Origin of the sequence: Gordonia araii NBRC 100433 (genome assembly GCF_000241265.1) — a bacterium.
Taxonomy (GTDB): Bacteria; Actinomycetota; Actinomycetes; order Mycobacteriales; family Mycobacteriaceae; genus Gordonia; species Gordonia araii.
In genome coordinates this window covers 56,772-171,485 of record NZ_BAEE01000036.1, presented here as the reverse complement: position 1 = coordinate 171,485, position 114,714 = coordinate 56,772, and the positions used below count along the sequence as shown (strand labels likewise).

Annotated in this window: 107 protein-coding genes (1 of these 107 cut by a window edge); 40 read left to right on the top strand and 67 right to left on the bottom strand. The window is 68.8% G+C overall.

What is annotated here, in order from left to right; genetic code table 11:
* The 6 genes from GOARA_RS06385 to secA2 form a co-directional block, all read right to left on the bottom strand.
* Nucleotides 1-123: the 5' end (the start) of a bifunctional nuclease family protein gene (locus GOARA_RS06385; RefSeq protein WP_007321513.1), read on the bottom strand. It extends 390 nt beyond the left edge of the window; the window shows 123 of its 513 coding nt (coding positions 1-123); the start codon lies at nt 121-123; its stop codon lies off the left edge, out of view.
* 24 nt (nt 124-147) lie between these two features.
* Nucleotides 148-822 (bottom strand): transcriptional regulator FtsR, encoded by a 675-nt coding sequence (gene ftsR / locus GOARA_RS06380; RefSeq protein WP_040522012.1) that lies wholly within the window; start codon nt 820-822, stop codon nt 148-150.
* Between the two features lie 38 nt (nt 823-860).
* Nucleotides 861-1,316 carry a glycogen accumulation regulator GarA gene (garA, locus tag GOARA_RS06375; protein ID WP_007321511.1) on the bottom strand — a complete coding sequence of 152 codons (456 nt, stop codon included), beginning with the start codon at nt 1,314-1,316 and terminating at the stop codon, nt 861-863.
* A 225-nt stretch (nt 1,317-1,541) separates the two neighbouring features.
* The gene (gene gcvH / locus GOARA_RS06370) at nt 1,542-1,943 is read right to left on the bottom strand and encodes a glycine cleavage system protein GcvH (RefSeq protein WP_007321510.1); all 402 of its coding nucleotides are present in this window, start codon (nt 1,941-1,943) and stop codon (nt 1,542-1,544) included.
* Entirely contained in the window at nt 1,936-2,595 is a 660-nt protein-coding gene (locus GOARA_RS06365) for a CDP-alcohol phosphatidyltransferase family protein (protein ID WP_007321509.1), read from the bottom strand. The genes gcvH and GOARA_RS06365 overlap by 8 nt, the downstream gene beginning before the upstream one ends.
* Before the next feature lie 9 nt (nt 2,596-2,604).
* Nucleotides 2,605-5,112 (bottom strand): accessory Sec system translocase SecA2, encoded by a 2,508-nt coding sequence (gene secA2 / locus GOARA_RS06360; protein WP_040521936.1) that lies wholly within the window; start codon nt 5,110-5,112, stop codon nt 2,605-2,607.
* 100 nt (nt 5,113-5,212) lie between these two features.
* Here secA2 and GOARA_RS06355 point away from each other — a divergent pair, with 100 nt between their 5' ends.
* On the top strand, nt 5,213-5,659 hold the full coding sequence (locus tag GOARA_RS06355) for an META domain-containing protein (protein WP_007321507.1): 447 nt from the start codon (nt 5,213-5,215) through the stop codon (nt 5,657-5,659).
* Nucleotides 5,660-5,666: 7 nt separating this feature from the next.
* Here GOARA_RS06355 and GOARA_RS06350 read toward each other — a convergent pair whose 3' ends face one another.
* Nucleotides 5,667-6,560, bottom strand: coding sequence for an AIM24 family protein (locus tag GOARA_RS06350; protein ID WP_007321506.1), 894 nt, complete (start codon nt 6,558-6,560; stop codon nt 5,667-5,669).
* 167 nt (nt 6,561-6,727) lie between these two features.
* On the opposite strand from GOARA_RS06350, the gene GOARA_RS06345 reads away from it, so the two are divergent.
* Nucleotides 6,728-8,017, top strand: coding sequence for a polysaccharide pyruvyl transferase family protein (locus GOARA_RS06345; protein WP_040521932.1), 1,290 nt, complete (start codon nt 6,728-6,730; stop codon nt 8,015-8,017).
* Here the strand turns inward: GOARA_RS06345 and GOARA_RS06340 are convergent.
* On the bottom strand, nt 8,014-8,802 hold the full coding sequence (locus GOARA_RS06340) for an ABC transporter ATP-binding protein (protein ID WP_007321504.1): 789 nt from the start codon (nt 8,800-8,802) through the stop codon (nt 8,014-8,016). The two genes, GOARA_RS06345 and GOARA_RS06340, sit on opposite strands and share 4 nt — an antisense overlap.
* A 91-nt stretch (nt 8,803-8,893) precedes the next feature.
* On the opposite strand from GOARA_RS06340, the gene GOARA_RS06335 reads away from it, so the two are divergent.
* Nucleotides 8,894-9,952, top strand: coding sequence for an NAD-dependent epimerase/dehydratase family protein (locus tag GOARA_RS06335; RefSeq protein ID WP_007321503.1), 1,059 nt, complete (start codon nt 8,894-8,896; stop codon nt 9,950-9,952).
* 4 nt (nt 9,953-9,956) lie between these two features.
* On the opposite strand, the gene GOARA_RS06330 is transcribed toward GOARA_RS06335, so the two are convergent.
* The 8 genes from GOARA_RS06330 to GOARA_RS06295 form a co-directional block, all read right to left on the bottom strand.
* On the bottom strand, nt 9,957-10,403 hold the full coding sequence (locus tag GOARA_RS06330; protein ID WP_007321502.1) for a lipoprotein LpqH: 447 nt from the start codon (nt 10,401-10,403) through the stop codon (nt 9,957-9,959).
* A 125-nt stretch (nt 10,404-10,528) separates the two neighbouring features.
* Complete coding sequence (locus GOARA_RS06325) at nt 10,529-10,882, bottom strand: metal-sulfur cluster assembly factor (RefSeq protein ID WP_007321501.1); 354 nt, start codon at nt 10,880-10,882, stop codon at nt 10,529-10,531.
* Nucleotides 10,879-11,358 (bottom strand): Fe-S cluster assembly sulfur transfer protein SufU, encoded by a 480-nt coding sequence (gene sufU / locus GOARA_RS06320; protein WP_007321500.1) that lies wholly within the window; start codon nt 11,356-11,358, stop codon nt 10,879-10,881. The genes GOARA_RS06325 and sufU overlap by 4 nt, the downstream gene beginning before the upstream one ends.
* A gap of 3 nt (nt 11,359-11,361) precedes the next feature.
* A complete protein-coding gene (locus tag GOARA_RS06315; RefSeq protein WP_007321499.1) occupies nt 11,362-12,651 on the bottom strand; it encodes a cysteine desulfurase in 1,290 nt (429 codons plus the stop codon).
* 52 nt (nt 12,652-12,703) lie between these two features.
* Entirely contained in the window at nt 12,704-13,474 is a 771-nt protein-coding gene (sufC, locus tag GOARA_RS06310; RefSeq protein ID WP_007321498.1) for a Fe-S cluster assembly ATPase SufC, read from the bottom strand.
* A 68-nt stretch (nt 13,475-13,542) separates the two neighbouring features.
* Nucleotides 13,543-14,754: a Fe-S cluster assembly protein SufD gene (sufD, locus tag GOARA_RS06305; RefSeq protein ID WP_007321497.1), complete on the bottom strand. Its 1,212-nt coding sequence runs from the start codon at nt 14,752-14,754 to the stop codon at nt 13,543-13,545.
* Nucleotides 14,754-16,160 carry a Fe-S cluster assembly protein SufB gene (gene sufB, locus GOARA_RS06300; RefSeq protein ID WP_373277722.1) on the bottom strand — a complete coding sequence of 469 codons (1,407 nt, stop codon included), beginning with the start codon at nt 16,158-16,160 and terminating at the stop codon, nt 14,754-14,756. Before sufB ends, sufD begins: the two co-directional genes overlap by 1 nt.
* Nucleotides 16,161-16,207: 47 nt before the next feature.
* Complete coding sequence (locus GOARA_RS06295; RefSeq protein ID WP_007321495.1) at nt 16,208-17,008, bottom strand: helix-turn-helix transcriptional regulator; 801 nt, start codon at nt 17,006-17,008, stop codon at nt 16,208-16,210.
* A 110-nt stretch (nt 17,009-17,118) separates the two neighbouring features.
* Between GOARA_RS06295 and mptB the strand changes: the two genes are divergently transcribed.
* The 3 genes from mptB to GOARA_RS06280 are packed head-to-tail and all read left to right on the top strand — an operon-like array spanning nt 17,119 to nt 20,679.
* Nucleotides 17,119-18,903: a polyprenol phosphomannose-dependent alpha 1,6 mannosyltransferase MptB gene (gene mptB, locus GOARA_RS06290; protein ID WP_007321494.1), complete on the top strand. Its 1,785-nt coding sequence runs from the start codon at nt 17,119-17,121 to the stop codon at nt 18,901-18,903.
* Nucleotides 18,904-18,913: 10 nt separating this feature from the next.
* Nucleotides 18,914-19,876 (top strand): ABC transporter ATP-binding protein, encoded by a 963-nt coding sequence (locus GOARA_RS06285; protein WP_007321493.1) that lies wholly within the window; start codon nt 18,914-18,916, stop codon nt 19,874-19,876.
* A complete protein-coding gene (locus GOARA_RS06280; protein WP_007321492.1) occupies nt 19,873-20,679 on the top strand; it encodes an ABC transporter permease in 807 nt (268 codons plus the stop codon). Before GOARA_RS06285 ends, GOARA_RS06280 begins: the two co-directional genes overlap by 4 nt.
* On the opposite strand, the gene GOARA_RS06275 is transcribed toward GOARA_RS06280, so the two are convergent.
* Nucleotides 20,666-21,655, bottom strand: a complete 990-nt coding sequence (locus GOARA_RS06275; RefSeq protein ID WP_007321491.1) for a COX15/CtaA family protein — start codon at nt 21,653-21,655, stop codon at nt 20,666-20,668. The genes GOARA_RS06280 and GOARA_RS06275 overlap by 14 nt on opposite strands.
* 39 nt (nt 21,656-21,694) lie before the next feature.
* Entirely contained in the window at nt 21,695-22,075 is a 381-nt protein-coding gene (locus tag GOARA_RS06270; RefSeq protein WP_007321490.1) for a hypothetical protein, read from the bottom strand.
* Nucleotides 22,076-22,119: 44 nt separating this feature from the next.
* On the opposite strand from GOARA_RS06270, the gene GOARA_RS06265 reads away from it, so the two are divergent.
* Nucleotides 22,120-23,085 (top strand): quinone oxidoreductase family protein, encoded by a 966-nt coding sequence (locus tag GOARA_RS06265; protein ID WP_007321489.1) that lies wholly within the window; start codon nt 22,120-22,122, stop codon nt 23,083-23,085.
* Nucleotides 23,086-23,176: 91 nt separating this feature from the next.
* Here GOARA_RS06265 and GOARA_RS06260 read toward each other — a convergent pair whose 3' ends face one another.
* A complete protein-coding gene (locus GOARA_RS06260) occupies nt 23,177-24,109 on the bottom strand; it encodes a heme o synthase (protein WP_245548370.1) in 933 nt (310 codons plus the stop codon).
* A gap of 259 nt (nt 24,110-24,368) precedes the next feature.
* Between GOARA_RS06260 and tkt the strand changes: the two genes are divergently transcribed.
* The 9 genes from tkt (at nt 24,369) to GOARA_RS06215 (ending at nt 36,227) form a co-directional block, all read left to right on the top strand.
* Complete coding sequence (gene tkt, locus GOARA_RS06255) at nt 24,369-26,456, top strand: transketolase (RefSeq protein ID WP_007321487.1); 2,088 nt, start codon at nt 24,369-24,371, stop codon at nt 26,454-26,456.
* A 44-nt stretch (nt 26,457-26,500) separates the two neighbouring features.
* Nucleotides 26,501-27,616, top strand: coding sequence for a transaldolase (gene tal / locus GOARA_RS06250; RefSeq protein WP_007321486.1), 1,116 nt, complete (start codon nt 26,501-26,503; stop codon nt 27,614-27,616).
* Nucleotides 27,617-27,621: 5 nt separating this feature from the next.
* Nucleotides 27,622-29,166, top strand: coding sequence for a glucose-6-phosphate dehydrogenase (gene zwf, locus GOARA_RS06245; RefSeq protein WP_007321485.1), 1,545 nt, complete (start codon nt 27,622-27,624; stop codon nt 29,164-29,166).
* 28 nt (nt 29,167-29,194) lie between these two features.
* The gene (locus tag GOARA_RS06240; RefSeq protein ID WP_007321484.1) at nt 29,195-30,103 is read left to right on the top strand and encodes a glucose-6-phosphate dehydrogenase assembly protein OpcA; all 909 of its coding nucleotides are present in this window, start codon (nt 29,195-29,197) and stop codon (nt 30,101-30,103) included.
* Nucleotides 30,104-30,108: 5 nt separating this feature from the next.
* Nucleotides 30,109-30,849, top strand: coding sequence for a 6-phosphogluconolactonase (pgl, locus tag GOARA_RS06235; RefSeq protein ID WP_007321483.1), 741 nt, complete (start codon nt 30,109-30,111; stop codon nt 30,847-30,849).
* 94 nt (nt 30,850-30,943) lie between these two features.
* Nucleotides 30,944-32,587, top strand: a complete 1,644-nt coding sequence (locus GOARA_RS06230; RefSeq protein WP_007321482.1) for a long-chain fatty acid--CoA ligase — start codon at nt 30,944-30,946, stop codon at nt 32,585-32,587.
* Nucleotides 32,588-32,761: 174 nt separating this feature from the next.
* On the top strand, nt 32,762-32,971 hold the full coding sequence (locus tag GOARA_RS06225) for a heavy-metal-associated domain-containing protein (protein ID WP_007321481.1): 210 nt from the start codon (nt 32,762-32,764) through the stop codon (nt 32,969-32,971).
* 18 nt (nt 32,972-32,989) lie between these two features.
* A complete protein-coding gene (locus GOARA_RS06220) occupies nt 32,990-33,955 on the top strand; it encodes a DUF8832 domain-containing protein (RefSeq protein WP_007321480.1) in 966 nt (321 codons plus the stop codon).
* 19 nt (nt 33,956-33,974) lie between these two features.
* Nucleotides 33,975-36,227 (top strand): heavy metal translocating P-type ATPase, encoded by a 2,253-nt coding sequence (locus GOARA_RS06215; protein WP_007321479.1) that lies wholly within the window; start codon nt 33,975-33,977, stop codon nt 36,225-36,227.
* On the opposite strand, the gene GOARA_RS06210 is transcribed toward GOARA_RS06215, so the two are convergent.
* From GOARA_RS06210 to GOARA_RS06195, 4 genes are all read right to left on the bottom strand, one after another.
* Complete coding sequence (locus tag GOARA_RS06210; protein ID WP_007321478.1) at nt 36,217-37,326, bottom strand: LLM class flavin-dependent oxidoreductase; 1,110 nt, start codon at nt 37,324-37,326, stop codon at nt 36,217-36,219. The genes GOARA_RS06215 and GOARA_RS06210 overlap by 11 nt on opposite strands.
* Before the next feature lie 72 nt (nt 37,327-37,398).
* Nucleotides 37,399-38,283, bottom strand: a complete 885-nt coding sequence (locus GOARA_RS06205; RefSeq protein ID WP_007321477.1) for a DUF4097 family beta strand repeat-containing protein — start codon at nt 38,281-38,283, stop codon at nt 37,399-37,401.
* A gap of 32 nt (nt 38,284-38,315) precedes the next feature.
* Nucleotides 38,316-38,960 (bottom strand): response regulator transcription factor, encoded by a 645-nt coding sequence (locus GOARA_RS06200; RefSeq protein ID WP_007321476.1) that lies wholly within the window; start codon nt 38,958-38,960, stop codon nt 38,316-38,318.
* A complete protein-coding gene (locus GOARA_RS06195; protein WP_007321475.1) occupies nt 38,948-40,243 on the bottom strand; it encodes a sensor histidine kinase in 1,296 nt (431 codons plus the stop codon). The genes GOARA_RS06200 and GOARA_RS06195 overlap by 13 nt, the downstream gene beginning before the upstream one ends.
* 99 nt (nt 40,244-40,342) lie before the next feature.
* On the opposite strand from GOARA_RS06195, the gene GOARA_RS06190 reads away from it, so the two are divergent.
* Nucleotides 40,343-41,236, top strand: a complete 894-nt coding sequence (locus tag GOARA_RS06190; RefSeq protein WP_170265542.1) for an LLM class flavin-dependent oxidoreductase — start codon at nt 40,343-40,345, stop codon at nt 41,234-41,236.
* A 456-nt stretch (nt 41,237-41,692) separates the two neighbouring features.
* Here GOARA_RS06190 and GOARA_RS06185 read toward each other — a convergent pair whose 3' ends face one another.
* Together GOARA_RS06185 and GOARA_RS06180 are read right to left on the bottom strand one after the other, a co-directional pair.
* Nucleotides 41,693-42,466, bottom strand: coding sequence for a VOC family protein (locus GOARA_RS06185; protein ID WP_007321473.1), 774 nt, complete (start codon nt 42,464-42,466; stop codon nt 41,693-41,695).
* The gene (locus GOARA_RS06180) at nt 42,463-43,119 is read right to left on the bottom strand and encodes a PaaI family thioesterase (RefSeq protein WP_007321472.1); all 657 of its coding nucleotides are present in this window, start codon (nt 43,117-43,119) and stop codon (nt 42,463-42,465) included. Before GOARA_RS06180 ends, GOARA_RS06185 begins: the two co-directional genes overlap by 4 nt.
* A gap of 145 nt (nt 43,120-43,264) precedes the next feature.
* On the opposite strand from GOARA_RS06180, the gene GOARA_RS06175 reads away from it, so the two are divergent.
* Together GOARA_RS06175 and GOARA_RS06170 are read left to right on the top strand one after the other, a co-directional pair.
* On the top strand, nt 43,265-44,095 hold the full coding sequence (locus GOARA_RS06175; protein ID WP_007321471.1) for a crotonase/enoyl-CoA hydratase family protein: 831 nt from the start codon (nt 43,265-43,267) through the stop codon (nt 44,093-44,095).
* Nucleotides 44,096-44,107: 12 nt separating this feature from the next.
* Nucleotides 44,108-45,061, top strand: a complete 954-nt coding sequence (locus tag GOARA_RS06170) for an N-acetylglucosamine kinase (protein WP_007321470.1) — start codon at nt 44,108-44,110, stop codon at nt 45,059-45,061.
* A 56-nt stretch (nt 45,062-45,117) separates the two neighbouring features.
* Here the strand turns inward: GOARA_RS06170 and htpG are convergent, their stop codons facing one another.
* The gene (gene htpG, locus GOARA_RS06165) at nt 45,118-47,076 is read right to left on the bottom strand and encodes a molecular chaperone HtpG (RefSeq protein ID WP_007321469.1); all 1,959 of its coding nucleotides are present in this window, start codon (nt 47,074-47,076) and stop codon (nt 45,118-45,120) included.
* Nucleotides 47,077-47,198: 122 nt separating this feature from the next.
* Between htpG and GOARA_RS06160 the strand changes: the two genes are divergently transcribed.
* Both GOARA_RS06160 and GOARA_RS06155 read left to right on the top strand, forming a co-directional pair.
* On the top strand, nt 47,199-47,861 hold the full coding sequence (locus tag GOARA_RS06160) for a DUF4189 domain-containing protein (RefSeq protein WP_007321468.1): 663 nt from the start codon (nt 47,199-47,201) through the stop codon (nt 47,859-47,861).
* Nucleotides 47,862-47,865: 4 nt separating this feature from the next.
* On the top strand, nt 47,866-48,639 hold the full coding sequence (locus tag GOARA_RS06155; RefSeq protein ID WP_007321467.1) for a PIG-L family deacetylase: 774 nt from the start codon (nt 47,866-47,868) through the stop codon (nt 48,637-48,639).
* Here GOARA_RS06155 and GOARA_RS06150 read toward each other — a convergent pair.
* Complete coding sequence (locus tag GOARA_RS06150) at nt 48,532-49,857, bottom strand: MFS transporter (protein WP_245548367.1); 1,326 nt, start codon at nt 49,855-49,857, stop codon at nt 48,532-48,534. The genes GOARA_RS06155 and GOARA_RS06150 overlap by 108 nt on opposite strands.
* 73 nt (nt 49,858-49,930) lie before the next feature.
* On the opposite strand from GOARA_RS06150, the gene GOARA_RS06145 reads away from it, so the two are divergent.
* Nucleotides 49,931-50,863, top strand: a complete 933-nt coding sequence (locus tag GOARA_RS06145; protein WP_007321465.1) for a 5'-3' exonuclease — start codon at nt 49,931-49,933, stop codon at nt 50,861-50,863.
* A 119-nt stretch (nt 50,864-50,982) separates the two neighbouring features.
* On the opposite strand, the gene GOARA_RS20735 is transcribed toward GOARA_RS06145, so the two are convergent.
* From GOARA_RS20735 to GOARA_RS06080, 13 genes are all read right to left on the bottom strand, one after another.
* Nucleotides 50,983-51,831, bottom strand: a complete 849-nt coding sequence (locus GOARA_RS20735; RefSeq protein WP_007321464.1) for a DUF4333 domain-containing protein — start codon at nt 51,829-51,831, stop codon at nt 50,983-50,985.
* A 66-nt stretch (nt 51,832-51,897) separates the two neighbouring features.
* Nucleotides 51,898-54,726, bottom strand: coding sequence for a DEAD/DEAH box helicase (locus GOARA_RS06135; RefSeq protein WP_007321463.1), 2,829 nt, complete (start codon nt 54,724-54,726; stop codon nt 51,898-51,900).
* A 3-nt stretch (nt 54,727-54,729) separates the two neighbouring features.
* Nucleotides 54,730-55,701: a twin-arginine translocase subunit TatC gene (tatC, locus tag GOARA_RS06130; RefSeq protein ID WP_007321462.1), complete on the bottom strand. Its 972-nt coding sequence runs from the start codon at nt 55,699-55,701 to the stop codon at nt 54,730-54,732.
* A 12-nt stretch (nt 55,702-55,713) separates the two neighbouring features.
* On the bottom strand, nt 55,714-55,965 hold the full coding sequence (gene tatA, locus GOARA_RS06125) for a Sec-independent protein translocase subunit TatA (protein ID WP_007321461.1): 252 nt from the start codon (nt 55,963-55,965) through the stop codon (nt 55,714-55,716).
* Between the two features lie 71 nt (nt 55,966-56,036).
* Nucleotides 56,037-57,074 (bottom strand): helix-turn-helix transcriptional regulator, encoded by a 1,038-nt coding sequence (locus tag GOARA_RS06120; protein WP_007321460.1) that lies wholly within the window; start codon nt 57,072-57,074, stop codon nt 56,037-56,039.
* Entirely contained in the window at nt 57,074-58,066 is a 993-nt protein-coding gene (locus GOARA_RS06115; protein ID WP_007321459.1) for a helix-turn-helix transcriptional regulator, read from the bottom strand. Before GOARA_RS06115 ends, GOARA_RS06120 begins: the two co-directional genes overlap by 1 nt.
* A gap of 16 nt (nt 58,067-58,082) precedes the next feature.
* Nucleotides 58,083-59,441, bottom strand: a complete 1,359-nt coding sequence (gene pafA / locus GOARA_RS06110; RefSeq protein WP_007321458.1) for a Pup--protein ligase — start codon at nt 59,439-59,441, stop codon at nt 58,083-58,085.
* Between the two features lie 5 nt (nt 59,442-59,446).
* A complete protein-coding gene (gene prcA, locus GOARA_RS06105) occupies nt 59,447-60,226 on the bottom strand; it encodes a proteasome subunit alpha (protein ID WP_007321457.1) in 780 nt (259 codons plus the stop codon).
* A 2-nt stretch (nt 60,227-60,228) separates the two neighbouring features.
* A complete protein-coding gene (gene prcB, locus GOARA_RS06100) occupies nt 60,229-61,068 on the bottom strand; it encodes a proteasome subunit beta (RefSeq protein WP_007321456.1) in 840 nt (279 codons plus the stop codon).
* The gene (locus GOARA_RS06095; RefSeq protein WP_007321455.1) at nt 61,065-61,256 is read right to left on the bottom strand and encodes a ubiquitin-like protein Pup; all 192 of its coding nucleotides are present in this window, start codon (nt 61,254-61,256) and stop codon (nt 61,065-61,067) included. Before GOARA_RS06095 ends, prcB begins: the two co-directional genes overlap by 4 nt.
* Nucleotides 61,257-61,318: 62 nt before the next feature.
* The gene (gene dop, locus GOARA_RS06090) at nt 61,319-62,821 is read right to left on the bottom strand and encodes a depupylase/deamidase Dop (RefSeq protein WP_007321454.1); all 1,503 of its coding nucleotides are present in this window, start codon (nt 62,819-62,821) and stop codon (nt 61,319-61,321) included.
* A gap of 36 nt (nt 62,822-62,857) precedes the next feature.
* Nucleotides 62,858-64,558, bottom strand: a complete 1,701-nt coding sequence (arc, locus tag GOARA_RS06085; RefSeq protein ID WP_007321453.1) for a proteasome ATPase — start codon at nt 64,556-64,558, stop codon at nt 62,858-62,860.
* 89 nt (nt 64,559-64,647) lie between these two features.
* Nucleotides 64,648-65,583 carry a tRNA (adenine-N1)-methyltransferase gene (locus GOARA_RS06080; protein WP_007321452.1) on the bottom strand — a complete coding sequence of 312 codons (936 nt, stop codon included), beginning with the start codon at nt 65,581-65,583 and terminating at the stop codon, nt 64,648-64,650.
* A gap of 62 nt (nt 65,584-65,645) precedes the next feature.
* Between GOARA_RS06080 and GOARA_RS06075 the strand changes: the two genes are divergently transcribed.
* Complete coding sequence (locus GOARA_RS06075) at nt 65,646-66,515, top strand: thioesterase family protein (RefSeq protein ID WP_245548366.1); 870 nt, start codon at nt 65,646-65,648, stop codon at nt 66,513-66,515.
* A 7-nt stretch (nt 66,516-66,522) separates the two neighbouring features.
* On the opposite strand, the gene hisG is transcribed toward GOARA_RS06075, so the two are convergent.
* The 6 genes from hisG to metH all read right to left on the bottom strand — a co-directional run bounded on the left by hisG (nt 66,523) and on the right by metH (nt 74,533).
* Complete coding sequence (hisG, locus tag GOARA_RS06070; protein WP_007321450.1) at nt 66,523-67,368, bottom strand: ATP phosphoribosyltransferase; 846 nt, start codon at nt 67,366-67,368, stop codon at nt 66,523-66,525.
* A 48-nt stretch (nt 67,369-67,416) separates the two neighbouring features.
* Nucleotides 67,417-67,680, bottom strand: coding sequence for a phosphoribosyl-ATP diphosphatase (locus GOARA_RS06065; protein ID WP_007321449.1), 264 nt, complete (start codon nt 67,678-67,680; stop codon nt 67,417-67,419).
* 35 nt (nt 67,681-67,715) lie between these two features.
* Entirely contained in the window at nt 67,716-68,783 is a 1,068-nt protein-coding gene (locus tag GOARA_RS06060; protein WP_138947567.1) for an esterase-like activity of phytase family protein, read from the bottom strand.
* Between the two features lie 53 nt (nt 68,784-68,836).
* On the bottom strand, nt 68,837-69,523 hold the full coding sequence (locus tag GOARA_RS06055) for an HAD family hydrolase (RefSeq protein ID WP_007321447.1): 687 nt from the start codon (nt 69,521-69,523) through the stop codon (nt 68,837-68,839).
* Nucleotides 69,524-69,626: 103 nt separating this feature from the next.
* On the bottom strand, nt 69,627-70,862 hold the full coding sequence (locus GOARA_RS06050) for a threonine/serine exporter family protein (protein ID WP_170265543.1): 1,236 nt from the start codon (nt 70,860-70,862) through the stop codon (nt 69,627-69,629).
* A gap of 89 nt (nt 70,863-70,951) precedes the next feature.
* A complete protein-coding gene (gene metH / locus GOARA_RS06045; RefSeq protein ID WP_007321445.1) occupies nt 70,952-74,533 on the bottom strand; it encodes a methionine synthase in 3,582 nt (1,193 codons plus the stop codon).
* Nucleotides 74,534-74,583: 50 nt separating this feature from the next.
* Here metH and GOARA_RS06040 point away from each other — a divergent pair, with 50 nt between their 5' ends.
* Nucleotides 74,584-75,462, top strand: coding sequence for a PAC2 family protein (locus tag GOARA_RS06040; RefSeq protein ID WP_007321444.1), 879 nt, complete (start codon nt 74,584-74,586; stop codon nt 75,460-75,462).
* Nucleotides 75,463-75,466: 4 nt separating this feature from the next.
* On the opposite strand, the gene GOARA_RS06035 is transcribed toward GOARA_RS06040, so the two are convergent.
* The 6 genes from GOARA_RS06035 to GOARA_RS06010 form a co-directional block, all read right to left on the bottom strand.
* On the bottom strand, nt 75,467-75,775 hold the full coding sequence (locus GOARA_RS06035) for a hypothetical protein (protein ID WP_007321443.1): 309 nt from the start codon (nt 75,773-75,775) through the stop codon (nt 75,467-75,469).
* Between the two features lie 9 nt (nt 75,776-75,784).
* Nucleotides 75,785-77,026: a cysteine--1-D-myo-inosityl 2-amino-2-deoxy-alpha-D-glucopyranoside ligase gene (mshC, locus tag GOARA_RS06030; RefSeq protein WP_007321442.1), complete on the bottom strand. Its 1,242-nt coding sequence runs from the start codon at nt 77,024-77,026 to the stop codon at nt 75,785-75,787.
* 91 nt (nt 77,027-77,117) lie between these two features.
* Nucleotides 77,118-77,948: an SCO1664 family protein gene (locus GOARA_RS06025; protein WP_007321441.1), complete on the bottom strand. Its 831-nt coding sequence runs from the start codon at nt 77,946-77,948 to the stop codon at nt 77,118-77,120.
* 4 nt (nt 77,949-77,952) lie between these two features.
* On the bottom strand, nt 77,953-78,579 hold the full coding sequence (locus GOARA_RS06020; protein WP_007321440.1) for a DUF3090 domain-containing protein: 627 nt from the start codon (nt 78,577-78,579) through the stop codon (nt 77,953-77,955).
* Complete coding sequence (locus GOARA_RS06015) at nt 78,580-79,266, bottom strand: MSMEG_4193 family putative phosphomutase (protein WP_007321439.1); 687 nt, start codon at nt 79,264-79,266, stop codon at nt 78,580-78,582. It abuts the gene before it with no gap.
* Nucleotides 79,267-79,315: 49 nt separating this feature from the next.
* The gene (locus GOARA_RS06010; RefSeq protein ID WP_040521982.1) at nt 79,316-80,146 is read right to left on the bottom strand and encodes an undecaprenyl-diphosphate phosphatase; all 831 of its coding nucleotides are present in this window, start codon (nt 80,144-80,146) and stop codon (nt 79,316-79,318) included.
* Between the two features lie 53 nt (nt 80,147-80,199).
* Here GOARA_RS06010 and GOARA_RS06005 point away from each other — a divergent pair, with 53 nt between their 5' ends.
* Both GOARA_RS06005 and GOARA_RS06000 read left to right on the top strand, forming a co-directional pair.
* The gene (locus GOARA_RS06005; RefSeq protein ID WP_007321437.1) at nt 80,200-81,204 is read left to right on the top strand and encodes a YncE family protein; all 1,005 of its coding nucleotides are present in this window, start codon (nt 80,200-80,202) and stop codon (nt 81,202-81,204) included.
* A complete protein-coding gene (locus GOARA_RS06000; RefSeq protein WP_373277721.1) occupies nt 81,194-81,502 on the top strand; it encodes a DUF5703 family protein in 309 nt (102 codons plus the stop codon). Before GOARA_RS06005 ends, GOARA_RS06000 begins: the two co-directional genes overlap by 11 nt.
* 31 nt (nt 81,503-81,533) lie before the next feature.
* Here GOARA_RS06000 and GOARA_RS05995 read toward each other — a convergent pair whose 3' ends face one another.
* The gene (locus tag GOARA_RS05995) at nt 81,534-81,833 is read right to left on the bottom strand and encodes a DUF4193 domain-containing protein (protein WP_007321435.1); all 300 of its coding nucleotides are present in this window, start codon (nt 81,831-81,833) and stop codon (nt 81,534-81,536) included.
* Nucleotides 81,834-82,176: 343 nt separating this feature from the next.
* On the opposite strand from GOARA_RS05995, the gene cei reads away from it, so the two are divergent.
* A complete protein-coding gene (gene cei / locus GOARA_RS05990; RefSeq protein ID WP_007321434.1) occupies nt 82,177-82,881 on the top strand; it encodes an envelope integrity protein Cei in 705 nt (234 codons plus the stop codon).
* 8 nt (nt 82,882-82,889) lie between these two features.
* On the opposite strand, the gene GOARA_RS05985 is transcribed toward cei, so the two are convergent.
* Nucleotides 82,890-83,780: an inositol monophosphatase family protein gene (locus tag GOARA_RS05985; protein ID WP_007321433.1), complete on the bottom strand. Its 891-nt coding sequence runs from the start codon at nt 83,778-83,780 to the stop codon at nt 82,890-82,892.
* Between the two features lie 101 nt (nt 83,781-83,881).
* Here GOARA_RS05985 and ppgK point away from each other — a divergent pair, with 101 nt between their 5' ends.
* The 3 genes from ppgK to GOARA_RS05970 all read left to right on the top strand — a co-directional run bounded on the left by ppgK (nt 83,882) and on the right by GOARA_RS05970 (nt 86,862).
* Entirely contained in the window at nt 83,882-84,718 is an 837-nt protein-coding gene (ppgK, locus tag GOARA_RS05980) for a polyphosphate--glucose phosphotransferase (protein WP_007321432.1), read from the top strand.
* 197 nt (nt 84,719-84,915) lie between these two features.
* Nucleotides 84,916-86,442, top strand: coding sequence for an RNA polymerase sigma factor (locus tag GOARA_RS05975; protein ID WP_007321431.1), 1,527 nt, complete (start codon nt 84,916-84,918; stop codon nt 86,440-86,442).
* A 219-nt stretch (nt 86,443-86,661) separates the two neighbouring features.
* Complete coding sequence (locus GOARA_RS05970; protein WP_040521910.1) at nt 86,662-86,862, top strand: DUF7455 domain-containing protein; 201 nt, start codon at nt 86,662-86,664, stop codon at nt 86,860-86,862.
* Nucleotides 86,863-87,015: 153 nt separating this feature from the next.
* On the opposite strand, the gene GOARA_RS05965 is transcribed toward GOARA_RS05970, so the two are convergent.
* Entirely contained in the window at nt 87,016-88,701 is a 1,686-nt protein-coding gene (locus GOARA_RS05965; protein ID WP_050947173.1) for a DEAD/DEAH box helicase, read from the bottom strand.
* Nucleotides 88,702-88,851: 150 nt separating this feature from the next.
* On the opposite strand from GOARA_RS05965, the gene GOARA_RS05960 reads away from it, so the two are divergent.
* Nucleotides 88,852-89,925 (top strand): YihY/virulence factor BrkB family protein, encoded by a 1,074-nt coding sequence (locus GOARA_RS05960; protein WP_007321428.1) that lies wholly within the window; start codon nt 88,852-88,854, stop codon nt 89,923-89,925.
* A gap of 11 nt (nt 89,926-89,936) precedes the next feature.
* Here the strand turns inward: GOARA_RS05960 and GOARA_RS05955 are convergent, their stop codons facing one another.
* Complete coding sequence (locus GOARA_RS05955; protein WP_007321427.1) at nt 89,937-90,170, bottom strand: DUF3039 domain-containing protein; 234 nt, start codon at nt 90,168-90,170, stop codon at nt 89,937-89,939.
* A 130-nt stretch (nt 90,171-90,300) separates the two neighbouring features.
* Between GOARA_RS05955 and GOARA_RS05950 the strand changes: the two genes are divergently transcribed.
* Nucleotides 90,301-90,699 (top strand): DUF3099 domain-containing protein, encoded by a 399-nt coding sequence (locus GOARA_RS05950; RefSeq protein ID WP_007321426.1) that lies wholly within the window; start codon nt 90,301-90,303, stop codon nt 90,697-90,699.
* A 113-nt stretch (nt 90,700-90,812) separates the two neighbouring features.
* Nucleotides 90,813-91,778, top strand: coding sequence for a sigma-70 family RNA polymerase sigma factor (locus tag GOARA_RS05945; RefSeq protein WP_007321425.1), 966 nt, complete (start codon nt 90,813-90,815; stop codon nt 91,776-91,778).
* A 12-nt stretch (nt 91,779-91,790) separates the two neighbouring features.
* Here the strand turns inward: GOARA_RS05945 and GOARA_RS05940 are convergent, their stop codons facing one another.
* A complete protein-coding gene (locus GOARA_RS05940) occupies nt 91,791-94,535 on the bottom strand; it encodes a bifunctional acetate--CoA ligase family protein/GNAT family N-acetyltransferase (RefSeq protein WP_007321424.1) in 2,745 nt (914 codons plus the stop codon).
* Nucleotides 94,528-95,784 carry an acetoin utilization protein AcuC gene (locus GOARA_RS05935; RefSeq protein ID WP_007321423.1) on the bottom strand — a complete coding sequence of 419 codons (1,257 nt, stop codon included), beginning with the start codon at nt 95,782-95,784 and terminating at the stop codon, nt 94,528-94,530. Before GOARA_RS05935 ends, GOARA_RS05940 begins: the two co-directional genes overlap by 8 nt.
* Before the next feature lie 88 nt (nt 95,785-95,872).
* On the opposite strand from GOARA_RS05935, the gene GOARA_RS05930 reads away from it, so the two are divergent.
* Nucleotides 95,873-96,571 (top strand): iron-dependent transcriptional repressor DtxR, encoded by a 699-nt coding sequence (locus GOARA_RS05930; RefSeq protein ID WP_040521973.1) that lies wholly within the window; start codon nt 95,873-95,875, stop codon nt 96,569-96,571.
* 10 nt (nt 96,572-96,581) lie between these two features.
* Here GOARA_RS05930 and GOARA_RS05925 read toward each other — a convergent pair whose 3' ends face one another.
* Both GOARA_RS05925 and GOARA_RS05920 read right to left on the bottom strand, forming a co-directional pair.
* Nucleotides 96,582-97,703, bottom strand: coding sequence for a DUF4192 domain-containing protein (locus tag GOARA_RS05925; RefSeq protein WP_040521908.1), 1,122 nt, complete (start codon nt 97,701-97,703; stop codon nt 96,582-96,584).
* Nucleotides 97,704-97,757: 54 nt separating this feature from the next.
* Entirely contained in the window at nt 97,758-98,495 is a 738-nt protein-coding gene (locus tag GOARA_RS05920) for a hypothetical protein (protein ID WP_138947565.1), read from the bottom strand.
* Nucleotides 98,496-98,620: 125 nt separating this feature from the next.
* Between GOARA_RS05920 and GOARA_RS05915 the strand changes: the two genes are divergently transcribed.
* The gene (locus tag GOARA_RS05915; protein ID WP_007321418.1) at nt 98,621-99,640 is read left to right on the top strand and encodes a proteasome assembly chaperone family protein; all 1,020 of its coding nucleotides are present in this window, start codon (nt 98,621-98,623) and stop codon (nt 99,638-99,640) included.
* Nucleotides 99,637-101,760 (top strand): DEAD/DEAH box helicase, encoded by a 2,124-nt coding sequence (locus tag GOARA_RS05910; protein WP_007321417.1) that lies wholly within the window; start codon nt 99,637-99,639, stop codon nt 101,758-101,760. Before GOARA_RS05915 ends, GOARA_RS05910 begins: the two co-directional genes overlap by 4 nt.
* Before the next feature lie 351 nt (nt 101,761-102,111).
* Here GOARA_RS05910 and GOARA_RS05905 read toward each other — a convergent pair whose 3' ends face one another.
* Together GOARA_RS05905 and GOARA_RS05900 are read right to left on the bottom strand one after the other, a co-directional pair.
* Nucleotides 102,112-102,561: a hypothetical protein gene (locus GOARA_RS05905; protein ID WP_007321416.1), complete on the bottom strand. Its 450-nt coding sequence runs from the start codon at nt 102,559-102,561 to the stop codon at nt 102,112-102,114.
* 78 nt (nt 102,562-102,639) lie between these two features.
* A complete protein-coding gene (locus GOARA_RS05900) occupies nt 102,640-103,629 on the bottom strand; it encodes a hydrogen peroxide-inducible genes activator (protein WP_007321415.1) in 990 nt (329 codons plus the stop codon).
* A gap of 131 nt (nt 103,630-103,760) precedes the next feature.
* Between GOARA_RS05900 and GOARA_RS05895 the strand changes: the two genes are divergently transcribed.
* Together GOARA_RS05895 and ahpD are read left to right on the top strand one after the other, a co-directional pair.
* The gene (locus tag GOARA_RS05895; protein ID WP_007321414.1) at nt 103,761-104,348 is read left to right on the top strand and encodes a peroxiredoxin; all 588 of its coding nucleotides are present in this window, start codon (nt 103,761-103,763) and stop codon (nt 104,346-104,348) included.
* 4 nt (nt 104,349-104,352) lie between these two features.
* Nucleotides 104,353-104,880 (top strand): alkylhydroperoxidase, AhpD family, encoded by a 528-nt coding sequence (gene ahpD, locus GOARA_RS05890; protein WP_007321413.1) that lies wholly within the window; start codon nt 104,353-104,355, stop codon nt 104,878-104,880.
* Between the two features lie 143 nt (nt 104,881-105,023).
* Here the strand turns inward: ahpD and GOARA_RS05885 are convergent, their stop codons facing one another.
* Complete coding sequence (locus tag GOARA_RS05885; protein WP_007321412.1) at nt 105,024-106,259, bottom strand: aminotransferase family protein; 1,236 nt, start codon at nt 106,257-106,259, stop codon at nt 105,024-105,026.
* A 71-nt stretch (nt 106,260-106,330) separates the two neighbouring features.
* On the opposite strand from GOARA_RS05885, the gene hrpA reads away from it, so the two are divergent.
* Nucleotides 106,331-110,071 (top strand): ATP-dependent RNA helicase HrpA, encoded by a 3,741-nt coding sequence (gene hrpA / locus GOARA_RS05880; protein WP_007321411.1) that lies wholly within the window; start codon nt 106,331-106,333, stop codon nt 110,069-110,071.
* A gap of 5 nt (nt 110,072-110,076) precedes the next feature.
* Here the strand turns inward: hrpA and nrdR are convergent, their stop codons facing one another.
* The gene (gene nrdR / locus GOARA_RS05875) at nt 110,077-110,526 is read right to left on the bottom strand and encodes a transcriptional regulator NrdR (RefSeq protein WP_007321410.1); all 450 of its coding nucleotides are present in this window, start codon (nt 110,524-110,526) and stop codon (nt 110,077-110,079) included.
* Between the two features lie 42 nt (nt 110,527-110,568).
* On the bottom strand, nt 110,569-111,027 hold the full coding sequence (locus tag GOARA_RS19765) for a LysM peptidoglycan-binding domain-containing protein (protein WP_138947564.1): 459 nt from the start codon (nt 111,025-111,027) through the stop codon (nt 110,569-110,571).
* Between the two features lie 148 nt (nt 111,028-111,175).
* Between GOARA_RS19765 and lexA the strand changes: the two genes are divergently transcribed.
* Nucleotides 111,176-111,868 carry a transcriptional repressor LexA gene (gene lexA, locus GOARA_RS05865; protein ID WP_007321408.1) on the top strand — a complete coding sequence of 231 codons (693 nt, stop codon included), beginning with the start codon at nt 111,176-111,178 and terminating at the stop codon, nt 111,866-111,868.
* 413 nt (nt 111,869-112,281) lie between these two features.
* On the opposite strand, the gene hflX is transcribed toward lexA, so the two are convergent.
* Entirely contained in the window at nt 112,282-113,751 is a 1,470-nt protein-coding gene (gene hflX, locus GOARA_RS05860; protein ID WP_007321407.1) for a GTPase HflX, read from the bottom strand.
* Nucleotides 113,752-113,812: 61 nt separating this feature from the next.
* Complete coding sequence (gene dapF, locus GOARA_RS05855) at nt 113,813-114,712, bottom strand: diaminopimelate epimerase (protein ID WP_007321406.1); 900 nt, start codon at nt 114,710-114,712, stop codon at nt 113,813-113,815.
* Nucleotides 114,713-114,714: the final 2 nt, after the last annotated feature.

Sequence of the window (114,714 nt, the reverse complement as noted above, 5' to 3'; positions counted from 1 at the left end):
GGCCGCTTCATTCTGACCGATCCAGATTGCCAGGTAGCGCTCGCCGCCGACCTCCCGCAGGAGCAGCACGGGTTGCGCCGCGGGTGACTCGACCCGGATTCCGACAACCTCCATCTGGCCCATACGGCAAATCTACACGGATACGCCTCAGTCGAGGATGTCGCGAACCGCGGCCTTCACCAGTTGGGTGTGCAGGGTGACCGACAGCGCCGCGATCTCCCGCACGAGTTCGTCGGCCCGGTCGCGAGCGCCGGTGCCCTTGCCCTTGGCGATCGGGCTGGCGATCTGCCCGACGAGGCCCGCCTCGCGGTCCGCGGAGACCTTGAAAGCCCGGAGGTGACGCGTTTGCAGTCCGTAATTGGCCAAGGCAGCGGCGGCCTCGACCAGCCGGACCGCGTCTTCGTCGAAGAACCCGCCGGCGCCGGCGCTCAGCAGGCCGTTGCGCATCAGCTCGGTGATGAAACCGGTGTCGGCACCGGTGCGCTCCATCAGGTCCTCGCGGGAGATTCGACCGCTGCGGGCACCGAAGTCAGTCGCCGGGGCGACGGTGCCGCGGGCGGTGGACAGCATGGCGACGCCGGCCTGATCGTCGCGATCCATCGCCTCCAACTGCTCGCGAATCACCTTGAGCGGAAGGTAGCGGTCGCGCTGCGCGGTCAAGACGAACCGCAGCCGCTGGTAGTCGTCCTCGCTGAACCGCCGATAGCCCGACGGCGCGCGCTCGGGGGTGACGAGCCCCTCCGATTCGAGGAATCGAATCTTGGAGATCGTCACATCCGGGAAGTCGTCACGCAGCCTGGCCAGGACCGAGCCGATGGACATCGTCGACTCGCCGCGCTGCTGCGGCGCGGGCGCCGGAGTCACGAGGTAGGTGAACCGTCTCGCGGACCGGCCAGGAACACGAGGCGGAACTTCCCGATCTGGACCTCGTCGCCGTTGCCCAGCGTCGCAACGTCGACCGGCTCGCGGTTGACGTAGGTGCCGTTGAGGCTGCCCACGTCAACGACCTGGAACTCGCCGTCGCCGAGGCGGAACTCGGCATGGCGGCGGCTGACCGTCACGTCGTCGAGGAAGATGTCGCTGTCGGGATGCCGACCGGCCGACGTCGTGGCCTGGTCGAGCAAGAAGCGCGAGCCGGCATTCGGGCCTCGTTTGACCACCAGCAACGCCGTTCCCGGTGCGAGTCGTTCCACGCCGAGATCGGCGGGTTCGCTACCCGAGGAACTTGATGCGTCCAACTCTTTGATGATCTCTTCGCGAAACACCGAGGTCGTCTCGACCGGTGCTTCAAACCCGTTGTCGTTGTCGCTCACCACTTCTCCTGTCGTCTTCCCCATCGGCGGCGCGGGCAGGCGGTTGCCGCCGCGCGCCGCAAAACATTGCTCCGCAGATAATTTCCGCACCGATCCGGTGCCCCGAATCCACCGTGAGAAGCACCGCCAATCATACCGGTGCTCCGGTAATCCCACGCCTTCGTTGGGACCTGTGGGACCGGCCGACCCCAAGTCGTTATCTACTCGGGCCGCGCCTGCGCGGGATCGTTACCCCGCGGTCTGAGCCCGGTAGGCCGCGGCGTCGAGTAGCCCGGCCAGCAAGTCGTCGGCAGTTCCCGAAGCGACCCGCAGCTCGGCCAGCCACCCCGCCCCGTAGGGGTCGGAGTTCACCAGATCGGGCGACGCCTCCAGCGCGTCATTGACCGCGACGACCTCGCCCTCGAGCGGGCTGTAGATGTCGGACACGCTCTTGGTCGACTCGACCTCGGCGAACGAATCGCCACTGGCGACAGCGTCGCCGGCGCCCGGCAGCTGCACGAACACCACGTCACCGAGCTGGTCCTGCGCGTAGTCGGTGATCCCGACCCGCACGGTCGTCTCGTCGACCTTCACCACCCATTCGTGCTCAGCGGTGTAGCGGAGTTCTTCGGGGATGTTCGAATCAGCCACTTGCCTTCCCTTCGTCGGCGATAACGGTATCGGGTGCGGATGCGGGCGGCGCATCGGGGTTCGGCTGTACTCGTCCGACGTCGCTCCGCAGCAACAGAATCGTCTGGTACCAGTACAGGACGAAGGTCCAGAGGTAGAGGGCGACGCCCCAGATCAGCAGTGCCCAGCCGAAGGGCAACGCGATCCGGCCGACGACCGTGTCGAGCTGGCCGAGCAGGATCCACGGGAACGCGCTCATCAACGCGAAGGTCGCCGCCTTGCCGATGTAGAGCACGGGCAGCGCGACGACGCCGCGGGACCGCAGCAGGGGCACCTGCAGCGCCAGGAGAACATCGCGGGCGACGATGATCCCGATGAGCCACCACGGAATGATTTCGCGGACGCCGAAGGCCAGCGGGATCGCGATGATGTAGATCCGGTCGGCCAGCGGGTCGAGCAGCGCGCCGATCGACGACGACTGGTCGAGCAGCCGGGCCAACTTGCCGTCGAGCCAGTCGGAGAACCCGGACACCATCAGGATGGCGAAGGCCCATCCGTCGGCCTTCTCCACGAGGAGTACATAGAGAAAGACCGGGATCAGGATAAGGCGCAGCACGCTGAGCGCGTTCGGGACGGTGACGACCCGGTCGCGCTCGCTGTGCTCCCCCGTCACGACGGCCGCCTAGCGGAAGACGCCGATGATGCCCTGCAGCATCTTGGCGCCGCCCGAGGAGAACAGGTTGTCGTGGACCATGTACGTCCAGGTCGACGTCGAGCGATGCCGTCCCGCGCTGTCCAGATCGACACCGGCATTGGTGATGGTCGCGGTGCGGAAGGTCTTGCGGGCCTCCTCGACCGCCTCGCCCGGGAGCTTGGTGAACTCGTCGAGGATCAAGCGGTGGAACTCGTCGAGCGGCGATTCGCGACCGATCGCGCGCAGATGGATGCTGGACCGCACGTCGGAGACGTAGGCGAGGTGATCACTCCAGGCCCGGTCGAGGTGGTACAGCATGATCTCGCGCGCGGCCTGTTCCAGTACGGCCTTGTCGACCTTCTCGGTGATCGGACCGAAGTCGCTGGTGTCGTCGGGATCGACGCTCTTGCTCTTCTTGGTCTCTTTGGATTTCGGCGCCTTCGACTTGCCGTTGGCGGCGTCGCCGTTGTCCGCCTTCTCGCCGGAGTCCTCGGTGTCGGCCTTCTTCTCGTCGTCGGCTTTCTCGTCGGCCGGCTCGGCGTCGGCCTTCTTCGTCGGAGCCGGGAGCCGGCCGTCGAGCAGGCTCTGATAGCGGACCGGTTCGAGTTCGGCGAGGCTGGTCAGCCCCTCGTCGGTGCGCAGCAGTTCCATCCGGCGGGCGACGATGATGTCGCGCTGCTGGTTGACCAGCGTGTTGTAGCGCCAGGTATTCGCGTGCAGTTCGAGCATGACGCCCTCGGCGACGCGCTGCGCCTGCTCGATGAGCTCGCTGCCTCGTGACCCCATCGATCCGTCGGGCTCCGATGACTCCGGATCGCGCTTGAACGAGAGGTTGCGCGTGACCAGCGGATCCTCCAACGAGGAGAAGAACACCGAAGATCCGGGGTCCCCCTGCCGGCCGGCGCGACCGCGCAGCTGGTTGTCGAGGCGCTCGGTGTCGTACCGACCGGTGCCGATGACACACAGACCACCGAGATCGGCGACCTCGTCGTGCTCCTCCGTCGTCGCCTCCGAGCCGCCCAGCCGGATGTCGGTGCCGCGGCCGGCCATCTGAGTGGAGACGGTCACTGCGTCGAGCTTGCCCGCATCGGCGATGATCGCCGCTTCCTCGGCATCGTTCTTGGCGTTGAGCACCACGCACGAGACACCGGCCTTCTCCAGGAAGTACGCCAATTCCTCGGACTCGGCGACGTCGTGGGTACCGATGAGAATCGGCCGCCCGATCTCGTGGATCTCCTGGACGTAGGAGACGATCGCCTCGACCTTGTTGGCCTTGGTGTCGTACACGCGGTCGGGCTCGTCGATCCGGATGTTGTCGGTGTTCGGCGGGATCTGCGAGACGTAGAGGTCGTAGAACTGGCGGAACTGCTCGCCGGCGGCGAGCGCGGTGCCGGTCATGCCGCACACCTTCGGGTAGCGGCCGATCAGCGCCTGGACGGTGATCGTGTCGATCACCTCGCCCGAATCGGTCTGGTCGAGCCGCTCCTTCATCTCGACGGCCGCCTGCACGCCGTCGGGCCAGCGCTGCAGCTGGGCGACACGACCGCGGGAGGCGTTGATCAACTTCACCTTGCCGTCGCGCACGATGTAGTGCACGTCGCGCTCCAGCAGGTAGTACGCGTACAGCGCGATGTTCGTGTGCACGAGGGTGGTCCCGACGTGGGCCTCGCTGTAGAGGTCGACGCCCAGCTCCTGCTCGACGAAGGCGGCACCCTCGTCGGTCAGGCTGATGTTGCGGCCCTCGGTGTCGATCTCGTAGTGCTTGGTCTTCATCCGCGACACGACGTCGTGGATCGCACCGTCGGCGACCTCACCCGTCGCCGAACCCGCGAGGATCAGCGGCACCAGCGCCTCGTCGACGAGCACCGAGTCGGCCTCGTCGATGACGGCGACATCCGGTTTGGGCGAGATCAGTTCGTCTTCATGCGTCACCAGTTGGTCGCGCAGCACGTCGAACCCGATCTCGTTCACCGAACCGTAGGTGACGTCGGATTCGTATGCGGCCTGCCGCTCGTCCGACGTCGACGATTCGCCGATCGCGCCGACGCTGATGCCGAACATGTCGAACAGCGGACGCATCCACTCCGCGTCGCGGTTGGCGAGGTAGTCGTTGACCGAGATGACGTGCACCTTGTGCCCGATGAGGACGTAGCCGACGGCCGCGATCGCACCCGACAGCGTCTTGCCCTCGCCGGTCGCCATCTCGACGACGTCGCCCTCGAGCATCCGCAACGAGCCCTGCAACTGCACGTCGTAGGGCCGCAACGAGAGCGATCGGTCGGCGGCCTCGCGGACCAGGGCCAGGAACTTCGCGCGGTCGACCAGGTCGGAGGCGATCTCCAGCTCGCGAGCAGCGGCGGCGAACTCGTCGTCTTCGAGCCCCGCGGCCCAGTCTTCGTGCTCCGCGGCCCGCTTGATCAGCGCGACCGACTTCGACTGGTTGCGACCGCTCTGGGCTCCGAGGAGCCGCCACATCGTATTGGAAAGCTTGCCCACCGGGTAATCCGTCTCCTGAGTTGATTCCGTCAGCGTCCCCACGGTAGCGCACCGCCGGCAACGGGTGACCTATTGCCAGCCCGGCGGTAGCGTGGTCGACATGTTGACCACGACCAGCCCCCGTTCCGTTTCCGCACGCACCGCCGCCGCGGTGGCCGTCTCCGCGGCCGCGGGCGCCGCCCTACTGGTGTCGCCGGCGACCGCCGACGCCGTGCCGGGCCTGACCGGCAGGTCTTTCGTCTCGACATCGGTCACGCCGCTGCCGATTCCCGGCGGCGGCCCGCTGAAGATCAGTTTCGGCGCCAAAGACCGAGTCAGCCTGACCGCAGGGTGCAATCAGATGGGCGGCACCGCGAAGGCCCGTGGCGGACGCCTGCACTTCTCCCGGCTGGCGTCGACGATGATGGCGTGTCCGCCGCCGCGCAACCTGGCCGACGCGTGGGCCTCCAACTTCGCCAAGAAGGCTCCGCACTACCGCGTGGCCGGGCCCGTGCTGACCCTGTCGACTCCGACCACGACGGTCGTGTTGCGCGAGACGCGCCGCTGATCGCCCGCTACTGGACGGGGAACTGGATTCCCTCGGACGGCTGGACGATCACGAAGCCCGGTCCGCTGAACGCGACCTGCACCGCCTCACCCGAGCCGCGTCCGATCAGCGCGCTGGCCTTCATGCTCGACACCAGGTGGGTCTGCAGGTTCGCCGACCACGCCACGATTGCGTCGGTGTCGGCGTAGGTGGGCGCCTCGGCGGCGTTCAGCACGACCGGTGGGCCGTCAGTCGTCAGCGCCACCCAGCCACTACCGCGCAGCAGGGTGTTGAACAGGCCGCCGGTCAGCATGCTGCCGCCCTTGACCCGCTCGATGTTCCAGTCGAGGCTCGCCGAGAAGGCGAGGACGTTGGTGCCGCTGATCGACAGCGCCGAGTTCTCCAATTGGAGCAGGTGCACGTCCTTGGCCAGGTCGGCCAAGAACACGTCACCCTGCCCAGCGCAGCGCATGAGCGGCAGTCCCTCGCCGGTCAGAGCCTTCTTGATGAACCGCGAGGCTCCGCCGCCTTCGAAGGCGAAGTCGACGTTGCCCTGGTAGGCCACCATCGAGCCCTGCCGGGCGAAGAAGGGCTCACCGACGCGCACCCGGAGCATCTTCCGGTTCTGCTTGGCGATCGGCGACTCCTCGTTCTCACTGAAGCGACCGTCGACGAGTTCGCCGCTGATGCCGGCGAAAGAGTCGGCGAGCGACGGGGCCTGCTGACCGCCGTGCTGTTGCGGGGCCTGCGGTTGCGGCGCCGGCTGCTGCTGCTGCGGCGCGGGCTGCTGGCCGGGTGCCGGCGCGCCGAGCGGCGCGGTGAAGACCTGCCCCTGGTTGCCGACCTGATCGGTCCATTGCTGTCCGTCCCACCACCGGACCTCGAACTGACCACTTGGATCTGGGCGCCATTCACCAGCCACCGTGCACTCCTCCGCTGTTGTTCTTTGCCGCGCCGATCGTCGGCCGACGCGGATTGCCCGGCCCAGCCTAGTGGCTGGTAGCCGGTTTCGGCGCGCCAGTCAAACCGTCGAGTTGCTCCCCGAGCGCACCAAACGACCAAACCCGGCGTCGGTAGCATTGTCGCGTTATGAGTTCACAGCGCGTGTCCACACGCATCGCCCGCGCGATTCGCCGCGAGGAGATCATCTACCTCGTCGCCCCGTCCGGCTACCCGAACTACGGCGACGAGTTGATCGCCTACACGTGGCTGGCCCATCTGCGTCGCGTACGGCCCCGGGCCACGGTCGTCCTCGATTGCCACACGCCGGGGCAGGCTGCGCTGATCCTTCGGCATGCGAACCCTCGCGCCGTCTTCACCGACACGCTGTGGCGGCTGAGCGAGCACGCGCGGGTGATCGCGGCGGGCGAGGATGTCGACGAGGCCGTCGACCCGGAACGATCGTGGGAGTGGGTGGCCCGGGCCGCGAGCCAGCTCGGACTCGCCCCCTACCTGGGCGAAGGCGTCGACCTCATCCTGCAGGCTTCGTCGCTGCATCTTCTCGGCGGCGGTTACGTCAATCGGCAGTGGCCGCACCACGCGGGGGTCATCGCGGCACTGGCCGCCGTCGGTTCGAAGACCGGTGCACCGGTCTTCGCCACCGGCCAGGGGCTGCTGCCACTTCTCCCCGATGCGCAGTGGGCGGCACTTCAGAATTCCGCGCGCGCCTTCACCGTTTTCGACGTCCGCGACGCCGCGTCGCAAACAGCCCTCAACGGCGTCGCCCTCTCCGGCGGCGACCGGGTGACGCAGACCGGCGACGACGTGTGGCTGTCCCTCCCCACGCACGGCTGGAGCGCACGCCTGGTCGACGAGGTGCGCAAGCGCCGTGGCGGCGAGGTCCTCCCCGACGACGGCGTCGTGCTGTGCATGCAGTCCGACCTGGTCGACGACTTCGTTTTCGACGGGGCGTCCGGACTGGAGGCCCTGGCCGATTTCACCGCCGCCACGCTGTCGCACTGGCGGGTGCCCGCCGAGAAGGTCACCGTCGTCGAGGCGATCCCCGGCCACGACTACGCCGTCGCCGAACGGCTGGGCGACCGGCTCGCGGGCGCCAACGTCCGTTCCTTCCTGACGACCTGGCGCGAAGGTCTGCCCATCGGCCAGGGCCAGACCTGGTTGACCACGCGGTTTCACCCCCACCTGATCGCTGCGGCCGCGGGCGACAGCGGTGCGGCGATCGTCACCAAGCCCGACTACTACGGGACCAAACACCAGTCGTTGACCGACGCCGGGTCGAAATGGACGGTGGTCACCGACGCGACCGTCCCGGACCGGCCGCACGCCGGTGGGTTCTCCCCCGCCGACCGCGAACGCAACGTCGCCGCCAAGCAGGAACTGGCCGAGCGCCTCTACCCGTCGCGCCGGCTCGGCCGTTAACGAGCGCGGGCGGAGAACCGGCCGTCGGCGTAGCCGACCGCGATCGGATGGTCGAAGGCATCGCTGACCTTCTGGGTCGTCAGGGTGTCGCGCGCCGCGCCCGACGCCGTGACGCGACCGTCGGCGATCAGCACCGCGTGCGTCGTGGTTTCGGGCAGTTCCTCTAGGTGGTGGGTGACCAGCACCGAGGTCATCGAGGCGTCCGACGCCGCCAGCCGGTCCATCGTGGCGAGGTACTGCTCGCGCGCGGCGACGTCGAGTCCGGTCGTCGGCTCGTCGAGCAGCAGCAGGCGCGGTTGCGGAATGAGCGCCCGGGCGATGAGGGTGCGTCCGCGCTCGCCTTGTGACATCGACTGCCAAATCGACTCACGGTGGGCCGAAAGCCCCACCTCGATCAGGAGGTCGTCGGCACGCGCGATCTGCTCGGCAGTCGGCTGCCAGCGCATGGGGAGGTCGATGGTCCCCGTGATACCCGTCAGCACGACCTCGCGGGCGGTCAGCGGCGTGGCCAGGCGGTGGCGGGGGTCGACATGGCCGATGTGGGTCCGCAGTTCGGCGAGATCGACGCGACCGAGACGCCGCCCGAGCACCTCGACGGTGCCCGACGTCGGGTGGGTGCGGGCGGCGCAGAATCCGAGCACGGTGCTCTTGCCCGCGCCGTTGGGGCCGAGCATCGCCCAGTGTTCACCGGTGCGCACTTCGAGCTCGATGCCGTGCAGGATCTCGATGCCGTCGCGGCGAAACGTGACGTCGCGCAGTTTCAGGACGGTACTCACCGAAACCACGCTAGTGAGGCGTCATCGGATCGAAGTGACAGACCCCTCGCCGCTGCGTACAGTAACTAGAACGTGTTCTAATTCTGACGGGAAGTGAGCCATGCGTGTAGCGGTGACCGGCGCGGCCGGATTCGTGGGAACCAATCTCATCGACCGGTTGGTGGCCGACGGACACGAGGTCCTGGCGATCGACCGTGCCGTCCCCGCCGAGTCGACGCATCCGGTCGAGCGATGCACCTGGCGCGAGATCGACATCTTCGACGTCCCGTCGTTGACCGAGGCCCTGACCGGCGTCGACCGGGTCTTCCACCTGGTCGCGATGATCACCCTCAAGCAGGAGGACCCCGTCGCGTGGCGCGTGAACACCGAGGGCGTAGGCGCGGTCGCGCGCGCGGCGCTGGCCGCCGGGGTCGGCCGATTCGTGCACTGCAGCTCGATCCACTCCTTCGACCAGTACGCCACGTCCGGAGTGCTCGACGAGTCGTCGTCGCGCGCGGCCGACCCGGGCATACCGGTGTACGACCGGTCCAAGTGGGCTGGTGAACAGGAACTGCGCGCGGTCGTGGCCGACGGTTTGGACGCCGTGATAGCGAATCCGACGGGCGTCTACGGCCCCGCGGACGGGATCGGCGGGCGCCCGCTGTCGCGGATCAACGGAATGCTGCGCGACGCCGCGCGAGGCGTGGTGCCGGTGTTCATCGAAGGCGGCTTCGACCTGGTCGACGTTCGCGACGTCGCCGCCGGACTCGCTCTCGCGGCGGAGCACGGCCGTACCGGCGAGAACTACATACTCGGCGGCGAGCAGGTCCGCCTGATGGACGCGATGAGATCGGCCGCCAAGCTGACCGGCCGGATGCAGCCGGCCTTCGCAATCCCGAACGGCCTGCTCAAGGCAGTGATCGCCGCTGCGGAACCGCTCGGTCACCTGTTCGGCTCCGACCTCGTTTCCCGCGCGTCGATCTCGGCCATCCAGGCGGCACCGAGCGTCGACTGCACCAAAGCGCGCGCCGAACTCGGGTACGCACCGCGCCCGAGTTCGCAAACGGTCAGCGACCTGGTGAGTTTCCTCGCCGACCACGACCGGCTCGGACGTGCGCGTCCGGTCTCGGAACTGCGCTACCAACCGGTCGTCGCCACCACGGCATCCGGTCCCGCCTGAGCGCCTACGGGCAGCGAACCTTGAATTCGAAGGACTTCTTCGACGGCTGCAACGGGTTGGACATGTTGATGCCGGTCGCCTCACCGGTGATCGTGTAGGTCTTCAACACCTTCTTGACAGTGGCACTGCCGCCACCCGGGATGCCCTGTACGAACCCCAGCGTCACGCCGTCGATGGCGCCGAGGCCGACGGAAATGACCTGCGGGTTGTCGCCCTCGGTCACCACGGCGGCGATGGCCGACTTGCCCGCCTCGGAGCCGACGCCGATGTTGACCCGGCCGTCGCCGGTCACGCAACCGACGGTCTTGTCGGCCAGGTTGAGTTCCTTGCCGTCGACCTTGATCGACGCGTCACCGCCGTCGGCGATGGGGTTGTCCACCGAACTGCAGGCGGGCAGCAGGAGCGCGATGGCACCCGCACCGAGGACGGCGGCAATCTGAGTTCTACGCATGCGGATGAGCGTAGATGATTGCCTCTCCCCGCCGAGTGGGCACCTCAACCCCGCCGAGTGGGCACCTCACCCATGCCGAGTGGGCACCAGTCGGCGTTAGGGGCGGGAAGGAGTTGGTTGGCCGGTTAGACGGTGAAGCCCAGGGCGCGTAGCTGTTCGCGGCCGTCGTCGGTGATCTTCTCCGGACCCCACGGCGGCAGCCACACCCAATTGATCTCCAGATCGGTGCACAGCCCGCTGGAGACCAGCGCGGCGCGCGCCTGGTCCTCGATGACGTCCTGCAACGGACAGGCCGCCGACGTCAGCGTCATATCCAGCTTGGCGATCGCTTCGTCGGTGACGGTCATGTCGTACACCAGTCCGAGGTCCACGACGTTGATCCCCAGCTCGGGGTCGACGACGTCGCGCATCGCCTCTTCGACATCCTCGAGCTGAGGCAGCGACGTGCTCGGTTCGCTCTGCGGCGCGGTTTCGGTCATGTCAGTTCCTCTTCTCGGGTCTTGTGCTCGCCTGCGTCCTCGACCGCACGGCTCAGCGCGTCCTTGAAGGCCATCCACCCCAGCAAGGCGCATTTCACGCGCGCCGGGTATTTGCTGACGCCGGAGAACGCGATGCCGTCGCCGATGACCTCGTCGTCGCCGGCGTCGGTGCCGCGCGAGGTCATCATCGCGGTGAAGGAGTCCAAAATCGCCAGCGCCTCGTCGACGGGCAGCCCGACGAGCTGGTCGTAGAGCACCGACGTCGAGGCCTGCGAGATCGAACATCCCTGTCCGTCGTAGGACACGTCGGCGACCTCGCTGCCATCGGCGGACAGCTCGACGCGCAGGGTGACTTCGTCACCGCATGTCGGGTTGACGTGATGGACCTCGGCGTCGAACGGTTCGCGCAGGCCCCGCCCATGCGGGTGCTTGTAGTGGTCCAGGATGACGTCCTGGTACATCTGCTCCATCCGCATCGGTCAGCGACTCCCGAAGAATTGCTGGGCCTTCACGATCGCTGCCGCCAGCCGGTCGACCTCGTCGAGGGTGTTGTAGGCGGCGAACGATGCGCGCGCCGACGCCGCGATCCCGAAACGCCGGTGCAGCGGCCACGCACAGTGGTGTCCGACGCGGATGGCCACGCCCTCGTCGTCGAGGATCTGGCCCAGGTCGTGCGCGTGCACGCCGTCGACGACGAAGGACACCGCTCCGCCCCGCGCGTCGGCTTTGGTCGGTCCGATGATGCGGAGCCCCGTGATCCCGCCGAGCGCTTCCAGCGCCGCGGCGGTCAACTCGTGTTCATGCGCGGCGACGGCGTCCATGCCGAGATCGTTGAGATACTCGACCGCCGCACCGAGACCGACCGCTTGTGACGTCATCGGCACCCCTGCCTCGAACCGCTGCGGCGGCGGGGCGTAGGTCGACACCTCCATCGTCACCGTCTCGATCATCGATCCGCCGGTGAGGAACGGGGGCATCTGGTCGAGCAGTCGCGCCTTTCCGTAGAGCACGCCGACGCCGGACGGACCGAACATCTTGTGCCCCGAGAACGCGGCGAAATCGACGTCGAGGGCGGCGAAATCGACGGCCGTGTGCGGGACCGACTGGCACGCGTCGAGGACGACCAGCGCACCCACCTCCCGCGCCCGGCGGACGATCTCCGCAACATCGGCGACCGCGCCCGTGACGTTCGACTGGTGGGTGAACGAGACGATGCGGACCGACTCGTCGAGGGTGAGCGAATCGAGGTCGATGCGACCGTCGTCGGTCACGCCGTACCACCGCAACGACGCGCCGGTGCGACGGCACAGCTCCTGCCACGGGACGAGGTTCGCGTGATGCTCCAGTTCGGTCACCACGACCGTGTCGCCGGGACCGATCGCCTTCCCCCCGAGCACGGTGGCCGCTCGGTCGTCGGAAAGCGAATACGCCACCAGATTGAGCGCCTCGGTGGCGTTCTTGGTGAAGACGATCTCGTCGGCGCCGACCCCGACGAACCGCGCGATCACGTCACGGGCGTGCTCGTAGGCATCGGTCGCCTCTTCGGCGAGCTGGTGGGCGCCGCGGTGCACGGCCGCGTTGTGGTTCAGCAGGAATTCGCGTTCGGCGTCGAGCACCCGCAACGGACGCTGGGCCGTAGCCCCGGAATCGAGGTAGGCCAGCGGCTTCCCGTCCCGCACCCGACGGGCCAGGATGGGGAAATCCGCGCGGACACCGACGACATCGAGCGGGCCCGGTGTCGTCGCGGTGTTCTGCTGAGCGATGCTCACGCTGTCTCCTGTCACGCTGATGAGTGGTGCTGTGCTGTTCGCGGCCGTCCGGCTACTTGGCGGCGGCGCCGGCGAACCGGACGTAGCCGTTGGCCTCCAACTCGTCGGCGAGTTCCGGACCGCCCGACTCGACGACGCGGCCGTCGACGAAGACGTGCACGAAGTCCGGCTTGATGTAGCGCAGGATGCGCGTGTAGTGGGTGATGAGCAGAACCCCGCCGTCCTCCTCCTGCTTGTAGCGGTTCACGCCTTCGGACACAATGCGCAGCGCGTCGACGTCGAGGCCGGAGTCGGTCTCGTCGAGGACGGCGATCTTCGGCTTGAGCAGATCGAGCTGCAGGATCTCGTGACGCTTCTTCTCACCGCCGGAGAAACCCTCGTTCACCGACCGCTCGGCGAAGGCCGGGTCGATGTCGAGGGCCTTCATGGCTTCCTTGGTCTCCTTGACCCAGTGGCGCAGCTTCGGCGCCTCGCCGCGCACGGCGGTCGCGGCGGTCCGCAGGAAGTTCGACATCGAGACCCCGGGCACCTCGACCGGGTACTGCATGGCGAGGAAGATCCCGGCGCGGGCGCGCTCGTCGACGGTCATCTCCAGGACGTCCTCGCCGTCGAGCGTGATGCTGCCCTTGGTGACCTCGTACTTGGGATGCCCGGCGATCGCGTACGACAGCGTGGACTTGCCCGAACCGTTCGGGCCCATGATCGCGTGCGTCTCCCCCGACTTCACGGTCAAGTCGACGCCTTTGAGGATCTCGATCGGCTCGGCTTCGGGGTCGGTGGTGGCGACCCGCACGTGCAGGTCGCGGATTTCCAGGGTGGTCACTTCAATTCCTCGTGGTTTCTCTTGTCTGGGCTGTGATGGCTGTCGGTTGATGACGGCGGTCTCGACGGCTACGCGCCGCCCGCCGCCAGTTCCAGTTCGGCCTCGACGGCCTCGGTCAGGCGTTCCCGCAGGGCGGGCACCGGGATCTTCGCGATGATCTCGCCGAAGAAGCCGCGCACCACCAGGCGACGCGCCGTCTCCTCCGGAATGCCGCGTGCCATCAGGTAGAACAGCTGCTCGTCGTCGAAGCGTCCGGTCGCGCTCGCGTGTCCGGCGCCGACGATCTCGCCGGTTTCGATCTCCAGGTTCGGCACCGAATCGGCGCGCGCGCCGTCGGTGAGCACCAGGTTGCGGTTGAGTTCGTAGGTGTCGGTGCCCTCGGCGGCCGGGCGGATCAGCACGTCGCCGATCCACACGGTGTGCGCCTCTCGACCGTGCCCTTGACTCGGGTCGCCCTGCAGCGCGCCCTTGTAGGTGACGAACGACCGGCAGTGCGGCTGCGAGTGGTCGACCAGCAGGCGCTGTTCGAGGTGCTGCCCGGCGTCGGCGAAGTACAGGCCCCACAGTTCGGCGTCGCCGCCCGGGGCGGCGTAGCGCACGATCGGCGAGAGCCGCACGAGATCGCCGCCCAGCGAGACCGCGAAATGTCGCAGCGTCGCGTCGCGCTGCAGCAGCGCGTGGTGCGCAGCGACGTGGACCGTGTCGTCGGCCCATTCGTGCAGGTTGACGACGGTGAGATGCGCGCTGTCGCCGACGACGAACTCGATGTTCTCCGCGTAGGTACCGCTGCCGCGCTGGTCGATCACGATGGTCGCCTTGGCGAACGGCTCCAGCCGGATCTGCACGTGACCGTAGGCCACCTCGTCGACACCCGGTCCGGTGACGGTGACCGCGACCGGCTCGTCGAGAACCGTCTCGGAGGCGACGGTGACGATCGTGGCCTCGGGGAACGAGGAGAACGCCTGCGCCGCGATCCGGTCGAACGGAACGCCGCCCTCGCCGAGTCGCTCGTCGCCGCGGGCGACGGTCTCGACCGTCACGCCCGCGGGCAGCGACGCACCCGAACCGGCGACCTCGACGGTGGCGGTGCCGGTCGCCGGAGCCGATCCGTTGTGCAGCCCCCGAAGCCGGCGGAACGGGGTGAACCGCCACGCTTCCTCGCGCTGGCCCGGTACCTCGAAAGCGTCGACGTCGAACGAGGTGAAGAGTTCGCCCTTGTTGGTGACGACACTGGATCCGGGTGCCTTCACGGCGCTGTCGGTACCGATTGCCTCTGCCATCAGCCGACGGCTCCTTCCATCTGCAGCTCGATGAGCCGGTTCAGCTCGAGCGCGTACTCCATCGGCAGTTCCTTGGCGATCGGCTCGACGAAGCCGCGGACCACCATCGCCATCGCCTCGTCCTCGGTCAGACCACGGCTCATCAGGTAGAAAAGCTGGTCGTCGGAGACCTTGGAGACGGTCGCCTCGTGGCCCATCGTGACGTCGTCCTCGCGGATGTCGACATACGGGTAGGTGTCGCTGCGGCTGATCTGGTCGACGAGGAGGGCATCGCACTTCACCGTCGAACGGCTGCCGTGCGCGCCGTGGTTGATCTTGATCAGGCCGCGGTAGGACGCGCGGCCGCCGCCGCGGGCCACCGACTTGGACACGATGTTGCTCGACGTGTTCGGCGCGAGGTGGACCATCTTCGATCCGGTGTCCTGATGCTGACCGGCACCGGCGAACGCCACCGAGAGCACCTCGCCCTTGGCGTGCTCACCGGTCAGCCAGACCGCCGGGTACTTCATCGTCACCTTCGAGCCGATGTTGCCGTCGACCCACTCCATCGTCGCGCCGGCTTCGGCCTTAGCGCGCTTGGTGACCAGGTTGTAGACGTTGTTCGACCAGTTCTGAATCGTCGTGTAGCGGCAGCGACCGCCCTTCTTCACGATGATCTCGACCACGGCCGAGTGCAGCGAGTCCGACTTGTAGATCGGCGCGGTGCAGCCCTCGACGTAGTGCACGTAGGCATCCTCGTCGACGATGATCAGCGTCCGCTCGAACTGGCCCATGTTCTCGGTGTTGATGCGGAAGTAGGCCTGCAGCGGGATGTCGACGTGCACGCCGGGTGGCACGTAGATGAACGACCCGCCCGACCACACGGCGGTGTTGAGCGCGGAGAACTTGTTGTCGCCGGCGGGGATCACCGAGCCGAAGTACTTCTGGAAGAGCTCCGGGTGCTCGCGCAGGCCCGAGTCGGTGTCGAGGAAGATGACGCCCTTCTCCTCCAGGTCCTCGCGGATCTGGTGGTAAACGACCTCGGACTCGTACTGCGCGGCGACACCGGCGACCAACCGCTGCTTCTCCGCCTCCGGGATGCCCAGCTTGTCGTAGGTGTTGCGGATGTCCTCGGGCAGGTCCTCCCAGGACTGCGCCTGCTTCTCCGTCGACCGCACGAAGTACTTGATGTTGTCGAAGTCGATGCCGTCGAGTTCGGCGCCCCAGGCCGGCATCGGCTTGCGGTCGAAGATGCGCAGCGCCTTGAGCCGCTGCTCCAGCATCCACTCCGGCTCGTCCTTCTTCGCCGAGATGTCGGCGACCACGGCGTCGGACAGTCCGCGCTTGGCCGATGCGCCGGCCTCGTCGGAGTCCGCCCAGCCGTAGCCGTAGGTACCCAGGGATGCGATCGTCTCGTCCTGGGTCATCTGCGGCGCGGTCGCGACCGGCGCCTGTGGTGTCGGCTCGGTAAGCGTCATCGGGAGCCTTCCTTCTTCCTCGGCGCGGGCTGTGCGCCGATTGCTGGTGCTGCGGCCTGGGCTGGCGTCGCAGTCGTGGACGTGTGAACAGTCAGCGGGATGTGCGTCGTGCAGGCACAGTCGCCGTTGGCGATGGTCGCCAGGCGCTGCACGTGGGTGCCGAGCAGTTCGGTGAACCGCTGCGTCTCCGCTTCGCACAGCTCCGGGAACTCGGCCGCGACGTGCGCGACCGGGCAGTGGTGCTGGCAGATCTGCATGCCCGAACCGACTTCCCGGGTGTTGGCCGCGTACCCGGCGCTGGTCAGCGCCGAGGCGATCGCGTCAATCGTGGCCGGTACCTCGTCGAGGTCGCCGGCCGGGTCGATGCCGTCGGTCACCCGGGCGATGCGGTCGTGGGCGAAGGCGGCGACCGCCTCCTCGCCCCCGGCCGCCCGCAGGGCGCGCAACGCGGCACTGGCCAAGTCGTCGTAGGCGTGGCGCAGCTGCCCGCGCCCCGTCGCGGTCAACTGGAACCATTTGGCGGGGCGGCCGCGGCCGCGCTGTCCACCGCCGAATCCGTGATCGGTCTGGGCCGTCTCGACGTCACCCGCGGCCAGCAGGGCGTCGAGATGACGACGAACGCCGGCCGGGCTGATGCCGAGGCGCTCGGCGATGTCACCGGCGGTCAGGGGGCCGTCCTCGCCGAGGAGCTCCACCACCGTGTGCCTAGTCTGACCGTCGGCCGGACCGGTTGCCCGCGCCTGCCCAGCATCGACCGCCGCGCCGGTGGCGCGCACGGTTCGACGGCGAGTGGTCATGCTTTTCACAACACAAGTGTGACTTAATTTCTTCCGCCCCCACAAGCAAGGGTCGCCTTACCATCGTGCGGCCGCGATTGGGCCCGAACCGCCGACTAGAGTCTTGTTCCGTGGCCACCTCGTTGCTCGACTACCTCGGGCTGACGCCCCGTCGCGGGCGATCGCAGCCAGCACCGGCCGCGGAGGCCGACCGGCCGGGCGACTACGGTGTCGCCGTCGCGGGGTTGCACGCCGACGAGGCCGAGGTCGGCCCCCTCAACGCCGACGAGAATAAATGTCTGACCCGCATCAAGATCTTCGGGGCCACCGGATCGATCCTTTTGCTCATCGGCTCGCTGGGGACCGGCGCAATCCCGGTGAGCCAGAACCCGGTGGCCGGGCTGCGGTTGCTCTCGCTGCCGTCGCGGATGTTCTCCACCGCGCTCACGCTGAGCATCGGCGGAACGCTCATGCTGGTGGTGGCGTGGCTGCTGATCGGCCGGTACGCGGTCGGACGGCTGGGCGTGGAAGTGTTCCACGGCACAACCCCGGCACGGCGCATGACCCGGCGGCAGGCCGACCGCACCCTGCTGCTGTGGCTCGCGCCGATTCTCATCGCACCGCCGCTGCTGAGTAAAGACATCTACTCCTACCTGGCCCAGAGCGCGATCGGGTACATCGGCAAAGACCCGTACACGGTCAGCCCGCTCAACGGACTGCCCCCCGACCATCCGCTGTACGAGCTGGCCGGGTCGGTGCCCAACATCTGGAAAGACACCCCGGCGCCCTACGGCCCGCTGTTCCTGTGGCTCGGCGAACACATCACGGCCCTGAGCGGCGACAACATCACCGTCGGGATCTTCCTGCACCGCATGCTCGCCCTGGCCGGTGTCGCCATGATCGTCTGGGCCCTGCCCCGCCTGGCCCACCGCTGCGGCGTGTCCCCGATCGCGGCGCTGTGGCTCGGCGCGATGAACCCGCTGGTGATCCTGCATCTGGTCGGCGGCATCCACAACGAGTCGCTGATGCTGGGCATGATGCTCGTCGGCCTCGAGCTCGGACTCGCCGCGGTGGACTCGACGCGGTCACTGCACAGTGATCGATCGCGCTGGTTGCCGTCGGCCGCGGGGTGGTTACTGCTCTCCGGGACCGCGGTCATCGCGATGTCGTCGATGATCAAGGCCACATCGATCATCGCCCTGGGCTTCCTCGGCGTCGCCCTGGCGCGACGGTGGGGCGCGACCCTGCCCGCCCTGCGCCACGCGCCGCTGCGGCAGTGGTGGTCCCGGTCGAGAGACTCTTTCCTCGCGTTGATGCGCTCGGCCGCGCTGATGGGCATCGTCGCCGTGGTGGTCATCGTCACCATCTGCGTGGGCACCGGCCTGGGCTTCGGCTGGACCAGGACGCTGTCCACCGGCGACATCGTGCGGTCGTGGATGTCGATGCCAACGCTGCTGTCGGTCGGTGCCGGACGCATCGGCATCGGCCTCGGCCTGGGCGACCACACCCAGGCGATCCTCGATATCGTGCGTCCTCTCGCGCAGCTCATCGCCGGCGCCTTCATCGTCCGGTGGCTGCTCGCCTCGCTCGGCGGTCGCATCCATCCCATCGGCGCCCTGGGCATCTCGATGGCGACGATCGTCGTCTTCTCCCCCTTCGCGCAGGCCTGGTACCTGCTCTGGGCGGTCATCCCCCTGGCCGCCTGGGCCTCGGACCGCTGGTTCCGGCTCGGTGCGATCGCGTCGTCGGCCCTCATCGCGACGGTCGTCATGCCCACCAGCTCGAATACGTCGGGCATCGTTCTGGCTCAGGGCCTCTCCGCGGCGTTCCTCATGGTCGCGGTGCTGACCGCGCTGTTCTTCGACGACCGGCCGCGGTGGCTGCCCGGCATCCGGCGGCGGAATGCCGACGAATAGGCTGAGAACCGTGCCGAGCACCGAATCACCCGCCGAGACCGTCGCCGACGACGCCGTCGCGATCTCCGGTCTCCGCAAGTCCTTCGGCTCGCAGCTCGCCGTCGACGGGATCGATCTGACGCTTCGCCGCGGAACCGTGCTCGCGCTCCTCGGCCCCAACGGCGCGGGCAAGACGACCACGGCCGAGATCTGCGAGGGGTTCACCGCCCCCGACGCCGGTGAGGTGCGCGTGCTCGGCCTGGACCCGCGCCGCGACAACGACGCGCTGCGGTCCCGAATCGGTGTCATGCTCCAAGGCGGCGGTGCCTATCCGGGCGCCAGGGCGGCCGAAATGCTGCGGCTCTGCGCGAGCTATTGCGCCGACCCGATCGACCCGGATTGGCTGCTCGACGTCCTCGGCCTCGACTCCGTCGGCGCCACCCCGTTCCGGCGGCTCTCCGGCGGCCAGCAGCAGCGACTGTCGCTGGCCTGCGCCGTCGTCGGGCGCCCCGAACTGGTCTTCCTCGACGAACCGACCGCCGGACTCGACGCCCACGCCCGGATCGTCGTGTGGGACCTCATCAGCGCGCTGCGCGCCGACGGTGTGAGCGTGCTGCTGACGACCCACATGCTCGATGAGGCCGAGCGCCTGGCCGACGACATCGTGATCATCGACGCCGGGCGGGTCGTCGCGGCCGGCACCCCCGACGAGCTGACGGCCCGCGAATCCGGCGGTATCCGGCTGAGCGCCCAGCCCGGGCTGCCGATCACCGATGCCGCCGCCGCGATGAGCAGGTCCTGCGGGGGCGCGGTGACCGGCGCCGAGGTCGCTCCCGGCGACTACACGCTGAGCGGCCCGGCCACCCCCGGCGCGATCGCGGCGCTCACCGCTTGGTGCGCCGACCGCGACGTACTCCTGACCGAACTCCGCGTCGACAGCGTCAGCCTGCAAGACGTCTTCCTCAATCTGACCGGACGGGAGGTCCGCGCGTGAATTCCCCCGCCCGCCCGGCGACCGAGACCTTTCCGCCGGGATCCTTCACCCCCGACCCACGGCCGGCGCCGATCCCGTCGATGGTCGCGGCACAGTCGGCGCTCGAGCTGAAACTGCTGTTGCGCAACGGCGAGCAATTGCTGCTGACCATGTTCATCCCGGTCACGCTGCTCATCGGACTGTGCCTGGTCCCGTTGTCGACCGACGCGGGCGATACGGCGGCGGCGCGCGCACACACGTTCCTGCCGGTCATCCTCACCGTCGCGATCATGTCGACGGCGTTCACCGGGCAGGCCATCGCGGTGGGGTTCGACCGTCGCTACGGCGCGCTCAAACGCCTCGGCGCGACCGCGATCCCCCGGTGGGGGGTCATCGCGGGGAAGTCGATCGCGGTCGTCATCGTCGTCGCGGCGCAGATGGTGCTCCTGAGCGCGATCGCGGCCGTCTTCGGCTGGCGCCCCAACGCCGCGGGCATCGGATTCGCCGCGCTGGCCATCGTGTTGGGCACCGTCATGTTCGCCGCGCTCGGGCTCGCGCTGGGCGGCACCGGCAAAGCGGAAGTCGTCTTGGCCGTGGCCAACTTGATCTGGTTCGTCCTCGCCGGGTTCGCCAGCATGGTCGTCCTCGGCTCACGCGTGCCCGACACGCTGCGGGCGGTGGCCAGCGGTACGCCCTCGGGCGCTCTCGCCGACGCGCTGCAGAAGGCGGGCGACGGCCAGTTCGCACCGACCGCCTTCGTGCTACTGGTCCTGTGGGCGATCGCCGGGACTGCCGTGGCCGTCAAGTGTTTCAGGTTCGACTGAGTTCCTCGGCCTTGTCCGCGTCGACGCGCGGTCGCAGCGCCTGATAGAGGATTGCCGTCTCGGCGATGACCGAACACGCACCGGCGACGTGGAGGACGACGAGAAGCGCCGGGACGTTCGTGAAGTACTGCACGACGCCGATTAAGGACTGCGCCGCGACGACGATCAGCACGATGCGACAGCGTCGCAGCACCTCGGGGGTGGGATAAGCGCGCCGGATCACGAGCAGCGCGGCAACCACCAGCCCGAGGAACACCACCACAAGCGCGGTGTGAATCGAGGTGAGCAGCGGGATGCTGACGTGGAGACGGTCGATCGCCTCCGGCCGGGTCCGGTCGCCGGCGTGCGGTCCGGCTCCGGTGACCGTGACGCCTGCCGCCAGCGCGAAGGCCAATGCCACCGCCGACGCGGCGACGAGGCTGCGGGCGCGGCGCGGCGCGGCGTCGACCGGCACACCGTCGTCGGGCTGGCCGACCTTCACGTACAGGGTCGCAGCCAGCCACACCATGGCGGTCGAAACCAGCAGGTGAGCCCCGACGACCCACCACTTGAGACCGGCCAGCACGGTGACCCCGCCGAGCACGCCCTGCGCGAAGGTCGAGGCGGGCAGGATCCACGCGTACACCAGCACCTCGCGGCGCCGGCGCGCGCGGCTCACCGCCAACACGATGGCCGCCGCCGTCGTCACGACGATCCAGACGGCGATCTGCCGGTTGCCGAACTCGATGGCCTGGTGCCACCACGGCACCTCGTCGGACGGGATCGGCAGCAGCGAATCGTCGTGGCACTTGGGCCAGGTCGGGCAGCCCAGGCCGGAACCGGTGACGCGCACGATAGAACCGGTGACCGCGATCAGCGCTTGGCTCAGCAGGGCAGCCAAGGCGATACGCCGCTGGGTGCGCACGGTGGGCAACGGCAGGAGATCCACCACGCGATACCACGTGCGGACGATCGGGTTGGGAGCCACGTCGCTCATACTACGTAGTGTCGTAGAAGCGCTGGTCCACGGGTGGGATCAGTCGAGGATCGAGGAGTTGCGAGCCTTGGGGAATCGGTGCTGATGCGCGACCCAGCCGGCCATCTTGCGCCAGTGCGACGGCGTCACCGTCGCCTCGGAGACCAGCTCGCGGGTCCATTCCTCCGACACGGTCAGGCCCTCCACCGCATCGACGACGGCGTGCGCGGTGGGTTCGTCGGCCACGACACGGTCGCCGAGGATGCCGCCGTCCTGCCCGACGAGGGTGATGCGGATTCCCGCGTCCCCGATGGGCTGCAGGATGGCGGTAGCCGCTCCGCCCTCGCGCTCGACGTAGCGGCGGATCGAGTTCACGACCCCGCCGGGGATCGTGGGCGCTGCGGTCTCGGCGGTCGGCGTCTCAGCGGTGTCCTCGCTCATAGCCGTCGATGATACTGCCCGCCCGCCGGTGTAGAACTGGGGACATGCGCGCGATCGTCGTCACCGCCCACGGCGGGCCCGATGTCCTGACGTGGCAGGAGCGGCCCGACCTCGCTCCGCGGCCCGGACAGGTCCTCGTCCAGAACAAGGTCGCCGGGGTGAATTTCATCGACACCTACCTGCGTCGCGGCCTGTACCCCAGCGACCCGCCGTACGTGCCCGGCACCGAGGGCTCCGGTGTGGTCGCGGCACTCGGCGACGGCGTGACCGGGTTGTCGGTCGGCGACCGCGTCGCATGGTGCGACGCGCCCGGCTCCTATGCCGAGCAGGTCCTGGTCAATGCGACGCGCGCGGTCCGCGTGCCGGCCGAGGTCGCCGACGAGGTGGCCGGCACGATGCTGCTCCAGGGGCTGACCGCCGACTACTTGCTTCGTGGCGCGGCACACCCGCGGCCGGGCGACACCGTCCTGGTGCACGCCGGCGCGGGCGGGGTGGGGCTGATCCTCACCCAGCTGGCCGTCGCCGCCGGGCTGACGGTGATCTCCACGGTCTCCACCGATGAGAAGGAAGTCCTCTCCCGCGAGGCCGGGGCCGCTCACGTCCTTCGCTACGGAAACGACCTCGCCGATCGGGTGCGCGGGCTGACCGGCGGCAAAGGCGTCGCCGTCGTCTACGACGGGGTGGGCGCCGATACCTTCGACGCGAGTATCGCGGCGACGGCCGTGCGCGGCACCGTCGTGCTCTTCGGTGCGGCCAGCGGCCCCGTGCCCCTGTTCGACCTGCAGCGCCTCAACACCGCCGGATCGCTCTCGGTCACGCGGCCGACACTGGCACACTTCATCGCCGATCCCGACGAATTCGCCGAGCGGAGCGGGCGACTGGTCACCGCCGTCGCCGACGGAACGGTCCGAATCCGCGTCGGCGCGCACTATCCGCTGGCCGACACCGCACAAGCCCATCGGGATCTGGAATCACGGGCCACCACGGGGTCGATCGCGCTGATGGCGTAGTGCCCAGTCGGCGTGGGTGAGGTGCCCACTCGGCGTGGGTGAGGTGCCCAGTCGGCGTAGGTGAGGTGCCCACTCGGCGTTTGGGGTGGGCTTAGGAGAAGTAGGACGCGATGGTCGGCAGGTGGAAGACCGCGTCGATGGCCAATCCGCAGAACAGCAGCGCCAGGTATTCGTTGGACTGCAGGAAGACCTTCAGCGGGACGACTTCCTTGCCCTGACGCGTCTCGCGGTACAGCTTCCACACTCGCTGCGCGAACCACGCCCCGGCGAGAACGGCAACGGCGGCGTACACCACGCCCGCCGCGGGGATGAGGACGAAGGACGTGATCACGGTTGCGATGGTGTAGAACACCATCTGCCTGGTCACCTGCTCTTCGGTCGCGACGACGGGCAGCATCGGCACACCGGCCGCTTCGTAATCCTCGCGGTAGCGCATTGCCAGCGCCCACGTGTGCGGCGGTGTCCAGAAGAAGATGACGAGGAAGAGGACGAACGGCTCCCAGCTGAGCGAGCCGGTGACCGCGGCCCAGCCGACGAGCGTCGGCATGCAGCCGGCCGCGCCGCCCCAGACCACGTTCTGCGAGGTGCGCCGCTTGAGGATCAGGGTGTAGACGCCGACGTAGAACGCGATGGTGATCATCACCAGCACGGCCGCCAGCAGGTTGGTGAAGCGCCACAGCACGACGAAGGACGCGGCGCCCAGCACGATGCCGAAGACCAACGCGGCTCGCGGCGTCACCGCGTGGCGCGCCAACGGCCGGCGCTGGGTGCGGCGCATCTTCTGGTCGATGTCGGCGTCGGCCACCATGTTCAGCGTGTTGGCGCTCGCCGCGCCCAGCCAGCCGCCGATCAGCGTCGCGGCGATCAGACCGATGTCGACGGTGCCGCGGTCGGCCTGCAGCATCACCGGGATGGTGGCGACGAGGAGGAGTTCGATCACCCGCGGCTTGGTCAGGGCGACATAGGCGGCGGCGACGTTGCGCGCCCGCCGCGGAAGCGACTGGTCGGGCGAGTGATCGGCCACCGGCGTCTCGGTGTCCACACGCTCACTGCTCAACTGTCACTCCGCTTGTCCGAAACGCTCGACTCACCCGGGGCTTCGACCTACCCCGTGCCCGCACTACTACGAAGTGTAGACCCGGGGTCCACACCGCCAGACCCCGGCCATGCCCGTCGACGGCCAGACACGAGGCTCGACTCATGAACCCGCAGGCCTCCGACTAGGCTGGAGCAGACACGTACTTTCCTACCCCATCACTTCCATTCCAGGAGAACGCACCACCGTGGTCCACATCGACGAGATCGCCAAGCTGACCCAGCCCGCCCATCCCGATGACTGGACCGACCTGGACACCAAGGCGGTGGACACGGCTCGTCTGCTGGCCGCCGACGCGGTGCAGAAGTGCGGCAGCGGTCATCCGGGTACCGCGATGAGCCTGGCACCGTTGGCCTACACCCTGTTCCAGCGGGTGCTGCGCCACGATCCGGCCGATCCCGAATGGGTCGGCCGCGACCGGTTCATCCTGTCGTGCGGTCATTCCAGCCTCACCCTGTACGTGCAGCTCTACCTGGCCGGATTCGGTCTCGAGCTCGACGATCTCAAGGCGCTGCGGACCTGGGACTCGTTGACGCCCGGCCATCCGGAGTACCGGCACACCAAGGGCGTGGAGATCACCACCGGCCCGCTCGGCCAGGGCCTGGCGTCGGCGGTGGGTATGAGCATGGCCTCGCGCTACGAGCGCGGCCTGTTCGATCCCGACGCCGCGGCGGGCGCCAGCCCGTTCGACCACTTCATCTACGTGATCGCCTCCGACGGCGACATCGAGGAAGGCGTGACCAGCGAGGCTAGCTCGCTGGCGGGCACGCAGCAGTTGGGCAACCTGATCGTCTTCTACGACGAGAACCAGATCTCGATCGAGGACGACACCGACATCGCCTTGTCGGAGGATGTCGCCGAGCGCTACCGGGCCTACGGCTGGCACGTCCAGACCGTCGACGGCGGCGAGAACGTCGTGGGCATCGAGGCGGCGATCGCCGAGGCCAAGGCGGTGACCGACAAGCCGTCGCTCATCTGCCTGCGGACCGTCATCGGGTATCCGGCTCCGACGAAGATGAACACCGGTGCCGCGCACGGCGCCGCGCTGGGCGCCGATGAGATCAAGGCGACCAAGGAGATCCTCGGCTTCGACCCCGAGGCCGACTTCGCCGTCGCCGACGACGTCATCGCCCACACCCGCGGGCTGCGGGAGCGGGCCGCCACCGCGCGCGCCGAATGGACATCGGCGTTCGACGCGTGGGCGGCGGGGTCACCCGACCGCAAGGCGTTGTTCGACCGGCTGACGGCCCACGAGCTGCCCGACGGCTGGCGCGACGCGTTGCCGAGCTGGGAGGCCGGCGACTCGGTCGCGACGCGTAGCGCCTCGGGCAAGGTGCTCGGCGCGCTGGGCCCGGTGCTGCCCGAGCTGTGGGGCGGTTCGGCCGACTTGGCCGGGTCGAACAACACCACGATCGCCGGGGCAAAGTCCTTCGGCCCGGCGTCGATATCGACGTCGACGTGGACCGCCGACCCGTACGGCCGGACCCTGCACTTCGGCATCCGCGAGCATGCGATGGGCGCAATCCTTTCCGGCATCGTGCTGCACGGCCCGACCCGCGCCTACGGCGGTACCTTCCTGCAGTTCGCCGACTACATGCGCCCCGCGGTGCGGCTGGCTGCGCTGATGGAGATCGACCCGATCTACGTCTGGACCCATGATTCGATCGGTCTCGGCGAGGACGGTCCGACCCATCAGCCGATCGAGCATCTCGCCGCGTTGCGTGCGATTCCCCACCTCGACGTGGTCCGGCCCGCCGACGCCAACGAGACCGCCCACGCCTGGGCGCACGTCCTCACCCGCCGCAACAACCCGGCCGGACTGGCCCTGACCCGACAGAACGTGCCCGTCCTCGACGGCACGTCGGCCGAAGGCGTCGCCGCCGGCGGTTACGTACTCGTCGATGCCGACGGCGAAGTACCCGACGTCGTCCTCATCGGCACCGGGTCGGAGGTCCAGCTGGCCGTGGCGGCGCGCGAGGCTCTCGCCGAGCAGGGCGTCGACGCGCGTGTCGTGTCGATGCCGTGCGTGGAATGGTTCGACGCCCAGCCCCAGGAGTACCGGGATTCGGTGCTGCCGCCGCAGGTCCGGGCTCGTGTGGCGGTCGAGGCCGGTATCGCGATGCCGTGGTACCGGTTCGTCGGCGACGCGGGCGAGATCGTCTCCATCGAGCACTACGGCGCCTCGGCGGCCTACCAGGTGCTCTACGAGAAGTTCGGCGTGACCGCCGAGGCCGTGGCCGACGCGGCGCGGCGCTCCATCGCCAACACGAAGTAGTCACCAGACCGCAGTACCGCGATATCGAAAGAGGAGTCACCGAAATGACCACCAACGAGCGGTTGGCCCAACTCAGCGAGGCCGGAGTATCCGTCTGGCTCGACGACCTGTCGCGCGACCTGCTGCGCAGCGGCCGGCTCGCCGAGCTGATCGCGACCAGGTCGGTCGTCGGTGTCACCACCAACCCGTCGATCTTCCAGGCCGCACTCTCGGCCGGCGACAGCTACGACGAGCAGGTCGCCAAACTCGCCGCCTCCGGCGCCGACGTCGACGCCGCGATCCGCACGATCACCACCGACGACGTGCGCGACGCGTGCGACGTGTTCGCACCGGTATTCGTCGAGTCCGACGGCGTCGACGGCCGCGTCTCGATCGAGGTCGACCCGCGGCTGGCCCACGACACCGACGGCACCGTCGCCCAGGCGATCGAGCTGTGGCAGGAAGTCGACCGCCCGAACCTGCTGATCAAGATCCCCGCGACCAAGGCCGGGCTGCCCGCCATCACCCGCGTCCTGGCCGAGGGCATCAGCGTCAACGTCACCCTGATCTTCTCGGTGCAGCGCTACGCCGAGGTGATCGAGGCCTTCCTCGACGGCCTCGGCGCCGCGCTGGCCGCCGGACGCGACATCGCCGACCTCCACTCGGTGGCCTCGTTCTTCGTCTCCCGGGTCGACACCGAGATCGACAAGCGTCTCGACGCGATCGGCACCGACGAGGCACTCGCACTGCGCGGCAAGGCCGCACTGGCCAACGCGCGCCTGGCCTACGCGCGCTACCAGGACGTGTTCACCAAAGAGGTGCGGTTCCCCGACCTTGCCGCCCACGGCGCGCGCCCCCAGCGCGCACTATGGGCCTCCACCGGGACCAAGAACGCCGACTACCCCGACACCCTCTACGTCTCCGAACTCGTCGCCCCCGACACCGTCAACACCATGCCGGGCAAGACGATGGAAGCGTTCGCCGACCACGGCTGGGTCAACGAATCGTCCATCATCGGGCAAGAAGCCGACGCTCGCGAGGTGATGGAGCGCGTCGCCGCCGCCGGCGTCGACCTCGACGATGTGTTCGCCCAGCTCGAAGACGAAGGCGTCACGAAGTTCATCGACTCCTGGACCGACCTGCTGGCCGCGACCGGCGACCAGCTCAGCGCCAAGGCCTAGACACGGTGGCATCGTCGCGCGCCGCCCGCCGCCACCACAATCCGCTGCGCGACGAGCGCGACAAGCGGCTGCCCCGGATCGCCGGACCGTGCAGCATGGTGATCTTCGGCGTCACCGGCGACCTGGCGCGGCGCAAGCTGATGCCGGCCATCTACGACCTCGCCAATCGGGGCCTGCTGCCCACCGGGTTCGCCCTCGTCGGGTTCGCGCGGCGCGAATGGGCCGACGAGGATTTCGCCCAGGTCGTGCACGACGCGGTTCGCGCGCACTCCCGGACGCCGTTCCGCGAGGACGTGTGGCACGAACTCGCCAAGGGCTTCCGCTTCGTCCAGGGAACATTCGACGACGACGACGCCTTCGACCGCTTGTCGGCGACGCTCACCGCCCTCGACGAGGAGCGCGGCACCGACGGGAACCACGCCTTCTACCTGTCGATCCCGCCGGACTCCTTCCCGGTCGTCTGCGATCAGCTCAAGCGCTCCGAACTCGCCCAGCCGCGCGACGGCCGGTGGCGGCGCGTGGTCATCGAGAAGCCCTTCGGCCACGACCTCGCCAGCGCCCGCAAGCTCAACGCGGTGGTCAACAGCGTCTTCCCCGAGCAGTCGGTCTTCCGCATCGACCACTATCTCGGCAAGGAGACGGTCCAGAACATCCTGGCGCTGCGCTTCGCCAACCAGCTGTTCGACCCCGTGTGGAGCGCCCACTACATCGATCACGTCCAGATCACCATGGCCGAGGACATCGGGCTGGGCGGGCGAGCCGGCTACTACGACGGCATCGGCGCCGCCCGCGACGTGATCCAGAATCATCTGCTGCAGTTGCTGGCGCTGGTCGCCATGGAGGAACCGGTGTCGTTCGCGCCAGCGGAACTGCAGGCGGAGAAGATCAAGGTGCTCTCCGCGACGCGCAACATCCTGCCGTTGGAGGAGAACTCCGCCCGCGGACAGTACGGTCCCGGCTGGCAGGGCAACGAGTCGGTGTGCGGGCTCCTCGACGAGGAGGGCTTCGCGAAGGACTCGACCACCGAGACGTATGCCGCCATCGCACTCGAAGTCGATACCCGGCGCTGGGCGGGCGTGCCGTTCTACCTGCGCACGGGCAAGCGGCTGGGCCGCCGCGTCACCGAGATCGCGCTGGTGTTCAAACGCGCGCCGCATCTGCCGTTCGACTCGACGATGACCGCGGAACTCGGGCAGAACGCCCTGGTGATCCGCGTGCAGCCGGACGAGGGGGTGACCTTGCGGTTCGGTTCGAAGGTTCCCGGCTCCTCGATGGAGGTGCGCGACGTGAACATGGACTTCAGCTACGGCGAGGCGTTCACCGAATCCTCGCCAGAGGCCTACGAGCGGCTCATCCTCGACGTCCTGCTCGGCGAGCCGTCGCTGTTCCCGGTCAACGACGAGGTGGAACTCTCCTGGGAGATCCTCGACCCGGTGCTGCGGGCGTGGGCGAAGAAGGGCCGGCCGGAGACCTACGAATCGGGAACCTGGGGTCCCGCCAGCGCCGACGAGATGCTGTCGCGCACCGGCCGGAGCTGGAGACGGCCGTGAGAGAGTCGACCACTAGGAACGTGACGCCATGATCAAGACGCTGTCGGACACGTCGACGACCGAGGTCTCCAAGCAACTGGTGCGCATGCGCGACAGCGGCGGCGAGCTGGCCCTCGGCCGGGTGCTGACGCTGATCGTAAAGACCGAGCCGGGAGACGACACCGAGGCGGCCATCGCGGCCGCCAACGAAGCCAGCCGCGAGCACCCGTGCCGCGTGATCGTGGCCTCCGCGGCCGACCGGGGCAAGGCGGCCCGTCTGGACGCGGAGATCCGCGTCGGCGGCGATGCCGGTGCGTCCGAGGTCGTGGTCCTGCGCCTGTTCGGTCAGCTGGGCGCACACGCGCACGCGGTGGTCACACCGTTCCTGCTCCCCGACACCCCGGTGGTCACCTGGTGGCCGGGTACGGCGCCGAAGAACCCGGCGAAGGACCGGTTGGGGGCGCTCGCCGGGCGACGGATCCTCGACGGCACGAACCGCTTCGACGCGCAGGGCATCCTCGCCCAGCGGCTGCGCAGCTACTCCCCCGGCGACACCGACATCGCGTGGGCGCAGATCACGCCGTGGCGGGCCCTGCTCGCCGCCGCCTTCGACCGGGTGCCAGCCCGCAAGCCCGCCCAGGTCCGCGTCAGCGGCCCCGGCCCGTCGGTGGGGCTCGACCTGCTGGCCGGGTGGCTCGCCGAATGCCTCCGGGTCCCCACCGAGCGCCTCACCGGAGATCTGGGGGTCGAGATCGATTGCGCCGACGGCCTGCTCTCGCTGACGGCCGACGGCCGCGACACCCTGGTGCGCGACCCGGGACGACCCGATGCACGGACGCCGTGGCGCGAACGCACGACAGGCGAATGCCTGGCCGAGGAACTCCGGCGCCTCGATCCGGACGAGACCTACGCCCGTGCGCTGCACGGCACCAAACGACTCCTGCACACCACGAGGTGACGACCATGCCATCAACGCCCCGCACCGACATTCACCCGTCGTCGGCGGAACTCGTCGAAGCGGCCGCCGACCGTCTCATCGCGGTCATCGCCGACGCCCAGCGCGAGCGCGGCATCGCCCGGGTCGTGCTCACCGGTGGCAGCAACGGCATCGCACTCCTGGAACTGCTGTCCGGGCGCACCGACGAGATCGACTTCCCCGCCCTGCACCTGTACTTCGGCGACGATCGCTTCGTGCCCGCCGACGATCCCGACCGCAATGTCGGACAGGCGCGCTCGGCGTTGCTCGACGATCCGGATGCGGCCGGCGCGCGGATCTTCGAGATGGCGGCCAGCGACGGCGAATACGGCGACGACATCGAGGCGGCGGCCGCGGCCTACGGTGCGATCGTCGACGCGCTCGAACCCCGCGAGGACGGCGCCGTCTTCGACGTCCATCTCCTCGGTATGGGCGGCGAGGGTCATATCAACTCGCTGTTCCCGCACACACCGGCCGTCGCCGAGCGGTCCGCATCGGTGGTGGCGGTGACGGATTCGCCGAAGCCGCCGCCGCGGCGGATCACCCTGACCCTGCCCGCGGTCAACTCTTCGCGGCACGTGTGGTTCCTCGTCGCGGGGGCCGACAAGGCCGACGCGGTGGCTGCCGGCGTACACGGCGCTGACGCTGCTGATTGGCCGTGCGCCGGGGCGCACGGGCGGGTCAGCACCGTGTGGTTTCTCGACGAGAAGGCGGCCTCGAAACTCTGACGGCGTGCCAGCTCGGGCGCACTACAGGGTTGCCATCCGCAGCACCGCCACGGCGTTGTAAGTTGGGTCACACCACGACTAGGAGGCATTTTCTGTGATCGCATCGACCATGCAGACCGGTGAGTTGACCATCGCCCGATTGGTGGAGTACAGCCGGCGGACCTACCCGGAGACCGGGGTGACGACGTGGACCGGCTCGGAACTGCGGTCGATGTCGTTCCCCGAACTCGGTGACCGCAGCGCCCAGCTGGCACACGCGCTGGCCAAGCTCGGCGTCGGGCGCGGAGACCGGGTCGCCACCTTCATGTGGAACAACAACGAGCACCAGGTGGTCTACGGCGCCGTGCCCGCGATGGGTGCCGTCCTGCACACCCTCAACCTGCGCCTTTCGCCGGAGCAGGCCGTCTACATCATCAAGCATGCCGACGACAAGGTCATCATCGTCGATGCCTCGATCGCACCGATGCTGGCCCAGTACGTGAAGGCCACGCCGAACGTGCAGCACGTGATCGTCGCCAACGGCCCGGCGAGCGCTTTCGAGGCGCCCGACGGGATCACCGTGCACTCCTTCGACGAGCTGGTCGCCGACGAGCCGACCACCTACGAATGGCCGGAGCTCGACGAGAAGGACCCGGCGGTGATGTGTTACACCTCGGGCACCACCGGCGACCCGAAGGGCGTCGTCTACAGCCACCGCAGCATCTGGCTGCACTCCATGCAGGTCTGCTCCACCTCCGGCATGGGCCTGGGCAACAGCGACTCCGTGCTCGCGATCGTCCCGATGTTCCACGTGATGTCCTGGGGCCTGCCCTACGCCGCGATGATGGCCGGTCTCACGCTGGTCATGCCCGACCGCTTCCTGCAGCCCGAGCCGCTGCTCGCGATCATGGCCGCGGCCAAGCCGACGTTCGCCGCGGCTGTGCCGACGATCTGGCAGGGCGTCGCCGCGCAGCTCGCCGTCTCGCCACAGGACATCAGCCACCTGCGCGAGGTCGTGGTGGGCGGCGCCGCGGTGCCGCCGTCGATGATCAAGCAGTTCGACGAGTTCGGCGCGCCGATCACTCACGCGTGGGGCATGACCGAGACGTCTCCGCTCGGCTCGGTGTCGCGAGCGCCGTTCGGTGTCGACGACGACGAGAAGGCCTTCGCCTACCGCGTGACCCAGGGCCGCTTCCCCGCCTCCGTCGAGGCACGACTGATCGACGACGACGGCAACGAGGTCGCCTGGGACGGTGAGTCGGCGGGCGAGCTGGAGGTCCGCGGCCCGTGGATCACGGGCGCCTACTACTCGCCGGACGGCCCGGCGGTCGATCCGGACAAGTTCCACGACGGCTGGTTGCGCACCGGTGACGTGGCGTCGATCAGCCCGGACGGCTACATGACGATCGTCGACCGCACCAAGGACCTGATCAAGACCGGCGGCGAGTGGATCTCCTCGGTCGAGCTGGAGAACACGATCATGTCCAATCCGGTGGTCACCGAGGCCGCCGTCGTCGCGGTGCCCGACGAGAAATGGGATGAGCGGCCGTTCGTGCTGGCGGTCGTGGCCGAGGAGGCCAACGCCGATCCCGCCAAGCTGCGCGCCCACCTGGCCGACCTCGTTCCCCGGTGGCAGCTGCCCGAACGCTGGGCCTTCGTCTCCGAGGTGCCCAAGACGTCGGTCGGCAAGTTCGACAAGAAGCGCATTCGCGCCGAGTACGCCGACAACGCGTACGACGTTCTCGAAATCCGCGACTGACTCGCGCCGTTTCGCACACCGTGCCCGGACCCGCTCGTCGGGTCCGGGCACGGTCGTTTCGCGACGGTGGCGCAGGACACGCCAAAGCAGCCTTGATCTATACCCCCCAGGGGTATAGCCTCGGTGTCATTCAGCCCGTCCGGGACGGGATAGTCGATTACCGAGGGAGTCATCATGAGCGTCGCCGAGTACCGAGTCACCGGAATGACCTGCGGCCACTGCGAGATGTCCGTGCGCGAGGAGGTCAGCGAGATCCCCGGCGTGACCGCCGTCGACGTCAGCGCGAAGACCGGCGAGTTGAAGGTCACCGCGGACGGCGCCGTCGACGACGCCACCGTGCTCGCCGCCGTCACCGAGGCCGGCTACTCAGCCACGCCCGCCTGAACGCGAGAGTTGGACACGATGAAAGCCCCCGTACGCCTCAGCCTGTTCGCCGCCGGTCTGGTCGCGGTCTTCGCGGCCGCGCTACTCGTCGGTCGCTACGTCGTCCCCGACCAAAGCGGGCAGTCCGCCGACCGCGGCGACCACGGCCACTCCGCCGGCGAACAGGACGCTCGCGACGGCGCGCATGACGGACATGACGACGACCACGGCGCGGTGGCCGGGACGAGTCGCACCGCCGACGGCTACGCGCTCGCCGGCTTGAGCGGGCCCGGTCGGGCCGGCGAACAAGGCCCGCTCCGGTTCACGATCAACGACGCCGACGGCAAAGCGCTCACCGAGTTCACCCCGGCCCACGAGAAAGAGCTCCACCTGATCGTGGTGCGCAGCGACGGTCAGCACTTCGCCCACGTGCATCCGCAGCGCGACGCGGCCGGAGCGTGGACCACGCCGTGGCGGGCCCCCGCGGCCGGCACCTACCGCGTGTTCGCCGATTTCGTCCCCGGCGACCGCGACGGCGACGACCCCGTCGTGCTGTCCAGCGACCTCGAAGTCGGCGGCGACTTCGCACCCGTCGCGGCCCAGCCGGGCCGGACGAGCACCGTAGACGGGTTCACCGCCACGCTCGAGGGCACCCTGAAGGCGAACGCGGCCCAGACGTTGACCATCCGCGTGACCCACGGCGGCGAGCACCCCGTCGCCCTCCAGCCGTATCTGGGCGCCCGCGGGCACCTCGTCGCGCTGCGAAGCGGGGATCTCGCCTACACCCACGTGCATCCGCTGGACGGCGAGCACGACGCGGGCTCAACGGGGCATGACGATCACGGCGACGGTCACGCGGGCCACGGCGGATCGGCGCACGGCGATGCGGGCACAGTCTCCTTCAGTGCCCAGGCGCCGTCGACCGGGCGCTACCTGCTGTACTTCGATTTCCAGGTGGACGGAGTCGTGCGAACCGCGACCTTCGTCGTCGACACCGAGAACTGATCCGAAAGGAGTCGACGCGATGACCGCGCCCGACACCGAGACCACCACGGTCGACCTGGCGATCGGCGGGATGACCTGCGCATCGTGCGCCAATCGCATCGAGCGCAAGCTCAACAAGCTCGACGGCGTCACCGCCGAGGTCAACTACGCGACGGAGACCGCCCATGTGAGCGCGCCGTCGTCGCTGGATCCGACCGAACTCATCGCCGAAGTCGAGCGCACCGGGTACACCGCGCGGCTGCCCGAACCTCCGCGCGAGGTCGACGGCGAAACGGTCGACCCCGCGGCCCAGGCCGCCGACGACGAGCTGCGCGGCCTGCGCAATCGTCTCATCGGCGCCGTCGTCCTGTCCGTGCCGGTGATCGCGCTGGCCATGGTCCCGTCGTGGCAGTTCACCTACTGGCAGTGGGCGAGCCTGACCCTGGCGGCGCCCGTCGTGGTCTGGGCCGGCTGGCCGTTCCACCGCGCGGCGTGGATCAACCTGCGCCACGGCGCGGCGACCATGGACACCCTCGTGTCCGTCGGGACGATCTCGGCGTTCGTCTGGTCGCTGTACGCCCTGTTCCTCGGGACGGCCGGCGAACCCGGCCTGCGGCATCCGTTCTCATTGTCGATCGCCCGCGGCGACGGCGCGTCGCACATCTACCTCGAAGTCGCCGCCGGCGTCATCATGTTCGTGCTGGCCGGTCGGTACTTCGAGAAGCGTTCCAAGCGGGAGGCCGGCGCGGCATTGCGGGCATTGCTCGACCTGGGCGCCAAGGATGTTGCGGTGCTCCGCGACGGGGCCGAGCACCGCGTGCCGATCGAGGAACTGCGCGTCGGCGACGAGTTCGTGGTGCGCCCCGGCGAGAAGATCGCCACCGACGGCGTCGTCGTCAGCGGCGCGTCGGCGGTCGACGAGTCGATGCTGACCGGCGAATCCGTCCCGGTCGAGGTGGAACCCGAGTCGACGGTGACCGGCGCGACCGTGAACGCGGGCGGCCGACTGATCGTGCGCGCCACGCGCGTGGGCGACGCGACCACCCTGGCGGGAATGGCACGGCTGGTGACGGCCGCCCAGTCGGGCAAAGCCCCGGTCGCACGCCTGGCCGACCGGATCGCTGGAGTCTTCGTTCCGATCGTGATCGCGATCGCCGTCGCCACCCTCGGCGTCTGGCTGGGCGCCGGGGCCGGCGCGACGACCGCCTTCACCGCCGCGGTCGCGGTTCTCATCATCGCGTGCCCGTGCGCGCTGGGACTGGCCACACCGACCGCGCTGCTCGTCGGCACCGGCCGCGGGGCGCAGATGGGCATCCTCATCAAGGGCCCGGAGATTCTGGAATCGACCAGGCGGGTCGACACCATCGTCATGGACAAGACCGGCACCGTCACCACCGGTGAGATGACGCTGGTCGATGTCGTGGCGGCCGATGGCGTGACCCACGACGAGCTGCTGCGGATCGCCGGCTCGGTCGAGAACGCTTCCGAGCACCCGATCGCGGCCGCCATCGCCAAAGGGGCGCGCGACGAGGTGGGCGACTTGCCCTCCCCCGACGAATTCGCCAATCTCGCCGGCAGCGGCGTTCAGGGCGTAGTCGACGGGAAGGCCGTCGTCGTCGGTCGGCCTGCGCTGTTGGCCGACTGGTCGATCGCCCTGCCGGAGTCGCTGACCGAGGCGTTCACCGCTGCCCAGCAGCGCGGTCACACCGTCGTGGCCGTCGGCATCGACGGCAAGCCGGGCGGCCTGCTCGTCGTCGCCGATTCGGTCAAGCCGACCAGCGCCCAGGCGGTCGCCGAGATGAAGGGGCTGGGCCTCACCCCCATCCTGCTCACCGGCGACAACACCGCGGTGGCCCGCACCGTCGCCGACTCGGTGGGCATCGGCGAGGTCGTCGCCGAAGTGATGCCGGCCGACAAGGTCACGGCCATCGCCGACCTGCAGCGGCAGGGCAAGGTCGTCGCGATGGTCGGCGATGGCGTCAACGATGCCGCGGCGCTGGCCCAGGCCGACCTCGGCCTGGCGATGGGCGCGGGAACCGACGTCGCGATCGAAGCGTCCGACATCACCCTGGTCAACGACGATCTGCGCGGTGCCCCGAAGGCGATCAAGCTGTCGCGGGCGACGCTGGGCACCATCAAGACGAACTTGTTCTGGGCGTTCGCCTACAACGTCGCGGCCATCCCGCTGGCCGCACTCAGTCTGCTGAACCCGATGCTCGCGGGCGCGGCGATGGCCTTCTCCAGCATCTTCGTCGTCGGGAACAGCCTGCGACTGCGCCGATTCAAGGGCTGACGGCCGCTTCGCCGAGCAGTTCGCGAACCCGCGGAATCACCCGGGTTCCGTACAGCTCGACGCTGCGCATCAGCTTGCCGTGCGGCATCGGCCCGGTGGCGTACTTCAGGTCGAAGCGGCTGAGCCCAAGGGTCGTCGCGGTGTCGGCGATGCGGCGCGCCACGGTCTCCGGCGAGCCGACGTACTGCGAACCGCCGCGCACCTCGGCGATCAGCTTGTCCTTCGTCGCCGGCGGCCAGCCGCGCTCGCGTCCGATTCGGTCGTTCATGGCACGGTAGTGCGGCCAATACTCGTCGACGGCCTGCTCGTCGGTATCGGCGATGTGACCCGGAGAATGGGCGCCGAGCGGCATCCGCTCGGTTTGGCCGGTCTCGGGCGCGAGATGCACCTGGGCGCGGCGGTACAGGTCGACGTATTGGCCGAAACGCCCGGGCGAACCGCCGATGATCGCCAGCATCATCGGGATCTGATACTTCACCGACCGCACCACCGATTCGGGGCTGCCGCCGACGCCGATCCAGGCGGTGAGCCGGCCCGATTCGGTCTTGGGGAACACGTCCTGGCCGACCAACGCCGGACGATGCCTCCCCGACCACGTCACCGGTTGCTCGTCGCGCAGCTTGGCGAACAGGTCGAGTTTCTCGTCGAACAACATCTCGTAGTCGTCGAGGTCGAAGCCGAACAGCGGGAAGGACTCGGTGAACGATCCGCGTCCGAGGATCACCTCCGCGCGACCGTTGGAAACGGCGTCGAGGGTGGCGAAGCGCTCGTACACCCGAATCGGGTCGTCGGAGCTGAGGACCGTGACCGCGGTGCCCAGGTGTATCCGACTGGTCTTTCCGGCGATCGCCGCCAGGACGATGTCGGGAGCGCTGATCGCGAAGTCGTCGCGGTGGTGCTCCCCCAGACCGATGAAGTCGACCCCGACCTCGTCGGCGAGGACCGCCTCGTCGACGACGTCGCGCAGAACCTCGGCAGCGGTGCGGCGCCGCCCGTCCTCGTCGACGGTCATGTCGCCGAAGGTGTCCAGGCCGAGTTCGATCTCGGGGCCCGCGACGATGGCCGGATCGAAGGAAGCCGTTGCGGCAGGTTCAGTCATGGTCTGCACAACCTCCCCGGCGGCTCGCGAATTCCTGGGCCGACGCGGGCCGGATCAGCAGCCCTCCGACGGCTACCGGCGACCCAGGGAGATGTCGTCGACGACGACCTCCCCGGTGCCCGATCGAGCGGTGACCTCGCTGACCGCGGCCTCCCGGTCATTCGTCTCGGGCACCCGAACCTTCGCCGACACGCCGGACTGCGCCTTGACCAGGTACGGCCCTCGCTCGGGCAAGCCGATCATCACGTTGCCGCTGCGGCTGACGGCTTCGACCGTGCGCGGCGCCGTATCGCGGAAGTCCACGGTGATGTCACCGGACGACGTCGTGGCGCTGAATCGTTCGGCCACCGCGATGGGTTCGCGGGCGATGATCTCGCCGTTGACCGTGTGCGCCTCGATGCTGCGCGCGGCGCCGCGCAGGACGATCGCACCGTCACGCGCGCGGGCCACGAGCTGATCGAGATCGGCCGTGGCGATCACCGCGCCCAGCTGTTGTTCGGTGCGCACCGTCAGCCGTCGCGCCTGTTCGGGCGGCACCGAGACAGTGATCTCGCCGCCGCGCGCCCACTTGAGCGCCGGTGACGGGTTGCCCGCGATGCTGACTCGCGTTTCCGTGCCTTCGGTGTCCACGACGAGCCGGTGCGCGCCGCTCTCACTGGTGTTGACCAGTCGCAGATCGGCGGTGGCCTCCCGGGTCTCGCGCTCCGCGTCGATCCGGATCGCCACCGGCACCTCGCCGGTGTCGACGACGAGCGTGCGCATGGTGGCAGGCAGCGCCTGATGGTCGGCGACCACGCGAACGTGGCTCACCCCCCAGGCGGCGACACCGAGTCCGGTGAGGCCGAGAACAAGCAACAGCGCGGCGGCGATGACCAGCAGCGCACGAAACGCGTTGCGCCCGCCCGAGGTCAGATGCGGTGGCGGATCGGCCGCTGGGGGCGCGGTTAAGGCAGTCACGGTGGAGGTCCTTCCGGGTAGCAGACTTCGGATTAGGTTTCGAGGTAGCGCAGGACCGCCAGCACTCGACGGTTCTCGTTCTCGTCGGGAGCCAGGTCGAGCTTGGCGAAGATCGAGGCGATGTGCTTCTCGGCCGAGCCGACCGAGATGTGCAGCGTGGTCGCGATCGCCGAGTTGGTCTTCCCCTCGGCCATCAACTGCAGGACGTCCTGTTCGCGCGGGGTCAGCTGGTCCAGCGCGCTACGGCGGTGGGAACGAACCAATATCTGTGACACCACCTCTGGGTCGAGCACGGTTCCACCTCCGCCGACGACCTCGACGGCGTCGAGGAACGCCGGGACATCGGCAACCCGGTCTTTCAGCAGATAGCCGAAACCCTTGGTGTCCGAGGCGATGAGGTCCGTCGCGTAGCGCTCCTCGACGTAGTGGGAGAGAATCAACACCGGGGACTCCGGGTTCTGGCTGCGCAGCAGCGCCGCTGCCCGGATGCCCTCGTCGGTGAAGGTCGGCGGCATCCGGACGTCGACGATGGCCAGGTCGGGTCGCTGGTCGTTGACCAGGCGCAGCAGATTGGTGGCGTCGGGCACCCCGGCGACGACCTCGTGTCCGGCGTCGGCCAGGATCCGTTCGATGCCGGCCCGCAACAGCGCGGAGTCTTCGGCGATCACGATGCGCATGGCAGCACCGCCGTGACGATGGTGGAACCGGTGACCGGACTGGTCACGTCGAACGACCCGCCGGCGGCGCGCACCCGTTCGGCGAGACCCCGCAACCCGGTCGCGTTCTCACCGGTGTCGATCGCCGCGCCGCCCTTGCCGTCGTCGAACACCGAGACGTGCAGCAGGTCGGCGCCCTCGTCGAGCCGGACGGTGACCACCGCCTGAGTCGCCTCGGCATGTTTGGCCACGTTGGTCAGTGCCTCGGCGACCACGAAGTAGGCCACCGATTCGATCTCGTCGGGCAGTCGGCGAGGCAGATCGACGTTCAACACCGTTGGCACGCCCGAGGTCTCGGCGCGTTGGGCGACCGACGACAACGCCGCGTCCAGCCCGCGGTCGGCCAAGATGGTCGGCGCTATCCCGCGTACCACGTTGCGTAGCTCGACCAGTGCGCTCTTGGCATCGTCGTGCGCCTCGTCGATCAGCGCCTTGGCGGCAGCCGGATCGGAGTCCAGCTTGGTCTGCGCCAGCCCGATCGTCATCGCCAGCGACACCAGCCGTGGCTGCACGCTATCGTGCAGGTCGCGCTCGATCCGGTGCCGCTCGGTCTGGGCGGAAGACACCGCCCCCTGCCGGGCGTCGGCCAAAGCATGGACCTGGTGTTGCAGCGCCGCCGTCGGCGACGGAGACAGCAGCCAGCGGTCGATCGTCGCGTCGAGCGCCGGCGCGTAGACCAGGAGTGCCACCGCGGCGGCGACCGACACGATCGCGACCAGCCATGCCAGCGGCGGCGGGATGAAACTCAGTCCCGCATCGGCGTCGCTGCGCTGGATGGCCGTGGCGGCGGCCGGACCGAGGAACGCGAAGGCCAGTAAGGCGAGCGCGATGCCGGCGACCACCATGTCGTAGGTCATCCGCAGGTAGTGGTGGGCGACCCCCTTCCAGAACCGGGCGCTGCTGACGTCCAGCCACAGTTGGTGCGCCCACCCCTGGAACCCGGAGTATTGCGACATCCGGCGCGGCGGAACACCGATGCCCATGCCGAACACCGCTTCGCTGCGGAGTCGCTCCACCCACTCGACGCCGCGCATCAGGTAGATGAACACGATGCCGGCGAGCAGGAAACCGACCACCGACGGTATCGACGACACGGCGATGATCAAGATGCCCAGCGGAATCCAGAACCACACCGTGGCGATCGCGGCGGTGGTCAGCATCGATGCGGTGGGCACCACGCCGATCTGCCACCTGTTGGTGCGCTCGCGCTGCGGTGCGGGAAGTACGTCGGTTGCAACAGCCATAGCTCAAACCTAGGCGCCGGGCCCGGCGGGAGACACGGCGTTATCCGGACAACCCGGTGGGGGTTAACCCCCACCGCCGTCCGTGCCAGAATCACAGAGATGCAGGTGGGAATGACATTGCCGGTGATGGAACCGGAGCTGGATGCCGCGACGCTTCGAACCTGGGCGAAGACTGTCGACGAAGGCCCGTTCTCCTCGCTGTGCTGGGGTGAGCGCATCGCCTTCGACAACCCCGACAGTCTGACCCTGCTGGGCGCCGCGTCCGCGTGGACCGACCGCGTGCGGTTGGTCACGACGGTGGTCGTGCCGCAGCTGCACGATCCGGTGATGTGCGCCAAGGCGTTGGCGACCGGCGACCTGCTCGCCGAAGGACGGCTGACGGTCGGGTTCGGTGTCGGTGGCCGGCATGAGGACTACCGTGCCGTCGGGGCGGATCCGACGACCCAGACCATCCGCGGTATGGCCGAACGCGTCGAGATCATGCGCCGGGTCTGGGCCGGCGAGAAGGTCGGCGACGCCGTGCTGCCCGTCGGACCGCCCCCGGCACAATGCGGCGGTCCCCGGTTGCTGGTGGGCACCATGGGCCCCAAGACCGTGCGCAACGCCGCCGGCTGGGCCGACGGACTGGCCGGCACGACGCTCGACCTCGACGCCGCCAAGCAGAACGAACTCTTCGACGTCGCCCGGTCGTCCTGGGCACAGCTCAGCAAGCCGGGCCCGCACCTGGCGACGTCGTTCTGGTTCGCGCTGGGCCCGGCCGAACAGGCCCGCGAGCAGGTGCGCACGCACCTGCTCCGCTATATGAACTGGATTCCCGCCGAGTACGTCGACGCGATGGCGCAGACCACCGGATGGTCGGGCAACGAGGACGAGCTCGCCGAGGTGTTGCGCAGCTTCGCCGCCATCGGCACCGACGAGGTCCATCTGATCCCCACCAGCAGTGACATCGATCAGGTGCGGCGAGTCGCCGAGGTCGTGCGGGACCTCACCTGAACCGCGGCTGGCGACACCGGCTCGCGAGGTCTCGATACGCCGGCACTCGACCCACCGGGTCTCGATACAGCCGCTCCTCCGTCGCGGCCACTCGACCACCATTTGGGTGATCGAGGTTTCGATACGACCGCTCCTCCGTCGCGGCCACTCAACCCACCGGGTCTCGATACGCCGGCTCGCCTTGCGGCTCGCCAGCACTCGACCACCATATGGGTGATCGAGGTTTCGATACGACCGCTCCTCCGTCGCGGCCACTCAACCCACCGGTGCCCGAGGAGCGAAGCGACTCGGGTGTATCGAGATCACCCCGGTCAGCTCCGCAGGCAATCGTCGGTCTCGATACGCCGGCTCGCCTTGCGGCTCGCCGGCACTCGACCACCCAGGGCAACCTCCCTTGGGTGATCGAGTGCCCGAGGAGCGCAGCGACTCGGGTGCATCGAGATCAACCGCGAGCCATCAGGTCTCGTCGTGTCCGATGACGATGGTCGGGAGGATCAGCGCATCGTCGCGGACGGTGAAGACGCGCGTGCCGCGCTTGTGGCCGTTGCGGATCGGGCTGAGATCGGTGCCGGCGCCGGCGAGACGGGCGTGCGACGCGTCGATGTCGGCACTGGTCCACGCCAGGCCCCACAGCGAGATCGCCGGATCGCCCGCCTCGTTCACCAGCACCTCGACGATGGTGCCGGCGCCGCGCAGGAAGAGCTGGTGCACGTCGCCCAGGTTCGGTAGCGACATCCGCTGCTCCAGCCGGAAGTCGAAGCCCAGTACGGCTCCGAACAAGGCCAGTGCGGCATCGCGGGACGGGCTGTTCACCACGACGTGGTCGAGCGCGCCGATCTCCGTCGCGTCCCCCGATGGCAGCCGTGGCAGCGCTGCCGCGTCGACGACCCCTACCGGCAGCCCTTCGACCACGCCGGTACGGGCGTCGCCGATCTGCGCGTCCGGGCGCAGCACGCATGATCGGCGCTCCAGCAGGGTGACGACGGTCGTGTAGACATCGGGGGTCGCCGGGTCGACGAGGTCTCGCACCGGGATCAGGATCCGCGGGCGATCCTCGCCGTCGACCGCGGAAGCCCGGACCACCAGCCGCGTCGAACCGACCTGCCATTGATGTTCCGCGGGCGCCATGGCCGAACCCGGTCCGAACAGACGCGAGTACGCCGCCACCGCGGCCCCGTGATCCGGCGCGGCGAGCGTGACCGCCGCCTGGTGGGCCGTCCAGCCGCTCACCGCTGCTGCCCCAGCTTCTCGGCGAGTTCGCGCACCTCTTTCGGCAGCACGAACACCCCCTCCGCCTCGGCGCACATCCCGTCGCCGGTGAGCACCTGCCCGACGGCGAAGGTCTTGACGCCCTCCACGCGGTCGACGCGCCCCTCGACGCGCAGCGGTCCGAGGCGAGTGCCCTTGCGATACCGGATCGTCAGCGTCCCGGTCATACCGGGAACACCCGCGTGGTCGGCGGCCGCACCCAGAACCTGATCGAGCAACAGCGCGACCACCCCGCCGTGCACGAGCCCGGGCGGTCCCTCGTAGGGCGCGCCGATCTCCGCTTCCGCCCACGCGAGACCGTCGTGGTGATGCACCTTCAGCGGCGGTGCGATGGGATTGCGCAATCCGACCACGGCGTTGCCCCACGACCGGCGCGATCCGTCGGCATTCCATTTCACGCCGAACGGACCGGGCATCCGCCTACGGTTCAGCAAGGCGGTCGCCTCGGTGATCAGCGCCTGCGCCCGTTCGATGTCGGCCGGCTCGGAATCGGTGAGCACGGTCGCGTCGATCAACGACCGGACCGACGACGCCAACGGCCCGAACAGCGCCGCGTCCGCCTCGATCTCCTCCGCCGACTTCCCGTCGGCCTCATGCCCGTCGAACACCGACATCGTGCCTCGCTCTCCCGGCCACCCGGCCCGTTCACTTCTAGAACACGTTACAACCGTGACACCGCCGCCGGTCGATCCGACTCCGAGAATCGCGATGGGCCTCGTCTGCACATCCGCCGGCACGGCCACGGGTAGGTTGTCAGCCATGAGCTATGTGCAGGAATGGAAAGCGTTCGAGGTCGACGTCGCCGACGGGATCGCGGAGGTCACCCTCATCGGTCCGGGCAAGGGCAACGCGATGGGGCCGGACTTCTGGAGCGAACTCGTCCCCCTCTTCGGCGCACTCGACACCGACAAAGAAGTGCGCGCGGTCGTCCTCACCGGGTCGGGCAAGCACTTCTCGTTCGGCCTCGACCTCCCCGCGATGGCCGGCGACTTCGGCAAGGTCCTGGCTGAGGACGCGAAGGCCGGCCCCCGCACCGACTTCCACGACACGATCAAACGCATGCAGGCCGGGATCAACGCGGTGGCCGACTGCCGCAAGCCGGTCATCGCGGCGGTCGCCGGCTGGTGCATCGGTGGCGGCGTCGACCTGATCACGGCGGCCGACGTGCGGTACGCCAGCGCCGACGCGAAGTTCTCGGTACGCGAGGTGCGCGTCGCGATCGTCGCCGACATGGGTTCGCTCGCCCGGCTGGGTTCGATCGTCGGCGACGGTCATCTCCGCGAACTCGCCTTCACCGGCAAGGACATCGACGCCACTCGTGCCGAGCGCATCGGCTTGGTCAACGAGGTCTTCGACGACGCCGAGGCCGTGCTCGCCGGCGCCCGCGCCGCGGCGCGCGAGATCGCCGACCTCCCCCCGCTGGTCGTGCAGGGAACCAAGACGGTGCTCGACCACAGCCGCCGCGCCCAGGTCGAGGACTCCCTGCGCTACGTCGCAGCCTGGAACGCCGCCTTCCTGCCCAGCGAGGATCTCACCGAGGCCATCTCCGCGGTCTTCGAGAAGCGTCCGCCGAAGTTCCAGGGCAAGTAGGGATCCGCACCGATGTCCGACACGACGCCGAACCGACCGAACCGTCCACGCATCGCGATCGACTGCGGCCAGACCGGTGCGCGTGTCCGCATCACCGATCCGGGCAGCGGCGGGCCCGACACCACCGTCGAGCTCGCCGGTGTCCGCACCGATCATCCGGTGGTGCCGCAGGTCGCCGAGATCGCCGAGCACGCCCTCAACGGCCGGAGCCTGCCCGGTGCCGAACTCGCCGCCGGCGTGTCCGGCCTGACGCCCGCGGCGACGCGGCCCGACGAGCTTCTCGTCGCCTGCGCGGTACTCGGCGTCAACCGGGTAGGCCTCGCCCACGACTCGGTTACGTCGTTCCTGGCCGCCAACCGCCTCGAACCGGGCGCCGTCGTGGCCGCGGGCACCGGTGTCGTGACGCTCGGTGTCGGAGCCGACACCGCAAAGGTCGACGGCTGGGGCATGTTCGGCGACGCGGGCAGCGGCTACTGGATCGGCCGCGCCGGTGTCGAAGCAGCGTTGCGGGCCTTCGACGGGCGCGGCCCGGCGACGTCGCTGACCGGGCTGGCCGAAGCGGAGTTCGGACCGCTGGCGGAGATCTACATGATCGTGCAGGGCGATCCGCTGCGAGTGCGGCGGACTGCCGGCTTCGCCAAGGTGGTCGCATCGGCCGCCGACGCCGGCGACGAGGTCGCCCGCAACGTCATCGACGCGGCGGCCGCCGAACTGGCCACTTCCGTCGGTGCCGCGCTGCGCGGCGCCGGATGGCAGGCGGGCGACGCGTGGCGGGTCAGCTGGATGGGCAAAGTGATCACCACCAACCCCCGGCTGCAGTCGCGCTTCCGGGAACTCGTCGCCGAAGCCCACCCCGGAATCAGCACCGCCGACCCCTACGGCATCCCGCTGGACGGGGCGTCACTGCTCCTCGATCTGCCCGGCGGTCACCCGGTCGGCCGCCTCGTCGCGTTCGCCGGCGCCTGAGGCGCGGCCTCGCCTCCCGGCGCCGCTCGATTCGAGACGACGCCGGGCCCTCGACCTCAGCCGTCGAGTTGTGCGGCCAACTGGTCGGCGAGCGTCTTGGCGAACGCGGCCGGATCCGGCAGCTCGCCCCCTTCGGCGAGCAGCGCCAGGCCGTAGAGCAGCTGCGCCGTCGGCCTCAATCCGTCCCGGGCGCCTTCGTCGCCGAACGCCTTGCGCAGACCGGCCACCAACGGGTGCTTCGGGTTGAGTTCCAGCGCCCGCTTGACGTGCGGCACCGGCTGGCCCGACGCGCGGTACAGCTTCTCCAGCTGTGGCGACATCGAGTGCGCTTCGCCGACCAGGCAGGCCGCCGAGTCGGTCAGCCGGCTCGAGATGCGCGCTTCGGTGATGTCGTCGGCCAGCGTCGCGCCGAGCCAGGTGAGCAAATCGGCGAACTCCTCGCTCTGCTTCTCGCGCTCCTTCTCCGCATCCTTCTCGTCCTCGCCGTCGGCGGCGTCAAGATCGACGCTGCCCTTGGCGATCGAGACGAACGGATGGCCGTCGAACTCGGCGACTGTGGTCACCCACATCTCGTCGACCGGGTCGTCGAGGGTGAGCACCTCGATCCCCTTGGCCGCGAATGCCTCCATGTGGGGCGAGTTGCGGATCTGCTGCTGCGATTCGCCCGTCATGTAGTAGATCGCGTCCTGGCCGGCCTTCATCCGCCCCACGTATTCGGCGAGCGACGTCAGGCCCTCGGTCCCGTCGGCGGACGCGTCGGTCGAGGTGAAGACGCTGGCCTTGAGGATCGCGTCCTGGTTGTCGGGGTCGTTGACCAGCCCCTCCTTGAAGACGCGGCCGAAGTTGCCCCAGAACGCGCGGTAGTCGTCGGGCCGCGACGAACGCAGATCGTTCACGGTCGCGATCACCTTCTTGGTGAGCCGGCGGCGGATGGCGCGAATCTGGCGGTCCTGTTGCAGGATCTCGCGCGAGACGTTCAGCGACAGATCGGCCGCGTCGACGACACCGGCGACGAAGCGCAGGTACTCGGGCAGCAGGTCGGCGTCGTCCATGATGAATACGCGCTTGACGTACAGGTGGATGCCGCCGTGGCGCACGGGCGCGAACAGATCGAACGGCGCCTGGCTCGGCAGGAACAGCAGCGCCTCGTACTCGAAGGTGCCCTCGGCCTTCACCGAAACGACCTCCAGCGGAGAGTCCCAGGCGTGGCTGACGTGGCGGTAGAACTCCGCGTACTCCTCATCCGAGACCTCGTCGCGGGGACGTGCCCACAGGGCCTTGCCGGAATTGAGGGTCTGCCACTGCGTCGTCGACTCGCCCGGCTCACCGCCCTCCTCCGCGGGCGGTGCGGGAACCGTGACCTCCATCTTGATCGGCCAGCTGATGAAGTCCGAGTAGCGCTTCACCAGCGCGCGCAGCTCCGCCGGGTCCGCGTAGTCGTGCAGATGGTCCTCGGCGTCGACCGGCTTCAGCGCCAGGGTCACGCTCGTGCCCTGCGACGCGTCGTCGACCGTCTCCAGGGTGTAGGTGCCGTCGCCGCCGGACTCCCACTTCGTACCGGTGGTCTCCCCCGCCTTGCGAGTGACCAGCGTGACCTTGTCGGCCACCATGAACGTCGAGTAGAAGCCGATGCCGAACTGCCCGATCAGCGCGTCGGAGGCGGCGGCGTCCTTCGCCTCGGCCAGCTTCCGGCGCAGTTCCCCGGTTCCCGACCGCGCGAGGGTCCCGATCAGGTCGACGACCTCGTCGCGGGACATGCCGATGCCGTTGTCGGCGACGACCAGGCTCCGCACGTCGCCGTCGGAATGCGGCTCCAAGACGATGCGCAAGTCGTCGGTGTCAACGTCGAGATCCTTGTCGCGCAACGACTCCAGCCGCAGCTTGTCGAGCGCGTCGGAACTGTTCGAGATCAGCTCGCGCAAAAAGCTGTCCTTGTTGGAGTAGACCGAGTGCACCATCAGGTCGAGCAGCTGGCGCGTCTCGGCCTGGAACTCCCTCGTCTCCGCCTGAGCCATGATGTCGAGTCGTCCTTTCTCCCGCCCGGCCGGCGGCCGGGACAAATCACGGTGTGACGACGACAGTGTATTAGCGTCCATCGAATGATCTCGGCGAGGTCGCTCGGCCTATGCTGAGACCCATGACCTACCCGCCGAATGACCCGAATGGGCCCGCCGGCCGGGGCTACCCTCCTCCACCGCCCGGCTACTCCTATCAGCCGCCACCGCCTCAGTACCCGCCTCCCGGGCCGGGCTACCCGCCGCCTCCCGGGCCGCCGAAACCGTCGAACAACGGCACGACGATCGCATTGGTCGTCGGCGGCGTGGTCCTGGCCGCGCTCCTCGTCCTCGGCGTCGCGGTCGTCGGTTTCTTCGCCTACGCCCGCAACGACCACTCTCGCGCGTCGGCGACGACCACCCGGTGGGAGACGCGAACCACCACGCGCACCCCGTGGACGACGACGACCACGCCCTACCGGTACCCGTATACGACGACCCGCACGCGAAACCTCTACGGCGCCATCGCGATATCGCAGGCGAGCGGCCGGATCGGCTGGGCCATCAACGGTGCCACCCGATCGTCCGCCGAGAGCCTCGCCCGCACCAAGTGCGGATCCGGTTGCCAGGTCGTGCTGTGGTTCCGAAACGCCTGCGGCGCCCTGGTCCAGTCGCAGGCGAACCAGGCCTGGGCGTCGGCCTGGGGGGCGACCAAACAGACCGCGATCAACACCGCCAGCGGCAATCTTGCCGGCGGCAGCCCCAAGGTCCTCGTGTCGCAGTGCACCTCCAACGTTGCGGGCTGACGCGATGACGTTGCCGCGCATCCTGTGCGTCCAAGCGCATCCGGACGACGAGACGATCTGGACCGGCGGCACGCTCGCCCGGCACTGCGCCGCGGGCGGGCAGGCCGACGTCCTGACCACCACCTGGGCCGCGGGGCAACCCAGGCACCTCGAACTCGTCGATGCGCTACGACTCCTCGGCCTGCCTCGCGAACCGATCATGCTGGGCTATGCCGACGGCGGGGTCGCGGACTCGTCGGCCGAGCCGCCGTTGGTCGCCGTACCGTTCGACGACTCCGTCGCGGCGCTGACCGCCCACATCCGGGCGTTGCGGCCGGATATCGTGCTCACCACCGACGCGTTCGGCATCTACGGGCACCCCGACCACATCCACACCCACCGCATGGTGCTGGCCGCCGCCGAAGCCGCGGCCGAACCCCACCTGTACCCCGGCGCGGGTCCCGCCTGGCAGGTGTCCTCGCTCTACCTGGTCACGGTCAGCGTGTCGCGCGCTCAACGCGCATGGGAACAGGTCATGGCTTCTCGTGGCGACTCGGGCGCCCGCGACGCCGCCTTCGCGTTCGGATGTCCCGACGAGCGGATCGACGAAGTCGTCGACGTCCGCGCGTTCCTGGATGTGAAATGGCGGGCGCTGCAAGCGCACCGCACCGAGTTCGAGCGCAGCCGCACGCTACGCGCGATCCGGGCCCTGGACGACACCACCAGGACCTCGCTGCTCGGGTGGGAGTGCTACCTGCGACGGGACCTCGTCGGATCCGGTCGCGACCTGGTCGCGTAGGCGGCGCGCGGAACGCAGGCGGACGACGAGGACGACCGCCCCGATCGTCGCGACCTGCAGCACGGCGCCTCCCCACAGTGGCGCCCGCGGACCGAACACCTCGGCGAGCCAGCCCATCAGCGGTGCGCCCACCGGGGTTCCACCCATCATCACCATCGCGTAGAGCGCCATCACCCGGCCGCGCAGCGACGGGGCGCTGCACGTCTGCACGAACATGTTCGTCGCCGTCATCGTCAGCAGTCCGGCGAGCCCGACGACCGGCAGCAACACGAGGTAGGCAGGATACGACGGCATCAGGCCGAGCACACCGAGGAGTGCCGCGAAGACGAGTGCGGCACCGACCACGTACCGCAGCGGGGGTGCGGCCAGCCGGCGGGCGGCGAGCAGCGCCCCGGCCAGCGAGCCGATGCCCATTACCGACCCGGCGAACCCGTAGGACTTCGCACCGAGTCCGAACTCCGCGCTCACCATCACCGCGTTGGTGAGCTGGAAGTTCAGCGCGAAGGTGCCGACGGCGAACCCGACGCCCAGGGCGATCACGAGTTCGGGGCGCGCCGCCACGTAGCGGAATCCCTCGCGGACTTGACCTTTGGCCCGGGCCACCGGGTTCGCCCGCTCCAGGTCGGCCGAGTTCAGCAGCAACAGCGCGGCCAGCATGGCGCCGTAGCTGACGGCGTTCGTCAGGATCGCCCAGCCGCTCCCGAACGCGGCGATGATCAGGCCACCGACACCGGGACCGATGAGCCGCGCGGCGTTGAACGAGGCGCTGTTGAGCCCGATCGCGTTGGTCAGGTTGTCCCGTCCGGCCACCTCGGTCACGAAGGACTGTCTGGCGGGGACGTCGATTGCCGCGCCGATCCCGAAGACGAGGGCGATGAGATAGACGTGCCAGGTCTGCGCGAGCCCGGCGACCGCCAGTACGCCCAGAACCAGAGACGACACCGCCATCCAGGTCTGGGTCACGGCGAGCAGCACGCGCTTGTCCATCCGGTCGGCCAGCAGTCCGCCGGCCGGCGACAGCAGCAGCGCCGGGAGGAACTGCAGGGCGGTCGTGATACCGACGGCCACGGCTGAGCCGTGCGACAGTTCCAGCACCAGCCAGTCCTGGGCGACGCGCTGAATCCACGTGCCGATGTTGGAGATGAGAGCACCGGTGAAATAGACCCGATAGTTGCGGTGCGACAGCGAAGCGAACATCCTCGACTTGCCCACCGTCATTCTTTTCACGCTACCCGTGTGCTCACCGCGCCGGCCGTCGCCGCATGCCACACTGTGTCGCATGCCCCCACTGATGCTGCTCGACGGCGCAAGCCTGTGGTTCCGCTCCTTCTACGCCATCCCGGAGAAGGTCACCTCCCCCGACGGGCGGCCGGTCAACGCGGTGCGCGGATTCCTCGACACCATCGCGGCGCTGGTCGCCAAGCACGAGCCCAGCCGCTTGGTCGTCTGCCTCGATTTCGACTGGCGCCCCGATTTCCGCACCGAGCTGATCCCGTCGTACAAGGCCCACCGCGTCGCCGTCGAGGCCGAGTCGGAATCCGACATCGACGTCGAAGAAGTCCCCGACACGCTGACGCCGCAGGTCGACATGATTCTGGCCGCGCTGCGCCGTGCCGGAATCGCCACCGCGGGCGCGCACGGCTGTGAAGCGGACGACGTGATCGGAACCCTGGCCTTCACCGAGGCGGTCGACCCGGTGCTGGTGGTGAGCGGTGACCGTGACCTACTGCAGGTCGTGGCCGACGACCCGGTACCGGTCCGGGTGCTCTACGTCGGCCAGGGGCTCGCGAAGGCGGCGCTGATGGGTCCTGCCGAAGTCGCCGCCAAGTACGGTCTCAAACCCGATCGCGCGGGCACCGACTACGCGGAGATGTCGATGCTGCGCGGCGACCCCTCGGACGGGCTGCCCGGCGTGCCCGGCATCGGTGAGAAGACCGCGGCCAAACTACTCGTCGAATACGGCAGCCTCGACGCGCTCGAGAAGGCCGCGACGACGAAGGGATCGGCGCTGACCCCGCGGGCACGGACTGCCCTGCAAGAATCGGCCGACTACCTGCAGGCCGCACGCACTGTCGTCTTCGTCAAAACCGATGCCGAACTCGTCGAAGAAGGGGACGACCGACTGCCGACGGCGCCGAGTGACCCGGCGGGCCTGGAGCGGTTGGCCGCCGAGCTGGGTATCGAGTCAGCGGTCGGCCGCCTCGCGACGGCGTTCAAGTGGTAGCCGATCGCTGACCCCACTTTTCGCCGAGTGGGCACCTCACCTACGCCGAATGGGCACCTCACCTACGCCGAGTGGGCACCTCGCCCACGCCGAGTGGGCACCGTGCGCGATCGTCGCCGCTACTGGCGCGGAGGCCCGACCTCGAACTTGCCCTTCTTGTCGACGAAAGTGACCGTCACCTTCTGCTTGCTGCCGTCGACGGTCACGTCGCAGTCGAAGGATTCGCCCTGCTTGACCCGCTGGCCGCTCGGGCAGTTGACGTCCTTGACGTTCTTGACCTGATAGCTGTTGGTGAGGATCTGCCTCACGCCGTCTTGAGCGCCGGTCTGGGACAGCGTCTTGGGCGCCCAGCCCGGTGCCACGAAGGCGGTGAAGGCGAGCAGCGCCCCGAGAAACAGAATGCCGCCGGCGCCGATCAATGCCAGCTTGAGCGACTTGGACTTGCCCCCGGTGGTGCCCATCGCCGCGAAGTCCGGTCCGCCAAACTGCGGCTGGCCCGGCTGCGGATACTGGCCCGGCTGCTGGAACTGACCGGTGTGAGGCCCGCCAGCCCCCGGGGGTACCGGGTACTGGGGTTGCTGCTGGCCGAACGGCGGCTGACCGGGTTGAGCGAACTGGGGTCCCGGCTGACCCGGGAACTGAGGTTGCCCGGGCTGCGGCGGCTGCCCCGGCTGCTGAGGCTGACCGAACTGTGGCTGGGTATACGGCGGCTGCCCCGGCTGCTGCGCTTGGCCCGGCTGAGCGAACGGCGACGGCCCCGGCTGCTGAGGCTGACCGGGCTGACCAACCTGCGGCGACGGCTGTTGCGGCGACGACGGTTGACCGGGTGCCGCATCGGCCGGTGCGGAATCGGTGCCGGAAGGGGACTGCGACGGCGTGCCGGACGACGGCTGCTCGACGGACTGGGTCACGTCCTCGTTTGGTTCGTTGTTCTCAGAACCCGGCTCCGGCTGCTGCGGCTCGGTCATGGCGTCCTCCCTCATCAACACGACACACACCACCGTCGGTGGCAGACGGCACTACGCTACCTCACGTCAACCGAGTTCGACTGCGACCACACCGCGCCGGATCGCCGCGATGGCCGCGATCGCGGTGCGGCCGACGGGATCGTCTCGTCCCGCGCAGCCGGCGATCTGGTCCAGCAGGTCGATCACCTGCCGGTTCCACCGAACGAAATCGCCCGGGGAGAGGAGTTGTCCGGCCTCACCGGCCGCCATCAGGGATTCGGCCAGCGACCGGCCCGACGCCCACATCGCGGCGGCCACCGAGAAGCCCGTGTCCGGCTCGCGAGTCGGCGTGACGCCGTGCCGCAACTCCGCCTCGACGACGTCGCGCCAGATCCGCGCCGTGCCCGAGAGCGCTGCTCGAAGGGCCGCCGAACCGGGCATTCGATCTGTCCCACCCCCCGATTCGCGTCGAGACGTGTACACCAGACTCGCGACGACGGCCGCCAGTTCGTCGGGTGACAACCCGATCCAGGCCCCTTCTCTCAAGCACTCGCTGACCAAGAGGTCGCTCTCGCTGTAGATCGAGCGCAACCTAAGTCCAGCATCGGTGACGACCAGCTCGCCGCCACCCGATTTCGCCTCGGCGAGGTAGCCGAGCTCGAGGAGCACCGCCACGACCTTGTCGAACGTCGCGCTGAGCGCCGACGTTCGCTCGGCGATCTCCGCCTCGAGCGACCGCACCTCGCGCAGCAGGCGGTTGCGCTTCTGCGCCATCCGCGTCAGCTCGTCGACGTCGGCCGCGGTGTGCGCCGGATGCGCCCGCAACAGCTCCCGGAGCCGGGCCAGCTCGGCGTCATCGGCCGCGGCGGCGCGTTTGCGCTGCTTGCCCTTGGGCAGCGTGACGCCGGTGGAACGCAGCGCCGACGCCAGATCGCGCCGCCCCCGTCCCGTCCGGCGATCGATATGGCGGGCCAGCCGCATGTTCCCGAGCACGGTCGGGCCGTTGAGGAAATCGCGCACGCCGACACGGCCGCACCACCCGTCTTCGGCGAGCACCATCGGTTTCGGATCGACGATGTCCTCGGCGGTCTCGACAACCACTGCCACGCCGCGGTGGCGATTGCCATACAGGCCGATGATCTGTCCTCGCTTCAAGGCCGCGAGTTCGTCGGCGATCTCCACCTGGGCGTCGTGGCGCCGCGCGTACTTCAGCTCGCGCTCGCGCCGCCGGATGTCCTCCCGCAGTTCCATGTAGCCGACGAATCCGCGGTACGGATCACGGTCACCCGTGCCGCCGTCGTCAGCGCCGTCGTCGATGCCCCGCTGTGCCGCCGCGCGCGACAGCTCGCCCTCGACCTTGCGCAGTTCGTGCCGCAGCCCGTCGAGTTTGCGCGCCCGCCCGACGACCGAGCGGTCCGCTTGGAATTGTGCGAAGGAGCGCAGCAACAGTTCGCTGGATCCGGTCAGCCCGAGTCGGTCGATGAGATTGACCGCCATGTTGTACTCGGGTGCGAACGAACTGCGCAGCGCGAAGGTCCGCGCGCCGGCCAGCCCGGCGACCTCGGCGACCTGCATCTGAGGCGACCACACGACGACGGCGTGCCCCTCCGTGTCGATTCCGCGCCGCCCCGCGCGTCCCGTCAGCTGGGTGAACTCGCCCGGAGTCAGGTCGACGTGCGCCTCGCCGTTGTACTTGACCAGCCGCTCGAGGACCACCGACCGGGCCGGCATGTTGATGCCCAGCGCAAGCGTCTCGGTCGCGAAGACCATGCGCACGAGGCCGCGGACGAACAACTCCTCGACAGCGTGCCGGAACGTCGGCAGCAGCCCGGCGTGATGCGCGGCGAACCCGCGACTGATCCCCAGCCGCCACTGATCGGCTCCGAGGACATCGGCGTCGACCGGGGACAGCTCGGCGAGATAGCGGTCGGCGATCTCCAGCGCCGCCACCCGCTGCTCGTCGTCGAGCAGATTGATCCCCGAGCGCACACACTGCGCGAGCGCCCCTTCGCAGCCCGCTCGGGAGAAGATGAAATCGATCGCGGGCAGCAGTCCCTCGCGATCGAGACGGACCACCATCTCCGGCCGCGACACCGGGCGGGTTCCGCCTCGGTCCCCCGATGGTCGCCGGCCGCGCCCGCGGTGGCCTCGGCGCGGGCCCTTGCGGTCCTCACGCCGATCGCCGCGATCGGTCGCGGCGGTGAGGTCGCGGTGTGCGATATAGCGGGTGAGTTCGGGATTCACCCGCGGATTGCCGTCGGCGAGTGACCGCGGGTCGTACAGGTCGAACAGCCGGTTGCCCACCAGCATGTGCTGCCACAACGGCACGGGCCGGATCTCGTCGACGATGACGGTGGTGTCGCCGCGCACCGTCTGGATCCAGGCTCCGAACTCCTCCGAGTTCGACACCGTGGCCGAAAGGCTCACGACGCGCACCGACGGGTCGAGGTGCAGGATCACTTCCTCCCACACGGCCCCCCGGAAGCGGTCGGCGAGGAAATGAACCTCGTCCATCACGACGAAGGACAGTCCGTCCAGCGCCGCGCTGTCCGCGTAGATCATGTTGCGGACCACCTCGGTGGTCATCACGACCACCGGGGCGTCGGGGTTGACCGAGTTGTCACCCGTGAGCAAGCCGACGTTCGCGGCGCCGTGAATCTCGACGAGGTCGTGGAACTTCTGGTTGCTCAACGCCTTGATGGGCGTGGTGTAGAAGCACTTCGTCCCGCTGGCCAGCGCCAGATGGACGGCGAACTCCCCGACGATGGTCTTACCCGCGCCGGTCGGCGCGCATACCAGCACGCCGTGCCCGGCGGCCAGCGCCTCGCAGGCGCGCCGCTGAAAGTCGTCGAGCCGGAAGGCGAGCCGTCCGGTGAAGTCGGCGAGCGCACCCTCGGCGGTGAATCCAATCGTCATCGACTACAGGATGTCATCGAAGTTCGCCCGATCGCGAACCGATTCCCGATCCGCGGACGCGACACCGGCCGGGGCGCCGATCGGGGCCGCCGTCGGCCGCGGTCCCGGCGGAGGCAGCGGGCTGGCCTCGTCGTCGGCGAGGTCCTCCAGACGCGCCCGCTTGCGCGCTCGGCGGCGATCGTTGAACCGGGCGAACTGGATCGAGGCTTCCAGCAGGATCGTCAGGGCGAACGCCAGCGCCAACATGGTGAACGGGTCGGATCCGGGCGTCACGATGCCCGCGAAGACGAACATGGCGAAGATCAACCCGCGACGCCAGTGCTTGAGACGCTCGTAGCTGAGCACGCCGATGAGGTTCAGCGCGATCAGCAGCACCGGCAGCTCGAAGCTGATCCCGAAGATGATCAGCAGGTTGAGCATGAACGAGAAGTACTGATCGCCCGCCAGCGCGGTGATCTGGACGTCGCTGCCGACGCTCAGCAGGAATCCGAACGCCTTCGACACGACCAGGTAGGCCAGGACCGCGCCGGCGACGAAGAGGAGGCTGGCCGCGGTGACGAATCCGACGGCGTACCGACGTTCATTGCGGTGCAGCGCGGGCGTGATGAACCGCCACAGCTGGTAGAACCAGATCGGCGCGGCGAGCACGACGCCGGCGGTCAGCGCGACCTGCAGGCGCAGCATGAACTGGTCGAACGGCCCCGTCGCCAGTAGTCGGCACTCTCCATCGGGTGAGAACGAGGCGCGGACGTCCGCCGGGAGGCTGCAGTACGGGCCACGCAACAGCTCGCCAAGCGAATCGAGTCGCCAGACGCCGTGCGAGTACCAGATGAAGCCGATGATCGTGGTGGCGGCGATCGCGATGAGCGCGATGATCAAACGGGTGCGCAGCTCGCGCAGATGGTCGACCAACGACATGGTGCCGTCGGGATTGACCTTGCTGCGGCGGCGGCGAGGGTCGAAGGGAATGCGCACGCGGGCGGCGGACTAGGCCGACTTCTTCTCCGACGCGGGATCCGCGGCGGCCTCGCCCTTCTCGCCCGGCGGCAGCTCGCGCTGGGCGGCGGCGTCGGTGTCCTTATCGCCGTCGTCCTTGGTCATCTCGCGGATCTCGCTCTTGAAGATGCGCAGCGACTGGCCCAGTCCGCGGGCGGCCGCGGGCAGCTTCCCCGCGCCGAACAGGAGCAAGAAGATGATGGCGATGATGATGAGGTGCGACGGTTGCATCCACCCGGTCATGGGCAACTCCTGTCCGAAAGGGGCTTGACTCGACGCCAAGTCTACGCGATTGGCCCGGTAGCGCCTTCGCGCTACCGATAACGCTCCCGGGCGGCAGCCGCCCGTGCGTGTACCTGAGCAGAGATCTCCGGTTCGCCGACGAGCCGGATCGTCCCGCCGAAGCCGGACACGAAACGGACCAGCCACTCCTGCGAGCCGTAGTGCACGCGGGCCCGCACCGGCGCGCCGTCGGGCGCCGGGCCGGAACCGTCGTCGATGATGTCGACGAGGTAGTTCTCGGTCACCCACAGCTGCTCCGGGGCGATCTCCAACTCCGCGGTCAGAAGGTCCTGCTCCTCCCACCCGGCCGGTCCGACCGAAGCAGCGGCCGCGGGCGGGGGATTCGACGGTTCGTCGAGTTGCTCGGCCGCCTCGATCCGGTCGAACCGGAACAACCGGGTGTCTTCGGCGCTTCGGCACCACGCTTGGAGATACGCGTTGCCGTCGATGAGTTTCACCGTGATCGGATCGACGATCCGTTCGCTCACGGCGTCGCGGGCCGGTGTGTAGTACCGGAGCCGTAGCGCCCGATGCGCACGCACGGCTTCCCGTACCTCGTCGTAGCGACGCTGGCGACGGGAAGTCGGCGCGCCTCCCCCGTCGGCCGACGGTTCGCTGCGCTGCGCGCGGGCCGCGGACTCGGCTGCGGCCAACTCCTCGCCCCGGGCACGCAGGCCCTTTTTCTTCGCCCGCACCGGTACCGCCATCGCGGCCTCGATCTTGGCGATCGCCCTACGCGTCGCGTCGGCGTCGACGCCCGGAATGTCGGCCAGCGTCGCCAGCGCGGTCTGTAGCAGGGCGGCCTCGGCACCCGTCAGGCGCAACGGCCGGTCCATGCCCGCCGTGAACTGGACCCGCACATGACCCGAGTCGTACTGCACGTCGATGAGGTCTTCGAAGCCGTTCTGCCGCTGCCCGCAGACAAAGAGCTGTTCGATGTCCTTCGTCAGCTGTCCGGTGGTGATACCCAGATCGGCGGCGGCCTCCGACACGGCGATCCCCTGCCGGGACGCCAGGTACGGCACCATCGCCAGCAGCCGCGAGAACCGCGAGACCGATGCTTCCGCCATCACCGCACCGCCAATTCGTCGAGGGCCGCGACCACCGCGTGCCGCAGCCCGTCGGGGGCCAGTACCACGGCGTCGGGCCCGGCGCGCAGCACGGTGCGCACCATCGACGACGTGGAGTCGTAGGTCACGGTCAGCTCATCGCCCGGCTCGCCGTCGAGCACCGAGGGCCTCGACGAGGACGCGAGCCGGCGCAGCCAGGCCGCGCGGTCGGCGGCGACCCAGATCGTGGCCTCGCTCCGCTTCTCCCGGAACGCCGAATAGACCGATTCGGCAACCAGTTCGCGCAGACGGCCCGGCTCGACGCCGGGGGTGAACGCCTTCGGACGGCCGGTGGGGGTCACCTCGGTGATCCGGGAGAGACGGAAGGTGCGCTGTTGCTCCCGATCGAGGTCGTGCCCCACGACGTACCAGCGCCCGCGGTGAGTCACGACGCCCCACGGCTCCAGGCGGCGCACCGAGGCTTGGGCGCCCGGCCGCTGATAGGACATCTCGACCGCGCGACGCTGCTCGCTCGCCTCCAGGAGGGTGCGCAGGACCCGTTCGTCGCCGGCGCCCCGGCCGGCGGATTTGGGACTGACCACCCAGTCCTCGTCGGCGGAGACGTCGATGCCCGCCGCGCGCAGTTTGAGGGCCGCGCTCTGCGCGATCGCGGCGACCTCGGAACTGTCCCAGAGCGCGGTCGCCAGGGCGACGACCGCGGCCTCGTCGCCGTCGAGGTGTATATCGGGCAGCTCGTAGCGTTCGCGGTCGATGCGATAGCCGTCGTCCGCCTCGCCGTATCCCGATGTCGGGCCGGTGATCAGCGGGATGCCCAGGTCGCGCAGGTCGGCCTTGTCCCGCTCGAACATCCGGAAGAACGCCTCGTCGCTGCTGTCGTTCTCGTAGTACCCGCCCACGTTGCGGCGGATGTACTCGGCGGAGACGAACTGACGCGTCGACAGCAGGCAGATGACCAGGTTGAGCTGTCGCTCGACTTTCGCGCGTTTCGTCACACGAACAGGTTAGTGGTCACATCGAGGCGATGAGGCGATCGACGCGCTCGTCGACCGAGCGGAACGGGTCCTTGCACAGGACGGTGCGCTGGGCTTGATCGTTCAGTTTGAGGTGCACCCAGTCGACGGTGAAGTCGCGCCCGGCGGCCTGGGCCGCGCTGATGAACTCGCCACGCAGCTTGGCGCGCGTGGTCTGCGGCGGCGTGTGCACGGCGGCGTCGATGGCGTCGTCGGTGGTGACACGCGCGATCAGTCCCTTGCGGGTGAGCACGTCGGCAACGCCACGACCGGGAAGGATGTCGTGATAGGCCAGGTCGAGCTGGGCGATCTTCGGGTCGCCCAGGTCGATGTCGTAGCGGTCCAGGTAGCGCTGGAAGAGCTTGCGCTTGATCACCCAGTCTATTTCGGTGTCCACCGAGGAGAAGTCGTCGGACTCGACCGCGTCCAGGATCCGCCCCCACAGGTCCACGACCTTGCTGAGCATCTCGTCGGGCTGGCGGTTCGCCATGTGGTCGACAGCGCGCGAATAGTACTCGCGCTGGATGTCCAGGGCGCTGGCCTCCCGACCGCCGGCCAGCCGCACCGCACGGCGGCCGGTGGGGTCATGGCTGATCTCGCGGATCGCCCGGATCGGGTTGTCGAGCGCGAAATCCCGGAAACTGACGCCCGCCTCGATCATCTCCAGCACCAGCAGCGCCGAACCGACCTTGAGCATCGTCGTCGGCTCGGCCATGTTGGAGTCGCCGACGATCACGTGCAGGCGGCGGTACTTCTCGGCATCGGCGTGCGGCTCGTCGCGGGTATTGATGATCGGACGCGAGCGGGTCGTCGCGCTCGATACGCCCTCCCAGATGTGCTCGGCGCGCTGGGAGAGGCAGAACTGCCCTGTACTCGGCGTCGCGAGTACCTTTCCCGCACCGCAGATCAGCTGGCGGGTCACGAGGAACGGCAACAACACATCGGAGATCCGGGAGAACTCGCCGGAGCGCACCACCAGGAAGTTCTCGTGGCAGCCGTAGGAGTTGCCCGCGGAGTCGGTGTTGTTCTTGAACAGGTAGATGTCGCCGCCGATGCCCTCGTCGGACAACCGGTTCTGCGCGTCGAGCAGCAGGTCGACCAGGATGCGCTCCCCTGCCCGGTCGTGATTGATCAAGGTCAGCAGGTCGTCGCACTCGGCGGTCGCGTACTCCGGGTGCGATCCGACATCGAGGTAGAGCCGCGCACCGTTGTCCAGGAACACGTTCGACGATCGCCCCCAGGACACGACCCTGCGGAACAGGTAGCGCGCGACCTCGTCGGGGCTGAGCCGGCGGTGTCCACGGAAGGTGCAGGTGACACCGAATTCCGTCTCGATCCCCATGATGCGACGCTGCATGCCGGTCAGCCCTTCTTGGATTTGCCGGCGTCGGCCAGCAGGGCGGCGACCTCGTCGTGGCCGAGCCGCCGGAATGCCCTGCGCGGGCGCGTCCGGTCGAGAACCGCGACCTCCAGGTCGGTCGCGGCCAGCTCGCGCGGCGTGGTCGGCGACGAGTCGTTCGCGGCTCCGTTCGAGGTCGCACGCCCGGCGTCGGGCTGGGCGGGCGGCGTCGGGTTGGCCAGCGCCGTCACCGCGATGCCGAGGGCGGCGGTTAGGGCCAGATCCGGCTCGAAGGACTCCGTGAGCGCCGCCGTGATCGCCTCGGTGTGCCCGCCCATGACCAGGAATCGGGTCTCGTCGACGACGGAGCCGTCGTAGCCGATCCGGTAGAGCTGCGACGGCGTGTCCCGGCCCGGTTTGGCGACCTCGGCGACACACAGTTCGACCTCGTACGGTTTGGGCTGCTCGGTGAACACCGTGCCCAGTGTGGTGGCGTAGGCGTTGGCCAGCGACAAGCCGCTGACGTCGGCGCGGTCGTAGCTGTAGCCGCGCAGGTCGGCGAGCTGGATACCGGCCCGGCGCAGGCTTTCGAACTCGTTGTACTTGCCGACCGCTGCGAAGCCGATGCGGTCGTAGATCTCGGACACCTTGCGCAACGTGTTCGACGGGTTCTCCGCGACGAACAGGACACCGTCGGCGTAGGTGAGCGTCACGACGCTGCGGCCGCGCGCGATGCCTTTGCGCGCCAGCTCCGAGCGGTCGCGCATGATCTGCTCGGCGCTCGCGTAATACGGGAAGGTCATCGCTACTCCCCCGCCTCGTCGCGGAGCTCGTCATAGCTCCGCGAGCGCTCTTCGATGATCTGCCCGGCCGCCTCGGCGATCTGCCGGTCCGGCACCTCGGCCGCACCCTCGGCGTCCACCGTCACCGCGGTCGGGTAGATCTTGCGGACCGTGTCGGGCCCGGCGGTCGCCGAATCGTCGTCGGCCGCGTCGTACAGCGCTTCGACGGCGATCTTGAGCGCCTCCTCGGCGGTCAGGTCTCCGCGGTACCGCTTCTTCAGCGAGGATTTCGCGAACACCGAGCCCGAACCGATGGCCTGATAGCCGCCGAACTCCTCGTGCCGGTCGCCCGCGACGTCGAAGGAGAAGATCCGGCCGCGGGCGCGCGGATCAGCCGCGTCGGCGTCGAAGCCGACGAGCAGCGGGATCGCGGCCAGGCCCTGCAGCGCCGCACCCAGGTTGCCCCGGACCATCGCCGCCATGCGCGACACCTTGCCGTCCAGGGTCAGCGAAACGCCCTCGATCTTCTCGTAGTGCTCGAGTTCGACGGCGAACAGGCGCACCATCTCCACGGCGATGCCCGCGGTGCCGGCGATACCGGCGGCCGAGTAGTCGTCGGTGATGAAGACCTTCTGGATGTCGCGCGTCGCGATCAGATTGCCCGCGGTGGCCCGCCGGTCACCGGCGATGACCACACCGCCCGGGTAGGCGACGGCCACGATCGTCGTGCCGTGCGGCACCGAGGCTGGCGAACCGGGAGCGACGCCGTGCCGTTCCACGCGACGACCGGGCAACAGCTCGGGTGCGTGCTGGCCGAGGTAGTCGGTGAACGAGGAGATGTCGGGTCCGGGCGACCGGTTCACTGGCCGCCCTTCTGCACGTAGGCGCGCACGAAGTCCTCCGCGTTCTCTTCCAACACGTCGTCGATCTCGTCGAGCAGATCGTCGGTGTCCTCGGCGAGCTTCTCGCGGCGCTCCTGACCGGCCGCTCCGTCGGGACCGAGGTCACCGTCGTCGCCGCCACCACCGGATCGTTTCTGTTCCTGCGCCATGCCGCCTCCATTCACGCGAATTCGGATTCCACCCTACTGGAAACCTGCCCGTCGGCTCTGCGCTACTTGGCCGTGAGTTCGTCGACGAGTTCTGCCGCCGACGTCACCGAGTCGAGCAGCGCACCCACATGGGAACGACTGCCCCGCAACGGTTCCAGCGTCGGGATGCGGATCAACGAGTCCCCGCCCAGGTCGAAGATGACCGAGTCCCAGCTGGCCGCGGCGATATCGGCGCCGAACCGGCGCAGGCATTCGCCGCGGAAATACGCGCGCGTATCCGGCGGCGGGCTGGTCACCGCCTCGGCGACCTGCGCCTCGTCGACCAGCCGTTTCATCGATCCGCGGGCGACGAGCCGGTTGTACAGCCCCTTGTCCAGCCGTACATCGGAGTACTGCAGGTCGATCAGCGCCAGTCGGGGCGCCGACCAGCCGAGGCCCTCGCGCTGCCGGAAGCCCTCCAGCAGCCGCAGTTTGGCCGGCCAGTCGAGGATGTCGGCGCACTCCATCGGGTCGCGTTCGAGCCGGTCGAGCACATCCGCCCAGATCGCCAGCACATTGGCGGCCGAGGCGTCGTCGGCGTGGTGCAGGTCGTGGAACTGCTGGCACCGCGCCAGATACTCGCGCTGGATCGCCAGACCGGTGAGTTCGCGGCCGTCCGCCAGGGCGACGACCTCCGACAGCGTCGGATCGTGGCTGATGGCGTGCACGGCCGACACCGGCCGTGCCAGCTCCAGATCGGACAAGTCCACCCCCGCCTCGATGAGGTCCAGGACGAGCGCGGTGGTCCCCACCTTGAGATAGGTCGCGGTCTCGGCGAGGTTGGCGTCGCCGATGATCACGTGCAGCCGCCGGTACCGGTCCGGGTCGGCGTGCGGTTCGTCGCGGGTGTTGATGATGCCGCGCTTGAGCGTCGTCTCCAGGCCGACCTCGACCTCGATATAGTCGGCGCGCTGGGACAGCTGAAACCCCGCCTCGTCGCCGGATTGGCCGATGCCGACGCGCCCGGATCCGCAGATCACCTGCCGCGATGCGAAGAAGGGCGTGAGCCCCGTGACGACGTCGGCGAACGGCGTGTCGCGATCCATCAGGTAGTTCTCGTGGGTGCCGTAGGAGGCGCCCTTCCCGTCGATGTTGTTCTTGTAGAGCTGCAGCCGCGGGGCGCCGGGCACGCTCGCGACGTACCGCGCGGCCGCCTCCATCACCCGTTCACCGGCCTTATCCCAGATCACCGCGTCCATCGGATCGGTGACCTCCGGCGCGGAGTACTCCGGATGGGCGTGGTCGACGTAGAGGCGCGCGCCGTTGGTCAGGATCATGTTCGCCGCGCCGATCTCGTCGGCGTCGATGATCGGTGCCGGGCCGTTGCTGCGACCCAAGTCGAAGCCCCGTGCATCGCGCATCGGGGACTCCACCTCGTAGTCCCACCGGGTCCGCTTGGCCCGGGGCACCCCGGCGGCCGCGGCATACGCGAGCACCGCCTGGGTGGACGTCATGATCGGGTTGGCGGTCGGATCATCGGGCGCGGAAATGCCGTACTCGACCTCGATCCCGATGATTCGCTGCATGATCTCCAGCCTAGTTACCCGCGAATCGCCCGCGAATCAGAGGTACTGGCCGGTCGAGGTCTCGGTGTCGATGGCCCGGCTCGCACCCGTGCTCTTGCCGGTCACCAGGGTGCGGATGTAGACGATCCGCTCCCCCTTCTTGCCCGAGATCCGCGCCCAGTCGTCGGGGTTGGTCGTGTTGGGCAGATCCTCGTTCTCGGCGAACTCGTCGAGGATGGAATCCAGCAGGTGACCGATGCGGAGGCCGGGCTGGCTGGTCTCCAGCTGCGCCTTGATCGCGTACTTCTTGGCTCGGTCGACGACGTTCTGGATCATCGCACCGGAGTTGAAGTCCTTGAAGTACATGACTTCCTTGTCACCGTTGGCGTAGGTGACTTCGAGGAAGCGGTTGTCCTCGCTCTCGGCGTACATGCGGTCGACGACGCGTTCGATCATGGCCCGAACGCAGGCCGTGCGATCGCCGTTGAACTCGGCGATGTCGTCGGGGTGGATCGGCAGCTCCTCGGTCAGGTATTTGGAGAAGATGTCGATGGCCGACTCCGCGTCGGGACGCTCGATCTTGATCTTCACGTCGAGCCGGCCGGGACGCAGGATCGCCGGATCGATCATGTCCTCGCGGTTGGAGGCACCGATCACGATGACGTTCTCCAAGCCCTCGACGCCGTCGATCTCGCTGAGAAGCTGCGGAACGACGGTCGTCTCGACGTCGGAGGACACGCCCGACCCACGGGTGCGGAAGATTGAATCCATCTCATCGAAGAACACGATCACCGGCGTGCCGTCGGAGGCCTTCTCGCGGGCCCGCTGGAAGATCAGGCGGATGTGGCGCTCGGTCTCGCCGACGAACTTGTTGAGCAGCTCGGGGCCTTTGATGTTGAGGAAGTACGACTTCGCCTCGTGCGCGTTGTCGCCCCGGGCCTCCGCCATCTTTCGGGCCAGCGAATTGGCCACCGCCTTGGCGATCAGCGTCTTGCCACAGCCCGGCGGACCGTAGAGCAGGACGCCCTTGGGCGGGCGCAGCGAGTACTCGCGGAACAGTTCTTTGTGCAGGAAGGGCAGCTCGACGGCGTCGCGGATCTGCTCGATCTGCCGGCCGAGGCCACCGATATCGGAGTAGTCGACGTCGGGCACCTCCTCCAGGACGAGATCCTCGACCTCGGCCTTGGGGATGCGCTCGAAGGCGACGCCGGCCTTGTTGTCGATCAGCAACGAGTCGCCCGGGCGCAGTTTGCGGCGGTGCTCGTCGGGGTCGTCGGAGGCGCGCAACGGCTCAGCGAGCACGACCACCCGCTCCTCGTCGGCGTGTCCCACCACCAGGGCCCGCGAGCCGTCGGAGAGGATTTCGCGCAGCATCGCGATTTCGCCCGAGACGTCGAAATCACCCGCTTCGACGACGGTCAGGGCCTCGTTGAGGCGCAACGTCTGCCCCACCCGCATCTCGCTGACGTCCAGGTTGGGCGACACGGTCAGCCTCATCTTGCGGCCGGAGGTGAACACGTCGACGGTCGCGTCGTCGGGATAGACCGACTGCAGCACGCCGTAGCCGCTGGGCGGCTGGCCGAGCCGATCGACCTCTTCGCGCAGCGCGACGAGTTGCTGGCGAGCCTCTTTCAGGGTCTCCAAGAGCTTCGCGTTGCGCGCGGAAAGATTGTCGACGCGCTCCTGCAACTGCTCGGCTGTGCCCGTCGGCCGCGTTGCGCCGCCGCTCGGGTTGGCCCCTGATTCTTCGTTACTCACTGTTGGCTCCTTATCCCGCGCCGCTTTCCACGCTACCGGCGATCGGGTCGAGATGCGCGCACCCGGGCCCCGGAAACGGGTGATTCGCGCTACTGGGCGTCGGCGGCGGGCGCCGCTTCCGACCCCGCATCTCCGGACGACGAATCCCCCTGAGCGGCGGTTTTGGCCCGTCCGGTCGGGCGGCGGTGCGGACGCAAGGTCGTCTGGCCGTCGGCCAGGCGGCGCGCGGTGACGAGGAAGGCCGTGTGGCCCTGCATGCGGTGCTCGGGCCGCACGGCCAGGCCGACGGCGCTCCATTCCCGCACGAGCGACTCCCAGGCGCGCGGTTCGGTCCAGCACTCCTGGTCGCGCAGCGCCTCGATGATCCGTGACAGCTGCGTCACCGTCGCGACGTAGACGACGAGGACGCCGCCCGGCTTCAGCGTGCGCGCCACGGTCTCCAGCGGCTCCCACGGTGCCACCATGTCCAGGATCAGGCGGTCCGCCTGGTCGGCGGGGTCGTGATCGGCCAGGTCGCCGACCCGCAGTTCCCAGTTCCGTGGCGCGGACCCGAAGAAGGTCTCGACGTTCTTGCTGGCGTACTCGGCGTGGTCGTCGCGGATCTCGTAGGAGAGCACCGAGCCGGTCGCATCGTCGGCCCCGCCCGCCGTCGCGGGACCGCCCACCGCGCGCAGCAGGGCGCAGGTGAGCGCACCCGAACCGGCGCCCGCCTCGATGACGCGGCACCCCGGATGGATGTCGCCCTCGGTGATGATCTGCGCCGAGTCCTTCGGGTAGATGACCTGCGCGCCGCGGGGCATGGACAACACGAAGTCGGTGAGCAGCGGACGCAGCGCCAGGTACTCGGTACCGCTGGTCGCAGCGACGACGCAGCCCTCCGGCGAACCGATGAGATCATCGTGGGCGATAGCCCCCCGATGGGTGTGGAACAGCTTGCCCGGCTCGAGGACCACGGTGAACTTGCGAGACTTCGCGTCGGTGAGCTGTACCCGGTCTCCGACCTCGAAAGGCCCGGTGGTCGGCATCGGATGGTCTCCTCGGAGGTCGGGTGGCGGCGGTCGCGGGGCCGCTGGATATCGTGGGTCGGGTGGACCAGCACATCGCGGACGAACCCTATTATCGCCCGACCGTCGTCGACGACGCGCAGGCGGGTGACGACGGCTGGGAGTACTTCGCCCCGACCGAATCCTCGGTGTCGGTGTGGACGTCGGAGATCCAGCACGGCGGTCCCCCGACCGGCCTGTTGACCCGGGTCCTTCGCCGCACCGCGGCGGCGGCCGGTACCGGCGAATCGGTCACCTTCTCCCGCATCGCCACCGACATCCTCGGCCCGGTCGGCCTCGACACGAACCGCGTCAAGGGCGAGGTGATCCGTCCCGGCCGCCAGATCAGTCTCATTGGCGCGGAGTTGCAGACCCGACAGCCAGACGGCTCCTACCGAACGGCGGCCACCGCACGCGCATGGCAGCTGCACGGTTCGCCGTCGGCACAGATCGCGCACGCGCCTCGGCCGCCGATGTCACCGCTTCCGGGTGAGTTGACCGTGCACCGCGGCGTCACGCCGCAAACCGCGCCGGGGGTCGATTGGGGCACCGTCGGCTTCATCGGCAGCACGGAGACCGCATGGGTCGACGGACGAACCGGTTCAACCGACGCGGTGTGGATCCGGCCGCTGGCACCGCTGGTCGAAGGCGAGGAGACCGACTTCCTCGACTCCTTGGGCGTCGTCGCCGATGTCGCCAACGGCGTCGGGACCACGCTCGACCCGCGCGAGTGGACCTGGATGAACACCGACACGACGATGCACCTGCTGCGCCGGCCGGTCGGATCGTGGATCGCGATCGATTCCGAACTGTCGGCCGGACCGGCCGGATTCGGCGCCACCTACGCGGATCTGTACGACGAGCAGGGCTTCGTGGCGAGGACCGCGCAGACCGTGCTGCTGGCGGCGCGGTAGATCGCTCTCAGAAGCGGCAGGAACGGATGTCGGTGGCCAGGATCGCCTTCGCACCCAGCTCGGCCAGCTCGTCCATCAGGTTCTGGTGATCCTTGCGCGGCACCATCGCGCGCACCGCGACCCACTCCGGATCGGCCATCGGCGCCACGGTGGGTGATTCGAGTCCGGGGGTGAGCTTGGACGCTTCGTCCAGCAGCGTCCGCGGGCAGTCGTAGTCGATCATCACGTACTGCTGACCGAAGACGACGCCCTGGACGCGCGCCACGAACTGCTTGCCCGCCTTCGTGAGTTCGGAACCGGCGCGCGAAACGAGGACGCCCTCGGAATCGCAGAGCGATTCGCCGAAGGCCGCGAGCCCGTGCTGGCGAAGGGTGCGACCGGAACCGACGACGTCGGCGATCGCGTCGGCCACGCCCAGCTGAATCGAGATCTCCACCGCGCCGTCGAGGCGGATGATCTCGGCCTCGATCCCCCGGTCACCGAGGTCGGCCCGCACCAGGTTCGGGTACGACGTGGCGATTCGCTTGCCCGCCAGATCCGCGACCGTCCAGGTCTGGTCGGCCGGCGCGGCGTAGCGGAAGGTCGACGAGCCGAACCCCATGGCGAGTTGCTCGTCGACCGACGCCCCGGAGTCGGCGGCCAGGTCGCGACCGGTGATACCCAGGTCCAGCGTGCCCTGGCCGACGTAGATCGCGATGTCCTTGGGACGCAGGAAGAAGAACTCGACGTCGTTGGCCGTGTCGAGGACGGTCAGGTCTTTCGAATCCGAGCGCTTCCGGTATCCGGCCTCGGCGAGGACGGTGGAGGCGGACTCGGAGAGCGCGCCTTTGTTGGGGACTGCCACACGCAGCATGGGTTACTCGGTCCTATCGGTTCGCTATGGGAGTGCCGGGTTCTCGCGTCACAGATGGCGGTAGACGTCGTCGAGGCTCAGCCCGCGTTTGATCATCATCACCTGCAGCCAATAGAGCAACTGAGATATCTCTTCGCCCAGCGATTCGTCGGACTCGTGCTCGGCCGCCAGCCACACTTCGCCGGCCTCTTCGATGATCTTCTTCCCCAACGTGTGGACACCGGAATCCAGTGCGGCGACGGTGCCACTGCCCGCGGGGCGGGTACGTGCCTTATCCCCCAGCTCGGCGAACAATTCCTCGAAGGTTTTCACGGTTGTCCATCCTCCCACGGCGTCGTGCCGGCCTGCTAACCGCGTGGCCCGGGCAGGCGAGCCCACAACGTCAGCAGACGGGTCGTCTGCGCCGGCGAATAGTTGTCGTCGGACAGCAGATGGATGATGTGCCCGCCCGGGCGTGCCGCGACCGTCATGCCTTCGTAGTTGTCCATCAGCGGATTGCGCTGAAACTGACGGCTCCGCGCACCCAGTGCCGGGCAATCCACTAGGTCGGCAAGCGGCCGTCTGGTCACCCGGCGCACGATGTCCGGTCCGCGAGCCGGCCCGATCACGGCCGTCGCGAGCACGGCGCTCGATCCCCGCCGAGGCGAGTAGGCGGCTTCCAGCACGACGATCCGGTCGGGGGCGTAGGCCGCGATCTCCGAGATCCGCATCCCCGGTGCGGTTCGGTAGACGAGTTCGCGGATCAGCCGAAACCGTCCACCGGCGTCGCGCCGATAGTCCAGGAACCGGCGCGTGCGCGGCTCGTCGCCGGCGAGACCGCGTTCCATGGCGGCGATCAGCCGATTCCCGTCCGGCGTGACCGTCAGACCTTCGAACGCCGCGTTGGGCGCGGCCCGGCCCAGCGGGGCGATCCGATACCGCGGTGGTACCTCCACGTCGTAGCGCCAGCGCCCGTCGCGAGCGAAGACGGAGATTCGCGGGCCCCGTTCCGAGCTGACGACGAAGGACCCGTCGCGCAGTGCGGCGATCCCCTCGTTGTCCGCGCGCCCGGCGAGCTGCCTTCCGTCGGCACCGCGCAACCGGATGGGTGCGCCTGCGATGCGCGGACGCGGCGGCAGGTCGTCGAGCCCAGTGAGCTGCCACACCACGGCGCCCTCGGGCATGTGATCCGGCAGGGCGAGGTAGCGCCCCGACGCGGCGTCGTAGGCCAGGCCCGAAAGACCGGCGACGCGATCCGGTCCGTACGTCTTCTTGTCGAGCGCGTCGGAATAGCCGACCGCCGTCACCGTCGGCGAGCACGCGCCCGGCGCGGCATGCGCGCCCGGCGCGGCATGCGCGACCGGCGCGGCATGCGCGACCGGCGCGACCGCCCCGAGCAACAGTGCGCAAACCCAGCAGTATGCGACAAACCCCACCCGTTTCACGTGCTGGGTTTGTCGCATACTGCTGGGTTTGCGTGGGGGTGGGATCACCGCACCGCCAGCGCGCGTTGCCACGCGTCGGCCAGCTCCGCGGTATCGACCCCGACGAGTGAATCTCGAAAGACGCGGCCCGGGCCGTCGTCGACCGCCACCGCCGACGGCACGATGAGCGCCGGACATCCGGCCGCCGACGCCGACGCGGCCCCGGTCGGCGAATCCTCGACGACCAGGCACGCATGCGGCGCATATCCCAAGAGGTCGGCGGCACGCAGATACGGGAACGGCGCGGGCTTGCCCATGGGCACCTCGTCGCCGCACACCGTCGCGGTGAAACGGCCCCGCCCGATCGTCGCCAGCGCGACCTCGGTGAGTTCGCGGACCGTGTTGGTGACCAGCACCATCGCGACACCTGCGTCGGCGACGGCGTCGAGTGCTTCCTGGGCGCCCGGACGCCAGGGCAATCCCGCGTTGAACAGGTCGGTCACGTGATCCAGCAGCCACCGCGCGTCCGCGGCGGCGTCCCGGTCGCCGTCACCGATCCCGGCCGCGTCGTAGACCTTGCCCATCGCGTCGGGCAACGAGTTGCCCAGGGTGGATTCACGCAGGTCGGCGTCCATCGCCAACCCGTGCCGCGTCGCGAAATCGCTGACCGCGACGTCCCAGATCGGCTCGGAGTCGATCAGGGTGCCGTCCATGTCCCACAGGATCGCCGCGGGTGCCGGTTTGGTGCTCACCGTCGAATCATCGCATCTGCCGCGCGGCAGTTCCCAATGCCGGGACGTGTCTCACAGCGGCGAATGGGTCACATCGCCGACGGGAGAGCCGATGTGGTCACCGCTAGTCGCCGAGGCCCCAGCGCATGCCCCCTTTGGCATCGCGCAGGTGGGTCAGCGCGAGGCCCGCACCCATTCCCAAGGCGACGGCGATGAACGTGAAGACCAGCGAACCGATGTCGGCGGGAACACTGCCGCCGACACTCCCCTGGGTGGCCGCCGAGGTGACGCCGATCAGCGTCAGACCTCCGGGCGCGAGGATCCGGAAGATCGGGTTGAGGCTGACGAGCGCGGCCGGCCCCTCGAAGTAGCGGTGCACCAGCTGGGCCACGACGACACCGACGACCGCGCCGATAAACGACGAGGCGTAGCCGTGCAGCGCCAGCCCGACGAGTTCCTGGGTCCCCCACGCCGCCAGGATCACGATCGCCAGCCAGCGCAGCGCCGACCGCGGCGCGGAGAACGCCAGGCAGGCACCGAGCACGTAGAGAATCACGCCGGCGAAGCGGACGCCCGTCGGCATCCCGGGGTTGGTACCGCCCACGTCGACGCCGTCGAATCCCGGGGTGACCGACACGGCCAGGATGATGCCGAAGGCGAGCAGGAAGAGTTGGAGGACGCCGCTGATCAGCCGGGTCACACCCGTCTGCATCGCCCCCATCGACATCTCGAGGATCGCGATGGTCAGGGCCGCGCCGGGGGTGAACATCGACATGAGCGGCACCATGACCTGCGCGGGTGCGTCGAGAAAGCCGATCTCGGACAATACGGCGACCGGCAACGCGGTCAGGAAGGCGACGAGTGTCGCGCTGAACAACGAGAGCGCGCCCCACCGCGACAGCGATACGGCGACGGTCGCCGTGATCACCGACAGCACTCCCGCGACGATCAACTCGTGCAGGCCGGGGTCCTGATTCAGGCACAACCCGACGACGATCAGGACGATCCCGGCGAAGCGCCCGACCGGCCCGACCGCGGGTGGCATCGAATCGATCGCGTCGAGCCGGCGAATCCCTTCCTCCGGCGTGACCGCACCGGCCTTGCTGGCGCCCACGAGGTCGAGGACGGCAGCGGTTTGATCGAGGCGATACCCCGACGGGGCGCGTTCGAAGATCGTCGCGCCGTCGGCACGGTTCACGGTGATTGCGCCGCGCGGGAGCACCGCGCTCGCGGTGTCCAGGCCGTACCGCGCACTCACTTCCGAGAGTGCTTCGTCGACCGAAGGAGACGGCGCGATCGTCGCGATCAGCGAGGCGCCGAGGCGGGTGACGTATCGCTGACTGTCGTCGACGCTGCTCACCACGTCAGCTAACCAAGGCGATCGCGACGGTGTCACCGTTTGCCACCGGCGCATCACCCGCGACGGGTGGCGGCTGTCCGGCGCGACGATCAAGTGTTGAAGTACTTAGCCTCGGGATGGTGCAGGACGAAGGCGTCGGTCGACTGCTCGGGGTGCAGCTGCAACTCCTCGGACAGCGTCACACCGATCCGCTCGGACTCCAGCAGGTCGACGATGTGCGCCCGGTCCTCCAAGTTCGGGCAGGCGCCGTAGCCGAAGGAGTAGCGCGCGCCCCGGTACTCGAGGTCGAAGAAGCCCTGCGGATCGTCGGGATCCTCCTCCGCCATCGATCCCTCGGCGAAGGTCAGCTCCGACCGCACGCGCTGGTGCCAATACTCGGCCAGCGCCTCGGTGAGTTGCACGCTGATCCCGTGCACCTCCAGGTAGTCGCGGTAGGCGTTCTCGGCGAACAGGGTGTTGGCGAAGTCGGCGATCGGCGTACCCATCGTCACCAGCTGCATGGGCAGCACGTCGGGGCGGCCGGACTCGATCGCCGCCTCCCGCGAGGCGATGAAGTCGGCGACGCACAGGAACCGCGGCCGCTGCTGGCGCGGGAAGTCCATGCTGAGCAGCACCGGTGCCGCCGGATCGGGCTCGGTGAGCACGTGCACGGTATTCCCCTCGCTCACGGCCGGGAAGTAGCCGTACACCACCGCGGCGTGGGCGAGGATGCCCTCGGTGGCGAGCCGGTCGATCCAGTACCGCAGCCGGGGACGGCCCTCCGTCTCGACAAGCTCCTCGTAGGAGGGGCCGTCGCCACCGCGCGTGCCGCGCAACCCCCACTGCCCCAGGAACAGCGCGCGCTCGTCGAGCATCTCGCGATACTCGGCGACCGGGATTCCCTTGACGATCCGATTGCCCCAGAACGGCGGCACCGGGATCTCGTTGTCGGTGGCGACGTCGGACCGGGCGGGCACCTCCACCGGCTCCTCCGCGGCTTTCCGCTTGGCCGCGATCGCCTTCGACCGGGCATGCCTGGCCTTGCGCTCAGCGGCCTTCTGCGCCGCCTCGATCGCCTCGGGACTGTCGGGCGCCGGACCCTCCCCGCGCTTGGTCGCCATGATGTCGTCCATCAGCCGCAGGCCCTCGAACGCGTCTCGCGCGTAGTGGACCTCGCCCTCGTAGGTTTCGGTGAGGTCGTTCTCGACGTAGGCGCGCGTCAGGGCCGCGCCGCCGAGCAGCACCGGGTACTGCGCGGCACCCCGGGAGTTCATCTCCTCGAGGTTCTCTTTCATCACCACCGTCGACTTCACCAGCAGCCCGGACATGCCGATCACGTCGGCGTTCTTGTCGCGGGCCGCTTCCAGGATGGTGTTGATCGGCTGCTTGATGCCGAGGTTGACCACCTCGTAGCCGTTGTTGGACAGGATGATGTCGACGAGGTTCTTGCCGATATCGTGGACGTCCCCCTTCACCGTGGCCAGCACGATCCGGCCCTTGCCGCTGTCGCCGGTGGCCTCCATATGCGGTTCCAGATGGGCGACCGCCGATTTCATCACCTCGGCCGACTGTAAGACGAAGGGCAACTGCATCTGTCCGGAGCCGAATAGCTCGCCGACGGTCTTCATTCCGCTCAGCAGGGTTTCGTTGATGATCTGCAGCGGCGGCACCTGCGTCATCGCCTCGTCCAGGTCGGCTTCCAAACCGGCCCGCTCGCCGTCGACGATGCGCCGTTCGAGACGCTCGAACAACGGCAGGGCGGCGAGTTCGGCGGCCCGGCTCTCGCGGGCCGAGGCCGCGGACACGCCCTCGAACAGCTCCATGAGCTTCTGCAACGGGTCGTAGCCGTCGCGCCGGCGGTCGTAGACCAGGTCCAGCGCCGTCTCCCGCTGTTCTTCGGGGATCCGCGCCATCGGGAGGATCTTCGACGCGTGCACGATCGCCGTGTCCAGCCCGACCTGCACGCATTCGTGGAGGAACACCGAGTTGAGCACCTGTCGCGCCGCCGGATTCAGGCCAAAGGAAATGTTCGAGATGCCGAGGGTGAAGTGCAGGCTCGGATGGGCCGCTTTCAGCCGCCGGATCGCCTCGATCGTCTCGATGCCGTCGCGGCGCACCTCCTCCTGGCCGGTGGAGATCGGGAAGGTGAGCGCGTCGACGATGATGTCCTCGTCGGTCAGGCCCCACGTCGACGTGAGATCGGCGATCAGCCGCTCGGCGATCCGCACCTTGTCGTCGGCGGTGCGCGCCTGACCCTCCTCGTCGATCGTCAGGGCGACGACGGCCGCTCCGTGCTCGACGACGAGTTCCATGATCCGCTGGTAGCGCGACCCCGGGCCGTCGCCGTCCTCGAAGTTCACCGAGTTGACCGCGCAGCGACCGCCGAGCGCCTCCAGACCCGCCCGGATGACCTCCGGCTCGGTCGAGTCGATCATGATCGGCAGCGTCGACGAGGTGGCGAAACGGGTGGCCAGCGCGGTCATGTCCTGCGCGCCGTCGCGGCCGACGTAGTCGACGTTGAGGTCGAGCATGTGGGCGCCGTCGCGGGTCTGCTCCTTGGCGACGTCGAGGCAGTGCTGATAGTCCTCCGCGATCATCGCCTCGCGGAAAGCCTTGGAGCCGTTGGAATTGGTCCGCTCGCCGATCACCAGGAAACTCGCGTCCTGCGCGAACGGCACCGACGTGTAGAGCGATGACGTTGCCGACTCGTGCTGCTGCTCGCGCGGCGCCCGCTCGACGGCGGCCACCGCCTCGGCGACCTGGCGGATGTGCTCGGGCGTCGTGCCACAGCAGCCGCCCACCATCGAGAGGCCGTAGTCGGTGACGAAATCACGGAGGGCGACCGCGAGTTCTTCCGCGGTGAGCGGGTATTCGGCGCCGTTCGGACCGAGCACGGGCAGACCGGCGTTCGGCATCACCGACACCGGGATCCGCGCGTGCCGCGACAGGTAGCGCAGATGTTCGCTCATCTCCGCGGGACCGGTGGCGCAGTTCAGGCCGATCACGTCGATGCCCAAGGGTTCGAGTGCGGTGAGCGCCGCGCCGATCTCCGAACCCAGCAGCATCGTTCCGGTGGTCTCCACGGTGACGTGCACCAGGATGGGGATGTGGCGACCGCGCGCCTCCATCGCCCGCCGCGACGCGACGACGGCCGCCTTCACCTGCAACAGGTCCTGCGCGGTCTCGATCAGAATGGCGTCGGCGCCGCCGTCGAGCATGCCGACCGCGCACTGCTGGTAGGCGTCGCGCAGCACGCCGAAGGTCGTGTGGCCCAAACTCGGCAGCTTGGTGCCCGGCCCGATCGACCCGACGACGAAACGGTCGGTGCCGTAGGCGGTCTTGCCCATCTCGTCGGCGACGCCCCGCGCAATCGCCGTGCCGCGGTAGGCGAGGTCGGTGATCCGGTCGGCGATGTCGTAGTCGCCGAGATTCGACTGGTTGCAGCCGAAGGTGTTCGTCTCGACCAGATCGGCGCCGGCCTCGAAGTAGGCGCGGTGGATGTGGGCCAGGACGTCCGGACGGGTCTCGTTGAGGATCTCGTTGCACCCCTCCAGACCCAGGAAGTCGTCCAGGGTCAGGTCGGCCGCCTGCAGCATCGTGCCCATCGCCCCGTCGCCGATCAGCACCCGCTCCGACATGGCCGAAAGCAGCGTCGAGTCGTAGTTCGATGCCGTTGGCGACGAGGGGTCCATGTCCTTAAGAGTATTCGCCCGTCGCAGCCGTTCAGCCTTAGGCTTGGTCCATGACCGCCGAACGCCTGCAGCGCCTGTCCGAATTGCGCGATCCCGTGCTCGTGGCCGCGTTCGAGGGCTGGAACGACGCCGGCGAGGCGGCGAGCAGCTCGATCGAGCATCTGGAGCTGTTCTGGAATGCCGAGCAGATCTACGAGATCACGCCGGACGACTACTACGACTTCCAGGTCAACCGCCCTACGGTCCGTCTCGTCGACGGGGTCAGCCGACGGCTGGAGTGGCCGACGACGACTTTCTCGACGTGCACCCCGCCCGGCGCCGAACACGACCTGCTCCTGGTCCGCGGCGTCGAACCCAACTTCCGCTGGCGGGCATTCGTCGCCGAGATCACCGAGGTGGCCGATGTGGCAGGAGTCACGTCGGCGGTGATGCTCGGATCGATGATGGCCGACACTCCCCACACCCGTCCGGTTCCGGTGTCCGGTTCGGCCTACAGCAGTGAAGCCGCCAAACGGTACCGTCTCGCCGAATCGCAGTATCAGGGTCCGACCGGGATCACCGGCGTCCTGCAGGACCAGCTCGTGGCGGCGGGCATTCCGTCGGTATCGCTATGGGCGGCCGTGCCGCACTACATCTCAGCGTCGCCCAACCCGAAGGCGACGCTCGCGCTGCTGCGGCGGCTCGAAGAGGTCCTCGACGTCGAGATCCCGATGGATCAGCTTCCGGTGCGGGTCGACGAGTGGGAGCGCACCGTCAACGAGATGACCTCCGACGACGAGGAGATGTCGGAGTACATCCGGGCACTCGAGGCCAACGACGACGCGACGTCGACCGACCCGAACGCGCTACCGGAGATCGACGGTGAGCAGTTGGCGGCGGATTTCGAGCGTTACCTCCGGCGCCGCGGCCCCGGGTCCGGTTCGGCGTAGCCGGTCAGCCGATCCGTTCGATGGACACGACCGGCGTCGTGATCCGCCACGTGCGGACATTCGGGTCGTCGACCGCCCGGACCCAGAATTGCGCGGAGACACCGACCTCACACAGTTTCACGCCGAGCAGCGGGATGTCTTCGGAGTCGCGGCGCAGTTCGCTGACCTCCCAGTTCCCGTCCCCGCTGCTACCGACGCCGGGCGCCCGCAACAGCGTCATCTCCCCGAAGTCGAGCAAATAGGTCGAGGTGCGGGTGACCACCGTCCATACTCCCTCGGCGGTGTCCGCCGGGATCTGCGTCGCCTGTGCCACGTTCGGACCTTAGCGCAGGACGACGCCGAGCAGCGCGTCGACGGCCGTCGCGATGTCGTCGGCGCCACCGGCGTCGCGTCCGAGACCCAATTCGACGTCGGAGACCCAGCCGTCGATCGCGGCGAGCGCCTTCGGCGTGTCGAGATCGTCGGCGAGGTGGGCGCGCACGCGGTCGATGACGGCGGACGCGTCGGGACCGCCGCCGGTCGCGACCGCGGTCCGCCACCGGTTCAGCCGCGCCTGTGCCAGCCCCAGCACGTCGTCGGTCCACATCCGGTCGGCCCGATAGTGCTCCGAGGCGAGCGCTAGACGTACGGCGCCGGGGTCGACACCCGCCTCGCGCAGCTTGTGCACGAACACCAGGTTGCCCAGACTCTTGGACATCTTCTCGCCGTCGAGGCCCATCATTCCGGTGTGCACGTAATGCCTGGCGAACCGTCGCACGCCGGTCAGCGCCTCGGCGTGCGCCGCGGAGAATTCGTGGTGCGGGAAGATGAGGTCGTTGCCGCCGCCCTGGATGTCGAAACCGGCGCCGAGACGGTTCAGCGCGATGGCCGAGCACTCGACATGCCACCCGGGCCGACCGGGCCCGAACGGCGCATGCCAGGAGGGTTCTCCGTCGCGGTGCGCCCGCCACAACAGGGCGTCGAGCCGGTCGTGCTTGCCTGGCCGATCGGGGTCGCCCCCGCGCTCGGCGAAGAGGCGCTCCATCGTCGGCCGGTCGTATCCGGACTCGTAGCCGAACTGTTCGGTGGCGCCGATCCGGTGGTACACGTCGGGGTACCGCGGGTCGTCGACGACATAGGCCGCGCCCGACTCCAACAGCTTGCCGACCATCTCGACGACCTCGTCGACGGACTCGATCGCCCCGACGTACTGCTCGGGCGGCAGTACGCGCAGCCCGGTCATGTCGTCGCGGAACAGGTCTATCTCGCGGTCGCCCAGCTCGCGCCAGTCGATGCCGTCGCGCTCGGCCCGCTCGAACAGCGGGTCGTCGACGTCGGTGACGTTCTGCACGTAGCGGACGTCGTGCCCCGCGTCGCGGAGCAGCCGGTTGATCAGGTCGAAGGTGACGTAGGTGGAAGCGTGCCCGAGGTGGGTCGCGTCGTAGGGGGTGATCCCGCAGACGTACATGGTGGCCGTCGGTCCCGGCGCGACCGGCAGCACCTGCCTGGCGGACGTGTCGTAGAGGCGAAGGGCGGGCGGGCTCCCGGCTAGCACGGGCAGCTCAGGGGAAGTCCACGACTGCATGCTCGTCAGCTTAGGTGGCCGGGCCCGGCATCGGTCGGCGGGGCCGTGCGCGGCTCCCGCGCCCGGGTCGTCACCGCGCCCGCCGGCCGCCTCAGAACGGCGGCCAGGGAATCGGGCGGTGCTCCGGCGGGCTCGGCAGGACCGGGTCGTCGACGAGGCGCCGGGCGCGGTGCAGCAGCGAGGCGAGCTCGTCGTCGGTGATCAACGCGCCCAGGGTCGCGGCCAGCTCGCCGTCGGGCTCGGCGAGACGATTCGCGAAGGAGTCGACGTCCACGACGAGGCCGCCCGGAATCGGGTCGCCCGCCCAACCCCACAGCACGGTGCGCAGCTTGTCCTCGACGTGCAGGCAGATTCCGTGATCGATGCCGTAGACCACCCCGTCGGCACCGGTGAGGATATGCCCGCCCTTACGGTCGGCGTTGTTGAGCAGCATGTCCAGGACGGCCATGCGCTGCAGCCGCGGATCGTCGGCGTGGACGAGCACCACCTCGTCCCCGCGGCCGTCGAATCCGGTGACGACCGGGAAGTATCCGGACAGCACGCTTTCCGGTGCGCACAGGTCGACCAGTTCGGGCGCCGGCGGCGCCTCGGCGGTATCGGCGACGTCCACCCATCGCTGAACCATCCCGGCACCGAGCGGACCGTCGTCGCGAAACACGGTGTGCGGCACGGTATCCCAGCCAAGTGCGGCGCACACGACGTAGGCGGCGACTTCCCGTCCGGCGAGGGTGCCGTCAGGGAAATCCCACAGCGGCGCCTCACCGCTGACGGGCTTGTAGACGCACCGCGTGACCGTCCCGTCGGCAGCGGTGACGGTGGCCACCAGCGTCACGTTGCTGGCATGCGGGATCCGGCCCAGGACCTCCAGATCCCCGTTGGCCAGGACCTCGCACGCGTCGGGAACGCCTGTCTCGCCGGACACCCCGCTACCCCGACTCGTCGTCAGGGGTGTCGCCGCCGAGATCGCCCTCGTCGAACTCGAAGGGCTCCAACGCCACCGGCTCGCGCTTGTAGCCGTTCGTGCGGACGCACAGGTGCCCGTCGGGATCGAGGGGTTCCGAGCACAGTGGGCAGGGCGGCCGGCCGGCGGAGACGATCGCTTCCGCGCGCGCCGCGAAATTGCGGGCCGCCTCGGTGGTCAGAAAGACCCGGAGCGCATCCGGTCCGTCGTCGCGGTCGTCGAGGACGATGGATTCGTCGAGCGCCTCGTCGGTCGCGGCCAGCAGTTCGACGACGACGGAGTTCTCGTTGGCGTCCCAGCCCAGGCCCATGGTGCCGACGCGGAATTCGGCATCGACCGGCATGACCAGGGGGCGCAGGTCTTCGACCTCGCCGGTCGCCGGGGGGATGGGGGTGCCGAAACGACGGCCGACCTCGTCGAGCAACGCGTCGATTCGGTCGGCGAGAATCGCGACCTGCTGCTTCTCCACCAGCACCGAAACGACCCGGCTGGCGTGCACGGCCTGCACGTAGAACGTGCGGTCGCCGGGCTCGCCGATGGTTCCGGAGACGAAGCGGTCCGGGCTGCGGAAGACGTGAATAGCGCGCGACATCTAACCCTCCGTCGTTCCGGTGGATCCGCCGACAGCCGTCTGCGCGAGCGCGGCGCTCGGCGCGGGCAGCGACAGCCGGGAGGTGTTGTTCACGGTGTGTACCACCGTCTGCCTCGGGTGGTACCGAACGACGGAAAGCGACGCCGGCTCGACGACGATGCGCTGGAATCCGTCCAAGTGCAGGCCCATGGCGTCGGCGATGACCGCTTTGATGATGTCGCCATGGGTGCAGGCGACCCACAGATCGGAGCCTTCCGGCCCGCCGTAGCGGGCGTCGAGTTCTCGCACGGCGGTCACCGCGCGATTCGCCATCGCCGACATCGCCTCGCCGCCCGGGAAGACCGCGGCAGAAGGCTGGCGCTGCACGGTTCGCCACAGGGGTTCCCGCGCCAGCTCGGCCAGTGGGCGGTTGGTCCACTCGCCGTAGTCCACCTCGGCCAGGTCGTCGATGACGATTTCGGGAACCCCGCTCAGGTCCGCGACCAGCGGTGCCACGGTCTCCGCACAGCGCTGGAGCGGCGACCGGGCGACGGCGACCAGGTCGGCGCAACGCTCGCCGAGGCGCGCGGGAAGATCGGCTGCCTGTTGCCTGCCGAGGTCGTCGAGTCCGATTCCCGGGCTGCGTCCGGCGAGGACCGACGCCGTGTTCGCCGTCGAGCGCCCGTGCCGCACCAGAATGACCGCCATGGGTCTCAGCTTACGGGCGGCGACAGCTCTCAGCCCACCGGCGACGCGCCTATTGGGCCGCGATCGTGCCGCTGGCGAGCAGCCCGATGATGAACAGGCCGAGCGCGACGCGGTACGCGCCGAACCAGTTCATCGAGTGCTGGGATACGAACTTGAGGAGCCAGGCGATGGCGGCATAGCCGACGACGAACGCGATGATTACCGCGACGATGAGCTGCGGCCCACTGGCCGCGAGCCCTTTGCCGGCCGGCTCGAACGCGTCGGGCAGGCTGAACAGCCCCGATGCGGTCACCGCCGGAATGGCCAGGAGGAAGGACAGCCGGAAGGCGGCTTCGCGCTCGAGGCCGACGAAGAGCCCGGCGCTGGCCGAAGCGCCCGAACGCGACACGCCCGGGATCAGCGCGAGACATTGGGCCAGACCCATCACGATCGCATCGCGCATTGTCACTTTCTCCAGACTCCGCTGCTGGGTGCCGTACCGCTCGGCGAGCCAGAAGACGCCGGAGAACAGGATTAGCACCGTCGCGGTGATCCAGAGATTGCGGGCCGCGGTGCGGACTTGATCGGCGAAGAAGAACCCGATGATCCCGATGGGGATGGTCGCCACGATGACCGCCCAGCCGATGCGATAGTCGGAGCCGCGGGCGTCCGGATTCCGCAGGCCGGCGAACCAGGCGAGAACGATGCGCCAGATGTCACGGGCGAAGAACACCAGCACGGCCGCCTCCGTGCCGAGCTGGGAGACGGCGGTGAACGAGGCGCCCGCGTCGTCGCCGAAGAAGAGTTCGGAGACGATCCGCAGATGGCCCGAGGAGGAGATCGGCAGGAACTCGGTCAGCCCCTGCACCACGCTCAATACGATCGTCTGCAGCCATGTCATCTCCACCACGACGGGCCATCCTACTCACCGGGCGGACTGGCAAGATGGAGAGCATGTCTTCGCGCCCGCACGCTCTCGCATCCCTCGCCGTCGCGGTCCTCGTCACCGTCGGGATCGCCGGTTGCGGCTCCGGGGACGAGCACGGCCGCCCCGATGTTCCCACGGTGTCACCGCAGACGCCGTTGCCGGCGCCGCCGGTGAGTCGCGCCGCCGAGGGGACGGTCGTCCCGGCTCCCGGGCTGGGCGGCGCACTGGCCATCGCGGGCGGCACCCTAGCCGCCATCGCCACCGACGGCCGGTCGGTCGCGCTGTTCGCCGCGAACGATCTGAGCCGGCCGCCCAAGACAGTCCCCACGCCGCCGGTGCGGGCGATCGCCCCCGACGGGGACCGGTTCGTCGCGGTCGGCCCGACGACGGCGGTCCGCATCGCGGCCGACGGCACGACGACCGAAGCGCCGTTGACACGCCCCGGACTGTCCGTCGCGGTCGACGGCGGCGAAGTCCTCGTCGGTACCGAACACGGACGCCTGCTCGTTCTCGACGCCGGGCTGCGCCAGACCGACGACGTCGCCGGGCTGGTGCGGATCGACGCGGTCGGTGTGGCCCGGCACGGCGACAAGCGCCAGATCGTAGTGCTCGATCGCGCTCAGTCGCTGGTCACCACGATCGATCCGGGGGCCGGACAGCGCGGCCCCGCGCTGCGGGCGGGCAACGGCGCGACCACGATGACCGTCGATCACTACGGGCGAATCGTCGTCGCGAACCCGCGGGACGGACAGCTCCTGGGTTTCTACGGCGACCCACTGGTGACCCGATTCCGATTCCCGGTCGCCGACGGGCCGTACGGCCTGGCCTACGACGACCGGCGCAACCTGCTGTGGGTGTCGGCGACGGCGGCGAATCGACTCGTCGCCTACGACCTGTCGTCGGGCGAACCGCGCGAGCGGGCCAGCATCGCCGCCGTGCGGCAACCGAATTCGGTCGTCGTCGACCCGGCATCCGGGGCCGTCTACGCACTGTCGGCCAGCGGAGAGGGACTGCAACGTGTTGACCGGTGAGCTGGGCGAGCCAGCGGGAAGCGGGCTGGAGGGTTACGGCGTCAGCCGGCTGCGACGATTGCCGCCGGGATGGGAGGCCGAGACCGTCGCCGACGACGTCGAGGCGCTGTTGTTGCGGTTGCCGCCGGAGGTGACGCGGATCAGCGCCACGATGCGGCTGGCCATTCAGGCCGAATTCGGAGGCTGGGAACTCAAGCGCACTCGGCTCTACCCGGACGGGTCGCGCAAAGTGCTGCTACGCCGCAAACGCACGCGCACCAGGCCGCGGACGGCGGGACCACACACCGAGCTGGCCTGATTCACCTGCGCGTGACAACGCGAGCGGCAGGTCAGGCGCAGTCGACGCAGATCCGCTCGTTGCCCTTTTCGCGGGCGAGGCGGCTGCGGTGGTACACGAGGAAACAGCGCGTACAGGTGAACTCGTCGGCCTGTTTGGGAACGACCCGGACCGAGAGTTCTTCGCCGGACAGGTCGGCACCGGGAAGCTCGAAAGACTCGGCCGTCTCGGTTTCATCCACGTCGACCGAAGCCGCCTGCGCCTCGCTGCGGCGCGCCTTCAGTTCTTCGAGGGAGTCCTCACTCAGGTCGTCGGAATCGGTCCTGCGCGGTGCGTCGTAATCAGTAGCCATTGTCCTGGTCCTTCTCCCCTGTGTCGCTCGTCGGTGTGGACTTCCAACGTCGCGCCACCCAAATTTGTTGCCCTCATGCAGCGCTCGATGTTGTGATTTACGTCACACCCAGGGCTGTTTCCAAGCGGCTGGCGGCTGTTTGAGGCAGCCGCAATGTAGCGCGCCCTCGATGGGAAGTCAATTGTGGCGCGGCGCGGGCCGATCGTGGCGCTCCGGGAACGGATCTGGGCGCAGTCGGGTGTCACCTCCACCGCACCGCGGGCGACCCCGGCTACAGTGATGCCCAGACCGCGCCGGAGACGGCGCCGGGAGCACCGACGATGAGCAGGAAGGGTGGACCAGCGTGGTCGCCTCAATCACCAACGGCTATTCCAAGGACCACAACGGCCGCGCGTTCCGCCGCCGGGTTCCCGGACCTGCCGTCGTCGCGACCGCGGTTCTCGCGGCCCTCGGCGTTCTCGTCTGGTCGGTCGCTCTCACCCGGGGCGACTCGTCGCGCGTCCCGGTCGACTGCAATCAGCCGTCCGCCGCGGCCGCCGGCCCAGCCGCCGCCGGGCCGGGCGGCGCATCGCCTGCTCCACCGCCGAAACTGAGCGCCATGGACCGTACCGAGATGATCGACGTCGCGCCGGCCGCGCTGGCGACCTTCGGCGTCCGAGTGCTCAACGCCTCGAACCAGCGCGGAAAGGCTCAATCAGTCTCCGATGATCTGGTCGCGCAGGGATTCTCCCCCACGCAGGAGAACGCCTACGGCGACGACCCCGTCTACCCCAACCGGGACCTGAACTGCGTCGGCCAGATCCGATTCGGCGAGGCCGGAAAGGCCAGTGCGGCCGCGGTGTGGCTGGCCGTGCCGTGCGCCCAGCTGGTCATGGACGGAAGGCCGGGCACCGACGTCGACCTGGCCCTCGGCCAGTACTACACCAGCACCGAGCAGTCGGCCGATGCCCAGGCCGCGCTGGAGGCGCTGCGGTCGGCCGACCCGCGCAACGCGAAGACCGGCGTCGACCCCGAACTGGTCCGCGCGGTGCACGCCGGCACCTGCTGACCCTGCCGTTACTCCCCCGGAAGCGGTAACGCGGCCAGCGCGCCCGTGTCGCTCAGCACCGCGGTCAACGCGTCGGCGAGCCCCGGCGCGATCGCGAGCGTGACGTCGCCGGCGTCGGCACGCGAGTCGGCGCTCGGCGTCGCCACCACGGCCCCCGCTTCGGCGGCGATGAGAGCTCCGGCCGCCCAATCCCAGGGCGAGAGCCCGTGCTCGTAGTGTGCGTCGACCGCGCCCTCGGCGACCAGGCACAGGTCGATCGCGGCCGCGCCGATCCGCCGGATATCGCGTACGCGCGGTAGCAGTTCGGACAGGATCGCGGCCTGTTCGCGCCGACGGTCCGCGGCATAGGCGAATCCCGTGGCCACCAGGGCCAACGCCGGCTCGCGGGCCGCGCTGGCGCTCAGCCGTACCGCCCCGGAGGCGTCGGTGCGGAAGGCGCCACCGCCCAGCGCGGCGTGATAGGTCGCGCCGCGCGCCACGTCGACGACGGCGCCGGCGATGGACCTGCCGTCGAGTTGGGCCGCGACCGACACCGCGTACGCGGGGATGCCGTAGAGGAAGTTGACGGTCCCGTCGATGGGGTCCACGACCCAGCGGACGCCGGTCGGCACCTCTCGCGCACCGCCGCCCTCCTCGCCGAGGATGGCATCGTCGGGCCGCAGCCGCGCGAGTTCGGCACGGATGACCGCCTCGGCCTCGGTGTCGGCGATCGTGACCGGATCGGTGGGCGCCGACTTGGTGCGCACCACGTCGGCGTCCTCCGACGGCGCGGCGGCGCCGAACAACTCGGGCCGCCTGGTCCGCACGTGGGCGGCAGCGCGCTCGGCCACGGCGACGGCGACTTCAACGAGTTCGGCAGGCAGGGACGCGTGTTCGGCCGGGAGGTCGTTGACCGCCACCCAATGCCGGTTTGGAGGAGTAGTCGTCACGGCTCCATTCTCCCCGATAGCCTGTGGCCATTCCGCTCGCACCACGACGCCCTTCCCGAGAGGCCGCCCAGATGTCCGTTACCCCAGCAGCGCCCGTCTCGTCCCAGCAATCGGCAGCCAGCGCCGAACAACTCGCGATCGACTCCACCGACCCGCGCTACGGATTCGGCGTCGATGTCGGCGGATCGGGCATCAAAGGCGGCATCGTCGACCTGTCGACCGGCGAACTCGTCGGCGACCGATTCAAGATCAAAACCCCCAAACCGGCGACTCCCGAGGCGGTCGCGGCCACCGTGGCCGAGGTCGTCGCCCATTTCAATTGGTCTGGGCGCGTTGGCATCACGCTGCCCGCCGTCGTCTCCAACGGTGTCGTGCGCACCGCGGCCAACATCGACAAGGGGTGGATCGGCACCGACCCGTACGCGCTGTTCGAACGGCACCTGGTGAACTCCGGTCTCACCGTGCTCAACGACGCCGATGCCGCCGGTCTGGCCGAATCCAAGTACGGTCTGGGCGCCAACGAGGTCGACGGTGTGGTGATCATGTTGACCCTGGGTACCGGGATAGGGTCGGCGATCCTCTTCGCCGGGGGGCAGTTGCTGCCGAACACCGAACTCGGTCATCTGCAGGTCGGGAAGGACATCGCAGAGGACCAGGCATCCGCACGGGCCAAGGAAGAGCACGATTGGTCCTACGAGAAGTGGGCGGCCAAGCTCTCCCGCGTCCTCGCCGAATACGAGAAGCTGTTTTCCCCCGCGTTGTTCATCCTGGGTGGCGGGATCAGCCGGAAATCCCACAAATGGATCCCGCTGCTCACCAACCAAACGCCCGCGGTACCGGCCACCTTGCTCAACACCGCCGGGATCGTCGGAGCGGCCATGGCCGCTCAGGGCGGTTTACGGCCGTAGCGACAACGCCCTGACCTGGTGGTTACCACTCAAACCTGAGTGTTTCGTTACAATGGAACACGTTGCGACGGACGAGACAGCCCGGACGCGACCCAACAGACCCACCATGCGCGCCGCTCACGCCCGCAGGGCGCTGCCGACGGGGCAGCAGCCCGGCACCGCGACGCGGCCCCTCGTTAGATTCTGAAAGGTTGTCCGTGGCTGCCACTAAAACCTCCGCGCGCAATTCCGCCCCGGCCAAGAAGACCGCGGCCAGCAAGGCAGCGGACACGGCCAAGAAACTGACCGCACGTGCCACCAAGTCGGTGAAGAAGGCAGCCACGGCGACGAGCGCCGACGACGCCGAGAGCAAGACCACGAAGGCTGCCGCGGCGAAGAAGGCAGCGCCCGCCAAGAAGGCCGCCGCGAAGAAGGCGGCCCCGGCTAAAAAGGCAGCGCCCGCCAAGAAGGCCGCGGCAAAGAAGGCGGCCCCGGCCAAGAAGGCAGCGCCCGCCAAGAAAGCCGCGGCGAAGAAGGCAGCGCCCGCCAAGAAGGGTGCGACGAAGCCCGAGGACGCGCAGACGCCGGCTGACGAGACGGAGCTGGAAGACGGCCCAACCTCGATCGAGGACATCTCCGACGACGAGGTCGATCTCAACGACGTCGAGGTCGATCTCGCCGAGGCCGACGAAGCCGAGGAACCCGCCGACGCGAAGAAGGACGCCAAGAGCGACGAGAAGGACGCCAAGGAGTCCGGCGACTTCGTATGGGACGAGGAAGAATCCGAGCAGCTGCGCCAGGCCCGCAAAGACGCCGAGCTGACGGCGTCGGCGGACTCGGTCCGCGCCTACCTCAAGCAGATCGGCAAGGTCGCGCTGCTCAACGCGGAGGAAGAGGTCGCGCTCGCCAAGCGAATCGAAGCCGGTCTCTACGCCGCGGAACTGCTGACCCGGCTGCACGCCTCGGGCGAGAAAGTGCCGATGGCCCAGCGCCGGGCATTGCGCGAGGTTGCCTACGACGGCACCAAGGCGAAGAACCATCTCCTCGAGGCGAACTTGCGACTGGTGGTGTCGCTGGCCAAGCGCTACACCGGTCGCGGCATGGCCTTCCTCGACCTGATCCAAGAAGGCAACCTCGGCCTGATCCGCGCGGTCGAGAAATTCGACTACACCAAGGGCTACAAGTTCTCCACATACGCCACCTGGTGGATCCGGCAGGCCATCACCCGCGCGATGGCCGATCAGGCCCGCACGATCCGCATCCCGGTCCACATGGTCGAGGTGATCAACAAGCTCGGTCGCATCCAGCGCGAACTCCTGCAGGACCTCGGCCGCGAGCCGACGCCGGAGGAGTTGGCCAAGGAGATGGATATCACGCCGGAGAAGGTGCTGGAGATCCAGCAGTACGCGCGTGAGCCGATTTCGTTGGACCAGACAATCGGCGACGAGGGCGACAGCCAGCTCGGCGATTTCATCGAAGACTCCGAAGCCATCGTCGCGGTCGACGCGGTCAGCTTCACGTTGCTGCAGGACCAGCTGCAGTCGGTACTGGAGACCTTGTCGGAGCGCGAGGCCGGTGTCGTCCGACTCCGCTTCGGCCTCACCGACGGTCAGCCGCGCACGCTCGACGAGATCGGGCAGGTCTACGGCGTGACCCGTGAGCGCATCCGCCAGATCGAGTCGAAGACGATGAGCAAGCTGCGCCACCCGTCCCGCTCCCAGGTACTTCGCGACTACCTCGACTAGGCAATGACCTGGGTGCCCACTCGGCGTGGTTGAGGTGCCCACTCGGCGTGGTTGAGGTGCCCACTCGGCGTGGTTGAGGTGCCCACTCGGCGGAAGTGGGATGCGACACACCGGGGCTGGGAACAATCCGGATGCGCCAAACGTCTGACAGAGTGTGAAGAGGCGGATTTCCTCGCCTACGCTCACGAGGGACGATTGTTCGCCCGGGACGGAGGAACCATGACCACCACCGCTACGAGTGCCACCACGACGCTGACCGCCGCGGATCGATGCGACCGCTGCAGCGCGGCCGCGAAGGTGATCGTCTCGCTCCCCTCGGGCAGTGAGCTGCTCTTCTGCCGCCACCACTTCACCGAGCACGAGGCCGGCCTGGTCAAGCTCGGCGCGTCCATCACCGAGCCGACCGCCGAGCTGGTCTGATCGGTCCTCGCGTCAGCGCGAGATCACGCACGCAACAGCGGCGCCGCGAGTCATCGAGATTCGCGGCGCCGCTGGTTTGTCGGGTAGCTGATTTGTCGGGTAGGCGGCAGCTTCGGCAGGCAGCAGCGCCCGGTGCCCTAGGACCTCACGGGTTCAGCGCCACTCCCGCAACGCCTTGATGCGCTCGTGGAGTTGCTCCGCCGACGCCATCGCGGTGGGCGGCCCGCCCAGTCGCTCGCGCAATTCGCGGTGCACCACGCCGTGCGGCTTGCCGGTCCGGTGGTGGTGCAGCGCGACGAGCGAGTTGAGTTCTTTGCGCAGCGATTGCAGCGCGGCGGCGGCCGTCCGGCCTTCTGCCGCTCCCTCGCGGGAGTTGCCCCCCGAGGCGACGGACCGCTTGGTCAGCTGCTCTGCCTGGCGGCGCGACAGCAACTCGCGGACCTGGTCGGCGTCGAGCAGCCCGGGCAGCCCCAGATAATCGGATTCCTCTTCGCTACCGGCGTAGGTGGCGGTGCCGAACGACGATCCGTCGAAGATCACCTGGTCCAGTTCGGCATCGGCGTGCAGCGAGTGGAACGCGGCTTCCTCCTCGCCCTCTTCATCGGCCGTCTTGTTGGCCTCGATGATCGCCGCGTCGTCGAGCCCCTCGTCGGCTCGGTGCGGTTTGCCGAGGACGTGGTCGCGCTCGGCCTCCAACTGGCTGGCCAGATCCAGCAGCACCGGCACGGACGGCAGGAAGACGCTGGCCGTCTCGCCCGGTCGCCGAGAACGAACGAACCGGCCGATCGCCTGGGCGAAGTACAGCGGCGTCGCCGCGCTCGTCGCATAGACGCCGACGGCGAGGCGTGGCACGTCGACGCCCTCGGACACCATGCGCACCGCGACCATCCACATGTCTTCGGACTCCGCGAACTCCGCGATGCGGGCAGAAGACCCCGGATCGTCGGACAACACCAGGGTCACTCTCGCACCCGAGATCTCGGTGAGCAGTTCCGCATAGTCGCGCGCGACGGTCTGGTCGGTCGCGATCACCAGTCCCCCGGCGTCGTGCACGCCGGAAGCACGCAACTGCGTCAGCCTGGTGTGCGCCGCCTGCAGAACGGCGGGGATCCAGTCGCCGTGGGGGTCGAGCGCCGTGCGCCAGGCCCGCGCGGTGTGTTCGGCCGACAACGGCTCGCCCAGCCGTGCCGTGTACTCCTCGCCCGCGCTGGTCCGCCAGCTCGCCTGGCCCGAGTACGCGAGGAACACCACGGGACGCACGACCCCGTCGGCGAGAGCGTCGGCGTAGCCGTAGGTGTGGTCGGCTTTCGACCGAGCACCGCCGCCCGGCTCCGGCTCGTAGGTGACGAACGGGATCGGCGAGTCGTCCGAGCGGAACGGCGTACCGGTGAGCGACAGGCGGCGCGTCGCATCGGAGAACGCCTCCCGGATCGCGTCGCCCCACGACTTCGCGTCGCCCGCGTGGTGGACCTCGTCGAGGATCACCAGCGTCCTGCGGTTCTCGGTGCGCACCCGGTGCCGCGACGGATGCGAAGCCACCTGGGCATAGGTCAGCACGACCCCGTCGAAATCCGAGCTGGTCGCTCCCGTCGAGTTGGAGAAGTTCGAGTCCAGCGAGATGCCGAGCCGCGCCGCCGCCTGGGCCCACTGGTGCTTGAGGTGCTCGGTGGGTGCGACCACCGTGACCGCCTCGACGGTCCGGTCGGCGAGCAGTTCCGCCGCGATCCGCAGGCCGAAGGTGGTTTTTCCCGCTCCCGGGGTGGCAACGGCCAAGAAATCGAGCGGCTTCGCGGTGAGGTATTTGGTCAGCGCGCGGCGCTGCCAAGCGCGCAACGGCATAGCCGAGACAGCATCGGTCGTCACTCGCGAATACACTCCTCTGAGACTCGCCGTCCCCGGCCGGACAACCTGTCCGAGTCTACTAGCGGTGTCATCGTCCGGCGCGTTGCCCACGACGTGTAGCCCCTATCGGGAAAGGTGGAACTCGCCATGACCGATGACGCCGCAGCTCACGCCACCGACGACGACGCCCCCGAGAAGAAACCGCATCCCGGTGGAATCCGCAGCGTCCCGACGCTGATCTGGCGCACGATCGTCGCGTCGTGGGATCACGGCATCATCGGCTGGTCGGCGCAGGCCGCCTTCTGGCAGGCGCTCTCGTTCGCGCCGCTGCTGCTGGGGGTGCTGGGCAGCATCGGCTACTTCCTCGGATGGGTCAGCCCCGACATCACCACGATCATCCACGACCGCATCCTCGGCCTGGCCGAACGAACCTTCACCCCCGACGTCGTCAACGATCTCGTCGCCCCGACGCTCGACGGCATGCTGAGTCAGGGGCGCGCCGGGGTGACCTCGGTGAGCTTTGTCATCTCCCTGTGGGCGGGCTCGTCGGCCATGTCATGCTACGTCGCCGCGATCACCACCGCGCATCACCAGCAAGATGTCCGGAATCCGGTGTGGCAGCGCATCTTCGCCCTCGTCATCTACATCGTGTTCCTCGCCGCCTCCGTCGTCGTGCTGCCGCTCGTCGCGATCGGACCGAACTACCTGCGACAGCTCGTGCCCTCGTCGTGGAGCCCGGCGGTGACGACCCTGATCAACCTCGGCTACTTCCCGTTCGTCGGGCTGGTCCTCGTGATGATGCTGACGACGCTGTACCACCTGGCGCTGCGCCATCCGGTGCCGTGGCACCGATTGCTGCCGGGGGCCGTCGTGGCCGCGACGGTGTTCTGGATCGCGACCTTCGGCCTACGCCTCTATCTGGCCTCGATCACGCGCAGCGGCTACACCTACGGCGCGCTGGCAACGCCGATCGCCTTCCTGCTCTTCGCGTTCTTCCTCGGATTCGCGATCATGGTGGGCGCCGAACTCAACGCGACCATCGAATCGATGTGGCCGTCGTCGCCGACGCGCAGCGTCCGCGTCCGCTACTGGCTCGATGAGCAGCGCGCCGAGCTCGCCGAGGGGATCACCGACGGCATCAAGGGGCTGCCGGCCAAACTCGGCAGCGGCCCGCTCTCCCGCCGAGCACGCGGAGACTCCGGCGACTCCGACACGGGATGACGCCGGGCGAATCAGCCCTTACGGAGCTTGTTGTAGATCTTCTTGCACTTCTCGCACACCGGCGAGCCCGGCTTGGGCGCCGCAGTCACCGGAAAGACTTCGCCGCACAGCGCCACGACGTGGCTGCCCATGACCGCGCTTTCGGCGATCTTGTCCTTCTTCACGTAGTGGAAGACCTTCGGGATGTCGGTGTCGTCGTCGGTCCGCTCGTCGACGTCGGGCCGTTCAATCGTCTCGGTAGCCATGGGGTCCATTGTGACGCTTCGGACCGTCAACGCCAACCGCTCGGGCGAGCGGCGCGGGAATCCGGCCCGATTGCCGGATAGGACGCCCCCGGGGGATGCATCGCACGCCCAGGAGTGCCAGAGTGGAACTATGCGCGCGCACACCGCCGACGAGGCGTTTCTGATCACCCGGGCCCAGAACAGCCCGGAGGAACAGCATCGCGCACGCGTACGCCGGTACCTGGTTCTGATGGCCTTCCGCGTCCCCGCGCTGATCCTCGCGTGCATCGTGTACGGAGCGACGCAGAACGGGCTGCTGGCCCTCGCCGTCGTTGCCCTGTCGATCCCGCTGCCGTGGGTGGCCGTGCTCGTCGCCAACGATCGCCCCGCCCGCAAACGCGGCGAGGTCGCCGAGTACCACTACGGGCATCGCGAGGCCGAGCCGGCGTCGTTGGCCGCCCCGGGTGTCGTCATCGACTCCGAGGTCGCCGACCCACCGCCGCCTGCGCCCCAGCGCGGGTTGCCCGACCAGCGCCCCACCGACGGTTGACCCGGCGCCGGTCCGCCTCAGCGACTTCTCAGACATCAAAGTGTGAGGGCGGGAACTAATCGGACGGTCGGTGGCGTTGAACCGGGTGAACGCACTCGACCTCAGGAGGCCATATGTCGACCACGTCCGTCCGCCCGGCTCCCACCGAATCCGACCTCGATGCCCAATCCCCGTCGGCCGACTTGGTCCGCGTGTATCTGAACGGCATCGGTCGCACGGCTCTGCTGAATGCCGAGCAGGAGGTCGAACTGGCCAAGCAGATCGAGGCGGGCTTGTACGCCAAACACGTGCTGGCCACCCGCAAACGGATCGGGCCGGTGCGCAAGCGCGACCTCAATCAGATCGTCCGCGAGGGCGAGCAGGCGCGCGCACACCTGCTGGAGGCGAACCTTCGCCTGGTGGTCTCGCTGGCCAAGCGCTACACCGGTCGCGGTATGCCGTTGCTCGACCTCATCCAGGAAGGCAACCTCGGACTCATCCGCGCCATGGAGAAGTTCGACTACGCCAAGGGATTCAAGTTCTCGACCTACGCGACCTGGTGGATTCGCCAGGCGATCACCCGCGGCATGGCCGACCAGAGCCGCACGATCCGCCTGCCCGTCCATCTCGTCGAGCAGGTCAACAAGCTGGCCCGCATCAAGCGCGAGCTGCACCAGCAGCTGGGCCGCGAGGCCACCGACGACGAACTGGCCGCGGAATCGGGAATCCCCGCGGAAAAGATCGCGGATCTTCTCGACCACAGCCGGGACCCGGTCAGCCTCGACATGCCCGTCGGCTCCGACGAGGAGGCGCCGCTCGGCGACTTCATCGAGGACACCGAGGCCACCTCCGCCGAGAACGTCGTCATCGCCGGCCTGCTGCACTCCGATATCCGTAGCGTGCTGGCCACCCTCGACGACCGCGAGCAGCAGGTGATCCGCATGCGGTACGGGCTCGACGACGGTCAGCCGCGCACGCTCGACCAGATCGGTCGCGCGTTCGGGCTCTCCCGTGAGCGCGTACGGCAGATCGAACGCGAGGTGATGGTCAAGCTGCGCGTCGGCGACCGCGCCGAGCGGCTGCGCGCCTACGCGGGCTGACCGGCAACGGCTCTAATCCCCCAGGCGTCTCGGTCCGGTGTCCATCCCCTTCGACACCGGGCCGATCGTTATCTGCGCGTTGAGAACCGACGCCCGGTCGGTGGAGGCGAGAATCTGGTCGCACAGCACCTCGCGCACCTCGGGGATGTCTTCGACGAGGAATGACACGCGCATCAGCAAGTCGGCCAGCGCGTCCGTGTCGGCGGGTTGCTGCCCCTGGTAGCCGGTCAGCAGTGCGGCCGAGCGCGGTGCGGCGACCAGGTCCCGGGCGTCGAGATCGGTGAGCGGCAAGGCCCGGTAGGCGGCATCCTCCAGCAGTTCGAAGGTGTGACCGGCCATCCCGAAGGAGATGACGGCTCCGAATCGCGGGTGGGTGAACGCGCGGAGCATCGTCGCGACGCCCTTGGGCGCCATCCGCTGGACGTGCAGGACGTCGTCGCCGGTCAATTCAGAGAGTTCGCCGAAGGCGGTGATCACCGAGGTCGCGTCGGGCAGGTCCAACCGGGCGCCCTCGCGATCGGCGCGGCCGCGCCACCGCGGCGAGATGGCTTTCACCGCCACCGGGAAGCCGAGATGCCTGGCCGCCGCCGACGCCTCGTGGATCGAGCGGACTTCGGCGAACGGAACGACGTCGATGCCGTAGTGCTTCAACAGGCCGGCCGATACCGACGGGCTCAACGTGACGACCTCGTCGTCGTTCTCGGCGAGCAGCTCGCGAATTTGAGGGCGCACGGTCTCCGGGTCGGTGCCGTGGGGCCGGGTGGTCGCCGAATCGGGGCGCTCCCGCCAGGCCCGATAGCGCCACGCGTGCGCCAGCGCGGTCGCGGCACGTTCGGGGCTGCGATAGCTCGGGATCGAACCGCGGACCGGCGCGCCGTCCTCGCCGTGGACCGACAGCCCGGGCAGGAGCCCTTCGTCACCGAGGAAGGTCGACACCACCGGTTTCGCCGATCCGATGGTCGCGGCGAGCAAAGCGGCGGCGTATTCATCCGCCTTGACGGCGACCGGAGGAACGAAGACGGCGATGATCGCATCGCAGTCGTCGTTGTCGGCCGCGGCGGCGACGGCCGCACCGAACTCCGATGCCGAAGCCGCCGGACCGACGTCGACACTGTCGACGACGTCGAGGCCGAGCCCCGCTCCAACGGTGGCGGCGAGTGCTCCGAGTGCCGAGGAGTTCCCGACGACCGCGGTCCGCGGGCCCGCGGGCAATGGTTGATACGCCAGGAGTGCGGCGGCGTCGAAGAGCTCGGAGATCGTCTCCACCTGGATGACGCCGGCTTGCTCGAGCACCATGCGCGCGACCCGGTCGTCATCGGGACCCACCGGGGTTTTGACCGCGATGATCGGCTTCTCGCGCGATACCCGTCGGGCGATCCGGGAGAACTTGCGAGGGTTGCCGAAACTCTCCAGGTACAGCAGCACGACGTCGGTGGCGTCGTCGGTGTCCCAGTACTGCAGCACGTCGTTGCCGGAGACGTCGGCACGGTTGCCCGCCGAGACGAAGGTGGACAAGCCCAGCTGCCGGCGCGCGGCGGTGTCGAGAATCGCGATTCCGAGGGTGCCCGACTGGCAGAAGAACCCCACCCGGCCCGGTTCGGGGATCCGCGGCGCCAGCGTCGCGTTGAGCGAGACGCTCGGGTCGTTGTTGGCAACGCCGAGGGCGTTCGGCCCGACCAGACGCATTCCGTGCTCACGGACGGCGGCGACCAGGCGGCGTTGGCTCTCCTTGCCCGCCTCGCCGGACTCGGCGAAACCGGCCGACACGACCACCAGCGTCTTGACGCCTTTGGCGAGGCAGTCGTCGAGAACCTCGTCGACCACCGCAGCCGGAACGGCCACCACCGCGAGGTCGACCGGGTCGGGGATGTCCCGCACGGTCGGGTAGGCGCGGATCCCCAGGACCGACGAGGGGCGCCGTACGCCGTCCTCGGTGTCGGCCGACGACGCCGGCGCCCGCTCTCCCCCGGCTCCCGGGCCGTTGACCGGGTAGACCGGCCCGGTGAACCCGGCCGAAATGATGTTGGCGAGTAGGACGTTGCCGACTTTGCGGCGGTCCGACGATGCCCCGATGACGGCCACCGACTCCGGCCGCAGCAGGTTGGCGACGCTGCGCGCCTCCGAGGCCCGTTCCCGGGCGTTGCGCACCGACAGCAGCGCCTCGGTCGGATCGATGAGGAACTCGACGTGGACGTTGGACCCGTCGAAACTGCGGCTCAGCTGATATCCCGCGTCGCGGAACACGGTGACCATGTTGGTGTTCTCGGCCAGCACCTCGGCCTCGAACCTCGTGAACCCGTTCTCGGCGGCGGCGCCCGCGAGGTGTTCGAGCAGGATCGGCCCGAGTCCGCGGCCCTGATGCGCGTCGTCGACGACGAAGGCGACCTCGGCGGACTCGGGCCGCCCAGCGGCAGCGAGGCCCTCGTAGACGCCGATGGCGATGATCTTTCCGCCGAGCAAGGCCACCAGCGCGACTCGGTCGCGATAGTCGACGGTGGTCACCCGTGCCACCTCGCGCGGCGGCAGCACCGGTGTGGGACCGAAATAGCGCATATAGCGAGTGCGCTCGGAAAGCCGCGAATGGAAGGCGACGACGTCGTCGGCGTCGTCTGGCACGATCGGCCGCAGGTGCACGACACCGCCGTCGGAAGCCAGAACATCGGCGGCCCACTCGCGCGGGTACTCCCAACGGGCGCGACCCTCCGTCGTGCCCGCCGAGTTAGTTCCCTCGGTCGACGGCTCGGTCGCTTCAGTCACGCGGGTCCTCCGGGTCGAGGCCGTGCAGCGGGAACACCGCGCGGCGGGTGGCCAGAATAGTCCGGTCGGTCTGCCGGAAGGTTCGCTCGTCGATGCCCGGCGGTGGGTCGGACCCGGCGTCTCCGTCCCACGGGTCGAAGGCGACGCTGCCGCCGTCGCCCATCGTCCCGATCGGTTCGGCCGTGTACGCCGGATCGACGGTCGACGCCAGATCGTGTGCGCTGCGCATCCACTCGTCGCCGATGCGCGTGGCCGGGTCGACCTCGCGTCCGAGTGCCGCCGCGATGAGATGCGTCCAGATCCGTGGTACCACGTTGATGACTCCGTAGCCGCCGCCGCCGACCGCGAGCCAGCGTCCGTCGCAATAGCGGTCGGCGAGGTCGCGCATGGCCAGTATCGCCGCGCGCTGACCGTCGACGGTCAGCGACAGATCGGTCAGCGGATCGGCCCGATGACTGTCCGCTCCGCACTGGCTGACGATGATCTGCGGGGCGAACTCGCCGATCAGCGACGGGACGATCGCGTGGAAGGCCCGCAGCCACAGCGAGTCGACGATGCCGGGCATCAGCGCGACGTTGGCGGCCGAGCCCGTGGCCGCCTCGCCGCCGATCTCGGTGGGCCAGCCGGTGCCCGGCCACAGCGTCGCCGGGTGCTGGTGCAGCGAGACGGTGAGCACGCGCGGATCGTCGGCGAAGACCCGCTCGACCCCGTCGCCGTGGTGGGCGTCGACGTCGATGTAGGCGATGCGGTCGAAGCCATGCCCGAGGAGCCAGTCGATCGCGACGGCGCAATCGTTGTAGACGCAGAAACCGGCGGCGCGCGACGGCATCGCGTGGTGCATGCCGCCGCCGATGTTGACCGCTCGCCGCACCTTTCCGTCGGCGATCGCCTTCGCGGCGGCGACCGATCCGCCGACCAGCATCCGGGCCGCCTCGTGCATCCCGGGAAACACCGGGTTGTCCATGTCGCCGAGGCCGTACAGCTGTTCGTACAGCGCCTTGTTCGGGCCGCCGTCCGGGCCGCCCACTTCACGGACCGCGTCGATGTAGTTGCGGGTGTGCACGACGCGGAGCAGGTCGTCGTCGATGTCGAGGGGCGGAATCGGGTCGACGCCGTCGAGGACGCCGAGCGAACCGGCCAGGCTCATCGTCAGCGCAAGCCGTACCGGATTCATCGGGTGCTCGCGCGCCCACCGATACGCCTGGAAGCCCTCACTCCAGATCACCGCACCCGCTGTCGTCTCCGGCACATCGACCAGGCTAGCCCGTGCGCGTCACATGCCGGACAGGATGTCGTTTCGGGGTAATGTGGCGGTGACGAAAGGCGCAGGGATTCACGTGAACGATCTTGTTGACACGACCGAGATGTATCTGCGCACGATCTACGACCTCGAAGAAGAGGGGATCGTGCCGTTGCGGGCTCGGATCGCGGAGCGGCTGGAGCAAAGTGGCCCAACGGTGTCCCAGACCGTGGCGCGCATGGAGCGCGACGGTCTGGTCCGGGTGGCGGGCGACCGCCACTTGGAACTCACCGGCAAGGGCCGTGATCTGGCGATCGCCGTGATGCGCAAGCACCGGCTCGCCGAACGGCTCCTCGTCGACGTGATCGGACTCCCGTGGGACGAGGTGCATGACGAGGCGTGCCGCTGGGAACACGTGATGAGCGAGAACGTCGAGCGCCGGATCCTCGAGGTCCTCGACAACCCGACGACGTCGCCCTACGGCAACCCGATCCCCGGTCTCGATCTTCTCGGGGCGGTGACCAAGCCGGTCGACGACAACGCGATCCGGATGGCGGAGCTGGCCGGCGGCGAGCCGCAGGCCGTCGTCGTGCGCCGTGTGTCCGAACACGCCCAATCCGACCAGCAGCTGATCGTCACGCTGCGCGAGGTCGGCGTCGTCCCCAACGCGCGAGTCACTGTTACCGGTCAGGACCGTCGGGGCAAAGAGCGCACCTTCGTCGTCACGACGCCCGGCCACGACGGGCTGGAACTCTCCGAGGAGATGGCGCACTCGATCTTCGTCGAGCGCGTCTGAGGGCCGGCGCTCAGCCGGGCCGGACCATGGTGGCCGGCGGCAGTACGACGCCCAATCCCTGTGCCGCCGAGTATGACTCGGTGAGGACATCCCACAGCAGTGCCGGGTGGACCCCGCCTGCCAACGCGGTGTTCAACAGCCGCGCCAGGTGCCACGTCGGGCACGCCGCAAGCGCGGTATCGATGGCGACACCCGCATAAGCCCCTTCCCCGCACAGGTAGTACAGGTGCGCGAGCATGGTCGCCGCACTGGCCCTGATCTCCCCGCGACCGCGCCGCGCCAGTTCGCGCCACGCCGATTCGGCGACGAACCGGTTCTCCCCGGCGCCGAGGGCGAGCAAGGCGTCCCGGACGCCGAGAGTGGTGACCGCACGGCTGAGCAGGCGCACATTGGCACAGGTCATCTCCGGCGGCCGAGAACCGGTCAGCAATGTCAGCGCCCCGCGCAGGAGCTTCGCTTCGCCGGCGGCCGTCGTGGTCGGCCGGGGGCGTCGGGGCTTACCCCGGCAGGCGTCGTCGGTGCAGTGCGCGGTGGGTGCGAGGGACGCCGCCAGCTCGCTTCGGCTCGCCATCACCACCCGCCCGGTGTGCAGCGACCGCTCGAGCGCGATCGGCGACGCCTGCGGATCCCCGAGTAGGCCGCAGCCGAAACCGGGGTCGTCGATTCCGAGCATCTCCGGCACGTCCGCATCGGCGCCGGACGGGCCCCGCCCCTCGAGCAACCACCAGCACGTGTACCAGGGCCGTCCGGCCGCGAACCGCTCGATCACGAAGCCCGCGCGCACCCCACCCGGGACGCCGGCCGCGACCAGTGCGTCGTCGGCGTCCGCGCACAGCCGCCGGTAGACGGGCGACGACAAGGCGAATCGGTCGTCGACCACGGCCACCGCCGCGACCACCGCGTCCCCACGCGCGCAGACATCGGCGATGTCGGCGACTGTCTCGCGCATCGGCGTCGTCGGCTCGCCGTCATCGCCGATCAGAAGGTCGTGACGTGCGGTGACGACGATGGACGCGTCGGCGTCGAAGGCGATCACCACCAAGGAGCGCTCCGGAAGGAATCCCAGCAGTCCCGGGATCGCGGTCAGCAGTGTGGAGGTGTCGAGGGAAAAGGTCGGCAAGCTGTTCGTCATGCCTACTGAGACGCAGCGAAGGCCCAGCCGGTTCCGCCCGCCGCCGCGATGAGCTCAGCGCAAGCCGGCCGCCGTGGCGGCCTCGAACAGTCTGATCAGCGCGGAGTCGGCTTCCCGGCCGACCTGGTCGGCACCGACGGCGCGTCGCGTCGCGTACACGCGAACGTTCCCGCGCTGGGCCACCAGCAGGGTCGTCGTCACCGGCTGCCCGGCGCCCGGCGTGGCTTCGGTTCGGCTGTAGCCGACGGTGGTGGCGCGCCGGACCGACGGCACCTGCGCCAGGACGCGCTGGGTGACGAGCACCTCGACCCCGGCCGAACGCCGGTACTCGGCGCATCTCCCGACGGTCGCCGCGACGTCGTCGAGCGAGTCGCCCGTGCGGGTGATCACCGTCGTGTAGGCGGGTGGCGGCGCCCCCGGCGCCGGTGGCCGCCCGAACCCGGTCTGCACCACGGTCGACGTCGGTGCCGGGGAGATCTGTTGGGGCGCGCAGTCCGGCGGAACGATCTGCGCGCCCACCGGGTGTCCCGTGATGTCCCCGACGATGGCGGTTAGCTGCCCGGGCGGAACCGGTGTCACATCGGTGCCCTGTTCGACGGGGAAGGCCGCCGGATCGACGCTGCGGTGAACGAGCGAATCATGCGGATCACCGTCGATGGCGCACGCGCTCATGGTGATCGCCGCCAGCGCCATGACCGCGAGCGACGACATCCATTTCCCGGTTCGGGAGACGGATGTCGCCGCGGTGACGCCCGACGGCCCACGGAACCGCCGTCGAGTCACTGCAGTCACACCAATCACACCCTTCACTGTGCCAGGTGACCGGTGGGAATGCCAGCTTGCCGCCCGGGGTTATATCCGATAGCGATCCGAGTCCCGCGTCTGGGACAATTGACTTACCCCTTGAAGGAGGATCAATGGCCTTCCAGCCCGACGAGCACGGCCAGCCCGCCGAGCACAGCTCGCTGTACGAGCTGGAGTTCCCGGCGCCCCAGGTGTCCAAGAGCACCGGCGCTGGTCCTGTACTCGTCCACGCCCTCGACGGCTTCGCCGACGCCGGCCACGCCGTCGCACTCGCCGCGCGTCACCTGCGCGACAGCCTCGACTCCGAGTTGGTGGCGACCTTCCACACCGACGAACTCATCGACTACCGCTCGCGCCGGCCGGTCATGGATTTCTCCGGCCAGGCGTTCACCGGCGTCGAGATGCCCGCGCTGACCGTCCACGCGATCCGCGACAATGCCGGCGAGCCGTTCCTGCTGCTGTCGGGCTCCGAGCCCGATCTTCGCTGGGAACAGTTCACCGCCGCGGTCCGTGGGCTGTCCGATCGGTTCGGCGTCAGCGACGTCGTCGGTCTCAACGCCATCCCGATGGCGGTGCCCCACACCCGGCCGTCGACGATCACCGCGCACGGAAGCGACGTCGAATTCCTCGGCGACATGCCGCGCTGGGGCTCGCCGATGAAGCTGCCGGGCAGCGCGTCGATGATGCTAGAGCTCCGCATGTCCGAGCACGGCTACCGCACCTCGGGAATCTCGGTGCACGTTCCCCACTACCTGTCGCAGTCGGCCTACCCGGCCGCGTCGGCACGGCTGCTGACCAGCCTGGGAACACTCACCGGACTCGACCTGCCCACCAAGGCGCTGGAGAGCGCCGCGGACGCGCTGCGCGTCCAGATCGACAACGAACTCGCCAACAACGGCGAGGTCGCCTCGGTGGTCGCGGCCCTGGAATCGCAGTACGACTCCTACACCGAAGCCGCCGAACAGCAGGCTTCGCTGCTGGCCGCCGACGAGCCGCTGCCCAGCGCTGACGAACTCGGCGACGAGTTCCAGCGCTACCTCGCCGAGCAGGCACTCGCGACCGAGGACGAGGTCGGCGACGACGGGGCTCCCGACGCGGACGAGACGGGTCCCGACGGACCGTCTCCCGCGTGAGCGATCCGCTCGGCACCGAATCCACCGACACCAGCGTCCTGCGGGTCAGCGCGGATGAAGCACTCGCCTACGACGAGTTCGAGGAGTGGGCGCGCAGTAGCGGGCTGGACCTTTATTCGCACCAGGCCGAGGCTTTGCTGGAGCTGACCTCGGGGAGCCACGTCATCCTGGCGACCCCGACCGGCTCCGGCAAATCCCTCGTCGCGACCGGCGCGATCGCCTTCGCCCGGGCGCGTGGCCAGCGCGCCTACTACACGGCACCGATCAAAGCGCTGGTCAGTGAGAAGTTCTTCGCCCTCTGCGAGGCTTTCGGCGCCGACGAGGTCGGCCTCGCGACCGGCGATGCGACGGTCAACCCGGAAGCGCCGATCATCTGCGCGACCGCCGAGGTCGTCGCCAACGTCGCCCTCCGCGACGGGCCGGGGGCCGACATCGGCCTCCTCGTCGCCGACGAATTCCACTACTACGGCGACCCCGACCGGGGATGGGCGTGGCAGGTGCCGCTCGTCGAACTGCCCGACACGCAGTTCCTGCTCATGTCGGCGACGCTGGGCGACGTCGGCTTCTTCGTCGACGACCTGCGCGCCCGGACGGGCCGCGACGTCGCCGCCGTGACCGACGCGGTCCGGCCGGTCCCGTTGGAGTTCGAGTACACGCTCACCCCGATTCACGAGACGATCGAGAACCTGGTCGACGCCGGGCGGGCACCGGTCTACGTCGTCCACTTCACCCAGGCCGCGGCGGTCGAGCGAGCACAGGCGTTGTTGAGCGCGAAGGTCGCGGACAAGGCGACGAAAGCCGCGATCGCCGACGCCATCGGCGACTTCCGCTTCGGCACCGGTTTCGGCAAGACGCTCTCCAAACTTCTGCGCGCCGGCATCGGTGTGCACCATGCCGGAATGCTGCCGCGCTACCGACGCCTCGTCGAACGCCTGGCCCAGCAGCGGCTGTTGCAGGTGGTCGCGGGCACCGACACGCTCGGCGTGGGGATCAACGTGCCAATTCGGACCGTGCTGTTCGCCGCGCTGAGCAAATACGACGGCCGGCGGGTCCGGCGCCTGCGGGCACGGGAGTTCCACCAGATCGCCGGCCGCGCCGGCCGCGCCGGATTCGATTCGGTCGGCTACGTCGTCGCCCAGGCGCCCGAGCACGACGTGGAGAACGCCCGGGCGTTGGCGAAAGCGGGCGACGATCCGAAGAAGCAGCGCAAAGTGGTGCGGCGCCGACCGCCCGAAGGCTTCGTGTCATGGGGCGAGAAGACCTTCGAGTCGTTGACCACCGCGGACGACGAGCCGTTGCGCTCCCACTTCCGCATGACCACCGCGATGCTGATGGAGGTGATCGCGCGTCCCGGCGACTGTTTCGCCGCGCTGCGCCACCTCCTCGAGGAGAACCACGAACCCCGTTCGCGGCAGCTCGCGCACATCCGCCACACTGTCGCGCTGTACCGGGACCTGCTCGACACCGGCATCGTGACCCGTCTGCCCGCACCCGACGCCGACGGCAAGGCGATCGCCTTGTCGGTCGACGTGCCGGCCAACTTCGCGCTCACCAACCCGCTCTCTGCCTTCGCGCTCGCCGCTTTCGACCTGCTCGACGCCGAGAGCCCCGACTTCCCGCTGGATGTCGTGTCACTCGTCGAAGCGACCGTGGAGGATCCGCGTCCGGTGCTGTTCGCCCAGCGCAAGGCGGCCCGAGACACGGCGATGGCCGAGTTCAAGGCCGACGGCGTGGAGTACGAGGAGCGCATCGCGCGGCTGGAGGAGATCAGCTGGCCGCAGCCGCTGCGGGAGCTGATCGACGAGGCGTTCTCGATCTACCGCCGCAGCCATCCGTGGGTGGGGGCCAGTCCCCCGTCGCCCAAGTCGGTGCTACGCGAGATGCTCGAAGCGGACATGACCTTCAACGAGCTGATCGCCAAGCACGGTCTGGCCCGCAGCGAAGGCGTCGTGCTGCGCTACCTCTCGGATTGCTACCGCGTGCTGCGCAGCGGACTACCGCAGTCCCTGCTGGACCACCCGGAGCTGGCCACCATCACCGAGCAACTCGGCGCGACGATCCGCGAGACGGACTCCAGCCTGCTCGACGAGTGGTCCGAGCTGGCCGGCCAACAGATCTAGATCCCGACTGGGCACCTCACCCACGCCGAGTGGGCACCTCACCCACGCCGAGTGGGCACCTCACCCACGCCGACTGGGCACCTGACTTGCGTCGAGTGGGCACCCGGCGGTGGTCTCGATACACCGACTCGCTCCGCTCCTCGGCACTCGACCACCAATTCAGAACCCCTGCCAGCAATCGCCGAGTGGGCACCCCACCCCATGCCGACTGGGCACCTGACTTGCGCCGAGTGGGCACCATGGCAGTGGGCTCGATACACCGAGTCGCTGCGCTCCTCGGCACTCGACCACCGTTCAGGACCCCACCCGTCGTCATCGACTGGGCACTGACGCCGCAATACGCAGCGATCGCTAGACGCAGCGGAAGTTCTTCGTGCTCCAGTAGAGCGCGTTCGGTGCGTCAGGGCGGCGAGTCGCGTATCCCTGTTCGCGGATGTAGTTCGGCCCGGTGGCCAGGCTGACGACGCCGGCCTTGTTGCGGACGACGGTCATCACGACGATGCACCCGGTGCCGCCGCGCTTCGGGTTGAACGCCTTGGCCATCTCGGTGTTGTACGCGGCCGGATCCCACCAGGTGAAACGGGTCCACGTGCCATCGTTGTGGAACTGACGAGTCTGGGCACGATTGAGCAGGAAGCCCTGCCACCAGGCGCCCGTCGTGCTGGTACCGCTGATGGGCGTCGGGTAGTTGGCGGTGTACCGCGGTGCCGCGGCAGTCTCCCCCGTGCCGGCGGAAACAATCGCCGCGGCCGATGCCGCCGCGGTCACAGCGGCCAGTGCTGCCTTGCCCAAGTGGTGCATTTATCGTCCTTCACAAGTCGATTGTGTCGTGCACCACTGTAAACAACCGCTGCCGGCTCCCGGCCGGTAACCCCCCGACTACCGCGCGTTCTTCTGCTTGGAGCGCGACGCCGCGCCGGTCTTGTGCTGCGCCGGCCGAATTCCGGCGCCGGGAGCGGCGGCGACGATCATCTCGGTCAGCATCTCGGCGAACGTCTCGTAGGCACTGTCCCGCCCGGCCGATTCGCGGTAGACGAGGCCGATGCGACGTCCCGGCCGCGGCGTCGCGAAAGTCGCCGTCGCGAGGCGCCCGCCGGCCGTCTCAGCATCGACGGCGGTCGCCGGGATCAAGGTGACTCCCAAGCCCCCCTCGACGCACTGCACCGCCGTCGCCAGCGACGCCGCCCTGGTCTGCCCCAGATCCGGACGGAAGCCGGCGAGCTGGCACACTTCCAGCGCTTGGTCGCGCAGACAATGTCCTTCGTCGAGCAGCAGCAGGGGCAGCTCGGCCATGTCGGCTGGATCGACCCGTTTGCGGCCGGCTAGGCGATGGCCGGCCGGCAGGGCCAGCACGAAATCCTCGTCGTACATCGGGATCTCGGCGATCCCTGGCGCATCTGCGGGCAGCGCGAGCAGGGCCAAATCGAGTGTTCCCTCGCGCAACTGGTCGAGCAATCGCGCCGTCTGATCCTCCACCACCTGCAGGGTCAACTCCGGCAGCTCCGCGGCAATGCCGGCCAGGATCGCCGGAAGGACGTACGGCGCGAGGGTGGGGATCAGCCCGAGTCGCAGACCCCCGCGCAGCGGGTCTTCGGCACCGCGCGCGGCCAGCAGCAGTTCATCGACGGTGCGCACGACGGCCACCGCCCGCGGCAGCAACTGCTCGCCTTGCGATGTCAAGAAGACACGCCGAGTAGTCCGCTCGACCAAACGCATCCCCAAACCCGCCTCGAGCGCGGCGAGCGCCTGCGACAGCGACGGCTGACTGATTCCCAATTCTGTTGCCGCACTGCCGAAATGGAGCTTTCTGGCGATGGTGACGAAGGCTCGCAGACCCGCGATCGACGGCTGATAACTTTGATCGGTCATAGCTATCAATATAGTGCTAATCATCACGTAGACCTTTTAGCCGGGCTCGGCCAGAATGGTGTCAGTCCCCTTTGAACGGCGCTCGCGAGACGCACGCGCCCACCCCACCACGACCACAGGAGGAATCCCAGATGGCTCTCTTGACGATTGGCGACCAGTTCCCCGCCTACAACCTGACCGCGGTCATCGGCGGTGACCTGTCGAAGGTCGACGCCCAGCAGCCCGACGATTACTTCACCCAGGTCTCCAGCCACGATCACCCCGGCAAGTGGCGCATCGTCTTCTTCTGGCCGAAGGACTTCACCTTCGTCTGCCCGACGGAGATCGCCGCCTTCGGCAAGCTCAACGACGAGTTCGCCGACCGCGACGCCCAGGTGCTCGGCGCCTCCGTCGACAACGAGTTCGTCCACTTCCAGTGGCGCGCCCAGCACGACGAGCTCAAGACCCTCCCGTTCCCGATGCTCTCGGACCTCAAGCGCGAACTGGCCGAGGCCACCGGCGTCCTCAACGCCGACGGTGTCGCCGACCGCGCGACCTTCATCGTCGACCCGAACAACGAGATCCAGTTCGTGTCGGTGACCGCCGGGTCGGTCGGCCGCAACGTCGACGAGGTGCTGCGCGTCCTGGACGCCTTGCAGTCCGACGAGCTGTGCGCCTGCAACTGGCGCAAGGGCGATCCCACCATCGCCGCTGGCGAGCTGATGAGCGCGAGCGTCTGATCGCATGAGCATCGACAACCTCAAGGAAGCACTGCCCGAGTACGCCAAGGACCTCAAGCTCAACTTGGGGACCATCAGCCGGACCACCGCGCTGGGCGAGCAGCAGCTGTGGGGCACGCTGTTGGCGACCGCGGCTGCCACTCGCAACACGACGGTGATCGCCGAGATCGGCGACGAGGCCGCCGACATCCTGTCGGCCGAGGCGTACAACGCCGCGCTCGGCGCGGCGTCGATCATGGGGATGAACAATGTGTTCTACCGCGGCCGCGGGTTCCTCGACGGCCGTTACGACGACCTGCGTCCCGGTCTGCGGATGAACATCATCGGCAACCCGGGCGTCGACAAGGTCGATTTCGAGCTGTGGTCGCTGGCCGTGTCGGCGATCAACGGCTGTGAGCACTGCGTGGGCGCCCACGAGGCGACCGTGCGGGAAGGCGGACTGGACCGCGAGGCGGTACTCGAGGCGCTCAAGGTCGCTTCGATCGTCGCCGGCGTCGCCCAGGCACTCACCACCAAGAGTGCGCTGAGCTAGGTTCACCACCAAACGACAGAACCCCGGGTCCGCAACCGCGGACCCGGGGTTTTGCCGACTGTGCCCAGATTTCCGTCGACCGTGCCCAGATTCTCGCCGACCGTGTCCAGATTCTCGTCGACCGTGCCCAGGGACGAGCGCGATTAAAGCTGTTCCAGTGCCCCGCCGAAACGGCGAGCCATGTCCTCGACCTGGTCTGCGGTCATGACGAACGACGGCGAGACCTGCAGCGCCCCCTGGCCGGCGGCACGCGTCACCACGCCGGCGCGACGCAATTCGGCCACCGCGGCCGGCGCCTTGGCCGGATCCTCCAGCTGGACCGCGGTCACGGCGCCGAGGCCGGTGCGCACCTCGGATACGACGTCGAGCTCGGCCAGCGGCGAGAAGGCTGCGGCGAGTTCGCCTTCCAGCGCACTCGCCCGGTCGAGCAGATTCTCCCGCTCCAGAATGTCCAGATTCGCCAACGCGGCCGCGGCGGCACCGGCGTGACCGCCGTAGGTGTACCCGTGGCGCCACCACACTCCGCCGGCGAAGAACGGCTCCGCCAGGCGCGGAGCGACGAACACCGCGCCCATGGGCAGGTATCCGGAGGTCAACCCCTTGGCGGTCGTGATCATGTCCGGCTCAAGGTCGAAGCGCGACGAGGCGAACCATGCGCCGCCGCCGATCCGGCCGAAGCCGGTCACCACCTCGTCGGCGACGAACAGGATGTCGTGGTCGCGGCAGATGCCGCGCACCTCGTCCAGGTAGCCCTCCGGCGGCAGGTAGACCCCGCCCGCCCCGATGATCGGCTCGCAGAAGAACGCGGCGATCCGCTCGGCACCGATCCGCTCGATCAACCCCAGCAGACTCTTGGCGTCGTCCCAGTTGACGGTCTCCACGTCGGCCATCAGTTCGCCGTAGCCCTCGCCGTTGGCGGGAATGCCGGCCAGCGACGTACCGGCGACGTGCATGCCGTGATACGCCTTCGACCGGCCGACCATGATCGTCTTCTCCGGCTGTCCGACCTCGTGCCAGTAGCGGCGGGCGAGCTTCGCCGCCGTCTCGACGGCGTCGCTGCCTCCGGAGGTGAAGAAGATCTTGCTGCCCGGAACCGGCGCGATCGCCGAAAGTCGCTCAGCCAACTCGATCGACACGTCGGCGGCGTGGTCGCCGAAGCCCGAGTAGTGGGCGAGCTTGCCGAGCTGGGCCGCCACGGCATCGGCGACCTCGGTGCGTCCGTGTCCGATATTGGTGAACCACAGTCCGGCCGTCGCATCGAGGTAGCGGTTGTCCTGAGCGTCGAAGACGTAGGCGCCCTCGCCGCGGGTCAGGACGAACGGGCCGGACTTGCTGACTGCGCCCATGTCGGCGAAACCGTGCCAAAGCGAATAGGTCATGTCTCCATAATGGAGGACGCTGATCAGGCGCTCGCAACCGGCCGACCTCTCGCACGTAGGCTGGACTGATCATGTCGCCGTCTCCTAAGCGCCGGTCCCGCGACGCCGACGACAAGCTGATCGCGGCGCGGCGCGCGCGTCTGCCCGAACTCACTTTTCCCGAGGAACTTCCTGTTAGCGCCTGCCGCGACGAGATCGCCGAGGCGTTGCGCGACCACCAGGTCATCGTTGTCGCGGGCGAGACCGGCTCGGGCAAGACCACTCAGCTGCCGAAGATCTGCCTGGCGGCCGGTCGCGGGATCAACGGGACGATCGGGCACACCCAACCGCGCCGCATCGCAGCCACGTCGGTCGCCGAGCGTATCGCCGCCGAAACCGGGACCGAGATTGGTGACACCGTCGGGTACTGCGTCCGATTCTCCGATCGAGTCAGCGAAACGACACTGGTCAAGGTGATGACTGACGGCATCTTGCTCCGCGAGATCGCGAGCGACCCGATGTTGCGCGCTTACGACACGCTCATCATCGACGAGGCGCATGAACGCAGTCTCAACATCGATTTCATCCTCGGATTCCTCAAACGGCTGCTGCCCCGCCGGCCCGACCTGAAGGTGATCATCACCTCCGCGACGATCGAGCCGGAGAAGTTCGCGCGGCATTTCGCCACCGCTGACGACAGCGTGCCGATCATCGAGGTCTCCGGCCGCACGTACCCGGTGGAGATCCGCTACCGGCCGCCGGAGCACGGCACCGAATCCGGTGCGCAGATCGACGCCGCCATCACCGAACTGTGGAGCGGTGCGACGGGCGACATTCTCGTCTTTCTGCCGACCGAGCGCGACATTCGCGACGCGCAGAAGACGCTCGCCCACCGGAGCAACCACGGTGCCGAGATCGTCCCTCTCTACGCGCGGTTGTCGATCGCCGAACAGCGTCGCGTCTTCACCCCGTCGAACGGGCGCCGGATCGTGCTGGCCACGAACGTCGCCGAAACCTCGCTCACGGTGCCCGGGATCCGCTACGTCATCGACACGGGCACGGCCCGCATCTCCCGATACTCGACCCGCACGAAAGTCACGCGTCTGCCGATCGAGCCGATATCGCAGGCCAGTGCGCGCCAGCGCGCCGGGCGATGCGGTCGAGTCGCCGCCGGCATCTGCATCCGCCTCTACGACGAGGACGACTTCGAGGCACGCCCGCAGTACACGGATCCGGAGATCCTGCGGGCGAACCTGGCGGGCGTGATCCTGTCCATGGTGTCGCTGCGGCTGGGCGACATCGCCGACTTCGGCTTCGTCTCCCCGCCGTCCCCGCGCGCGATCGCCGACGGCCTGGCCGAACTCGGCGAACTCGGGGCCGTCACCGTCGCGCCCGGGCGGGCGCCGAAGCTGACCGCCGTCGGCCGTGATCTGGCGCGCCTGCCGATCGACCCGCGCCCCGCCCGCATGCTCGTCGCGGCGCACGAACTCGGTTGCGTCGCCGACGTTCTCGTCGTCGCCGCGGCGCTGTCGATCCCCGACGTTCGGCTGCGCCCGGCGGAGAAGCGGGAAGCGGCCGACGAGATGCATCGCCGATTCGACGAGCCCGGCTCGGACTTCGTCGCGCTGCTCAACCTGTGGGACTACCTTGCCGAGCAACGACACGAACTGTCGGGGAACCAGTTTCGGCGCCAGTGCGAGCGCGAATTCCTGCACTGGACCCGCATTCGCGAATGGCGCGACCTGCACCGCCAACTGCAGCGCACCGTCGCCTCGCTGGGCTGGTCGACGAAGCGATCCGGCGAGCGCAATCCCGATTCCGTCCACCAGGCGATTCTGGCCGGGCTGCTGTCGAACATCGCCGCCCGCAAATCCGACTCCAAGGAGTACCAGGGCGCCCGCAACACCAGCCTGATGATCTTCCCGTCGTCGCCGCTGGCGAAGAAGCCGCCGGCCTTTCTCATGGCAGCAGAACTGATCGAGACGTCGCGCACCTTCGCGAGTACGGTCGCCCGGATCGACCCGGCGTGGGCCGAGCAGCTCGCCGGCGATCTCTGCAAGCGCAACTACAGCGAGCCGCACTGGTCGTCGCGGCGCGGATCCACCATGGCCTACGAGCGCGTCACCCTGTTCGGCGTCACCCTGGTGGCCTCACGGCGCGTGACCTATACGAAGACCGATCCGCAGCTCTGCCGCGAGATGTTCCTGCGGCACGCCTTGGTCGACGGCGACTGGCAGACCAAGCACGCCTTCTTCGCCCGCAACCGCGCCCTCCTCGACGACGCGGCCGAGGTCGAGCACCGGGCGCGGCGCCGGGATCTGGTCATCAGCGCCGATCAGCTCTACGCCTTCTACGACGCCCGCATACCGGAGACGGTCGTCTCGGCTCGCCATTTCGACTCGTGGTGGCGTACAGCGTCGAAGACCGACCCCGGCCTGCTCGATCTGCAGGCGCAGGACGTCGTCGTCTCGGCCGAGGTCTCCGACTCCGACTATCCGGGGACGTGGGCCCAGGGCGAACTGCGTCTGAACCTGCGCTACAAATTCGCCCCCGGGGATCCCGAGGACGGCGTCACCGTGGAGATACCCCGCCAGCTCCTCGACCACGTTCGGCCGGCCGGCTTCGACTGGTCGGTCCCAGGAATGCGCGAGGACCTCGCGACCGCCCTCATCAAGACTTTGCCCAAGCAGATACGCAAGCTGGCCTCCCCGTCTGCACAGTTCGCACAAGCAGCGCTCGCGAGGCTGACGCCGCGCAGCGAACCGCTCGTCAACGGGCTGGCCCGTGAACTGTCCGCGATGACCAGGGCGACGATCACCGCCGACCACTTCGACGTCGATCGCGTCGACGAGCATTTGCGGATGAACTTCGCCGTCGTCGACGATCGCGGCCGCGTCTTGGCCTCCAGCAGATCGTTGGAGCGGCTACAGCGCGACGACAAACCGGCAACACGGCCCGATGAGCCGGCGCACGTTACCGCGTCGGAGTGGACGGCGGAAACCTTCGGCGATCTCGACGATCACGTCTCCGCACAGATCGCCGGGCAACAGGTGACCCGCTATCCCGGATTGTCGACGCGCGGCGGACCGCAGGTATCCACGGCCCTGTACCCCTCGGCCGCGGCCCGCGACGATGCGCTCCACGGCGCCGTCCTCGTCCTGCTCGACGCGGCCATCCCCCCGCTGTCGCGCAAGATCACCGGCGGGTTGTCGGCAGCGCAGAAGCTGGCGCTGAGCCAGAGCCCCTATCCGTCCCTCGACGCTCTGCTCGCCGACTGCACGCGACGCGCCATCCGCGACGCCGTCGCACCCGAGCGTGCCGCGGCGCTGCGCGGCCCAAGCGACTTCGCCGCGCTGCGCGAGGAAGTCGGACCGCGTGTCGCCGAGCGGGCACCGGATATCTTCTTCGCGGCGCTCGCCGTCCTCGCGAAGCTCCCCGAAGTTCACGCGGCGATCGAGGCACGAACAGGCACCCTCGCCGCGGACGACGTCGCCGAGCAACTGACCGACCTCGTGTTCGACGGCTTCGTCGCGGCCACCCCGTCCGCTCATCTGGCACAGGTCCCGCGCTATCTGGATGCCGCCGTCGTCCGGTTGGACTCGCTCGACGCCAATACCGCCCGCGACCGGGACGCCACCGCGGCGATCGACCGCGTCGTCGAATACTGGAATCAGCGACTGGCACAGCTTCCTGAACAGCGACGGAACGCGTTCAACGAATACGCCCATTGGACGGTCGAGGAGTTGCGTGTCGGGCTCTACGCCCAGCGACTCAAGACCGCCTATCCCGTATCGGAGAAGCGGGTTCTCAAGTCTCTCGCGGCGTTCACCTGAGCCGATCAGGCCCGGTTCGCCTGCAGCTGGTCGATCTCGCGTTGAAAGTCGGCGAGCGACTCGAACGACCGGTATACCGACGCGAACCGCAGGTAGGCGACTTCGTCGAGGTCGCGCAAGGGACCGAGAATCGCCAAACCGACCTCGTTGCTGGGCACTTCGGCCGATCCCGACGAGCGGACCGCGTCCTCCACCTGCTGCGCCAGCTGTGCCAGCGCATCTTCGTCGACCTGCCGACCCTGACAGGCCCGGCGCACGCCGCGCATCACCTTCTCGCGGCTGAACGGCTCGGTCACGCCGTTGCGTTTGACCACGGCTAACACAGCATTCTCAACGGTCGTGAATCGGCGACCGCACTCCGGACATGCCCGCCGCCGGCGAATCGCCTGCCCCTCGTCGGCCACGCGCGAGTCCACGACCTTGGTGTCCTCATGCTTGCAGAAGGGACAGTGCATGCCCCCAACAATACCGGTGACACCGCTGACCGCAGACCATGCTCATCGGTAGACCGGCGCGACGAGTGCCTGGCCGACGGTCAAGTTGGCCGACGACAGGTTGTTGAGGGCCCGGAGCTGGTTGATCACGGCCTGTCGCGGCATCTCCGGGGCGACACGGGCGGCAATCGCGTTGAGCGACTCGCCGCCACGGACGTGCACGACCGAGGTGGCGACCGGATCCGGCGCCGACGCTGCTTCATAGTTGCCGCCGATCACGGCGAAGAACCACACCAGGCCGGCCAGCGCGGCGCCGACGAGAATCCCCGCGGTCGCGCGGCGACGGGCGAACACCCGCTCGTCAGGCCTCGCGGCGGGGCCGGTCGGCCCACCCGCGCACACGCTGCCGCCCGCCGGACGCGGAGCTGGCAACCGGGAATCAACAGGACGCCGAAGGACCTCTGGCGACCGGCGCGGGCGCGGCGACACCGGGGCCGGACGGTGCATCACTGGTGCGCTCATCTTCCATCTCCTCGTTCGTGTGTTCGATGAACTCTTGTTCGAAAGTTCTACCACGCCGGTCCGACAAAGTCCCGCGACACGTCGAACAAATGTTTGAGTGTGCCGCCGATCTTCGCTACCGTGGCCACATCGAGCAGAGGAGAAAACGATGGCCACCAAGAAGACTCCGCCCTCCGGCCTCACTGATTCACCGGCCGCCGTCGAGGCGACGTTGACGCAACGACAGCGAGACGTGCTGGAGGTGATCCGCAAGTCGGTCCGCGAGCGCGGGTATCCCCCGAGCATCCGCGAGATCGGCGATGCCGTCGGGCTGGTTTCCACGTCGTCGGTGGCCTACCAGCTCCGCACGCTGGAGGTAAAAGGCCTGCTCAAGCGCGATCCGCACCGGCCGCGCGCGGTGAACGTCGCCGCCGACCGCAAGGATCCGCCCCCCGGTGGTTCTGCGGCAGGTTCCGACGACATGCCGACCCCGACCTACGTTCCAGTCCTCGGCCAGATCGCCGCCGGCGGTCCGATACTCGCCGAGGAAGCGATCGAAGACGTGTTCCCGCTGCCGCGCGAACTGGTCGGCGACGGCTCGCACTTCCTGCTCCGCGTCGTCGGCGAATCCATGATCGACGCGGCCATCTGCGACGGGGACTGGGTCGTCATCCGCCAGCAGAACGTCGCCGACAACGGCGACATCGTCGCGGCCATGATCGACGGCGAGGCAACGGTGAAGACCTTCAAGCGCGACGACGGACATGTGTGGCTGATGCCGCACAACCCGCTCTTCGACCCGATTCCCGGCGACCGTGCCGTCATCCTCGGCAAGGTCGTGACGGTGATGCGCCGTATCTAAGGTCGGAACGGTTTGCCGCTGCCCGACGCGGAGGCCCCGAACGGACCCCACGGGGCCTTCGACCGTCAACGGCTCAATCACACCGAACCATCGTCGATCGCGTGTGACCGTGCGATGAGATCGGTCATCGCTGCCTGAAAGCTGTCACGTCGCTGCTGGCTCCGTCCTTCGGTCAACTCGTTGAACACCTTCTCCTGCCAGGCGTGAGCCCCGGCGAACTCATTCGGTCGCAGCTATCTCGCGACAGATGTAGCACCTCGCGTGCCACTCGGTGATCGCTTCTTCCAGTTCCGATTCCGCCATTCGCCCATCGCATGCGAATCGCATATATCTCGCGCAAGCTGAAAGCGCCGGCACCCGATGCCCTGTCAAGACACCTATCCCGGCGGCCGCGAGAGGTCGAACGTAGGCGTCTACTTAGCCGACCGGGCGAACTCCTCGAGTTCTCCGGCGAGCGCGGCCGGAACCCGCACACGCATCGACGTTCCCGACTCGTGGTGCTCGGCCGACTGAACCTCACCGTCGGCGTGGATGCGCGAGACCAGATCCCCGCGGTCGAAGGGCACGGTCACATACATCTCGACGTCGTGGCGGCCCACTTCGGAACGGATCCGCTCGAACAGTTCGTCGAGCCCTTCCCCGGTGCGAGCCGAGACGAAGACGGCGCCGGGCAGCGCGGCGGCCAGCTCCGCACGAGCCAGCTCGTCCATCGCGTCGACCTTGTTGACGACGAGCAGCTCAGGCGGCGGGGCGGCCGATGCCGCGGATTCCGTCATGACCTCGCCGAGCACCGTGCGCACCGCCGCGACCTGGTCGAGCGGGAACGTCTCGGAGCCGTCCACGACGTGAATCAGCAGATCGGCGTCGGCGACCTCTTCCAGCGTCGAACGGAACGCCTCCACGAGCTGCGTCGGCAGGTGACGGACGAATCCGACGGTGTCGGTGAACACGACCTCGCGGCCGTCGTCGAGTCGGGCCCGTCGCGTCGTCGGGTCCAGGGTCGCGAACAACGCGTTCTGCACCAGCACACCGGAGCCGGTCATGGCGTTGACCAGGCTCGATTTGCCCGCGTTGGTGTACCCGACGACGGTGATCGTCGGAACGCCGCTGCGGCGCCGATCCAGCCGTTTCACGGTGCGGGCGGTCTTCATGCCCCGAATCTCGCGCCGCAGCTTGGCCATCCGCTCGCGGATTCGCCGACGATCGGTTTCGATCTTCGTTTCACCGGGACCGCGCAGACCGACGCCGCCGTTGCTGCCCGCTCGGCCACCGGCCTGCCGTGACATCGACTCACCCCAACCGCGCAGCCGCGGCAGCATGTACTCCATCTGGGCCAGCGCTACCTGGGCTTTGCCCTCGCGGCTGGTCGCGTGCTGGGCGAAGATATCCAAGATCAGCGCGGTGCGGTCGATGACCTTCACCTTGACGACCTTCTCCAGCGCGGTCAGCTGAGCCGGCGTCAGCTCGCCGTCGGCGATCACCGTGTCCGCACCGGTGCTCACGACGATGTCGCGCAGTTCGGCCGCCTTGCCGGAACCGATGTAGGTGGCGGCATCCGGGCTGCTTCGGCGCTGGATGACCGCGTCGAGGACCTGCGAGCCCGCCGTTTCGGCCAGTGCGGCCAGCTCGGCCATGTTGGCGTGCGCCTGCGCCGCCGTGCCCGACGTCCACACCCCGACGAGAACGACCCGCTCCAAGCGCAGCTGGCGGTACTCGACCTCGGTGATGTCGGCGAGTTCGGTGGAGAGCCCGGCGACGCGCTGCAGCGAGGCGCGGTCGTCGAGTTGCAGTTCGCCGGTCGTCGGCTCAGCGGCGGGCGCCAGCGGCGCGAATCCCGGATCTTCAACGGCGTCCGGGGCGACCGTGAGTTCATGGTCAGTCATATACGTCCATGATGGCACCGCGACACCCCTCGGCGCATCCGGGTTTCCCGGTTCCGGGTTCTCAGGCCAACGCGCCGTCGAACAGCTCGCCGCGCGCAACGAGTCGCGAGGGCCCGCGCAGCGTCGATCCGGTCACTCCGTCGATCTCGACCTCGACGCGTCCGCCGGGCACCGTCAGCCTCAGCTGTCCACTCTCGCGGTCCCGCGACGCGAGGGCAGCGCTGGCCGCGGCCACCAGTCCGGTGCCGCAGCTACGGGTCTCCCCCACGCCGCGCTCGATCACGCGCATCGATGCCGATAGCACGGCACCGTCGCTGACCGGCTCGGTCACCAACTCCACGTTCACGCCCTCGGGGAACACCGACGCGTCGAAGTCAGCTCCGCCGGTGAAGTCGAGGGCGGCGAGTTCCTTGTGACTCAGCCCGGCCACGACACAGGCAAGGTGCGGATTGCCGACGTCGACGGCAAGTCCGCGGTAGACGTGCCCGTCGATCGTCGCCGCCGACGTCACGCCACGCCGAGCGGGACCCATCTGCACGCTGACATCGGCGCTCGTCGGGGTGAACTCGTGTATCCGCACGGGTCGGGCCCCCGCCCGCGAGCCCACGACGAATTCGTCGGTGTCCGCCAAACCGACGACCCGGCAGAAGTGGGCGAAGACGCGGACGCCGTTGCCGCACATCTCGGCGATGGAGCCGTCGGCGTTTCGGTAGTCCATGAAGAGGTCGTCGGCAGCGATCCCTTCGCCTAATCCGTTCAGTACGCCGGCGTCGACGAGAGTGCCCGCACGGGCCACCCGCAGCAGCCCGTCGGCACCGATCCCCCGCTGCCGGTCGCACAGCGCGGCGACCGTCGCCGGCTCCAGCGCAAGGAGGGCGCCGGGATCGTCGACGATGATGAAGTCGTTCTGCGTCCCGTGGCCCTTCCAGAAGTCCCGCGGGAACGCCGCAGCGCTAGTCACCG

Excerpts from the sequence above, each read along its gene's own strand:
- ftsR (WP_040522012.1), bottom strand. The coding sequence starts at position 822 with ATGTCCATCGGCTCGGTCCTGGCCAGGCTGCGTGACGACTTCCCGGAT.
- GOARA_RS06355 (WP_007321507.1), top strand. The coding sequence starts at position 5,213 with ATGTTGACCACGACCAGCCCCCGTTCCGTTTCCGCACGCACCGCCGCC.
- GOARA_RS06345 (WP_040521932.1), top strand. The coding sequence starts at position 6,728 with ATGAGTTCACAGCGCGTGTCCACACGCATCGCCCGCGCGATTCGCCGC.
- GOARA_RS06335 (WP_007321503.1), top strand. The coding sequence starts at position 8,894 with ATGCGTGTAGCGGTGACCGGCGCGGCCGGATTCGTGGGAACCAATCTC.
- GOARA_RS06330 (WP_007321502.1), bottom strand. The coding sequence starts at position 10,403 with ATGCGTAGAACTCAGATTGCCGCCGTCCTCGGTGCGGGTGCCATCGCG.
- GOARA_RS06325 (WP_007321501.1), bottom strand. The coding sequence starts at position 10,882 with ATGACCGAAACCGCGCCGCAGAGCGAACCGAGCACGTCGCTGCCTCAG.
- sufU (WP_007321500.1), bottom strand. The coding sequence starts at position 11,358 with ATGCGGATGGAGCAGATGTACCAGGACGTCATCCTGGACCACTACAAG.
- sufD (WP_007321497.1), bottom strand. The coding sequence starts at position 14,754 with ATGGCAGAGGCAATCGGTACCGACAGCGCCGTGAAGGCACCCGGATCC.
- sufB (WP_373277722.1), bottom strand. The coding sequence starts at position 16,160 with ATGACCCAGGACGAGACGATCGCATCCCTGGGTACCTACGGCTACGGC.
- GOARA_RS06295 (WP_007321495.1), bottom strand. The coding sequence starts at position 17,008 with ATGACCACTCGCCGTCGAACCGTGCGCGCCACCGGCGCGGCGGTCGAT.
- GOARA_RS06275 (WP_007321491.1), bottom strand. The coding sequence starts at position 21,655 with ATGAGCGACGTGGCTCCCAACCCGATCGTCCGCACGTGGTATCGCGTG.
- GOARA_RS06270 (WP_007321490.1), bottom strand. The coding sequence starts at position 22,075 with ATGAGCGAGGACACCGCTGAGACGCCGACCGCCGAGACCGCAGCGCCC.
- GOARA_RS06265 (WP_007321489.1), top strand. The coding sequence starts at position 22,120 with ATGCGCGCGATCGTCGTCACCGCCCACGGCGGGCCCGATGTCCTGACG.
- tal (WP_007321486.1), top strand. The coding sequence starts at position 26,501 with ATGACCACCAACGAGCGGTTGGCCCAACTCAGCGAGGCCGGAGTATCC.
- GOARA_RS06240 (WP_007321484.1), top strand. The coding sequence starts at position 29,195 with ATGATCAAGACGCTGTCGGACACGTCGACGACCGAGGTCTCCAAGCAA.
- pgl (WP_007321483.1), top strand. The coding sequence starts at position 30,109 with ATGCCATCAACGCCCCGCACCGACATTCACCCGTCGTCGGCGGAACTC.
- GOARA_RS06225 (WP_007321481.1), top strand. The coding sequence starts at position 32,762 with ATGAGCGTCGCCGAGTACCGAGTCACCGGAATGACCTGCGGCCACTGC.
- GOARA_RS06220 (WP_007321480.1), top strand. The coding sequence starts at position 32,990 with ATGAAAGCCCCCGTACGCCTCAGCCTGTTCGCCGCCGGTCTGGTCGCG.
- GOARA_RS06215 (WP_007321479.1), top strand. The coding sequence starts at position 33,975 with ATGACCGCGCCCGACACCGAGACCACCACGGTCGACCTGGCGATCGGC.
- GOARA_RS06210 (WP_007321478.1), bottom strand. The coding sequence starts at position 37,326 with ATGACTGAACCTGCCGCAACGGCTTCCTTCGATCCGGCCATCGTCGCG.
- GOARA_RS06200 (WP_007321476.1), bottom strand. The coding sequence starts at position 38,960 with ATGCGCATCGTGATCGCCGAAGACTCCGCGCTGTTGCGGGCCGGCATC.
- GOARA_RS06195 (WP_007321475.1), bottom strand. The coding sequence starts at position 40,243 with ATGGCTGTTGCAACCGACGTACTTCCCGCACCGCAGCGCGAGCGCACC.
- GOARA_RS06190 (WP_170265542.1), top strand. The coding sequence starts at position 40,343 with ATGCAGGTGGGAATGACATTGCCGGTGATGGAACCGGAGCTGGATGCC.
- GOARA_RS06180 (WP_007321472.1), bottom strand. The coding sequence starts at position 43,119 with ATGTCGGTGTTCGACGGGCATGAGGCCGACGGGAAGTCGGCGGAGGAG.
- GOARA_RS06175 (WP_007321471.1), top strand. The coding sequence starts at position 43,265 with ATGAGCTATGTGCAGGAATGGAAAGCGTTCGAGGTCGACGTCGCCGAC.
- GOARA_RS06170 (WP_007321470.1), top strand. The coding sequence starts at position 44,108 with ATGTCCGACACGACGCCGAACCGACCGAACCGTCCACGCATCGCGATC.
- htpG (WP_007321469.1), bottom strand. The coding sequence starts at position 47,076 with ATGGCTCAGGCGGAGACGAGGGAGTTCCAGGCCGAGACGCGCCAGCTG.
- GOARA_RS06160 (WP_007321468.1), top strand. The coding sequence starts at position 47,199 with ATGACCTACCCGCCGAATGACCCGAATGGGCCCGCCGGCCGGGGCTAC.
- GOARA_RS06155 (WP_007321467.1), top strand. The coding sequence starts at position 47,866 with ATGACGTTGCCGCGCATCCTGTGCGTCCAAGCGCATCCGGACGACGAG.
- GOARA_RS06150 (WP_245548367.1), bottom strand. The coding sequence starts at position 49,857 with ATGACGGTGGGCAAGTCGAGGATGTTCGCTTCGCTGTCGCACCGCAAC.
- GOARA_RS06145 (WP_007321465.1), top strand. The coding sequence starts at position 49,931 with ATGCTGCTCGACGGCGCAAGCCTGTGGTTCCGCTCCTTCTACGCCATC.
- GOARA_RS20735 (WP_007321464.1), bottom strand. The coding sequence starts at position 51,831 with ATGACCGAGCCGCAGCAGCCGGAGCCGGGTTCTGAGAACAACGAACCA.
- GOARA_RS06135 (WP_007321463.1), bottom strand. The coding sequence starts at position 54,726 with ATGACGATTGGATTCACCGCCGAGGGTGCGCTCGCCGACTTCACCGGA.
- tatA (WP_007321461.1), bottom strand. The coding sequence starts at position 55,965 with ATGACCGGGTGGATGCAACCGTCGCACCTCATCATCATCGCCATCATC.
- GOARA_RS06120 (WP_007321460.1), bottom strand. The coding sequence starts at position 57,074 with ATGGCGGAAGCATCGGTCTCGCGGTTCTCGCGGCTGCTGGCGATGGTG.
- pafA (WP_007321458.1), bottom strand. The coding sequence starts at position 59,441 with ATGCAGCGTCGCATCATGGGGATCGAGACGGAATTCGGTGTCACCTGC.
- prcA (WP_007321457.1), bottom strand. The coding sequence starts at position 60,226 with ATGACCTTCCCGTATTACGCGAGCGCCGAGCAGATCATGCGCGACCGC.
- GOARA_RS06095 (WP_007321455.1), bottom strand. The coding sequence starts at position 61,256 with ATGGCGCAGGAACAGAAACGATCCGGTGGTGGCGGCGACGACGGTGAC.
- dop (WP_007321454.1), bottom strand. The coding sequence starts at position 62,821 with ATGCAGCGAATCATCGGGATCGAGGTCGAGTACGGCATTTCCGCGCCC.
- GOARA_RS06080 (WP_007321452.1), bottom strand. The coding sequence starts at position 65,583 with ATGCCGACCACCGGGCCTTTCGAGGTCGGAGACCGGGTACAGCTCACC.
- hisG (WP_007321450.1), bottom strand. The coding sequence starts at position 67,368 with ATGCTGCGTGTGGCAGTCCCCAACAAAGGCGCGCTCTCCGAGTCCGCC.
- metH (WP_007321445.1), bottom strand. The coding sequence starts at position 74,533 with ATGGACCCCTCGTCGCCAACGGCATCGAACTACGACTCGACGCTGCTT.
- GOARA_RS06040 (WP_007321444.1), top strand. The coding sequence starts at position 74,584 with ATGACCGCCGAACGCCTGCAGCGCCTGTCCGAATTGCGCGATCCCGTG.
- mshC (WP_007321442.1), bottom strand. The coding sequence starts at position 77,026 with ATGCAGTCGTGGACTTCCCCTGAGCTGCCCGTGCTAGCCGGGAGCCCG.
- GOARA_RS06020 (WP_007321440.1), bottom strand. The coding sequence starts at position 78,579 with ATGTCGCGCGCTATTCACGTCTTCCGCAGCCCGGACCGCTTCGTCTCC.
- GOARA_RS06015 (WP_007321439.1), bottom strand. The coding sequence starts at position 79,266 with ATGGCGGTCATTCTGGTGCGGCACGGGCGCTCGACGGCGAACACGGCG.
- GOARA_RS06010 (WP_040521982.1), bottom strand. The coding sequence starts at position 80,146 with ATGACATGGCTGCAGACGATCGTATTGAGCGTGGTGCAGGGGCTGACC.
- GOARA_RS06005 (WP_007321437.1), top strand. The coding sequence starts at position 80,200 with ATGTCTTCGCGCCCGCACGCTCTCGCATCCCTCGCCGTCGCGGTCCTC.
- GOARA_RS05995 (WP_007321435.1), bottom strand. The coding sequence starts at position 81,833 with ATGGCTACTGATTACGACGCACCGCGCAGGACCGATTCCGACGACCTG.
- ppgK (WP_007321432.1), top strand. The coding sequence starts at position 83,882 with ATGTCCGTTACCCCAGCAGCGCCCGTCTCGTCCCAGCAATCGGCAGCC.
- GOARA_RS05970 (WP_040521910.1), top strand. The coding sequence starts at position 86,662 with ATGACCACCACCGCTACGAGTGCCACCACGACGCTGACCGCCGCGGAT.
- GOARA_RS05965 (WP_050947173.1), bottom strand. The coding sequence starts at position 88,701 with ATGCCGTTGCGCGCTTGGCAGCGCCGCGCGCTGACCAAATACCTCACC.
- GOARA_RS05960 (WP_007321428.1), top strand. The coding sequence starts at position 88,852 with ATGACCGATGACGCCGCAGCTCACGCCACCGACGACGACGCCCCCGAG.
- GOARA_RS05955 (WP_007321427.1), bottom strand. The coding sequence starts at position 90,170 with ATGGCTACCGAGACGATTGAACGGCCCGACGTCGACGAGCGGACCGAC.
- GOARA_RS05950 (WP_007321426.1), top strand. The coding sequence starts at position 90,301 with ATGCGCGCGCACACCGCCGACGAGGCGTTTCTGATCACCCGGGCCCAG.
- GOARA_RS05945 (WP_007321425.1), top strand. The coding sequence starts at position 90,813 with ATGTCGACCACGTCCGTCCGCCCGGCTCCCACCGAATCCGACCTCGAT.
- GOARA_RS05925 (WP_040521908.1), bottom strand. The coding sequence starts at position 97,703 with ATGACGAACAGCTTGCCGACCTTTTCCCTCGACACCTCCACACTGCTG.
- GOARA_RS05915 (WP_007321418.1), top strand. The coding sequence starts at position 98,621 with ATGGCCTTCCAGCCCGACGAGCACGGCCAGCCCGCCGAGCACAGCTCG.
- GOARA_RS05905 (WP_007321416.1), bottom strand. The coding sequence starts at position 102,561 with ATGCACCACTTGGGCAAGGCAGCACTGGCCGCTGTGACCGCGGCGGCA.
- GOARA_RS05900 (WP_007321415.1), bottom strand. The coding sequence starts at position 103,629 with ATGACCGATCAAAGTTATCAGCCGTCGATCGCGGGTCTGCGAGCCTTC.
- GOARA_RS05895 (WP_007321414.1), top strand. The coding sequence starts at position 103,761 with ATGGCTCTCTTGACGATTGGCGACCAGTTCCCCGCCTACAACCTGACC.
- ahpD (WP_007321413.1), top strand. The coding sequence starts at position 104,353 with ATGAGCATCGACAACCTCAAGGAAGCACTGCCCGAGTACGCCAAGGAC.
- GOARA_RS05885 (WP_007321412.1), bottom strand. The coding sequence starts at position 106,259 with ATGACCTATTCGCTTTGGCACGGTTTCGCCGACATGGGCGCAGTCAGC.
- hrpA (WP_007321411.1), top strand. The coding sequence starts at position 106,331 with ATGTCGCCGTCTCCTAAGCGCCGGTCCCGCGACGCCGACGACAAGCTG.
- nrdR (WP_007321410.1), bottom strand. The coding sequence starts at position 110,526 with ATGCACTGTCCCTTCTGCAAGCATGAGGACACCAAGGTCGTGGACTCG.
- GOARA_RS19765 (WP_138947564.1), bottom strand. The coding sequence starts at position 111,027 with ATGAGCGCACCAGTGATGCACCGTCCGGCCCCGGTGTCGCCGCGCCCG.
- lexA (WP_007321408.1), top strand. The coding sequence starts at position 111,176 with ATGGCCACCAAGAAGACTCCGCCCTCCGGCCTCACTGATTCACCGGCC.
- hflX (WP_007321407.1), bottom strand. The coding sequence starts at position 113,751 with ATGACTGACCATGAACTCACGGTCGCCCCGGACGCCGTTGAAGATCCG.